Here is a 115343-nt window from a genome sequence, read left to right on the forward strand (position 1 = left end):
TTCTAAGGGTTTTCATGCATTACAAGCATATCGTATTAGTAATTTTCTATGGTGTGAAGAAAAAAAATCTTTAGCATTGTATTTTCAAAATAGAATATCATGTTTGTTTTCAGTAGATATTCATCCTGCTTCTATGATAGGATCTGGAATTGTGTTAGATAATGCTATCGGTATTACAATTGGGCAAACGTCAGCTATAAAAGATAGTGTATCGGTATTATCGCAGTCTTTAGCATTATTAGGTAGTGCTTTTAAAATTTCCAGTGTTCAATGTCCTAAGATTAATGAAGGAGTAATAATTGGTGCTAATGTTGCAATATTGGGAAATGTTGTAATTGGAGAAAAAACGAAAATTCAAGCTTGTACTGTAGTATTGCAATCTGTTCCTCCAAATTCGATTGTAACGAGTGTTTTGGCTAAAATAGTTAGCTTTAAAAATATTAATGAATAATAAAAAAAATTAATGATGTTTATAAAGTTATTTTTTAAAATTTTTAATTTTAGTACGGTTGATTTTATTGTGTGTTTAATATTTTTTGGTTTTATTTTAAAATAAAAGGTAGTAAAAGCTTCCTTACTTGATAGGAAGCTTTTAATTAATAAAAAGCATTATTTAAAACGATTTTGCTATATCAAATTTATTAATCATCTAGAAAACTACGTAGTATTTCTGACCGGCTTGGATGTCTTAGTTTTCTTAAAGCTTTAGCTTCTATTTGGCGTATTCTTTCTCGAGTAACATCAAATTGTTTTCCTACTTCTTCAAGAGTGTGGTCAGTATTCATATCAATACCGAATCTCATTCGGAGAACTTTGGCTTCTCTTGTAGTTAAACCAGACAAAACATTTTTGGTAGCAGAACGAAGACTTGCAGAAGTTGCTGAATCTAGTGGTAATTCTATATTAGTATCTTCTAAAAAATCTCCTAAGTGAGAATCATCATCTTCACCAATAGGAGTTTCCATAGAAATAGGTTCTTTAGCTATTTTTAGAACTTTTCTTATTTTGTCTTCGGGAATTAACATTCGTTCTGATAATTCTTCAGGTGTAGGTTCTCTTCCAATTTCTTGTAAGATTTGTCGAGAGATTCTATTAAGTTTATTTATAGTTTCAATCATATGAACGGGAATTCTAATAGTTCGAGCTTGATCAGCAATAGATCTTGTAATTGCTTGTCTAATCCACCAAGTGGCATATGTTGAAAATTTATAACCTCTTCGATATTCGAATTTGTCTACTGCTTTCATAAGACCAATATTCCCTTCTTGAATTAAATCTAAAAATTGTAATCCTCGATTGGTATATTTTTTTGCAATAGATATTACTAATCTTAAATTTGCTTCAACCATTTCTTTTTTAGCACGTTTAGCTTTTGCTTCTCCCAATGATATTCGTTTGTTAATATTTTTTACTTGATGAATTGTTAATCCAGTTTCTTCTTCTACTTTTTGGAGTTTTTTGAGTATCATTTGAATATCTGGTTTGATGGTATTAAATTTATCTATCCAAGGTTTTTTAATATTTTGTACTATTTTGCTCCAAATTTGATTAGTTTTTTGTAACGAAAAAAAGTTTAAAAGAGCTTTTTTAGGTATATTTCCGTATTCTATACACAATTTTGCAATGTTTCGTTCTTGAATTCGGATTTTTTGCATCATTTTTCGCATATTAATTACTAGATGATCAAATTGTTTAGGTACTAGTCTAAATTGTTTAAAAATTTCTGATAAATTATTAATTTCGATTAAAGTGTCTTGATGATTTCTATTTTTAGTTTTTATAGCGTAATTAGTAATGTGATATTGATTTTTTAATGCTATAAATTTTTCTCGTGCTAGTTCTGGATCAACAAGATGATCATCGTCATTGTTTTCTTCTGTATTATCATTGTGATGATGTTCTTCTGAATTAGTATTTATATGGTTTGTAATTGATGTATGAACTGCTTCTGCGTTAGGATCCACAAATCCATGAATTAGTTCAGATAGTCGTAGTTCACCTAATTCTACTCGATTGTATTGTTCTAAAAGATGAGTGATTGCTTCTGGATATTCTGCAACAGAACATTGAACTTGATTAATTCCGTCTTCAATTCTCTTAGCTATATCGATTTCGCCTTCGCGAGTTAATAGTTCTACTGTTCCCATTTCACGCATGTACATTCGAACAGGATCAGTTGTTCGTCCTAATTCTGATTCTACGGTAGATAGTACTTGTGCGGTAGCTTCTACTATGTCTTCATCAGTTTCGTTGTTTCTTTTTATTTCATGTAAGATAAGATCATCTGAATCTGGTGCTTTTTCTACTACTTGTATTCCCATATCATTAATCATTTGGATGATATCTTCTATTTGATCTGAATTGATGATATTATCTGAAAGATGATCATTAATTTCAGAATAGGTTAAATAACCTTGTTCTTTTCCGTAGGTAACTAGTAGTTTAAGTTGTGACTGTGGGTTTTGCTCCATAAGACGATATCCACACTTAATGATTAGAGTGATATTTCTAATCATATTTGAGTTAGTTTATATGTAAATAAGTAAATATTAATGATATTATATTTTAGTTTTTAATATCAATCGTTTTTAAAATTATATAGATAAATAGTATTACATTAGTACGTTTTTTATTAAAAACGAATAAAAATAATTATATATTTTAAAAGTTTTTTAGAATTATTTAACAACAATGGTAATTGTTCAAAGTTATTTTTTTGCTAATTCTTTATTAATTGACCATAATTCATATTTTTCTTGTTTATTTAATCCATTTAGTCGTTCTTGAGATATTAGTTTATTTTGTCGATCTTCTAGAATAATGTCGCAAATTTTAGTTAATGAATCTAAGAAAAAATCTTTGATTTTTTCGTTATGAATCATATGATCCCATTTTGCTAAATTAGCTAGGTGTTTAAAGATGTTTTTATTTCTGTATTTTTCTAGTATTTGTCCAGTATTACTATTTGGCATTGAAATGCATTTTTCAACTAAATCTAAAAAACAAGATAAACCTATAATTTTATAGTTTTGTAAGTGTTTGAGAGAGGGAAGTGTCAGTGCTAACCATGGATTTTGTATTAATAATGCAATTACAATACGTATTGTAGTTTTTTTAATTGGTTTTTTGGTATATATTTTCGTATTTATATTATTAATATTATTATTAATTAAGACGTGATAATCTAAAATTCCTATTTTTTTGCTTAATGTTTGAAAAAGATATGTTTGGGTAATTTTTCCAGGAATTTTACGAATTAGTGAAATCGCTATTGTGCTTGTATGTGATTTTTCACTAATAGAATTTAAATCTGTTTTTTTAAATAATGTTTGAAGTAAAAATTTTGAAAAATCAATTGATTTTTTTATTCTAATTTTAAAATTATCATGTCCTTCTTTTCTAATTATTGAATCTGGATCTTCGTTATTTGGTAAAAATATAAATTTTACGTTTTTTCCATCATGAATATGAGATAAAGAAATATTTAAAGTTCTCCAAGCAGCTTTTTGTCCTGAAACATCTCCATCATAGCAAAATATAATAGTGTTGGATGTACGAAATAGCAATTTAATTTGCTCGTTTGATATTATTGTTCCTAATGTTGATATAGTATAATTAATTTTAAATTGAACTAGCGCTATAACGTCAACATATCCTTCTACGATTAATATTTGTTTAGGTTTAGGATTTGTTTTAAGCATTTCATATAAGCCGTATAATTGAAAGCCTTTATGAAAAATTTGTGTTTCTGGAGAATTTATATATTTTGGAATATGATTATTTAGTGTTCTTCCTCCAAACCCTACGATGTTCCCGTTTTTGTTACGTATAGGGAAAATTATTCTATTTTTAAAGCGATCATATGTATAACCTAAAATAGTGGTTTTTAAAATTCCTATTTCTTGCAATTCTTTTTGGTTATAGCATTGTTTTTTATTTTTTTTTTCTAAATCATACCAATTTTTAGGAGAAAACCCGAGATTAAAGTATTTAATCATACTTTTATCAATTCCTCGATTTAAAATATATTGGTAAGCATATTCTGTTTTAAATATGTTTCTGTGGTAAAGATCAGCAATATTTTTAGTTAATAAATATAAATTAGTTATTTTTTCATAATTAAATAATTTTTCTTTATTTATATTTTTACAAGGTATTGTAAGTCCATGAATTTTAGCTAATTCTTTGATACTTTCTACAAACGTTAATTGTTCATAATTCATTAAAAAATCAATAATATTGCCATGAGTGTTACATCCAAAGCAAAAATAAAACTGTTTTTCGAAATTTACGGTAAAAGATGGTGTTTTCTCTTGATGAAAAGGACAATGAGTATTGTAATTTTTGCCAACTTTTTTTAGAGGTAAACGTGTATTTATTATATCTATAATATTAGTTTTAAATATTAATTCATTAATAAATTCTTTAGGAATTAGACTAGGCATATCGTTATACGTAGATGCGTAAGTATTTAAAAGATTTTGACCGTATTTAAACACGGCCAAATAGTTAATTTAAAAAAATTATTTATTAGTTTTTATTTTTAATAAATCAATATAATCGAATTCGTTTTAGATTTTCTCTTGACAGTTTTTTGGTTAATCGTTTTATTGCTGATGCTTTTGCACGTTTTCGTTCTGTAGTTGGTTTTTCATAAAATTCTCTTCTTCGTATTTCTGACAAGATTCCTGCTTTTTCGCATGATCTCTTAAATCTTCGTAATGCTACATCAAAAGGTTCGTTGTCGCGTACTTTAATTATTGGCATATAAGTTATCTTTTTTAGTTTAAAAGTATTATTATAATATATAAATAGATGTGTTATCAATGTGTATTAATAGTTTGATAGTTTTTTTGAATGTTAAATAATTATTATACAAAAATTTTTTATTATGATATTTTAGTTGTAAATTTGTGTAAAGTTTGACAATAACAATGACATGTATATTAGGTATTGAAACATCATGTGATGATACTTGTGTTGCAGTATATGATACTAATAATGGTGTTATATTTAATCAAGTATATAGTCAGTCACAATTGTATAATTATTATGGTGGTATAGTTCCTGAGTTTTCAGCTCGAAAACATTTAGAAATATTAATAGTTTTATTAAAAAATATATTTAAAAAAGGTAAAATATCAAAGAATTTGATTGATGCTGTTGCATATACAGCTGGTCCTGGGTTAGTTGGGTCATTATTAGTAGGAGCATCAGTTGGTACTGCATTAGCGTATTCTTTAAAAGTACCAGTAGTGTTGGTGAATCACATGGAAGCGCATCTTCTTACTCCTATGTTAGAAAATATTAAACCTACGTTCCCGTTTTTAGCATTATTGGTATCTGGAGGACATACTCAATTAATTAATGCTTTAGGGATTGGAGAATATGAACTATTAGGTGAAACACTTGATGATGCAGTTGGTGAAGCTTTTGATAAAGTAGCTCAAGCTTTAGGATTAGGTTATCCAGGCGGATCAAATTTGTCAAAGTTGGCTCGATCTGGTATTCCTGGTACGTTTAATTTCCCTAGACCTATGATTAATAATTCAAATTTAAACTTTAGTTTTTCTGGATTGAAAACTTTTGTTTTAAACATTATTCAAAAAAACAATAATGATTTTCAAATTAAAGCTAACATTGCTAGAGAATTTGAGAATGCTGTTGTAGATTCATTAGTTATAAAATGCATAAGAGCGTTAAAGAAATTAAAATATACCACTTTAGTAGTTTCTGGAGGAGTTAGCAAAAATGATGTATTACGTATGCATATTAATAGAATAATTAAGCAATATAATTATAAGGTTTTTTATTCTCATCTAAAATATTGTTCTGATAATGCTGCTATGATAGCATATGTTGGCTCAATTCGTTACAAAAAATTTAAAAGTTTAAATTTAGAAATTAAAATTAACCCTAATTGGTCTATTGTTGATTTAGCTAAAATATAAATATTATAAGTGTACTTTATTATGTAATAAAAATATTTTAAAATTATAATTTAAGTTATAAGTATAGATTTAATTTAAAATTATTTTAAAAGTTGAAATTTTTATTTATAATTATCTTGAAATATATTGTATAAGGTCACGAATAGTGACAATGGTCATTTTTTTTAATTTAGAAAATTTTATTATATCAGGTACTTTAGACATAGTCCCGTTTCTGTTTGTTAATTCGCATATTATTCCAGCAGGTTTAAACCCTGCTAAAGTAACAAATTCGATAGCAGCCTCTGTGTGTCCAATTCTACCTAGAATTCCATTCTTATGTGCTTGTAGTGGAAAAATATGACCAGGTCGATTTAAATCACTAGGTTTAGCATTATCATTAATAGCTGCACGTATAGTTGTTAATCTATCTTTAGCAGATACGCCTGTAGATATACCTTCGGCAGCTTCTATTGTAACAGTAAAATTAGTGCCAAATTTGCTAGTGTTATTTTGTACCATCATAGGTAATTTTAATTGTTTTCTTTTTGATTCAGTGATACATAAGCATACGATTCCACTTCCGTAACGAATGGTTAATGCCATTTGTTCTGTAGTCATTGTTTCTCCTGAGAAAATTAAGTCACCTTCGTTTTCTCTATCTTCGTTGTCTAATACAATAATTCCATGACCGTATCTCAATGCGCTAATAGCATTTTTAACACGAGTTTTTGGCGTTCCAAATTGATCAAGTAAATTTTGCGTCATATTATAAACCTTAATTTTAGATAATTTATTGTATTTTTTTAATATTTTAAATTTAGTACGAGATAACATTTAATTATATATTTAATTCGATTTGAATAATAACACAACTTTAGATTAAATAATATTTTCATGTTCCTGATTAGCATAGAATAAATTATCAGGTAAATATAAAGTTTTTATAAATTATGTTTTTATATAAAAGATAGGTTTAGTTTTATGTTTTATAATTGTTAATATACAAATAATGTGAATGTATTTGTTACTTAATGATATAAGTATAGTTTTTGGTATTAACGTTGTTTTTCATGTTGATGTATTTTATTAATTTTTATCAGGAATAATAGCATATGAAAGTATATTTAGTAGGAGGAGCAATTAGAAACAAATTTTTAAATTTACCTGTTCAAGATAGAGATTGGGTTGTAGTTGGTGCTACTCCTGAAATTTTGTTAAGTTTAAAATTTAAGCAAGTAGGTAAAGGTTTTCCAGTATTTTTGCATCCGTATAGCAAGGAAGAATATTCGTTAGCGAGAGTTGATCGAAAAATAGGTGTAGGACATACAGGTTTTTCGTTTGATTATTCTAATAAAGTTACTTTAAAAGAAGATTTAATGAGAAGAGATTTAACTATAAATGCTATAGCTCAGGATAATAATGGAAATTATATTGATCCTTTTAAAGGTATACGAGACATAAAAAATCGTATATTGCGGCATGTTTCGCCAGCATTTAGCGAAGATCCTTTAAGAGTTCTTAGAATAGCAAGATTTTGTGCATTGTTTCATCATTTAGGGTTTAGAATTGCAACAGAAACTATGAAAATTATGTCTATTGTTGTGAAAAACAATGAGTTGTTAAATTTGACTAGAGATAGAGTATGGAAAGAGACTGAAAAAGCATTTAATACGGATAATCCTCATGTTTATTTTCAAGTATTGAAAAATTGTAATGCTTTATCAGTTATATTTCCTGAAATTAATTTAGTTTATCAACGTCAATATTATTGTATTGATAATATGTATCATAATTTTTATGATACCTTTGACATTTTTATGGGTTTAGCTGAACTTTCTAAAATTAGTAGAGATATAGATATTCGTTTTTCATATTTATTTTTTTGTATTAATCGAATGTTATTCATTGATACTAGTTCGTATATATTAGTTATTAATCAAAAAGAATTAGTTAGATATTTTAAAGCGTTGTGTCAGCGATTTTGTATTCCTGCTTATATAAAAAATGTATCTATTTGTTTTTCTAGATTTTATAAATTTTTGAGTGTAATTCATTATCAATCTTCAAAAGATATTATAATGTTTTTTTATATAATTGATGCATGGAGAAAACCTTATATGATAAGAAAATTATCGGTTTTAAATAATTTTTGTGTGAGTAGAAATGCATATTTTAAAAATATAACTTGTCAACAGTATCCAAGAAATTTTTTAAAATATGCTTTCAATGTTGCTAATAAAATATCTATTAAACCTATTTTAAAAATGGGGTTTTCAGGTTTACAAATTAAATATGAATTAATTCGTTTAAGAATTAATGCTATAGAAAATTGGAGACAGAATATTACGGTATATAAAAAGTGTTGTTTTTAATGCATGAAAAATAAATAGATTATTATAGATAGTATTGATCTGTAAATTATAAATGGAATTAATGAACAGTTTTTCATTGTGTTTAAACATCTTTTAATAACAATATTTGAGGTGATAAATGCAGATAAAAATCCTGAAAATAGCATTGGTATGTTATTTATAGATATGTCGTAAAAGTTGTTTATAACATCTAAAACACTTGCTCCAAAAAAAATAGGAACAGATAATATGAATGAAAATTCTACTGATTTTGATTGTTTTAATCCAGATAATATTCCTGCAGAAATTGTTGCACAAGATCTAGAAAATCCCGGCCATAATGCTAGGCATTGAAATATTCCGATAATTAATATTTGTGGTGTTTCTATATTTTTGTTAGAACTAATTTTAGTTTTTGAAATTTCAGTTAATATTAATAAGATTGTACCAAATATTAATGCATATATTATGCTATAAAAATTAGACAAATATTTAATATATTGATATATGCATAGTCCTATAAATATAATTGGGATATTTCCTAAAATAATATGATGATATATCAGATCATTTTTTTTGGTAATTTGTTTGCAGATAAAAATTTGTTCCAAAAATATAACAAATTTTTCTTTAAAATGTAATAAAATTGATAATGCAGCTCCGGTTTGAATAATTGTGTTTAGTATTTTAATTTCGTTGTTTTTCATTTCAAGGATGTTAGTAAATATTAGTAAGTGTCCTGAAGATGAAATAGGAAAAAATTCTGTAATACCTTCGACAATTCCAAGAATGATAGCATTAAATATATTAGTAGTCATAGTCATGTATGATATTTATGTTTTAGATATAATTAAATGTTTTTGAGTATTTATTTTTTGTAAATAGTTTTTTTAAGGTATTAAATAGGCAAAACGGAAGATAAATAAGCCGTTTCACCTATATAGCATATTTATTTTTGTACAGAAAAAATTACAGTTTTTCCAGCTATAACTGATCCAGTGTTTTTAGTGATTTTTTTAAATTTATCTATATTAGATATGATTACAGGTGTTAATGTAGATTTTACTAATTTTTTTAAAAAGGGTAAATCTATAAAAATGATTGGATCTCCTATTTTAACGGCGATGTTTTCTTCAGAGATTTTTTTAAAACCTCTACCCTTCAATTTTACTGTATCTATTCCAAAATGTACAAATAGTTCAATATCATCATCTGATTTTATTGAAAATGCATGTAATGTTTCAAATATTCGTCCAATTGTGCCATTTATAGGTGCTAGTAATATATTACTATTTGGTGATATAGCAATTCCATCACCTACTATTTTGTTTGAAAAAACTTCGTCAGGAACAGATTCTATTTCAACAATGTCCCCGGAAATTGGAGCAAAAATGTTAATTACATTATGAGATGATAAATTGTTTTTATTTTTAAAGAAATTAGAAAAAAATTTCATTATTTCCTCTATTTATTTTTATTATTAATATTAATAAATGTATTGATCGTATTATTAACTTCATTATAAGTTGGTTGTAAAAGTACTTTTTTTGCTAATTTTTTTACATCTAAAAAAGTGGATTCTCGAATTATTTTTTTTATTTTTGGTATTGTAGCTGCGCTCATGCTAAATTCGTCTAATCCCATTCCTAATAATAATAATGTAGCTTTTTCATCTCCAGCTAATTCTCCGCACATGCCAGTCCATTTACCTACTTTGTGTGAAGCATTAATTACTTGTTGAATAAGACTTAGAACAGAAGGGCTCATTGGGTTATATAGATGTGAAATCAAATCGTTTCCTCGATCTACAGCTAAAGTATATTGGGTTAAATCATTACTGCCAATACTAAAAAAATCAACTTCTTGAGCTAAGTGATGTGCAATTATAGCTGATGCAGGAGTTTCTATCATAATTCCTACTTCTATTTTTGCATTAAATGGTATTTTTTGATGATGTAATAATTGTTTTAATTTTTCTAACTCGTATTGAAGAGTGCGAACTTCTTCAACTGAAATAATCATTGGAAACATAATTCGTAATTTTCCAAAAGCAGATGCTCTCAATATCGCTTTTAATTGTGCATGTAAAATTTCTTTTCTATCTATGGCTATTCGAATAGCTCTCCATCCTAAAAAAGGGTTTTCTTCTTTAGGAATATTCATATACGAAATATTTTTATCACCACCGACATCCATAGTTCTTATGATAATAGATTTATTTTTCATTTCTTCAGCAATGGTTTTATATGTATTGAATTGTTCTTCTTCAGAAGGTAAATAGTTTCTATTCATAAATAAAAATTCTGTTCGATATAATCCTATACATTCAGCTCCATATTTTTTAGCGTTGTTAATATCTTGGATAGTGCTGATATTGGCCCCGATTTCTACTTTATGTTTATCTTTAGTGATAGCATATAAATTTTTTGATTCTATTAAAAGTTTTTTTTCTGATTCGTATTTTTTCTTTTTTTGTTTAATTCTGTGAATTTCTTCTAGAGAAGGATTGATAGATATTTTATTATTAATACTATCTAATATAATAAAGTCATCATTTTTTGCTTTTTCTGTTATATTTTTAGTTCCGACGATAGCTGGTAGTTCTAATGATCGTGCAATAATAGAAGTGTGTGATGTTTGTCCACCCAAGTCAGTAATAAATCCTAGTACTTTTTTTAAATTTATTTGTGCTGTTTCTGAAGGAGTTAAATCTCGAGCGATTAAAATTACTGGATTTTTTATATTGTTTAAATCTTTAATATCTATGTTTAATATGTTTTTTAGTAATCTATTACCAATGTCTTGAATATCTATAGCTCTGTTTTTTAGATATTCGTCATTTAGTTGTTCCAATGTTTTAGCGTGTTCTTCAATAATAATTTTTGTAGCGTATTCAGAAGAAATATTCCTATCTTGAATGAGTGAAATTATTTTTTGTTGAAATTCATCGTCTTCAAGTAGCATAATATGTCCTTCGAAAATATTAGATTGCGTATTTTCAAATTTTTGTTGTGTTTTATTTTTTATTTCTTGGAGTTGACAGATAGTTTTATTTTTTCCGTTAATAAATTTTTTAACTTCTTGATGAATATCTTGATTTGAAATTTTTTTGTAATTTATGGAAAGTATTTCGTTTTTAAGTAATAGAGCTTTTCCAAAGGTTATACCTGGTGACGCTAGAATGCCTGAAATCATAATAAAACCTCTAAAATAGAATAAGTAGTTGAATCATTTAGTTACAACAATTTTTGTTTTATCCAGAGACATTTCCGGATAGATAGAACATATTCCGGAAGTAATATTTTTTGAATTACTTCCGGTTAAGAAGTTTTTAATCTGTCTTTGTTTTTTTAAAGACATGATATTTTTTTATTTAAGCGTTGTTAGAAATTTTGCTAAATCTTCAACTGCTACTTTTTCATCTATACCATGTGCTGATATTGTAATTAAACTATTTTGTACTAATCCTAATGTTTGTAGTTTAAATAAACTTTTAGCGTTTGCAGATTTTCCATTAGAAATTATGTTAATTTCTGAAATAAATTTTTTTGCTTCCTTAACTAACAGTGCAGCAGGTCGAGTGTGTAATCCGTTAGGTGTTGTAATTTTAATGTCTCTCTGAAACATTTTTTCCTCTTTATTTATATTTTTGTGAAACATTTTATTAGTAGTACGTTTAGATTTTATGTATGAAAAGTATTAGTTTTGATTTTTTTACTGATTATTTTATGTATGATTAAAGATATTTTTTATTTTAATGAAAAATTTTTAGAATAATTATCAAAATTTGATTATTTTAAAAAAATTAGTGTAGAGTTATATATTTTATAATAGATTAATACTCTTTGTTTTAAAAATAAAAATTAATATTGGGATAATATTTTGTTTACAAAAATTGTTTAATTATTGAATTTTTGTATTGAATGTTATGAAATTATTTTACATTTAATTATAATTTCTTGTAGATGTTAAGGTGTCTTTTTTCTTTTTTGTTTTTAAGTTGTATTGTTATATTTTTATAGTAGTTTATAAATTCTGGTATTTGGTGATCATGTTGATAACGAGTTTGTGAATTAATAAGTTTTTTATTTTTTTAGTTTTGTAATAATTATATAGTTTAATTTTTGATTAACATTTTTATAAATAAGATTTATAATAGTAAATAGTACGTTTTAATTTTTTGTAATTATTATTTTAAATTTTAAGTCTAGAAATGTTTTTATGTATTTTAGGATACAATGAATTTTAATGTCATTAATAACAAATATTGTTTGGATTGCTTGTTATAACTACGTTTTAAATTTAATAAGTAGTTTTTTACATTTTATATTATTTTTAATTAGTAATTTTAAATTAATTAATTTTAGAAGTTTTTAATTTTTTGTAATATGTTTTTTTAGTGTATTTAGATAGTATGTGTTAATTTTGTTATTAAATTATATATTTTAAAGAGATATTAATTTTTACTAATAATTTTAGTTATTTTTATTATAGGTATGGATAACACTTTTATATTACATATTGTATTAGATATAATATGGTGTTTTTACATGTTATAATTAAGATTTATAAATATAATTTTAATTAAAAATAATTAGTGTTATTTTGTATAAGTATTTTTTAGAACATTTTAGATAAGTTTTGAACTATGTTATTTGAACAAAGTATTTTTTAGAAGTAGAGAACATTTATATATAATAAATGTTGCATATTTTAATATGCAGAATATATTTTTTTTGAAAGAATTTTTTTTAAAAGTAGAACAATAGCATTGTAATTAAATAAATTATGTAATAAAAAATTTAAATATAAGTTGCATGTTGTTTATAATTTTATGCTTTATAAAATAACTTAGATATAATACATTATTAGCGTAATAATTAATTATATAATTAAAAAGCGTATTTTTATATTGTTTAGGTAAATAAATTTTAGGTAGTTAATATGTTTTATTTTAGTATGGTAACAAAAGATATGACAGTAATTTTATAAATTCTATTTAATGGTATTATAGTTTTTTCAAGTTACCTGTTTTAAAGGTATTAAAAATAGTGTATTTTTGTGGTTATAATATACATTTATATGTATTTAATATATTTTTTTATAAAATTATAGTTTTGATTTATATAAACTTAAATTTAAAAATATTTTAGGTATATAGAAAAATATTATTAATTGGAAGTTGTATGAAGGATATTAAAAATTATATATTAAAATTACAAGATGAAATTCGTTATCATGCGTATTTGTATCATACTTTAAATTCTCCTAAAATTTCTGATGAAAAATATGATTTTTTAGTGATAGAATTGCAAAGATTAGAAAAAAAATGTAAATATAGTGTTAGATTTAAAGATTCTCCTACACAATCTGTAGGTTCAGAAAATTTACCTGAATTTAAGAAGTTTAGTCATATTACTCCAATGTTATCTTTAAATAATGTATTTATTAAAAATGATTTTTTAAAATTTTATAAAAAAATTGTCAATAATATTACAGTCGAAAAAATTTTTTTTTGTTCCGAATTAAAATTTGATGGTGTGGCTATAAATTTAATATATATAAATGGACTATTGTTTCGCGCTGTAACTCGGGGTAATGGTTATGAAGGTGAAGATGTAACAAGTAATGTTAATATGATTTCGTCTGTTCCTAAAAAGTTAATTGGTATAGATATACCTGAAACTTTAGAGGTAAGAGGTGAAATTTTTATGTTAAAAAGTGATTTTAAAAAATTAAATGTTCGGTTGACAAAATTTAAAAAAAAATTGTTTTCGAATTCTAGAAATGCTGCTTCTGGGTCTTTGCGTCATAAAAATGCTAAAGTAACAGAATTAAGAAGTTTGACATTTTATTGCTATGGATGTGGTTATTGCAGTTATGAAAATTTTACGGACAGTCACTTTTTGAGATTAAAAAAGTTAAAAAGTTGGGGTTTTCCAATCAGTGATTATAATTTTTTGCATTCTTCGTATGATGAAATATTGCGTTTTTATAATTTTATTCAAAATGAACGCTATTTTTTAAATTTTAATATTGATGGAATAGTGATTAAAGTTGATTCTATTTGTCTGCAAAAATCATTAAGTACTACGAGTAAAGCGCCTCGGTGGGCAGTTGCATATAAATTTTCTGATAAAATTAAAATAACTACAATAATGAATATTTTATATCAAGTAGGGCGTACTGGTGTAATTACTCCGGTAGCGCAAGTTACTCCAATATATATATCTGGTGTTTTAATAAAAAAAGTTTCTTTGCATAATTTTAATGAAATAAGAAGGTTAAATTTAAACATTGGTGATTCTGTTTTTATTAAGCGATCTGGCGATGTAATTCCTCACATAATTGAAGTTGCATCTAAATGTAAATTACAACGCAACGAAGACATTAGTATTCCTAAATTTTGTCCAGAATGTGGTTCAAAATTAAAGGTTGATAGTTTTAGTAATATTAAAATACGTTGTATGGCTGGATTAAAATGTTTAAGTCAATTTAAGAAGTTATTACATTATTTTTGTTCTAAAAAGGGATTAAATATTCTTGGTTTGGGTCCAAAAATTATAGATAAATTAGTAGATTTAGGTTATGTTAGTGATTTATCAGATATTTTTGATTTAAATGTATCGTTGTTAACTAAAGTAGAAAATATAGGTATAATAAAATCACAAAACATTATAAGATCTATCAATAATTCTAAGAATGTTAGTTTTTCAAAATTTTTATGTTCGTTAGGAATATTTGAAGTAGGAAGTATAGTAGCTAGGAGTATTTCTAATTATTTCTTTACATTAGATAAGTTTATGAATTCTTCTAAAGAAGAATTTTTGTTAATAAATGGGATTGGTGTAAATATAGCTGATAATTTATATAATTTTATTAATGATGAGTTTAATAAAAACATTATATTTAAGTTATCGAAAAAATTAAATATTTCTTCAGATATTAATGCTATTATTGATAATAATAATACCCTGTTTAGAAAGAAAATTGTATTTAGTGGTTCGTTTTCTAATTTTTCTCGTTCAAAAATTATAGAACTATCTAAAAAATTAGGAATAATAGTTGTATCTTCTGTTTCTAAATCAGTAGATTATATTATAATAGGTAAAAAACCAGGTAGAAAGCTAATAAAAGCTAAAAAATTTAGTATACCTGGTATATACGAAAAAGAGTTTTTAAATATAATTAATGTTTACTTGTAGTATAAATATTATTTTTTTTAGTGAAGCATTTATTTTGTTATATATGGGTCGTGCAGGATTTGAACCTGCGACCAATTGATTAAAAGTCAACTGCTCTACCAACTGAGCTAACGACCCAAAATTATTTTGGGTGATGACGGTCTCGAACCGCCGACCTTCTCCGTGTAAAGGAGATGCTCTACCAATTGAGCTAATCACCCTTTATATCTATCTATTGTAAAGATTAGAAATTTAGAGTCAATCTTTTTTTTTATAAAATTTATATTTATTTTCGGTTTTTACAAAATTTTTTTGTTTTTTAAAGTTTTCAAACATAAAATTTATTTGGAAATGTATGATAATTAAAACTCGATTTGCTCCTAGTCCTACTGGGCCTTTGCACATTGGAAGTGTTCGTACTGCTTTATATGCATGGTTATTTGCGAAAAGTATGAATGGGAAGTTTGTTTTACGAATAGAGGATACAGATAAACGACGTTCAACTAATGCTTTTACTTCTGAAATAATTAATAACTTGGAATGGTTAGGATTAAATTGGGATGAAGGACCATATTTTCAAAGTGATAGGTTAGAGTATTATAGAAATATTATTAAAAAGATGGTCGAAGCCGGTTTGGCATATAAGTGTTATTGTACTAATGATAGGTTATTAAAATTAAGAAAATTTCAGATATCATTAGGAAAAAAACCAAAATATGATCGTAAATGTCGATATCTTGTTAAAAAAGATATATTAAGCACTGATTATGTGATTAGATTTTGTAATCCTGATTTTGGATGTGTTACGTTTTGTGATAAAATTAGGGGAAAAATATCGATAGAAAATAAGGAATTAGACGATTTAGTTATTCAGCGAGCTGATGGTATACCAACTTATAATTTTTGTGTAGTAATAGATGACAGAGATATGAATATTACTCATGTAATCAGGGGGGAAGATCATATTAGTAACACGCCGCGTCAGATTAATATATTACGAGCATTAAATGCGAATATTCCTATTTATGCTCATGTTTCAATGGTATTATCTGAAGATAAACAAAAGTTATCTAAGAGAAATAATACAATTACTAGTATATCAGAATATCGTTTGTGTGGTTATCTTCCAGAGTCTTTATTAAATTATATAGTTCGTTTAGGTTGGTCGCATGGAAATCAAGAAATTTTTAGTATTTCTGAAATGATAAAATATTTTACGTTAGAAAGTCTTAATAAGTCTTCTAGTTGTTTAAATAAAAAAAAATTATTATGGTTAAATCGATTTTATATCAATAATTTGCCAGAAACAGTTATTAAAAAACATTTACAATATCAGTTTAATAAAAATAATATAGATTATAAGAATGATTCAGATTTACTTAAATTAGTTAAGTTATTAGGCTCTCGTTATTATACTTTGCAAGAAATTGTTGATTATTCTAGATGTTTTTATAATAAATCTATTTGTTTTAATTCAAATATAATGTCTAAACATTTAGATAATTCTTCTAAATTAATTTTAAAAAAAATATATGATAAATTTTTAGATTTAGAAGTTTGGAATGTAGAAGTAATACGTTCTTTGTTAAATAGCTCTGTATGCGAGTTACAAATAAGTTTTAAAAAAGTTTCTATGACTATTCGTATAGCTGTAACTGGACATGTTTTTTCTCCAAATCTTTGTTCTGTTATATGTTTCCTTGGAAAAAATAAATTTTTATTAAGAATAAAAGAAGCTTTGTTGTATATTAAAAATATGTGTTTCGAAGTATAAAGTTTTTTCAAAAGTCATTTTTTTATTTAAATTAATTTAGAACTGCTGTTTTAATTAAATTTTTAACTTTTATGGGGTTATAGCTCAATTGGTAGAGCGTTTGCATGGCATGCAAAGGGTTAGCGGTTCAAATCCGCTTAACTCCAAAACGATTAAATATATTAATTTTATTTTAGAAGATAAAATTAAATATAAATTTAAATTAAATTTAGTAACTTTTTTATAGGTATGAATTTTCTAAGTATTGTAATTTAGTTAATATATTAAAGTATATGATTAAATTTGCATATTCATTATTTCTTGATAACTTTCAACCAGTTTATTTTTTACTTGAACAAGAAATTGAATAGAAATAGATATTTTTTGTAAATCTACCATAATATCGTTTAAAGAACTATTTGATTCGTCTATTTGTGAATTATTTATTTTATCAAATATATTTCTTTCGTTAGCGCTTGTTTTTTTTAATGCATTAGTAAAATTTTCATAGAAATTTTTTGGGTGCGTTATTTTTTCTGTACTAAGATATGGTATTACATCATCAGAATATAAGTTATTGTTTATATTTTGTATTTTCATAATTATTTCTTAATTAAAATTTAGAACATTTTATGATAGTAATGTAACATAAATTTTGTATTATTAATATATATCTATTCTTATGTAATTAAATTTTCATGTTTATAAATTATTTGGAATATAATATGTACTACTAAAGTTTTAGCAACATAATAAACGTTTAATTAAATATAGTTTTCGTGAAGGGAATATTTCATGAATATGGGCCGTACATCTAATTTAAATGTAAAAAATAGAGATTTAAAACGTAATTTTTTTTCGAATTTATCACTAAATGTTCGTGTTTTACTGTTGGTTTTTTTAATTACGTTAATAGTATTTTATATATTTTTTTTTAAACCTCTTAATTATTCTATTCTTTATAATAACTTATCTAATGATGATGAAAAGTCGATAGTTTCGCGGTTAATTAGTTTGAAAATACCATTTAAGTTTAATCAAAACCATTCTGAGTTGCTGATACCTAGTAATGCACTTAAAAAAGTGTATTTGGATTTAGCAGAGCAGGGTTTACCTAAAGAGAAAAAAGTTGGTTTTGAATTATTAGATACAGAAAAGTTTGGTTTAAGTCAATTTAATGAAGAAGTTAATTATGAAAGAGCATTAGAAGGTGAATTAGCAAGGAGTATTCAAAAATTAGAAAATATAAAAACTGCTCGAGTTCATATAGTATTGTCTAAATCTTCAGTTTTTATTCGTGAAAAAAAAATTCCGTCTGCTTCTGTAATATTAGAAATTAAACCAGGTCGTTATCTTAATTATAATCAAATTAACTCTATTTTACATATAGTCGCTCAAGGTGTGTCGAATTTACAAATTGAAAATATTACAATAGTTGATCAATTTGGGAATCTATTAAGTAGTATGAATGATTTGTATAATGATAGTTATAGTAACAATCAGTTAAAATATTCTAATGAAATAGAAACTGGTTACAAAAATAAGATCGAAAGTGTGTTAGTTCCATTAGTTGGTGTAAATAATATTCATGCACAGGTTACTGCTCAAATAAGTTTTGATAAACAAGAAAATTCAGAAGAAAGATTTACTCCTAATTATAGTAACGAAAAGCAATCTGTCCGTTCTGTTCAGAATAAAAAGAATATAGAATTTAGTGAAAAATATTCAGATAATTCTTTTTCTTCAAATCAAGGTGTTTTATCTAATAAAAAATTGAATGATTTATCTAATTCATCTTTGTTATTTAATCACAATAATATTCCTAATTTTTCAGAACAAGTCTCATCTACAAAAAATTCTAAAAGAAATTTAAGCGATGAATCTGTTATTCCACAATCAAGTACTAATCAGAATTATATTGTTAATTATGAATTAGATCATGTAATTTCTCATAATAAATTTAATGTGGGAAATGTTAAGCGTCTTTCGGTTGCAGTAGTTATTAACTATGTTAAAGATAAACATGGTAAGTTTGTTTCTTTAAGTACAGATAAGTTGAATAGTATTAAAAAATTGGTTTGTGAATCTGTTGGGTTTTCTCGAAAAAGAGGAGATAGCGTTTCTGTAGTTAATTTCAAATTTTCAACGCCAGAGGTTTATTTTCAATCTCCTCCCAGCAATTATAATAAATATATTTCATTTAATAATTTGTTTGAGTTTTTTTTAATATGTCTAGGTGTAATAATATTATGTTTGTTAATTATCAAGTTAAATTTTTTAAAAATATTATTTAAAAATAAAAAGCGGATAGATATTTCTAATAATTATGCAGTTAAGGACAATTTGACATCACAGAATAAAGGTGTAGAAGATGATAAAGAATTAAAAAAAAAATTGAGTAGCGTATTAGAATCTGATCCGAAAGAGATTGCTATGGTTATTCGAAAATGGATAAGTGGTTAAAATTATGAATTTAAATGGCGAACAAAAAAGTGCTGTCTTATTAGCATTAGTAGGTATAGATAAAGCTATAGAAATTTTAAAAGAACTTTCTATACAAGAAATTGAGAATATTGCTAAATGTATGTCTTACATGGATGTTATATCTAGTATAACTGCTGATTTAGTGTTATCTGAATTTTGTAATGAAGTTAGAATAAATAAGGATCAAAATATAAGTTTTATCAATAACAATTTTATTATATCTCTTTTAAAAAAAGTTCTAGGTGAACATCACGCTGTGTTACTTTTAGATAAATTTAAAAATCAAAAAAATATTTCAGATAATATAAAGAAGTTAAACTTAATTAATCCAGAAAAAATAGTAAGTTTAATTAAAGGTGAACATCCTCAAATTATTGCTACAATATTGATTTATTTAAATAGAAATCATGCAGCAAATATTTTATCATATTTTGAAGATAATTTAAGTTTAGATATAATTAGACGAATAGCTAATTTTTCTAGTTTAAAGAAATTAGGTCAAGAAGAGTTTGTTAAAATAATTGATAATTTAATAAATAAATATCAAAATTCTATGTTAAACCAACAAGGTATAGTTACTGCTGTAGAATTGTTAAAATTAATTAAGAGAGATCAGGAAACAAAAATTTTAACAAAAATGTTTTCATCAGATAAGGTATTAGCTAAACGAATTAAAACTAAGATGCTTGAGTTTTCGGATATTATAAATCTAGACGATGTATATATTCGGCGATTAATTAAAGTATTTCCGTTATATGAATTGTCTGAAATTATGAAGGTTGAAAAAGAAGAGTTTAAAAAAAAGTTTTATAAAAATATGTCTCTAGAAAATACAAATTTGATAAAAAATTATTGTTCAAAAAAAATATTTATTTCGAATGATTTAATACAAAAAAAAAGAAATAATTTATTAAATTCAGTCAAAAAAATTTTGTATAACAGCTAAGATTATTAATTATCGGGAACGTGTAAGATTATGTCTAAAAATTTTTTAAATAAAGCTTGGGAAAAATGGAATCCTGGAGAAATAGATACAACTACAAATATTACACATAATAATTTTAAAAAGTCAGATCAGGTAAGTAATTTTTCAAATACTTTTACTGCAGAACAAAATAATGATAATTTAAATAATATAAAAAAAAATGGTTATGAGGATGGTTTTAAAAGAGGTAAAAAGGAGGGTTTTGAAGCTGGATTCAAAAAGTCGTTTGCAGAGTTTGAGAAAAAAAATCGTGAAATTTTAAATAAAATGGAAGATTTTTTATCTAATTTTAGACAATCATTATCATTATTTGATGAAAAGGTTTCTTCTAAAATAATAAACACAGTTTTAAAAATTTCTAAGAAAGTTTTAGAGACTACTACATTAGCTAATGATGATTCTAGTTTTTTAAAAAAAATAGAAACAATATTTCAAGATCGGATGTTTTCTTTAGAAAATCCAAAACTATTTATTAGCCCGAATAATCAATTATTAGTTAAAAAGTATTTTGGTAAGATATTTAGTCAATATGGTTGGACAATTTGTTATAATCACTATATTCCTTCAGGAGAGTTTATAATTTCGTCAGGAGATACTATTTTAGATTCGACTTCTTCTACACGTTGGAACAAATTATGTAAACTAGTATATTTTCAGGAAAAACAATGAATTTACGTATAAAAAAGTGGTTGGAAAAATTAGATCAATTTGAGAAAATATTAGTGCATATGCCCAGTATAATGTATTGTGGTAAATTAATTGGAATTAATGGTTTGGTATTAGAAGTAAGCGGATTGAAATTACCAATTGGTACAATATGCATTGTTGAAAAAAATAATAGTATTTTAGATTCTGATATGATAGAAGCTGAAGTGATTGGTTTTAGACGAAATTTGTTGTTATTACTTCTTTTATCAAATGTTAGCGATTTAACTGCTGATTCTAAAGTTACGCCAAAAATTTTAAATGGTAGCTATTATAATATTAATAAACTACCAGTGTGTGATAAATTATTAGGAAGGATCGTAGATGGTTTAGGAAAACCATTAGATAATTTTTCCAAAATTGATAGTAAATATAATGTTTCATTAACTAATGTATCAATTAATCCTCTTCATCGTGAGCCCGTAACTCATGTTTTAGATACTGGTATACGATCTATAAATGGATTATTAACGATTGGAAGAGGACAAAAAATAGGTTTGTTTGCTAGTTCTGGATTAGGAAAAAGTGTTTTGCTAGGTATGATGACACGGTACACTCAGGCAGATATAGTTATATTAAGTTTAATAGGTGAGCGTGGAAGAGAAGTAAAAGAGTTTATAGATTCTGTGTTAACTGAAACTGTTTTATCTCGTTCAATAGTTATTTCTGCACCTTCAGAATCATCAGTGTTGATGCAAACTAGAGGTGCTATTTATGCTATGCGAATAGCTGAATATTTTAGAGATAAAAATTTTCATGTTTTGTTAATTATGGATTCATTAACTCGTTATGCGATGGCACATCGGGAAATATCTTTATCAATAGGTGAGTTACCTGTTAGTAAGGGGTACCCGCCTTCTGTTTTTTCAAAATTGTTTTCATTGATAGAGCGTGCGGGAAATGGAAAAATAAATAGTGGATCGATTACTGCTTTTTTTACAGTTTTAACTGAAGAAGAGGAAAGATATGATCCCATTTCTGAATCTGCAAGATCAATTTTAGATGGGCATATTATACTTTCTCGTGAGTATGCGGAATCAGGTCATTATCCTGCTATTAATATAGAAAATTCAATTAGTCGCGTTATGCCGAATATTGTAGATAGTTCTCATTATTCTTTTGCTTGTCATTTTAAAAAAATTGTATCGTTATATCAGCGCAATAGAGACTTAATTAATGTTGGTGCATATATTTCAGGAACTGACCCGGATTTGGATATGGCTATTACTTTAATACCTAAATTAAACAAGTTTTTACAACAAGGAATGTTAGAGAAAAGTAACTTTTTAGATTCTAAAAAAAGTTTATATAGTTTATTTAATTAATATAGTGGTTTATTTTATGTATAAGAAAAAACGATGTTTTACCTTATTAAAGTATTTAGACGTTAAAAGTAATTATCATATAGTTCTTAACTTAAAAAAGATATTATCTGGTATAATTCAAGTTAAAGCTCAACTTGATATATTAATGTCTTATCAGTGTGAATATTTAAAATGTTTAGATCAAGAACTTAAGTTTTATATTTCAGGTACCCGACTAGCTCATTATTATAATTTTATTGCTTTTTTAATAGATGGTGTCAATAAACAAAACGATACTATGTGTAAGCTTTATAAACAGTATAATGAGTATATATATTTATGGAAAAAAAAACAAAAAAAAATTAAAATGTGGAATAATATTAATTCTAGATTGTTATTAAATAGATTTAAACTTAGTCAGTTAGATGACCAAGATTTATTAGATTCATGTTGTACGTATAAATATCTATTAAAAAATGATAGAGAAGATACGGATTATGTTTAAAATTGAATATAACGTTTCAAGAAATAGTACTTCTGTACGTCGTGGTCAATTTTATTTAAATGCATTTCAGCTTAAAAAAGAATGCAATAATTATGTAGTTTCTAAGAATAAGAATACTTTTTTTCGTGATATGATTTTAAAAATGCAGCAAACTATAAAATTTAAAGATAACATGAAAAGTATTAATGATGATTATATTTATTTAAAAAATAATTATTGCCATAGTTATGGCATAAAAAATAAGAATTTTTGTTCTTTTGATTATTTTATTTTTAGTAAATTATTTATTATTAAAAAAACTAGTTCTTTTTCGAATTTATTTGTGTTACCTAAAATTTCTGAATTTTTTGTGCAAAAAAAATGTTTATTCATAGGTTTAAATAAATCTAAATATACTAATTTTTCATTAGGTCATAATATTTCTTCATGGTTTTATGATGACAAATTATGTTGTTTGTTTTCTATTTTAAATTTTTTAGCTGATACTTCATTGAATTCAATTTTTAGTCTAAATAGAAAACGTTATTATAGTATAATATATTCTTTAGATAGAGATAAAATTTTTAAGTTTGGTAAAATATATAAATTGTTTGATATATTTAAAAAAAAATTCATATTGTCATGTGATTATAAATTTTGGAAAAAATTTGTTTTTAAAAAAATGTTAGTATTTTTAAATAATAAAACTAAATGTATAACATTTATTTTAAATTCAAAACATTTAGGGTCTGTATTCATATATTTTAAGATAATTAATAATAAATCCATAATTTTAGATTTAGTAACTTGTCGTAATGAAATTAAAAAAATTTTTCAGTCTCATATTATTTATTTGAAAAATGTTTTAAAAGATTGCGGAATAGAAGTTAGTTCTATTAATGTGAGTAGTCGAGAAGAATTTTTAAATGCTGTACGAACAAATTATGATAGGAAGTTTGATAGTAAAATTCTTAATCATTATAATACTGTTATATCTAAAACAAAAAGTCATGCATTAAGATTTTATGAATTAGATAAAAACGATTATCAGTATAATTATAATAACATTAATATGTATGTTTAAAAAATAAAAAATTTATGGTTGTATTTATAATGTAGTTTATGTTGTTTTACTATAAATTTTAGTGTTTTTATTTTTAGTTTAAAAATATTTGTTATTTTAAAAAATATGAATAATTTAAATAATGTTGTTTTGGAGCGTATTTTATGCAAAGTGATGTTATTTCTAGAGTTAAAAAAATTTATATTAAAAATAAAATAGATATATCTTCAAAGATTTTTCCATATTATCAGACAACAGATTATTATTTGACTTATCATAATATGAAAGATCGTTTAGAAAATATGCATGAATGTTTTTTAAAACAATTTACTAAACATATTTCGGAATATTCAGATGTTGATTGTAAAATTTCTTTTTATAAATTTATAATTCAAAAATTTAAAAATATAAAAAAAAATATAAAGAATAATTCTATTTCAGATTGCTTTGAAATTAGTCCATATAAGAAATTAGGAATAATATTTGTTTCTGATAATATTTCAGATTATTTAATAGAATATTTATTTGGGGGATGTGAATTAAAAAATAGTTCAAATGGTTTATTTAAAAAGTTAACTTTATCTACGATTAACATTGTTAAAAAAATGTTTAAAATAATTTTAGAACAGTATTATTTTTTATGGAACAAAGTATCATTATGTAAAATGAAGCTTATTTTAAATCGTTTACAAAATTTAAATGAAATATCTAATGTTAATTTTATAAATAGTAAAGATACGTTTGTAACTTTTTTGTTTCGTTTAAGAATAGCAAATAAGTTTGGAATGTTAGGAATATGTTTACCAACTTCATTGTCTTTTCAATGTAATAATGAAGCTGATGTAAATAGTGTTCATAATGTTAGTCATATTAGTTATGATAATGTTGTTAATACTGAAATAAGAAAACGATTATTTCAAGTGATTGTTTATAATTGTAAAATAGTGTTAAAAATTGTATTAATAGAAAATTATATTACTCTTTCAAAAATTATAGCATTTAAAGTGGGTGATATATTACCTATTCATATGTTAGATAATGTTGTTGCATATTCTGAAAATGTACCAATTTTGATTGGAAAATATAAAATGTTTAAAAATAAATATGTATTTTGTGTTGTAGATTATTATAATTCAACTTTAAATTATAAAAATGGATAATATATTAGTGAATAATAAAAATAAAAACTTATTAGATTTAAATAAAGAAGATATAAAAAAATCTTGTGAAATCGAAGATAAAATTTTTCATAGCAAAACAGTTAATGATGTTGATTTGAATCTAAATTCTAAGAATGATATTTCATCTAAAATGAAATTTATAATGGATGTTCCAGTTCATCTTACAATTGAAGTAGGAACAGTTAAAATAACTATAAAAGACTTATTAGAACTGCGTTCTAAATCAATATTAGTATTAGATAAGCATGCGGGAGATCCTTTAAACATATTGGTTAATGGTTATGTTATTGCTACAGGAGAGCTAGTAGTTACGGAAAATAAATATGGTATTAGAATTATCAATATTATTGATAATTCTGTATTTAAAAAGCTTTAATTAAATAATTTATTATCAGGATAAAAATATTTTATTTTATAAAATTATAATCTTTTAATTTATGTTGATCGATATTATGTTTGAAAAAATAGGAATATCATTATTTGAGTTAGTGACATCAATTATATTTATTAGTTGGATAGTGAAAAAGTTTATTTTAGATAAGAATGTTATAATTCAATCGTATATGAAAGTAGAGTCTAAAATTTCTTTAGGATATAATGAAAAAATTATTATTGTTGATATTAAAGATGTTAGATTAGTTTTAGGTGTTACTTCAAAAAGAATTGTGCATTTATATACATTACCTCCAATTGTTTATAAAAAAAGTCAAGATTCTCTAATTAAATCTTCTAATGTTGGCTATAAGCGAAATAATTACATTAGAACTATGTGGAATAAAACAATGGTATATCAAATTGCTTCATTATGCGTATTTTTATTATTTTGTCCTTCTTATGCATATGCAGGTATTCCAGATGTGATTAGTCATACATCATCAGATGGTGGGCAAATTTGGTCCATTCCAATTCAAACGTTAGTTTTTATTACATCATTAACGTTTATCCCAACTGTTTTATTAATGATGACTAGTTTTTCTCGCATAGTTATTGTGTTTAGTTTGTTACGTAGTGCCTTAGGAACGCCATATTCTCCTCCTAATCAAATTTTAGTGGGTTTGTCTTTAATACTAACTTTTTTTATTATGGCGCCTATTTTTGATAAAATTTATCAAGATTCTTATTTACCCTTTAGCGAAGATAAAATTTCTATAGATACAGCAATTGTGAGGGGGGCTAAACCTCTTCATAAGTTTATGGTTAATCAAACTCGTCAAGTAGATTTAGAGTTTTTTTCAAAATTAGCTAATATTTCTACTTTTTCTCGGAAGGAAGAGATTCCAATGAGAGTTTTATTGCCGTCATTTATTACTAGTGAATTAAAGACAGCTTTTCAGATTGGTTTTACTATATTTATACCATTTTTAATCATAGATTTGGTAGTTTCTAGTGTACTTATGTCATTGGGAATGATGATGGTTCCTCCTTCTACTATATCGTTGCCTTTTAAATTAATGTTATTTGTGTTGGTTGATGGTTGGCAATTGTTGATTACGTCTTTAACTCATAGTTTTTATCATTAATTTTTATGATTTAGTTAAAGTAAAATAATTTTGATTATCTAATAATTACATTTTATTGTTATTTAAAAGAGAATTCTAATTCCATGACTATTGAATCTGTAATGAGTTTATTTTATGATGCTATGAAAGTAACGTTAATGATTTCTTTACCCTTATTATTGTCAGCGTTATGTTGTGGTTTAATTGTAAGTATTTTTCAAGCTGCCACTCAAATAAACGAACAGACGTTATCTTTTATTCCTAAAATAGCTGCAGTATTAGTATCTATTGTTATTTTTGGTCCATGGATGTTAGTTATATTATCAGATTATACACATACTTTATTTTATAATTTGTCTTATATTACTTATTCATAATGTTCCAGTTTAATTTTAATGATTTTATATTATTTATTTATAATTTATTTTTTCCAGCTGTACGTATTCTTGCGTTATTTTCTACGGCACCGTTATTTAATAGTAAATTTATTGAAAAAAAAATTAAACTGATAATGGCTTTTGTTATTAGTTGGATTTTTTCTTCTTTTTTACCAAAGGTAAATATAGCTATATTTTCTGTTGACGGAATTTTAATTATTATCGAACAAATGTTAATTGGTATATTATTAGGATTAACCATGCAATTGATATTTTCTTCTATTTTTATGTCTGGAGAAATAATTAGTTTACAAATGGGTTTATCATTTTCTTCATTGTTTGATTTTAATAGCCGTTCTAATTTGTCTGCTTTGTCACATTTTGTTCATATTTTTTTATTATTATTATTTTTAGAATGGAATGGTCATATTTGGATGTTGTCTGCTTTATTTGACACTTTTATTACTATACCTATTCAAAAAATATATTTAGATCCTAATATTTTTTTAAAGGTAGTAAATTTTTCTAAATATATTTTTTTTGACAGTATAATGTTATTATTCCCAATTATTATTGTTCAATTATTATTGAATTTATCTATTGGAATTTTGAATCGTGTAGCTCCTCAAATTTCTATTTTATCTTTAGGATTTACTGTTACTTTATTAGTTGGAATAATTTTGTTATATTTTTTTATTCCAATTTTTCCTTCATCTTGTATTGTAATTTTTCGTCGTTTACAGAGTTTTGTATTAACTTTGTTTAATAGTTAAATATAAATTAAATTATGTAAATGTGGTTTTTAGGGAATTTGTGAATAAATTAGTTTTATTTATAGGTAAGAAAATATAAATTGTATTTGAAGTATTGGAAATGTTTTATATTAAGAAATAATATTAAAAATTTTTAAATTTTTTCTTGTAATATTATATTAAAAATTTAATGTATAATGTTAATAATCAACTCGATAAAATTTAGATTTATTAGGATGTTAAAAAGAATTGTTTTTATGTGTAGTTTAAGTAGAAGACAATATAGTTTTTTAACATTTATATTTTTAAATAGTAAGGAATTTAAAATTCCTTACTAAATAAATTAATTTAAAATTTGTTTAGTAAAAATTTTTAATGTATAAACATGTATTTTAATTTTAAAAATTTTTAATTTATTTTATTTTTGCTTCTTTATATAAAACATGTTTTCTAATTTTAGGATCGTACTTTTTTAATTCTATTTTTTTGGATGGTGCTTTTTTATTTTTTGTAGTAGTGTAGTAATGTTTACTTCCTGAAGAAGATATTAATTTTATTTTTTCTCTAGAGCTTTTAGCCATACTTGTTTATTTATATACCTTTGGATTGTAATTATTTAATTTCATTTGTGTAATTTTTTTATTTTAAGCGAATTTAACCCTAATTTGTCTATATTTCTCATTCCTTTAGCAGATACTCTTAGTATTATAAATCTTTTTGTTTTAGGGTTCCAAAATTTATGAAAATGTAAATTTGGAAAAAATCGTCTTTTTGTTGCATTCATGGCATGTGAGCGATTGTTTCCGGTAATAGGTTTTTTCCCAGTTATTTGACATATTTTTGACATTTTTTTCCTAAAATAATTTATGTACATTATAAATTTTTAATGATATTCATTAAATATGACTTATAAGAAATGTATTAGTTTCGTATATTTATATACTATTTTGAAAGTTGTAACAATCTTTTTAAAATAAAATTTTTGAGTACGATTCAGTATTTAATGATATTACTTTTTTAAAAGTATGGATAAACTTTATGTATTAGTTGGATTTATTTTAATGAATATTTTAAAAAAGGTTTTTTTATCCACAATTTTTGTTAGTATCATATTTTGTTTGGGGATTTTATTTTTAGTTAAAAGTAATTTGGGATTACGCACAATATTTTTTTTATCGCATTATTTAGTACCAGAATTAGAAGTTGATCAATTAATTGGAACATTAAATAATTTTAAATTAATCAACGTAAAATATAAAAGTAAAAATATTTTACTTACAATTAAAGTACTTCAGTTAAATTTTATTGTGCATATTTTTAAAAAATTTTATATTGATGTTAATTTAGTTACGTGTAAAAACGTTAATTTTTTTATAAAAAATATAAATGATGTCAATTTTAAAACAAATGGTGTTTTCCCTTTAAATTTGAAATCGAAATTTTTTTCGTATTTTTTTATTTTTTTTAAAGATATTCGTTTTTACAATTTTACTGCAAATGTTGATGGTGTTGAATTATTCACAAATTTTTTTTCTAGTAAAGGATATTGGAATAAACAATTTTTAGAATTAGAATTTTTTAAAACAGATGTTGTTAGTATAAACAATTTCTATTGTTTTGACAGTACTAATAATTACTGTCGATTTAATAGTAGAAATTTTTTAGTTTGTTGTAGGCAGTATTTAAAAATGTTATTTAATTATTTTAAAAAAGGTAATTTTGATACTTTTGTTAACATAGATATTGCAAATTTTTCATGCAATAAAATTTATTTAGAAGATAATAAAAATATTTCTATATCGAAATTTTTTATAAATTTTAGAATATTTAAAAATAGTGTCAATATAAAAAGATTATTTTTTGTTTTTAGGAGAATGTTTAAAGTACGTATTAACGGGTTTATAAATATCAATCAAAATTATATTAATTTAACGATTAATTGTGTTAATAAGAATGAGATATATGGTAGTAGTTCTAATATAAAAATAATAATTCATGGATTGTGGTTATCAATTTTAAAGATAAATTTTTATATAGATAAAATTAATATTAATTTTTTAATAAAAAGAATTTTAATGCCCGAAAAGTTGATATTTAAGTGCAAATTACGATTATCAAACTTAAATTCTTACATTCATAGAAAAAATTTTTCGTATTTAAATAATTTTAAGTTAGAGATATTTACTAATTCTTCAGAATATTTTTTTCAAAGTTATAGTGTGTTAAATATAAAGGATGTTTTTCCTATAAAGTTTTGTTTGTTAGGGATAGGAAATTATAAAAATATATTTTTAAAATTGATAAAGTTTAGGATATTTCAAAAAAAAATTTTATGTAATTATGAATGGAAATACTGCAGTAATAGAGATTTAGTTCAAAAATTTTTATTAAACAAATTTTTTGATAACTTAAAAAAAACAAAATTATTAATAAATATTAAAAAGATTATTTTAAATAATGATTTTAATGAAAAGATTTTATTATTAAGTTCAAATTTTCTAAATATTCGTGATAAATATATTTTTACAGATGTGCATATAATTTCTGGAAAGAATAGTTTTTCCATGCGAAGTGATTTTAATAGTTTTTTAAATTTAAATGTATTTTTTAGTATAAAGGACTTAAAATTTTTTTTTCCAAATTTTGATGGGAAATTTGATATTGATGTAAAAATTTTTAGATCTATAAATTATTATCATGCTATATGTAAGTTCATAGGAAATAAGCTAGATTTTAACATATTTAAAATTGTTAATATTAAATTTTTAATTGATATAAATAGTAAAGATTTTTTAAATACTATTTTTTTGTCAGTAACAAAATTATTTTTTGGGAATTTATATGTTAACCATGTATTTTTTAAAATAAAAAATGAACATGATAAGCGTTATTTAGCAACGATATGTTTATCAAGTTATAATAATTTTATGCGTTTAATTTTAGATAAATATTTTAATATTAATGTTTTTATTCAAACAAATGTTTTAAGAAAAATTAATTATTTTAAATTTTATTTAGACTCTAATGTTAATAAAACAGTTTTTGCACTTATTTCTTATCTTTTTTCTAATTATTATAAAAAAATTAATATAAATTATGTCTCTTTTTTTAAACATTCTATTAAATCTAAATTTGTAAAGTTTTTAAATAAATTTATTTATGTTAAGCAAATTTTTTAATCAATTATTTGAGTTTTGTAACACAAAAAATATTCTAAGTATTGATTCTATTTTATTAATTAACGCTAAATTTAGTATAAATCTAAATAATATCATGAAATATGAATTTTCTTTTCTTATTGATGTTATTAATTATGACGCATTAAGCGAAAAGTTTCGTTCAAGGTTGCAAATTAAAAATATTGGTAATAAATCTAAAGTATTATCAGGAGTTATAAATTTTGATAATTATAAATTAGATTTTTTTAACAGTACAACATTTTTTTAAAGCGTGTGCATCTTCTATATACATCTGTAAAGAATGATTTAAAATTTGGGAATAATAAATATTTTTGTATCGTAATAGATAATCTTCAATGGAAAAATTTTTTTATTAAAAATATTGTTTTTTTAGATGTGTTAAATTTACACAATATTATTATAAAAATTGATAAATATAATGTTGAATTTAGATGTTTATTAGAAATAAAAAATCGTGTATCTATGTTTTTAAAATTGAATTATTTTTATAATATTTCTGAAATGAATTGCGATAGACTATATGTTTTAATTAGTAATTTTAAGATAAAAATGTTTGTATTGTATTATAATAATTTGTTTAAGATATTAAAAACATGGAATTTTTTCTTCATATGAACAAGAAAAGTATGTTCGTTGTTCTAAATTTAACATGGATAAATTTATTCCTTTAGATATGAAAATTTTTGTTAATGTGAATCGTAATTTTTATATTAAATGTTTAGGTATTGAAATAGGTATGTATGATTTTTTTAAAAATTTAAATTTCTTTTTAAAAAATTTTGTTTTTTTAATTAATGAATAAGAATTATTTTTTTTAATTTTTTTGCATAAAAAGTATTATTAAGAAATTGTTAATCGGGCTAATTTTATTGTATATTATTAAAATTTTTATATCAAAATTTATTATTTAAATTTTAAATTTAGTTTTAAACAATTAAATTTTGCTCTCCGTGTCAGGAGAGCTCTTTTGTTTATTTGTGAAATTTTTCGCACGCAGAAAGTATTATTTTTTCTGCATTTTTTTTATTTTCCCATCCTATTATTTTTACCCATTTATTATTTTCTAAATTTTTATAGTGTTTAAAAAAATGGATTATTTGTTGTTTTAGTGTTGGTGATAAGTGACAAATGTCATTTATGGAAGAATATTCTAGACATACTTTAGGGTGAGGGATTGCAATAATTTTGTAATCTTCTCCAGATTCATCAAACATATTTAGCACACCTATAGGTTTACATCTTATAATTGATCCTGGTAGTATAGGATATGGTGTGTGTACTAGGACATCTAGTGGATCTCCATCATTAGATTTAGTTTTATTAATAAAGCCATAATTACAGGGATAAAACATAGGAACAGGTATAAATCTATCTACAAATAATAATCCTAGATCCTTGTTAACTTCATATTTTATTGGATTAGAGTGCGCAGAAATTTCGATAATCACATATATGTCTTCAGGAATATTTTTTCCAGATAAAACTGTATTTAAAGTCATTAAGGACCTCTTTTTTTTAACAAATTAATTTTAAATTTCGTATTGATATTTTTGAAAATGTATTTTAACTATATTATTAAAACAAGTAGTTTTAGAGATTTTAAGGAATTTAACATGATGAAATTAAGTGATATAACTACGCAAGAAAATGATTTAAAAAAAATTGTTGAGTATATTTTGAATTTAGCTGCGAATCATTCGGTTTTTTCTGAAGTTGTTATTGAGAAAAATTGTGGTGTTGACGTTTTAATACGAAAGAATTCAGTTAACTCGATTGAATTTAATAAAAATAATATTTTAACAATTACAGTTTATAAAAACAATAGAAAAGGTATGGTTTCTTCTACTGATTTAAGTTTTAAATCTATACATAATGTTTTTAGTTCTGTAATGGGGATTGTTTTTTATTCTTCTCCTGATGAATTTTCTGGTCTACCTGATAGAAAATTATTAGCTATAAATAAGGTAAAAGATTTAGATTTATATCATGATTGGGATTGGAATATTAATCATGCTATAGAAATAGCTAAATTATCTGAAAGAGAAGCTTTTAAAGAAGATAAACGTATTATCAATAGTGAAGGATCGTGCTTTAATAGTCTTGTGCGAACACGTGCATTTGGAAATAGTTTAGGTATGATTGAATGTTATAGTACTACTTTGTATTCTACATCGTGTTGTGTTATTGCTGGTGATAATGGTGATATGCAAAGAGATTTTTCTTTTTCAGTATCAAGAGATATGAATGATTTAAATTTACCTGAAAAAGTAGGTCAGGATAGTGCAAAAAAAGCATTGTCTAGATTAAATTCTAAAAAGTTATTAACTATGAAAACTTCTGCAATTTTTTCTTCAGAAATTGCTTTTGAATTTTTTATTAATTTTGCAAAAGCTATTAATGGTAATAATGTTTATCAAAAATCTACTTTTTTATTACATAGTTTAAATACACAAGTATTTCCAAATTGGTTGACTATTGAAGAGCGGCCTCATATAAAGAAAGGATTATCGTCTAAATGTTTTGATGCTGAAGGTGTTATGACGAAAACAAAAAAAATAGTTAATAAAGGTATATTAAAAACATGGTTATTAGACACTTATTCTGCTAGAAAAATTAATTTGGTTAGTACAGGTAATTCTGGAGGAATACATAATTGGTTAATTTTAGGTAATTCTAATGAAGGATTGCAAAGTTTATTAAAGTCAATGAATACTGGTTTATTAATAACTGAATTATTAGGACAAGGAGTGAGTATTACTACTGGGAATTATTCGCGTGGAGCAGTAGGATTTTGGGTAGATCAAGGAGTAATTAAATATCCAGTTAATGAAATTACTATATCTGGAAACTTAAAAAATATGTTTAAAGATATTGTATCTATAGGAAACGATATAGACAAACGTCATAGTATACAATCTGGATCAATATTATTGTCTCAGATTCAGGTTTCTGGAATATAGCATGTGTGTTGAAATATTTTTTTGAGTATTTTGGGTTTATTTGAGTTTTATATTAAATTTTTTTTATGTATTTTAAAAATAGTTTTAGTTATTATTTAAATATGTTATTAATTAATGAAGCTGACCTATAAGCCGGGTTCAGTATTTGACAGTCATTTATCTAGACTAATAATTACTCATTAGTTCAAGCAGCCTACCCGAGTATTAAAAATTGGGCGAATACTCTTATTTGGCCTTGCTCCAAGGTAGAAGTTTACCTAGTCAATACTTGTTACCAAGTATTCGGTGTGCTTTTACCACACCTTTTCACCCTTGCTAATTCTAATTTTTAGCGGTTTATTTTCTGTTGCACTAGTCGTGAACTTACGTTCCCCAGATGTTATCTGGTACCTTTGCCTCTTGGAGTCCGGACTTTCCTCTTCTATGTATTTTTCATAATAGCAGCGACTGCCCGGTCAGCTTCAATGTTTTAATATTAATGAATATCATTATTTTTTGATATTGTATTATTAATTGCGTAGTTATACAAATAATTTTTCGGTAATTTATATATTCCTGCAGTAATTTTTATTGCTTTGTTAAATGATAAATGTGTTTTTAATATTTTTAAAGTTTTTAATACTGCATCTGAAATTAAATTGGTATTTTTGTTGTTATAACCTGAGATTATAATTACAATTTCCCCTTTTTTATAAGTATAATTTTGTTTTAGCCATATGAGTATATTATATGATGTGTTTTTTTGAATTATTTCCCATTTTTTAGTTAGTTCTTTGGCAAATGTTATAATTCGTTTTGGTCCTAGTATATTTATTATATCTGTTATGCTTTCAATAATTCTATGTGTAACTTCAAAAAATATTATGGTTCTTTGTTCTTCTTTTATTTGGTTTAGAATTTTACATCGCGAGTTTTGTTTAGATGGTAAGAAACCTTCATAACAAAATCTGTTAGCAGGTAAACCGGAAGCAATTAATGCTGTAATTGCCGCACAAGGACCTGGTATAGGAACAATTTTTATTATATGGTTATAACATTCGTTTATTAAATAGAATCCAGGATCATTGATTAATGGTGTTCCTGAATTTGAAATTAACGCAATGTTTTTTTTATTTTTCAATTGAATAATTAAAGTTTTACTTTTTATTTTTTCGTTATCTTTGTTTAGAGATGTTGTTCTTGTAAGAATATTGTAATGTTTCAGCAATATTTGTGAATGAAATATGTTTTCAGCAGCTATCAAATCTACATGCTGTAATATATTTATAGCGCGATATGATATGTCATTTAGATTTCCAATTGGCGTAGGTACAATGTACAATATTCCAGTTTGTTTAATGTTTTTAGCATTCATAGTGTTTTATAATATCCTAATAGTGTTGTTTAGTATGATTTTTGTAGTAACTATTATAAATAAATATTTAATTATTAATTTTAAACTTTTTACTAAATTTTTTATATAAAGAAGAATGTTAAAATATAATTCAAAATGTAATATAATATTGTAAATTGCGAGTAATTATATTAGATGGGAAAATTATTATACGTTAGAAAGTATTTAAAACATAAACAAATGCTATGAAATAACACTACTTTATGATAGGAGAATGTTATTACCGTTTTAATTAGGATTATTGGTGATGAAAAGAGTCGTAATTACTGGATTAGGTATAATTTCTAGTATTGGGAATAATAAGATAGAAGTATTAACTTCATTGTTAGAAACTAAATCGGGTATTTCTTTTTCTAAAGAAATGGAAAGATCAGGTATGCGTAGTCATGTATGGGGAAATATAAAATTAGATAATTATCAAGAAAATATTGATCGGAAGATATTTAGATTTATGAATGATGCTTCAATTTATTCATATTTATCTATGAAACAAGCTATTGAAGATGCAAAACTAACTTCTAAGATGTATCAAAATAATCCTAGAGTAGGTGTGATTATTGGTTCAAGTAGTGGTTCTCCTAGATGTCAAATCAATGGAGTTAGTATTATTAAAAAAACAAAAAGGTTAAAATCTGTTAGTCCATATACTGTTATTAAATCTATGACGTCTAGTATATCTGCGTGTTTATCTACTTTGTTTAAAATTCAAGGAGTGAATTATTCTATCAGTTCAGCTTGTGCGACTTCAGCACATTGTATAGGTAATGCTATGGAATTAATTCAATTAGGTAAACAAGATTTAATATTTGCAGGAGGTGGAGAAGAATTAAGCTGGGAGTTAGCGTGTGCTTTTGATTCTATGGGTGCATTATCTACCATGTATAATTCTCAACCTATTCTATCTTCAAGGGTGTTTGATTATTATAGAGATGGTTTTGTAATTTCGGGAGGGGCAGGAATATTAGTGGTTGAAGAATTAAATTATGCATTGTCGAGATCAGCTCATATTTATGCGGAAATTGTTGGATATGGTACATCTTCGGATGGTTATAATGTGGTTGTACCGTCTGGAAATGGAGCTATGCGTTGTATGAATATTGCTATGAGTAACATACAAGAACCGATTGATTATTTAAATGTTCATAGTACTTCCACTAAAATAGGTGATTTAATAGAATTAAATGCTATTCAACAGGTTTTTCGTAAAACAAGTATTCCTATTTTGTCGTCTACTAAATCTATAACTGGTCATTCTTTGGGTGCATCAGGAGTTCAAGAGATGATTTATAGTTTGTTAATGTTAAAGTATAACTTCATAGTTCCGAGTATTAATATATTTAAATTAGATCCTAAAGCTAAAAACTGTAATATATTAACTACTATGATGAGGAAAGAATTGTCTATAATTATGTCAAATAGTTTTGGTTTTGGTGGAACAAATGTTTCTTTAATTATTAAAAAGTTTGTGTAATAAAATTAAGTTATTTAATATTTAATATTTCGAGAATAAAAAATTTAATTATTACTTTTTTAAGACAAATATTATCTTAAAAATGTTTAATTTTACAGTAGTAGTTTTAAATTAATATTTGTTTTAGTAAATTTAGGATTAGTTTGATACAATAAGGTTAAGTTATTTTGAAATTAATCAAGTATAAAAAATGTGAGAATATGTTTACTTTTTATATGGTATTTTTGTAAAGAATTTATTATTAAAGTATTTTTAAGTATTACAATATGGAAAGATATTATAAATAATATTTAATATCACGAAAAGTAGAAATTTAATATTGCATATTAAGTTTTAGACAATAAATTTGAAAATGATAATTTATTTTAAAAAGTAGTTTTAAAAATTTTATAATATTAAAAGATATTTTAGTTTTAAAAGATATTTATAAATTATGATTTGTTAGTTTTATATCAAATTTTATATTTTAATTAATAAAATTAATAATAATTTGTATTAATTTTTTTGAGTAATTAGATTAATATTTTAATGTTTGGAATATTAATATAAAAAGTCAAACTTTGTATAACAATTTTATTGTTGTGATTACATTTAAATTTTTATAATTTTAAGGAACGAAAAGATTGAATCAATTAGAATGTTTAAAAAAATATACGGACATTGTTGTAGATAGTGGAGATTTAGTATCTATCAATAAATTTAAACTAGGAGATGTGACTACAAATCCTTCGCTTATTAGGCAAGTAATGAGTTTGCAAAAATATCAATATATCATATATGATTCGATACGTTATGCGAAAAAAAAAGGTGGAAGTCATAAATTTAAGCTTGAAAATGCTATTGATAAGGTATCTGTTATTTTAGGTTCAGAAATTTTAAAAAATATATCAGGAAAGATATCAACTGAAATTGATTCTCGGTTGTCTTTTAATACTAATTTATGTATTGAGAGAGCAAAGAAACTTATTTCGATGTATGAAGAACATGATATTCATCGTGATCGCGTATTAATTAAATTGGCTGCTACTTGGGAATCTGTTTCTGCTGCTAAGGAATTAAAAAAAGAAAATATTCAATCTAATTTAACGTTATTATTTTCGTTTGCACAAGCAAAAATTTGTGCAGAAGCTGGAGTATTTTTGATTTCTCCATTTGTAGGTCGGATTTATGATTGGTATAAATCTAAATCCTTAATAAAATCTGCTATGATCGATGATGATCCTGGTGTAAATGCGGTTCGAAAAATTTATCAGTATTATAAAGAATATGGATATCATACAATTATTATGGGTGCTAGTTTTAGAAATGTAGATCAAGTTTTAGCGCTATCTGGATGTGATCGGTTAACGATTTCTCCAAATTTATTGCACAAATTACAATTAAGTGATGATTTGGTAATTCGAAAATTAATACCTCCTAAACATAAGAAGTTACAACCTGTTTGTATGTCTAAAAGTGAGTTTTGTTGGTTTCATAATGAAGATGCTATGGCTGTAGAAAAGTTGTCTGAAGGTATACGTCAATTTGGAAAAGACCAACAAGAATTGGAAAATATAATTAATAATAATTTTTAAAATGTTTGTGCGCAATTTTTAATTAAATATAATATTATAAATTTTATATATTATAGTGATCGTAATTTTTTTGTTTGTGTTTTTTGGAGGATATAGTATGTGCTTGCGTAGGAAATTAGCAAATGCAATTAGAGCACTTAGTATAGATGCAGTACAAGAAGCGCAGTCTGGTCATCCAGGTATGCCTATGGGTATGGCTGATATTGCAGAAGTATTATGGAGAGAATTTTTTAAACATAATCCTAAAAATCCATTATGGAATAATAGAGATCGCTTTATTCTTTCAAATGGGCATGGATCCATGTTATTATATAGTATATTGCATCTTACTGGATACAAACTGTCTATTGATGATTTAAAAAAATTTAGACAATTAGGTTCTAATACACCTGGGCATCCTGAGATAGGAAGTACTCCTGGAGTTGAAATGACAACAGGACCATTAGGTCAAGGTTTAGGGGCTGCTGTAGGGATGGCTATTGCTGAACGCACATTAGCGTCAACTTTTAATAAACCTAATTATGACATTGTAGATCATTATACTTGGGTATTTGTAGGTGATGGATGTTTAATGGAAGGGATATCGCATGAAGTATGTTCTTTAGCTGGGACATTTGGATTAGGTAAGTTAATTGTATTTTATGACAGTAATGGAATATCAATTGATGGTAAAGTAGAAGAATGGTTTACTGATGATACGGAAAATCGTTTTAAAGCATATAATTGGCATGTTGTTTCTAATGTAGATGGTCATGATTATCGTTCTATTTCTAGCGCAATTAAAGATGCTATATTGGTAAAAAATAAACCATCTCTTATTATTTGCAAGACTATTATTGGATATGGGTCACCTAATAAGTCAGGATTAGAAACATCTCATGGAGCGCCCCTAGGAGAAAACGAAGTATTGTTAACTAAACAAAAATTAGGATGGACTTACCCTCCCTTTGTAATACCTCAAGACGTTTATGATCATTGGAATTTTAATCTTCAAGGAGTAATTTTAGAGAATGAATGGAATAAAAAATTTCAGGGCTATTATAATAAGTACCCCGATTTAGCTAATGAATATTTACGACGTATAAGTAAGAATGTTCCAGACAAATTTGTAGATAATTTTAATAAATTCATCAAAGAATTATATTTATGTCCTAAAAATATAGCTACTAGGGTTGCGTCACAAAATGTGTTAGAATTTTTAGGAAAATCGTTACCTGAGTTAATTGGTGGATCTGCTGATCTTGCTCCAAGCAATTTAACTATGTGGTCGAAGTCTAAATCTATAAAACAAGATATATCAGGTAATTATGTGCATTATGGTGTTCGCGAGTTTGGTATGACAGCAATTTCTAATGGGATAGCGCATTATGGAGGGTTTATTCCTTATGTTGCAACGTTTTTAGCGTTTATGGATTATGCGAGAAGCGCGGTTCGTATGTCTGCACTAATGAAAACTCAAAATATTTTTATATATAGTCATGATTCAATTGGATTAGGAGAAGATGGTCCTACTCATCAGCCTATAGAACAGCTTTCTGCATTACGTTTTATTCCTAACGTTAATGTATGGCGACCATGTGATCAACTTGAAACAGCTATTGCTTGGAAAAATGCTATAGAAAGAAAAGATGGACCTACAGCATTAATTTTATCACGTCAAATTTTATGTCAAATAGATCGCAGTCAGGAACAGATTAATGATATTTACCGTGGTGGATATATTGTTAATACAACAGTACGTAGTCCTAAGGTTATCATTGTTGCTACTGGATCAGAGGTTAAAATTGCATTAGATGTTTCCAATATTTTATTTAAAAAGGGTATTTTAGTTAGAGTAGTGTCTATGCCATCTACTAATGTATTCGATCAGCAAGATAATGATTATAAAGAATTCATTTTTCCTAGATGTCTTGTACATCGTGTAGCGATTGAAGCTGGAATATCTGATTTTTGGTATAAGTACGTTGGATTAACAGGTTGTATTATTGGAATAGATACGTTTGGAGAGTCAGGATCTTCTGATCAATTATTTAGTAAATTTGGGTTTAATTCTGATATAATTTCTGAAAAAATAATTTCTTATTTAAAATCGTCATAAAAATAATATATTTTCTATGAATAGGGGTTATTTTTCAGCCCCTTTAAAACTATAAGTTATACTTAACAATTGTTCGTTGAATAAAATTGTATTTTTAAAGTGTTTTGTTTTTTTATGTTATATTTTATTATTTTTATAGTTCATTTATTTTTTTAGGAATATAGTTATGTCGTCTTGTTCTGTTGTTAATTTAGCTAAGCAATTAATTTCTATTCCTTCAATCAGTCCTATGGATTTAGGGTGTCAAAAGTTAATTTCTGATCGATTAATTAATATTGGTTTTTCGGTAGAAAATATGAATGTTAATCAAACAAATAACATGTGGGCTTATAAAGGAAGTGGAACGACATTAGCGTTTTCTGGGCATACTGATGTGGTTCCAATAGGGAACAAAATTCTTTGGAATTCCCCGCCTTTTAGTCCTACTGTTGATAAAGGAGTATTGTTTGGTCGTGGTTCTGCTGACATGAAAGGTGCTTTAGCAGCCATGGTTATAGCTGTAGAAAGATTTGTAAAGAAGCAACCAGATCATCATGGTAGAATAGCTTTTTTAATTACTTCAGATGAAGAATCAATGGCTCATGATGGTACGATAAAAATAGTTTCTAATTTAATTAAACGAAAAGAGAATATTGATTATTGTATTATCGGTGAACCGTCTAGTGAACAAAAATTAGGTGATGTTATTAAAAATGGACGTCGTGGTTCTATTACAGCATATTTATGTATTTATGGTGTTCAAGGTCATATTGCTTATCCGAATTTTTCTGATAATCCAATACATAAGTCTATTTCGTTTTTTTGTACTTTGATTTCTAATTGTTGGGATAATGGTAATGTTTTTTTTTCTCCGACTAGTGTTCAGATTTATGATATTGAATCTAAATCTAGTAGTGATAATATGGTACCTAGTGAATTAACAGTTAAATTTAACTTTCGTTTTAGTAATGAAATTACAAGTAGTGATATTAAAAAAAAAGTAGAACTTTTATTAAAACATTTTAATTTGAAGTATTCAATAGAATGGCATGTGTCGGGTAATCCTTTTCTTACTAAAGTTGGTTTGTTATCTGATATTGTTGTCCGTTCAGTTGAAGAATTGTGCCATATTAGTCCGAATTTATCTACTTCTGGTGGTACTTCTGATGGTCGTTTTATTGCTGAATTAGGTTCTCAAATTATAGAATTAGGTTTAATTAATAAAACTATTCATAAAGCAAACGAATGTGTGGAGATTAAAGATTTAAGATTGTTATGTCATCTTTATGAATGTATTATTACAAAAATTTTTGAAAAATAGTAATTTTTAAATATTTTTGCTATTAATATATTTTTAGAATTTTTAAAATTAATAATTTTGTTTGATAAGATTAAGATAATTTTTTATATTTTTCTGAGATTACGTAATAACAGAGTATCTAAGATGTGATAGATGATACTCTGTTATAAAAATTTTAATGACATTACGTATTTTATATTTAAAATACAGTTAGATATTTTTTTATAGCATATTTAGTTGTGTAAATTTAATTGTATAAGAATGATATTATAAATTTTTTATTTACTGTTTTTTTTATGTATAGCATTGATGTTGTTATATGGTACTAAATTTAGTAAAGTTAATAATCGTTTATTTATGTTTGATAGCATTTTTATTAGTTTAGAAAAATTGATACTAATATTAATTTTTTATTAAAAAAAAAGAACTTTTATTAAAATTACTACAATTTTAAGATTTATTTTGCAGTAATTTTAGAAAAATAAAGTGCTTTTTCTAAAATTAAACGTGTTTTATTAGAAACAGGAGTCATGGGTAAACGTAATGTATCTGATGCGATTAAACCTATTTTTTTAGCTAGCCATTTTATGGGAATAGGATTAGGCTCATGAAAGAGTCCTTGATGTAACGGAATTAGTTTATTATTCATGAATCTAGCTAATTTAAAGTTTTTATTAAGTGCTAGATGACAAATATTACTCATTATTTTTGCAGCGATATTAGCAGTAACTGAGATTACACCATGTCCTCCTAATTGTATAAAATCTAAAAAAGTCGTATCATCGCCACTAATAATAAAAAAATTTTTGTGCACTGAATTTTTGATTTTTTGAACACGTGATAAATCACCGGTTGCTTCTTTTATACCGATAATATTTTTAAATTTCGATAATTTAATGATTGTTTCAGGTATTAAATCGCACCCCGTCCGAATGGGAACGTTATATAGGATTTGAGGTATTTTTGTATTTTCTGAGATTGCTTTAAAATGTTGATATAGTCCTTTTTGCGTAGGACGATTGTAATATGGAGTTACTGTTAAACATGCAGAAATTCCTGTGTTCTCAAATTTTTTAGTTAATAAAATAGCTTCTGATGTTGCGTTAGCACCTGTTCCTGCAATGATTGGAAGACGTTTATTAGTTATTTCTAATGTTAACATTACGACGTTGATGTGTTCTTCTTGGCTAAGAGTAGATGATTCCCCAGTTGTTCCAACAGAAACAATAGCTTTGGTTCCATTATTGATATGATAATTAATTAATTTTTCTAAACTTGTTTCACAAACATGACCATATTCATTCATTGGTGTTATAAGTGCTACAATACTTCCTCTTAACATTTTTTGTTTCTCTTTTTAAATAAACGAATTATAATTATGTATCACAAACATACCTTGAATATTTATTAAATAAAGCTATTTATTATAATTAATATAATAATTTTTATGTAAACTTTGATTAATTTGAGATGTGTAACGTTTATAATTGCATAATGTTTTATAATTTAATAATTTTATTCAAAATATATTAATTTTAGTTAGAAAAACTTTAATAATTTTAAAATGTGTTTTGTTTTCTCATTTAGGTTTTTTGCGTTTGTTGACATATTACAATTTATCATTGATATTTATTTAATTATTGTTTAATTAGTAACTGTAATTTTTAATTATGAATTATAGTAATTTTACTACATTTATTATATGTATATTTAGTTGTTATAGGTTTTTTATAACATGTGTACCGTTTTAGGATTAGAAATATAATATATTACTAAATACTATTTCATAGTTGTTTGATAATATTATATTGAACATTTATATTGTTAATAAGTTTTAGAACATTGTCCTCGATGTCGTAATATATGATCCATAATTGTAATTGACATCATTGCTTCTGCTATGGGTACTGCTCTTAAACCAACACATGGGTCGTGGCGGCCTAGAATAGATATTTTTTGTTCTCGTCCATGTAGATCAATCGTTTTTCCTATTTTTTTTATGCTAGATGTTGGTTTTAATGCTATTGTTGCTATGATGTTTTCTCCATTACTAATTCCACCTAAGATCCCTCCTGCATGGTTATTAGTAAAGCCGTGTTTGTTCATTTCGTCTCTATGTTCACTTCCTTTTTGATTTACGACTGCAAAACCATCTCCGATTTCTACACCTTTAACTGCGTTAATACTCATTAGTGAGTGTGCAAGATCTGCATCTAAACGATCAAAAACAGGTTCACCTAAACCTATTGGCACTTTTTCTGCAATAATTTTTATTTTAGCTCCTATAGAATCTCCTTCTTTTTTTAGTTTTTTAATTAATAAGTTTAAATTGTTTATTTGTTTTACATCAGGACAAAAAAATGGATTTTTTTCAACTTCGTTCCAAGATTTTAGTTTACAAGTTATATTTCCGATTTGTTTTAAATATCCTCGGATTAGAATTCCATATTTTGTATATAGATATTTTTTGGCTATTGCTCCTGCTGCCACGCGCATGACTGTTTCACGAGCAGATGATCTTCCTCCGCCTCGTGGGTCTCTGATGCCGTATTTTTTATAATAAGTAAAATCGGCGTGTCCTGGTCGGAATAGTTTTTGTATGTTATTGTAATCTTGTGATCTTTGGTCTGTGTTTTTAACAGTTAATCCGATACTTGTTCCTGTCGTTTTTCCTTGAAATATTCCCGACAAGATAGTTATTTTGTCTAATTCACGTCTTTGAGTAGTATATTTAGATGTTCCAGGTCGTCTTCGGTCGAGTTCTTTTTGAAAATCATTTTCTGATATTTCTAATCCAGGAGGTGTTCCGTCTATAATACATCCTAGTTTTGGTCCATGTGATTCACCGAATGTAGTTACTCGAAATAATTTTCCAATAGAATTTCCAGCCATATGTAATGTTTCCTGTATAGTTAGGATGTTTATTTTTTTAGAATGGATTTTTAACAAATATTATTAACAATTTTTAGAAAAATAGAATGATTTTGAAATTTTTATTACATCCATTATTTTTTATTAAATATGTTAAAGTATTATATAAAAATGTTTATTTTTTTTAGGAATAATATTCCTAAGATATGTATAGCAGTACTGTTGCGTATTTTTAGCTTAGCATATTAATAGTAATGTATTTATTTTATTAATTTAATTAAAAGGATATTTTGATGTTGTATAATATAGCAAAATTAATTAACTGATTATTGGTACATTTAAAACTTAATGTGTTTGCATTTATTTTTTAATGACGTAACTAATGCTATTTTGGTAATCAACAATGAATAAAAGTGATTCATTATTGTCTAAAGATTTATTTTTATTATATCAAGAATTTAGTGAAATACGTAAAATAAAACAAGATACAGTATTTCAATCTCGGCGTTTTAAATTAGTACAAGATATTAAAATTAAAAAAAATATGTATGAGCAAGATATTCATTATCATTATTTATCTTGTCAAAAATTTCAGATTTCATTTAATCATGATTCTATTTTTTATCTTCGCAATAAAAATTATTTTGATGTATTGAAGAAACTGAAAATAGGAAAATATGTTCCAGAAATAATTTTAGACGTACATGGTTTGAATCAAGATCAAGCAAAAAGGAAGTTAGGAGAATTATTAAATATTTGTCATAAAGAAAATTTATTTTGCGCTAGTGTTATTCATGGACATGGAAGGAATATTTTAAAAAATAAAATACCGATATGGCTTTCACGACATCCAAGTGTAATAGCTTTTTATAAAATACCTAAAAAATTTGGTAGAAGTACAGCAATTTTGTTTTTAATTCATTCTAGTGATTAGTTTTAGTTATTTTTGTTTTTAGTCTTAAGTGTTTTGACATTATTATATATAAATATGAAATGTTAAAATTTTAGTAGTATTTTAGGTTATAAAAATATAAATACTGTTAAAATTTTATTTATTAAGATGAAATCATATTAGGTAATTTGGTATTTTAAACTTTCTTCTTGGAATACATATGTGTAATTAATATTACATTGTTAAGTTGAATATTTAATAAATGTTTGTAATATTCAAATAATTTTTTTAATACATATGGTATATAGTGTTTTTTTGTAGATCTCTTATTTTTTTTATGTATAAAATGTTTTATATGCAATAAGTGATTGGTTTTTATGGTTTTAAGGAATATTTTAATAATGGTTTAAAAAATTTTTAAATTCAAATAATTTAAAAAAAAATAGGCACCTATTCAATATAAATTAGATGTTTATTTGAACATACAACGTATTGCAATTAATTTTAAAATAGGATTACAAGGTAATAAGTATGATTAGTAATAATCGATTGCGGATAGCTATGCAAAAAACTGGAAGGTTGAGTGATGATTCAAAAGATTTATTGACTCGTTGTGGTATTAAAATTAATTTACATAAACAAAAATTAATTGCTTTTGCAGAAAATATGCCTATTGATGTTATGTGTGTTCGTGACGATGATATTCCTGGGTTAGTAATGGATAAAGTTGTAGATATAGGTATTATTGGAGAAAATGTATTGGAAGAAGAAGTACTAAATCGACAAGTTCAATTAGATAATTGTTCATATACAAAATTAAAACGTTTAGATTTTGGAATTTGTAGATTGTCGTTAGCTGTTCCAATAAATATAGAATACAATAATATTCATTGTTTAAATCACACTAGAATTGCTACTTCATATCCGCATTTGCTAAAACGATATTGTGACAAAAAAAAACTTACATTTAAATCATGTATGTTAAATGGATCGGTAGAAGTTGCTCCTCGTGCGGGATTATCAGATGCTATTTGTGATTTAGTTTCAACTGGAGCAACATTGGAAGCTAATGGATTGCGAGAAGTTGAAGTTATTTTTTTTTCTAAAGCTTGTGTTATTTGTAAAACAGGATTTATCTCGCTTGAAAAAAAAAATGTTATAGATAAATTGATGACACGTATTCAAGGTGTGATTAAAGCACGAGAATCAAAGTATATTATGTTGCACGCTCCTATTGAAAAATTAGAAAAAGTTATGAATTTATTGCATGGAGCTGAAAATCCAACAATACTAAAATTAGCTGGAGATAATACTCGTGTTGCTATGCATATGGTAAGTAGCGAAACGCTATTTTGGGAAACTATGGAAAAATTAAAGTTATTAGGTGCTAGTTCTATTTTAGTGTTACCAATTGAAAAAATGATGGAGTAGATCATATGGAAGTATATATTCCAATTATTTATTGGAAAAGTTGTAGTGAGAAAGAAAAAAGAGAAATATTATTTAGGCCTGTTGTAAATGATAACAGCCAAATTAAGGAAGTGGTAAAAGAAATTATTACTAATGTAAAAAATAGTGGAGATAAAGCATTATACGATTATACTAAAACTTTTGATAAAATTCGATTAGAATCTATTCAAGTTTCGTATGGTGAAATCGTTGATTCAGATTCTTTTGTGAATGAAGAAATTCAAAAATCTATAAGTGTAGCTAAAAATAATATCAAAATTTTTCATGAGAAACAGACACATAATGTAGTTAATATTGAAATACAACCAGGAGTGTTTTGTCGACAAATAATTAGGCCTATACAATCAGTTGGTTTATACATTCCAGGAGGTTGTGCGCCTTTGGTATCTACAGTATTGATGTTGGCTATTCCAGCTAAAATAGTTGGGTGTAAAAACATTATTTTATGTTCACCACCTCCAATAACTAAAGAAATCTTATACGCTAGTAAAATATGCGGAATTCATAATATATTTCAAGTTGGTGGTGCACAAGCAATTGCTGCAATGGCGTTTGGAACAAAAACTATACCAAAAGTCAATAAAATTTTTGGTCCAGGAAACGTTTATGTTACAGAAGCAAAATTGCAAATAAATGCGTTGTTAAATGATTTATCCATTGACATGTTAGCTGGCCCATCTGAAATATTAATTATTGCTGATTTTAAAGCAAATGCATGCATTATTGCTTCGGATTTTTTGTCTCAAATGGAACATGGAATTTATTCGCAGGCAATATTAGTAACTCCAAGTTACGATTTAGCTTGCAATGTTATTTTTGAAATTAACATACAACTAAAAAATTTGTCGCGTAAAAAAGTAATTAATAAATCGTTAAAATATAGTAGGATAATTGTTACTAAAACTTTATTAGAGTGTTTTGAAATATCTAATTTATATGCTCCTGAACATTTAATAATTCAATGTGAAAATTCGAATAGATTATTAGTTTATGTTATAAATGCAGGTTCTATATTTTTGGGGCGTTGGTCAGCGGTAGCAAGCGGAGATTATGTAACTGGAACAAATCATGTTTTGCCAACGTATGGTAGTGCAATTGTAAATTCAGGATTAACGGTAATGGATTTTCAAAAGATAATTTCGGTACAAAAATTAGATCAACAAGGATTAATAGATGTTTCATCTTCTATTATATCTTTATCTGAAGTAGAACGTATGGATGCGCATACAAATTCTATTAAACAAAGACTAATTGCATTACAGGATGTAAAATAATATGGATATTAAAAAGTTAGTACGAAAAAACATATTGCAATTAGTTCCTTACCAGTCAGCACGTAGTATTGGTGGAAATGGGGATGTTTGGTTAAACGCAAATGAGTTTCCTATTTCTAGTTGTTTAAGTTTAATTAATATATCTTTAAATAGATATCCAGAATTTCAACCTAAAAAGTTATTGAACGCATATGCATTTTATTTGGGGATTTGTTCGGAAAAGATATTAGTTACTAGGGGTTCTGATGAAGCGATTGAGTTATTAATTAAAACTTTTTGTGAACCTAGAAAAGATAAAATTATGTATTTTCCGCCTACATATGATATGTATGATATTAGTGCTAAAATTTTAAATGTGGAAAGCATTGGCATACCTTTATTGAAATCTTTTCAATTAGATTTAAATTTAATTTTTAGAAATATATGTGGTGTTAAATTAATTTATTTATGTAATCCTAATAATCCTACTGGAAATTTAATTAAAAAACAGGATATTATTGCGCTATTAACATATACTAAAGGGAAAGCATTAATAGTTGTGGATGAAGCATACATAGAATTTTGTGCTATGCATAGTATAGTTCAGCTAATTGAAAAATATTCTAATTTAGTTGTTTTAAGAACTTTATCTAAAGCTTTTTCTTTAGCTGGCTTGCGTTGTGGTTTTTTATTATCTAATTCTAATATTATAAAAATGTTATCTAAAGTAATTAATCCTTATCCTATATCTTTACCTGTTTCAGATCTTGCTACGCAATCTTTGAGTAAAAAAAATATTGATATCATGAATTCTAGAGTATTAGATTTAAATAAAACTCGTGTATGGTTCGTAAAGCAGTTAAGAACAATGTATTGTATTAATACTATTTTTGATAGTGTAGCTAATTATTTTTTGGTAAAGTTTCATGATTCTAAGTTGGTGTTTAAGGAATTGTGGGAGAATAAAGTTATTGTAAGAGATCAAAATAAAAAAACAAATTTAAAAAATTGCATACGAATATCTGTCGGTACACGTTTAGAATGTTTTGAAGTGATTCGAATTTTAGAAAGAATAGATCGTTTATATAAAAATGTTAGGAGATAATGTGTCTGAAAAAGTTTTATTCATTGATCGTGATGGTACGTTAATTTCTGAACCCTTAGATAATTTTCAAGTAGACAGTTTTGATAAATTAGAATTTAAACAAGATGTTATTTCTTCATTAATTACATTAAAAAAATTTAATTACAAATTTGTTATGGTTACTAATCAAGATGGTTTAGGATCAAAAAATTTCCCTTATAAAAGTTTTATAAGACCTCATGAATTTATGATAGATGTATTTTTATCTCAAGGTATAAAATTTGAAGAAGTGTTGATTTGTCCACATGAGTTAAAGAGTGGTTGCCAATGTAGAAAACCTAATTTAGGAATGGTTCAGCATTGGTTATTGAATGATATGTTAGATAAGCAGCATTCTTGTGTTATAGGTGATAGAAAAACTGACATGATTTTAGCTAATAATATGGGGATTTTGGGAATACGCTATGGAACAAAGCAAGGTAATTCATGGAGTGATATTGTATTTAAGTTAACAAAAAAACATGATAGACATGCCAAAGTAGTTCGTAATACTAAAGAAACTAATGTAAGTATAGAAGTATGGTTAGACAAGCAAGGAGGTAGTTTAATAAACACTGGATTGAATATGTTTAATCATATGTTAGATCAAATAGCAGTACATAGTTGTATTCGAATGAAAATTATTTCGAGTGGTGATATTTGTGTTGATGATCATCATACAGTAGAAGATGTAGGAATTGTTTTAGGTAAAGCTATTTTAAAAGCTTTAGGTAATAAACTAGGTATTAATAGGTTTGGTTTTGCATTGCCTATGGATGATAGTTCTAGTTATTGTTTGTTAGATATTTCCGGTCGGCCTTTTCTAAAATTTCGTTCATATTTCAAACATCAATATATAGGAGATATGAGTTCGGAAATGGTTAGACATTTTTTTCAATCTTTAGCCTTTGCTATGAAATGCACTTTGCATTTACGAAGCATGGGAATTAATGATCATCATCGTTTAGAAAGTTTATTTAAAGTTTTTGGAAAAACGTTAAAACAAGCGATTGTTGTTAGTGGAAAAAATTTACCGAGTTCTAAGGGATTGCTATAAATGAGCATTGTAATTATAAATACCGGTTGTGCTAATTTATCATCTTTAAAATATGCTATTCAAAGATTAGGCTACAATGTTATTATTACTAGTAATCATAAAAATATATTAAATGCTAAAAAAGTATTCTTGCCTGGTGTTGGCACTGCATTTTCAGCTATGAAGATGTTAAATCAATTTAAATTAAAAGATGTTCTTTATAAATATCAACAGCCAGTGTTAGGAATTTGTTTAGGAATGCAATTACTGTGTTCGTTTAGTAGTGAAAATAATGGTATTAAAATGTTAGATATAATTCATGCTCCTGTTAACATTTTAAAATCTAATAAGTTTCCCTTACCCCATAATGGTTGGAATAATGTCAGTGTTTGTGATGAAAATCCATTGTTTATTGGTATTAAAAACAATTCTAAATTTTATTTTTTGCATAGTTATGCATTGTATGAAAATGATTATATGATAGCTAAAACATTTTATAATGTTTATTTTAGCGCAGCAGTACGTAAAGAAAATTTTTTTGGTGTTCAATTTCATCCAGAAAAATCTGGTTTAGTAGGCTTACAATTATTAAAAAATTTTTTGGAGATATAAATATTGATTATTCCATCTATTGATTTAATTGAAGGTAATATTGTTAGATTGTATCAGGGAAATTATGATACTAAAACATTTTATCAAAATAATATTTATGATATTGCATTAAAGTATTATAACCAAGGTGCAAAAATAGTACATTTAGTAGATTTAGATGGTGCATTATGTCCAAATAATAAACAAACATCTTTAATTAAAAATTTACTTAATTATTTTAATTTTCATATTCAGGTTGGTGGTGGAATACGTAGTTATAAAGATGTAGAAACATTGTTATTAAATGGTGCTAAGAGAGTGGTTATAGGTTCTTCGGCAATAAATAATATAACAGAAGTAGAAAAATGGTTGTTAGAGTTTGGATATAAATCTATTGTTTTAGCATTAGACGTATATGTTCGGAATAATGGATATAAAGAAGTGGTTATTAATGGATGGAAAAATCGGTCTAATGTTAGTTTAGAAAGCGTATTAGAGAGGTTTAGTACATTAGGTATAAAATATGTATTGTGTACTGATGTTAAAAAAGATGGAACGTGTTTAGGTCCTAATTTTACTTTGTATAAGAATATTTCTAAATTATTTAAAAATGTTTGTTTTCAGTTATCTGGAGGAATTGGAACTATTAGTGATGTTATTTCTGCTAAGAAGTCTGGAATTAAAGACATTATTATAGGGCGGGCATTATTAGAAAACAAATTTAGTTTATTGGAGGCTATTCGATGTTAGCTAAACGAATAATTCCATGTCTAGATGTGAAATCTGGAATAGTAGTTAAAGGAGTACAATTTAGAAACCATGAAATTGTTGGCGGTATTTTATCTTTAGCAAAGCGTTATACTCAAGAAGGTGCTGATGAATTAGTATTTTATGATATTGAGGCTTCATCTAATAATAGATTGATAAAAAAAAAATGGGTTTCTCAGATAGCAGAGATAATTAATATTCCATTTTGTGTAGCTGGTGGTATACAAACTATTCAAGATGTACAAAGTATTTTATCTAGTGGTGCTGATAAAATATCTATTAATTCTCCTGCTATATCAGATCCTTATTTAATTAGTCGTATTGCAGATCGTTTTGGAGTTCAATGTGTTGTTGTAGGTATAGATTCTTGGTTTAATAAAGAAGAATCTCAATATTATGTATATCAATACACTGGTGACAATACGAAAACTATTAAAACCTCTTGGAAGACGTGTGATTGGGTACAAAAAGTACAGGCATTAGGTGCTGGGGAAATAGTGTTAAACGTTATGAATCAAGATGGAATGAAAAATGGATATGATTTAGTTCAATTAAAAAAAATTCGTAAAATATGTAATGTTCCCTTAATTGCTTCAGGTGGCGCAGGAGACTATTTTCACTTTTATGATGTTTTTAATGAGGCAAAAGTTGACGGTGCGTTAGCAGCGTCTGTATTTCATAATCGTATTATAAAAATTAATCAGCTTAAAAAATTTTTAATGAAAAAGGGTTTAGAAATTAGAGTATGTTAAAAAAAATAAATTTTATAGATATTAATTGGAATAAAGTAGATAATATGTTACCAGTGGTTATACAACATAATTTATCTGGAAAAGTGTTAATGCATGGATATATGAATCAAGAAGCTTTAAAGAGAACTCAAAATGAAGGTATAGTTACTTTTTATTCACGTACTAAACAACGTTTGTGGACTAAAGGTGAAACTTCTAAAAACTTTTTGTATGTTACAGATATACGGTTAGATTGCGATCAAGATGCATTATTAATTTTTGTTCGTCCAGTAGGAAAAACATGTCATTTGAATCATGTTAGTTGTTTTCAAGTACCTTCCGAAAATTTGTTTTTTTTACATGATTTAGATTGTATGTTGAAATTTAAAAAGCATTATGGTTTAGAAAATTCTTATACTTTTAATTTGCATAAAAATGGAGTTAATAGAATCGCTCAAAAAGTTGCTGAAGAAGCAATAGAAACAGCTATTTCAGCAGTATCGAAAAATAAAGTGGAATTGATTAATGAATCTTCGGATTTAGTTTATCATTTATTAGTATTGCTACATAGTTACGATTTAGATTTGTATGATGTAATAAAAAATTTAAAAATGAGAAGTAATAAGCAAGTGTAGTGTTGTTTTGTATGTTGTATTGTTTTTTAAAGATATTTTTTTGACAGGTTAGTTTTTGTTACAATTAATTATCTAATTCATATTAGCATTTTGCGTGTTTTTAAGTTAATGTAATAAGTTTATGAATAAATTGTGGAGTGTATAAAGTATATTATGGCTAAGCAACAAATTGGTGTTATAGGTATGGCGGTAATGGGACGTAATTTAGCATTAAATATGGAACGAAATCAATATACAGTATCTATATTTAATCGATCATTAGATATTACTGAGAAGATTATATTAAATAATCCTAACAAAAATTTATTTCCATTTTTTTCTATAAAAGATTTTGTTCTTTCTTTAATAGTACCTAGATGTATTGTATTAATGATAAAATCAGGAGTAGCTACTGACGATACGATTAAATCGCTAATTCCTTATTTAAGCAAAGGAGATATTATTATTGATGGTGGAAATACATTTTATAAAGATACTATTCAACGTGGTTATGAATTATTAAAAATAGGAGTAAATTTAATTGGAGCTGGTTTTTCAGGAGGAGAAAAAGGTGCATTATATGGTCCGTCAATCATGCCAGGTGGTCGTCAAGAAGCTTATAATTATGTATCACCTATTTTAAAAAAAATAGCTTCAAATTCTGAAGGAATACCATGTGTTACGTATATTGGTCCTGATGGATCTGGTCATTATGTTAAAATGGTTCATAATGGTATTGAATATGGTGATATGCAACTGATAGCTGAATCTTATTTTATTTTAAAAACATTGTTGCGACTAGACAATCAAAGCATTTCAAAAATTTTTGATATTTGGAATCAAGGAGAATTAAACAGTTATTTAATTGATATCACTAAAGATATTTTAATTAAAAAGGATGATCAGAATAATTATTTAATAGATTGTATATTAGACGAAGGAAGTAGCAAAGGAACAGGTACTTGGACCACTAAAAGTGCTTTAGATCTGAATGAACCGTTAACTCTAATTACTGAATCAGTTTTTTTTAGGTATTTATCTTCATTAAAATCTCAACGTTTATTAGCGTCTAAGATATTGTGTGGTCCTAAAGATTTTTTTATAGTTTTGAATCGCGATGATTTTATTGAAAAAATTCGACAGGCTTTATATTTAGGAAAAATAATTTCATATGCTCAAGGATTTTCACAATTAAATAGTGCATCTCAAAAATATAATTGGAATTTAAAGTTAGGTGAAATTTCTAGAATTTTTCAATCAGGATGTATTATTCGAGCAAAATTACTTAAAAATATTACTCAAGAATATTCTAGTAATAATAATTTTGTTAATTTATTACTTACACCTTATTTCAGAGAAATTGCTAATACATATCATAGTTCGTTACGTGAAATCGTGTCTATTTCAGTTAAATATGGAATTCCTATACCTGCTTTGTCATCTGCTATTTCATATTTTGATAGTTATAGATCGGCATTCTTACCTTCTAATTTAATTCAGGCACAACGAGATTTTTTTGGAGCACACACGTATAAAAGAATTGATAAATCAGGAATTTTTCACACTAATTGGTATTCTTAATTTAAAAATTTTTATTTTTATTTTTATTATGTTTATATTGATGTTAGAGAAATATTGTAAAAGTTAGTTTTATTTTAATTAAATTTTATTTATTTTTATATGCAAGTAAAGTTTTGAATATGATGAAAAAATATAACATATTTAAAATTAAACAATTTATTGTTTAAACATTAATATTTTAGATTTTAAGTTTATATAAAAATAGTTTTAAAAATTTTTGTAAAATTTTGTACTATTATTAGTATTTTGCGTTATTTTATTTAGAATCATATTGTTGTTGCGTATTTAAAGAAGGTTAGTATTAATGAGATTAAGTGATAGAGATATAGAATTGTGGATTAAAAATAAAAAATTAGTTATCGAACCTATTCCTAATAAAGAGTTAATTCACGGTGTTACTATAGATGTTCGTTTAGGTAATGAATTTTATACTTTTTGTAATAAATTTAACAAAAACATTGATTTAAGCAAGTCTCGTAATGAAATTTCTAAAATTTTAAAAAAAGTAATGAATAAAAAACACATTATTCCTAACGATCATGTTTTTTTATTAAAGCCAGGTATGTTTGTTTTAGCAATTACTCTTGAAAAAATATTTTTACCAAATAATTTAGTAGGGTGGTTGGATGGACGTTCTTCTTTGGCACGTTTAGGATTGATGATTCATGCTACATCGCATCGTATAGATCCAGGTTGGGGAGGTAATATTGTTTTAGAGTTTTTTAATTCTAGTAATATGATTTTGTCCTTATGTCCAGGGATGTTAATTGCTGCTGTAAGCTTTGAAATTTTATCTAGTCCTTCTATACGTCCTTATAATATTAGAAAAAATGCAAAATATTTTAATCAAAGTGAAGTTACGTTTAGTCGAATAGATCAAGATTGAATTAATATTTGTATTTTTATATATTAGTATATACAATAATTATATTAAATATATTCTATCTTTTATTTTTTATAGATACTTTAATTAAATTTAAATAATACATGAAAAAAAGAATTTTAGTTACTTGTGCTTTTCCATATGCTAATGGTTCTTTGCATATAGGACATTTTTTAGAACATATTCAAGCTGATATTTGGGTGCGTTATAAAAAAATGCGAGGACATGAGGTTTGGTTTATTTGTGCAGATGATGCTCATGGAACACCAATAATGTTAAAATCTCAGAGTTTAAAAATGTCGCCTGAAAGTTTTATTTCTGATATTTATAAAGATCATGTTAATGATTTAGAAAAATTTAATATAAATTATGATAATTATTATTCTACACATAGTTCGGAGAATTCTTATTTTTTAAAAAAAATTTATCATATTTTAGATAAAAAAGGATTAATTCAAACAAGAAATATATTTCAGTTATTTGATAATACAAAAAGGGTTTTTCTTCCAGATCGTTTCGTAAAAGGGGCATGTCCTATATGTCATACAAAGGATCAATATGGAGATCATTGTGAAGTATGTGGTTCGTCTTATTCTGCGGTGGAATTGATTAAACCTGTGTCTATGTTGTCAGGAAATTGTCCGATACTCAAAAAATCTTTGCATTTTTTTTTTAATTTGCCGTATTTTGAGAGTATGTTACGTTCTTGGGTTATGTCAGGCGTTTTACAAGCGTCAGTTGTAAAAAAATTAGATGAATGGTTTAAATTAGGACTTAGAGAATGGGATATTTCTAGAGATTCACCTTATTTTGGGTTTAATATTCCTGGTTTTTTAGATAAATATTTTTATGTATGGTTAGATGCTCCTATTGGCTATATTAGTACTTTTAAAAATCTATGTACTCAAAGAAATAATTTGAATTTCTTAGATTTTTGGAAGAAAAATTCAGAATGTGAATTATATCAGTTTATTGGTAAGGATATTGTGTATTTTCATAGTTTGTTTTGGCCATCTATATTAGAAGCTAGTAATTTTAGGAAACCAACTAAAATTTTTGTACATGGTCATGTGACTATTAATGGATTAAAACTTTCTAAATCTAGGGGAGATTGTATTTTAGCCAAAAATTGGATTAAAAATTTAGATTCAGACAGTTTGCGTTACTATTATGCAAGTAAACTATCTTCTAAAATTCAGGATATTGAGGTTAATGCTAAACATTTTCTTTATAAGATAAATTCTGACGTCGTTAATAAAATAGTAAATTTAGCTTCTAGAGTGTCTAGTTTTATAAATATTTATTTTAATAACGAATTATCATCTCGGATTGATGATTTAGCGTTGTATAAAAGATTTGTTACTTCGTCTTCTTATATAGAAAAAATGTTAGAAAATTGTGAGTTTAATTCAGCTATCAGTATGGTCATATCATTGGCAGATATTGCTAATAGTTATGTAGATAATAAAAAACCGTGGAATTTGACAAAAAATATTAAAAATAGTAATACTTTACATGATATATGTACTACGGTTCTAAATTTATTTAGAATCTTAATGACATGGTTAAAACCCGTTATGCCAGATTTAGCGAAAAATTCTGAAAAGTTTTTGAATATTAAATTAGAATGGGCTAATATTTGTATTCCTTTACTAAATCATAAAATTTCAATTTTTAAAGCTCTTCGTCATAGGATAGAAGATAAACAAATAAAATTTTTATTACCAAATAATTTTGAGTAATATTACGAATTATTATTTATTTTAAAACGTATTTATGTTTTAAATTTTTTTAGACAATAATGTTATGGATTGAGCTAATCCATGATAATTTTAAGTTTTTTTCGTTATTACTTTTTTTGTGGGTATTAGAAACAAATAAACCTAGTGCACATATAAATTTATTGTTATAAAATATTAAGGGTATTTTTTTTCTATACCATGGTGGTAGTTTATATTCTTTGAAGATTGTTTTGAGTTTTTTGTGCTTAGTATTTTTTGTTATTAACACTTTATGTGATGTGTAAAATCTAATATTGATTGTTTCATTATTATTGGGATGAGGTAGTGTAGTTCCAAAATCATTTTGAACAATATTTCCCAATTGAAATGGGAGTGTTAATTTCTTTTGCGTATTGTTCCAAATAAGAATTATGTTTTCGATTCGGGGAATTTTTTTAGTCCAATATAGATGATTATTATATCTTCTTATTTGATAATTTTTGATTATAATTTTTGGTTGAGAATCGATTTTAGAAAATATAACTTTATTGTAAATTTCTTTTACAATTTTAAACGTTGGCATTGTATTTTGGTTTATTTTAATCCAATGTCTTAAAATAATACTGCATATATTTTTATCTATATATCTAAAATTTGAAATATTTAAAATAGAATTTAATACTAGGTATTTATTTAACTTTTTTTTTATTTCTTGTTTTAAAATTTTTTTTTCTATATTTAATATTTCGATACTTCTAGAACAATTTTTTTCAAAATACGGCCATCTATTTTTTAGTTTCGGTATAATGTTAAGTCTTAAGAAGTTTCGATCATGTTTGGTATCATTATTACTAGTATCTTCTATCCAATGTATTTTATGTTTATATATCCACGTTTTAATATCTTCTCTAGATATTTTTAAGAGTGGTCTAACAATTTTTATTTTATAGATTGTGTTTAATTTATATGACATACTACTTAATCCTGTAATTCCGCTTCCTCTCTTTAATGCTAATAACATAGTTTCGCATTGATCATTTAGATTATGTCCTGTTGCAAGAACTTCTTTTGGTTTTATAATTTTATATATAGCTTGATATCTTTTTTTTCGTGCTATTTCTTCAATTCTGTTTTTATTTGAATTGATGGTAATTTTTTTTATGATGATTGGTATATTGTGATTTATACATATTTTTTTGCAATGATCGCTCCATTTTTCTGAATCAGGATGTAATTGGTGATTAATATGAATAGCTCTAAATGTAAAATTTAGATTATTTTTTTTTAGTTTTAATAATTGATATAGTAAAAATGTAGAGTCTATACCACCGCTATATGCTAATAAAATGTTAAGTATGTTAGTATTTTTTATAAAATCTTTGAGCATATAAGTGATTTTTAAAAATTAAGATAGTTGTTTTTAATTTTTGAGTTTATAGTTTTAGATATTTAATTGGTATGTCCGAGTGGAATTGAACCACTGACTTCCATCATGTCATGATGGCACTCTACCTGACTGAGTTACGGACATGTTGTGTAAAATAACTTATTTGATGAATTTTGTATTTAGATATAGAGTTTAACAAACAAAATATTGGAAATCAATGTTTTTAAAATAGGACTTATTATTTTTTTTGTAAAATATAAATTCGAAATAATATCATTATTGATGATGTTATTAATGCAATCAAGATTCCGTACCAAAATCCAATAGCTCCCATGTGTGGTACAATATAATTAGTTAATGCCAAAAAATATCCGAAGGGAAAACCTACTATCCAATATGATGTGCAGGTTATAATAAAAATTATATTAGTATCTTTGTAACTTCGTAAAATACCATTACCAATTATTTGAAAAAAATCAAAAATTTGGTAACTAGCTGTTATGAATAACATTTGTTTAGTTAATTTTATTATATTAGCGTTTTTAGTATATAATGTTATTATTTGGTAATGAAATAGTATGATAAATGTTGATATTGTAGTAGAGATAATTAATCCTATAATTTGTGATGATAGAATAATAGTAGAAATTTTGGAGAAAGATTTTTTTCCTAAATAAAATCCTAGTCTAATACTAGCAGCAGTAGCAATGGACAATGGCAAAATAAAAATAGTAGAACTAATATTTAAGGCAATTTGGTGTGCGATTATTTGAAAGGTTTCCATTGATGCTATTAATAAAGTTATTAAAGTAAACAGAGTTATTTCACAGAATAATGATAGAGCAATTGGAAATCCCATTTTAAATAAATTCCAAATTATTTTGTAATTGGGAAGATACATTTCTAGATTTGAAATATTTTTATTTTTGATATTATAATTAATTAATATATCATTTTTTGTAATTTTTTTCATTGCGATGAACATAAACCAATATACTATAATAGCAGATATGCCGCATCCTGTACTTCCATAATTAAAACAATGAAATTTTTCTGAAATTAATGTATAACTTACTACTATATTAAATAGTAGTCCAATTAGCCCTATAACCATAGCTGGTTTGGGTTTTAGTAAACCTTCGCATTGGTTTTGAATAACTTGAAAATATAAGTATCCAGGTGTACTCCATAATAAAATTCTAATGTATTTAATGCTTTCTTGTTCTATTATTGGATTTACTTGACTAATTGTGTGTATAATTACATCGGAATTCCATAAAACAATCATAATAACTAGTGATATTAATGTTGCTAACCAATATGCATTGTTAATTTGTTCTGGAATTTTATTGATTTTTCCAGATCCATGAATACGCGATACGGTTGGTACTAATGATAATAGTAATCCGTGTCCAAATAAAATAATAGGTGACCAAATTGAAATTCCAACTGAAATAGCTGCGATGTTATTTTCTTTAAGATGTCCTATCATAATACTATTTATAAGACTCATGCTGGTTTGTGAAATTTGAGCTAAAAAAATTGGAATAGTAATTTTTAATAACATTTTTATTTCATGTAAATGTTTTTTCATTTTTATACCTATTTATATTTTAGACGTTAGAATCTAAATAGAAATTTTTTAGTGTTTTATTTATTATTGTTGTGTATTAGTTTAAAGATTGTTTTATTAGTGTCAGTATAGTGAATAATACAATTTGATGTTTAAAAAAAAATTTATAAAATATAATTAAGATTATAAATAGATTGTTTTGTTTATTATTATTTTTATAGTTTCGTATATGATTTTTATATAGTGTTTTTACTTAAAATGTTAGTTTTTAATTATAAAAATAATAATGGTTAGGGTGTTAATTACGTTTAATTATAATTTCAGGAAAATATGTATGTTTACTGGTATTGTTCGTGGTCTTGGAAAGGTTGTTAAAATACTTAAAGAAAAAAAGATTTCTCAATGGGAAGTAGAAACGTCTAATGAGTTAGTAAAAAATTTAATGTTAGGTGCTTCTATTTCATGTAATGGATGTTGTTTAACTGTTCGAAATATTTTTCGAACTATTTTTTGTGTAGATATTGTAGAAGAAACTTTAAGATCTACTAGTTTAAATACTATTATAGTTGGTCAATATATTAATTTAGAAAGATCTATAAAATTTGGTGAAGAAGTGGGTGGTCATTTAGTTTCTGGACATATTATAACAACTGGAGTAGTATCCGATAAAAAAGAATTATTTTCAAATCAAGAATTATGGATTTCTTTAAGCGCGTCCTTTTTTATAAAGTATTTTTTTTACAAGGGTTTTGTTTGCGTTGATGGTATTAGTTTAACAATTGGATCTATAAAAAATAACGCATTTTGCGTTTTTTTAATTCCAGAAACAATACTGCGTACCACTATAGGACAAAAAATTATAGGAGATGTAGTTAATATTGAAATAGATTTTTATACTCAGATTACTGTAGATAGCGTAGAACGTTTACTTAAAGTTCATCCTAGTAAATTTATTAATTGTATTGATATATAGGGTGATATTTTTTGTAAAAATTAATAAACTTGTATTTTTTGAATAGAGTTTTAATTTTTATTTTAAGATTTAAATTTTTTAATTTGTATATAAAATATTGTTTTAGTAATAAATTAATATTAGTTTACTTAGATTTTAGTATATCATTATAAATAAAAATTAGTTTTAAGGTGTAAAATTAAAATAGTTTTTTTTAAGTATCTATAGAAAAATTTTATGATTTTAAAATGTAACTTTATTTTAAAGATATAATCTATGTGTTTTTAAACTTGTTTTTAAATATTTAAATTTGGATTTAATGGTGATGCATTTTTTTTTGCTTTTTGTAAGTAATATACTTATTAATAATTTTATATTAGTTAGATTTCTTGGATTGTGTCCTTTCATGGGAATTTCTAGAACAATAGATTCAGCTATAGGAATGGGATTAGCAACTACATGTGTGATTGTTTTTGTTTCAATAATTTCATGGTTAATCAATTTTTATATTTTAATCCCTTTTCATTTGATTCATCTTTGCACGATGACGTATATGTTGATAATAGCAGTAAGTGTACAGATTTTTGAAATTATAGTGAAAAAAGTAAGTTCTACTTTATATCGATTATTAGGTATATATTTGCCATTAATAACAACTAATTGTTCTGTATTAGCAATACCCTTAATGAACACTAAATTAAATTCTAATTTTATAGAATCGGTTTTATATGGGTTTAGTTCTTCTTTGGGTTTTTTTTTGGTATTAGTAATATTTTCTAGTATACGAGAACGTATTTCTGAATCTGATGTACCCATGTATTTTCGAGGTTATCCAATTGCATTAATTACAGCTAGCTTATTAGCTATTGCTTTTATGGGATTTGATGGATTAATTAAATTTTAATTATTTTTTATATGATAATATCTATAATTATATTTAGCATTTTAAGTTTTATATTAGGCGTGATAGTGAGTCTTGTTTCTTGTTTTTGTAAAGTTAAATCGAATCTATCTTTGATTAATGATATTGACGAATTATTACCTCAAATGCAATGCGCGCAATGTGGTTATCCTGGGTGTTATGCGTATTCTCAGGCTATTGTTGATGGTAACGAAAATATTTATAAGTGTATTCCAGGAGGTAAAGAAGTAGTTTTAAAGTTAGAAAACTTACTTAATAAAAGTGATCATAGAGGTAATTTTTTAGAAAGTTTAGAAGATAGCGTTACGTATAGCATAGTAGAAATAGATGAAAACAATTGTGTTGGTTGTTCTAAATGTAGATTAGTTTGTCCTGTAGACGCTGTAGTCGGAACTTATAATTTTAGACATACAGTACTTATAGATTCTTGTACTGGATGTAATCTTTGTATACCTTTGTGTCCAACTAATTGTATTAAAAAAAAAATAATGTTCTATGAATAGCATTTATAATAATTATTATGTACAAATTTATTAAATATATATCAATTTATATAAAGAAATTATTTTTTTTAAATATAAGCTTTTTTAAAAAAGTGATTTCTATTTTTCAAGTAGATAATATACTTTTTTTAAAAAAAAGCAGTCAAGAATTATTAAAACTTAGCAGGGTAACATTGCCTAAAAAATTTTTTGTTTTGATAAATTCTGAGGTATTAAATAGGGGTAAATTATGTGTTCGAAAAGGTGATTTAGTCTTACGTGGTCAAACGTTGACGTTAGGATGTGGTAATATAGTTTCAATACATTCACCTACTTCTGGTCGTATTATTGATGTAATAAATAATTATATATTTTTTTTAGATCAATTTTTTGCTGTTGTAATAGTTGAATCAGATGGAAGAGATTTGTGGATTAGTCGAACACCTATATGTAATTATACACAGTTTAGTTCAAAAAAACTAATTAATTTGATTTATCATTCGGGTATACTTGGATTAAGTGGATCAGGTTTTAGTACTTCTAAAAAATTACAATGTGCTGTTGGTAAAGTACATACGTTAGTAGTAAATGCTGTTGAAAGTGAACCTTGTGTTACTTCTGATGATTGTTTAATTCAAAATTTTTCAAAGGAAATAATTGATGGGTGCAAAATTTTAATTTGGATTTTAAAAATTAAAAAAATACTTATTGTTGTTTCAGAAGAAAAAATAATTGCATTTAATGTTTTAAAAAAAAGTGTTATTAATCTAAAAGATTTTGAACTACTCAAAGTAAAAAATAAATATCCTTCTGGAAGTAGTAAAAAGTTAATTCAAATTTTGTTTAATAAAGAAATTCCACAAGGTAAACATGCTATTGATTTAGGTATAATAATGTATAATGTTGCAACTGTTTTTGCAATTAAAAAAGCAATATTAGATGGAGAGCCATTAACTGAGAGAGTAATTACATTGTATGGAGATAAATTTTTACCTTCAAAAAATGTTTTAGTACGTATTGGAACTCCTATTAGCCATTTGATGAAAATTTATAAACTTAATGAGAAAACACTTAAAGTAAATATAGGAGGCCCGATTACAGGATTGTTAATTAGAAATTTTAATTTTTCAGTATTAAAAACGAATAATTGTATTATGTTTGTATCTATTCAAAATAACGAACTTAATAATTTTGAAGAGAAAAATTGTATTCGTTGTGCTGCTTGTTCTTATTCATGTCCAATGAATTTACTTCCAGAACAGTTGTATTGGTATAGTAAACATTCTAATCATGAAAAAACTCAGATATATAATATTCAAGATTGTATTGAATGTGGTATTTGTGAACAGGTATGTCCTAGTGATATTCCGTTAATGAGTTACTATAGGAGAGAAAAAAAACAAATATCTATTGCGAAATTTAAAAATTATCAAATAAAGAAATTTAAAAATTTATTTTTATTACGTAAACAAAGATTAAATAATCTAAATTCTAGAAAAAAAAATACGATTGTATCTCAATACATTGCTCTTAATAAGTTTAATTTTAAGGTATAAATCATATTGTATTTTATATCTTATATATAATGTCAAGAATTAAAAATAGGGGCAAAGCGCATTAATTTTTAGTACAAAAATGCTAAGAGGTATATATTTTTTTTTAACAATATATTTAATGTTAATTGTTTAAATTTAAGTATAAGAGTTTATAAAAAGAAAGTATCATGAAATATATGAGACATTTTTTAGATTTTTATCATCATAAAAATACTTCTGAAATAATGTTATTAGTATTTTGTGCCGCTGTTCCAGGAATATGTACAGAAATTTATTATTTTGGATTTGGTGTTTTGTTTCAAATATTACTGTCTGTTTTTTTTTCTGTTTCATTTGAATTTTTAGTTAAGAGGTTACGGAAGCAAACAGTTAAAAGTTTGTTTTCTGATAATTCTGCAGCAGTTACTGGTGTTTTAATAGGAATAAGTTTACCATCATTATCTCCGTGGTGGTTGTCATTTTTTGGTGCGTTTTTTTCTATAGTGATTGCTAAACAAATTTATGGTGGATTAGGTAATAACATTTTTAATCCAGCTATGACTGGATATTCAATATTGTTAGTATCATTTCCTATTTTAATGACTAATTGGTCTTTTCAAAATTCTTCATATTTTAATTTATTTGATTTAAATAATACATTTTCTGTTATTTTTTGTACTGATATAAATCATTATTATTCTCTTATTGATGAATTTCAAATGATGTATAAGTTTATTACTCAAGCTACTCCATTGGAACAAATAAGAACGCATGTTTTGGATTTTAATAATAAAATTGATAATATTTTTGAATTTGTAAATTATAACTATTATTTTAAAAATTGGAAGTGGATATCGATTAATATTAGTTTTTTAATTGGGGGTATAGTACTGCTTGGTTTTAATGTAATTTGTTGGAGAATTCCGGTTAGTATATTGTTTAGTTTATATGTTTTTTTCGCATTGGATTATTATTTTTTTAAAAAAAGTATGTATTATCCTATTATGCAACTTTTTTTTGGAAGTACTATGTTTTCTGTGTTTTTTATTGCTACAGATCCTGTAACTACTTCAATTACTAAAATAGGACGAATAGTATTTGGTTGTATTGTAGGATTTTTGATTTGGTTAATCCGTAGTTTTGGAAATTATCCTGATGCAATAGCGTTTTCTATATTACTGTCTAATTCTATAGTACCATTAATAGATCATTATACTCAACCTCGTGTATATGGATATGTTAAAAAAAAATAATAAAAGAAAAATTTTTTGCTCTGCACTGGTTTTAGGTAGTTTTGGGTTTTTAGCTGCTAGTTTTGTTTCTATTATATATGTTATTACTAAAAATAAGATTCAGTATCAAGAACAGAGATATAAAAATATTATATTTAATCACATTGTTCCTTCAAATTTACACGATAATGATATTCAAAGATCATGTTTAATTTTAAACAATAAGTTATTAGGAGATAAAAAAAATCATTATTTGTGGTTAGCGAAAAAGAAACAAGATATTACTGCTGTGATATTTGAAACTATTGCTCCCGATGGATATTCAGGAATAATAAAAATGGTTATATCTTTAGATATTAAAAATGGAAAAATTTTGGGAGTTAGAGTGTTAAGTCATAATGAGACTCCTGGTTTAGGTGATAAAATTGATGTTAACATTTCAAATTGGATTACAAAATTTTCGGGTGTAAAAATATTTTCTTTAGATGAGCGTGACTTATCTTTAAAAAAATATGGAGGAAACATTGATCAATTTACGGGAGCAACGATCACACCATTAGCTGTTGTTAATTCTATTAAACGTACAATCGTTTTAGTTAAAATGTTGTTATCATCTAAATTTTCTGAGTTGACATCATGTGATAATTATGAGTAATATTTTAAAAATTTTTGTTGATGGATTATGGAAAAAAAATTCATCGTTAGTACAATTGTTAGGATTGTGTCCTGTATTAGCAATTACAGTAAATGCTATTAATGCTATTGGTTTAGGTTTAGCAACTACTTTAGTATTAATTTGCTCTAATGCAACAATTTCTTTAATTAAGAACAATATTCAAAAAGATTTTCGTATTCCTATTTATATAATTATTATTAGCTCTGTAGTTAGTTCTATTGATTTAGTTATTAAAGCTTATGCATTTAATTTATATCAGTCATTAGGAATTTTTATCCCGTTAATTATTACTAATTGCATTGTTTGTAATCGTGCTGATTTAATTGCTGTTCATAATTCTGTTTTAGTTTCTATTTTAGATGGATTGAGTATAGGTTTAGGTTCTACGTTAACAATGTTTTTATTGGGATCAATTCGTGAAATTATAGGTCACGGAACGCTGTTTTTTGGGATTGAACATGTATTAGGTGAGTCTTTTAGGTTTCTTTATATTGAAGTACTAGATAAAAATTCAGTATTTTTATTGTTTGCATTTCCATCTGGAGCTTTTATGATTTTAGGTATTGTATTAGCAGGAAAAAATTTTTTAGATGAAGTTTTGGGTATTATAGAACATAAAAATGTTTGTGTATGTTCAAATAAAGTTTTAGTTTATAAAGATGGAAATAAAAAAATTGAATCACAAAAATCGTTATAAAATTTTAAAAATGTTTTCAAATATTTATATTAACTTTAAAACTGGTTTGGTATTTACTTCTAATTTTGAATTATTAATTTCTGTAATGTTATCGGCACAAACTACTGATCGTATGGTTAACAAAACAACGCAAAGATTGTTTGGTATTGCAAACACACCTTCTGGTTTTATTTCAATAGGATTACATGCTATTAGAGAAAATATAAGGAAATTAGGTTTATATAACAAAAAGTCTAGTAATATATTACGGACGTGTGAAATTTTATTAAAAAGATATGGTGGTAAAGTACCAAATAATAGAGAGGATTTAGAATCTTTGCCAGGAGTAGGTAGAAAAACAGCGAATGTTATTTTAAATGTTATATTTAAAAAAAAAACTATTGCAGTAGATACTCATGTTTTTCGTTTATGTAATCGTATTGGTTTTGCAAAAGGAACAACAGTTTTGACAGTAGAAAAAAAACTACTGAATATAGTTCCAGAAAAATTTAAGTTAAATTTCCATGCTTGGTTTATTATGCATGGTCGTTATATTTGTACATCTCGTGTGCCAAAATGTTCAAAATGTATTATTAGTAGTTTGTGTGAATTTAAAGATAAAAACATATAATAAGATATTATATTAATTATTCATTATATTAATATGAAAAGTGTTGTCGTATATGTATGTGTTTAAATTAATTTTTAAAAATCATCTTTTTATTAGTTTTAATTTAAATAATTAAAATATATTTTTTAATTACAATGTTAAAATATGATCATAATTTTTATGTTCATAATTATAAATAGAAATTTTTTTAAAAATATGCTAGTTTTATAAATTGTGATTTTAATTGTATATCAATAATGATTGATTAATATAATAATTATTTATAAAATTTTTGTTTTAGGATAATTTATGTTAACTGATACGTTAATTCAAGAGTTTCAAGATAGAAATTTAATTTCTCAAATTACAAATGAAATAGATTTAAAAAATATTTTGTTACATAATAAGATTTCTTTATATTGTGGCTTTGATATAACTGCTGATAGCTTACATGTTGGCCATATTTTACCATTATTATGTTTAAGAAGATTTCAAAATTTAGGTCATAGACCGGTCATATTAATGGGAGGTGGTACAAGCTTAATTGGTGACCCTAGTTTTAAATTGTTAGAAAGACAATTAAATTCGATTGAATTAGTTCATACTTGGAAACAAAAAATTACAAAGCAATTGTCATTATTTTTAAAGTTTAATGTAGGTAAAAATAATGCTTTAATTGTAGATAATTATGAATGGTTTAAAAATATCAATGTTCTAACGTTTTTGAGGGATATTGGAAAACATTTTTCTATTAATCAAATGATAGTTCGTGATGCTATTCAAAGAAGAATTAAACGTTTAGACCAGGGTATTTCATTTACTGAATTTTCTTATAATTTATTACAAGCTTATGACTTTTATTTTTTGAATAAACAATTAGATGTGATTTTGCAGATTGGGGGATCAGATCAATGGGGAAATATTATTTCTGGTATTGATTTAATTCGACGTTTGCATAAAAAACGTGCATATGGAATTACTGTTCCGTTATTAACGAAAAAAGATGGTAGAAAGTTTGGAAAAACTGAATTAGATACCATTTGGCTAGATAAAATGAAAACTAGTCCTTATAAATTTTATCAATATTGGATGAATATATCTGATTCGGATATATATAGTTTTTTAAAGATGTTTACTTTTTTAAGTTTGTCTGAAATAAAAGCTTTAAAGGATACAACTAAACCAACAGAATTAAATTCTGTTAAAAAAATTTTAGCTGAGTATTTAACTAACTTAGTACACGGTTCGAACGAGGTTCGAGCTATTCAGCGTATTACATCCAGTCTTTTTTCTGGTAAATTTTCTGAAATGAAAGAAACTGATTTTTTTCAATTGGAGCAGGATGGAATGCCATCTGTTCAATTATATAATTCAGGTAATCTTCAACAGTTATTAGTATATTCAAGATTAGCACTGTCGCGGTCTCATGCAAAAAGTATGATTGTTTCAAATTCTGTTCGCATTAATAATATTATTCAGAACAATCCCTTTTATATTTTGTGTAATCGCGATAAAATGTACCATAAGTACACTTTGTTATCGCGAGGTAAAAAAAATTTTTGTTTGTTATGTTGGACAAAATAAAATTTTTTGGTAAACCGATGAAATGTATTATTTGTTAAGTTATTAAATTTTAATAAATATTTTTATTTAGAATTCGAAACTATTACCGCATCCACAAAAATTTTTAATTTTTGTGTGAGAAAATTTAAAAGAATAATTTAGTCCTTCTTTTACAAAATCTATTTTTACGCCATCCAGCATGTGTAATTCGTTAGTGTTAACAATTATTGAAACGTCATTAGCATAGAAAATAATTTCCGATAAATTGGTAGACGTATCTACAACTTCTTCCATACAGTATTTAAATCCTGCGCATCCTGTTTTTTTAAGTCTTAATTTTATTTTTTTTTTATTTTTTTTTGTTAAAAACAAAATTTGTTTTTTGGCTGAAGAAGTTATTTTGATACCTTGTGTATTTTTTATTTTATTATTTTGGGGTGAAATTAATGTGATACAGGAATTTTTGTGAGTCATTTTAATTCCTAAAAGTAGTGTTGTTAGTTTAATATTATTAATTTTAAAAAATTAAAATAAAATTTTATGTTACAAAATTTAATTAAAAATCGTATTATGTTATATAAATAAGGTATAATTATTTATTGAAACATTTTATTTTACGTTTTATATACATATTTATTTTTTTATGTAAACATTATTTTAAATGTATGATTAAGTAAAATTAAATATTTTATATGTTAATAACATTTTTATTTGATTAAGATATATAAATATAATTGTATTATACAATTTTAAATGAGATTTTAAAGATTGTTTTTTGAAATTAACGATTTATATTTTATTTTCAGTGTTTTTTGGATTTTATATAATAAAATATATAATTCGATGTTTATTCCTATATTTAAATTGTATCTTTGATTGATTATTAGATTATATATGGTTGTGTATATGTAATATAATACAATGGAAGAAACTATAAAAAAGGTATAATATTCGTATGCAAAATCCGAGAGAAGGTATGGATTTACCTCAGGTTATTTTTTCTTTAGTTTTTATTTTTATTATGATTATTTCAAGTTTATGGATTATGCGTCCATTTTTTTTAGGATTTGCATGGGCTAGTATGGTGGTAGTAGCAACTTGGCCAATTTTTTTAAAATTACAGATATTGCTGTGGGGAAATCGTGCTTGTGCTGTAGTTATGATGACTTTTTCTTTGTTGTTAGTTTTTATAATTCCTATAGTATGTTTAGTAAATAGTTTAATAGATAATAGTACTTCAGTAATTAGTTGGTTAAGTTCAGATAAATTTAGGTTTCCAAGTTTGGAATGGCTTCAGGATATTCCTATTATTGGTATAAAATTATTTTCTAGTTATCAAAAGTTATTAAATGAAGGTGGAGCTGAATTAATTACCAAAGTACAACCGTATATGGGAAAAACTACTGAATTTTTTGTAATTCAAGCTGGGCATTTTGGTAGATTTATATTGCATTTAATATTTATGTTGATTTTTAGTGCATTATTATATTGGAATGGAGAAAAAGTTCAAAGTGTTATTCGGCATTTTGCTATTCGATTAGGTTCAAAATCAGGTGATTCAGTAGTTTTATTAGCTGGTCAAGCTATTAGAGCAGTAGCTTTAGGGGTTGTAGTAACAGCTTTAGTACAAGGTATATTAAGTGGTATAGGATTAGCTATTTCTGGAATACCGTATTCTTCTTTATTAATGATGTTGATAATTATTTTTTGTCTAGTTCAATTAGGCCCGTTACCTGTATTAATTCCTGCTATAATATGGCTATATTGGAATGGTAAAACTACATGGGGTACTGTGTTATTAATTTGGAGTTGTGTAGTATGTATTTTAGATCATATATTACGCCCAATTTTGATACGTATTGGTGTAGATTTACCGACAGTATTAATTTTGTCAGGTGTAATTGGAGGTTTAATCGCATTTGGAATGATTGGATTATTTATTGGACCAGTAGTATTAATTATTTCATATCGTCTTATTTCTTCCTGGATGGATGAAATTCCAGCTCCTAATTCATTATCTAAAAAATCGGTGCAACAATTGTTATTTAAAAAAAAAAATTAATAAAAAGCGTTAATACAGTCTTAATTTATTAAGTTGTTTATGAATATATTTTTGTATGAAAATTAAAAGTAGTAATAAAAATATAATTTTATTAATTTTTATATTTGTATTGTAAATAATAGATTTAACGGAAAATTGATATTTATACGGTTTAAATGAAAGTTTTGAATGTTTGTTTTTTTTTAAAATCAACATTTAGTTACGTATATATATTAATACATTTTATATTTTAAAAGTTGTCTAATTATTTTTAGATTAATTTTAAATAATATTTACTTTAGAACTAAAATATATTTATATTTAAATATCAATTTTCAAGACAACATTATATATAAATTTTATATTTGTGCGTAATTTTAAAAGATAATGTATTATTAGTTGTATCTAGAGTTTTATTCTAATTTTTGATTCTAAATTTCATTAGAATGAGTTTGTGCATTTTTTTTTTGAATATTAAAAATTTATTTATAACTATATAGAGTGATAGATTTTCATTTATTTTTCTTAAAACAGAGATTTTTATTTAGTGAATAATATGAAAAAAACAGATGAATTGCGAACAATACGCATTGACCCGTTAGTTACTCCAGCTGAATTAGCACAACGTCATGTTATAACTCCTTCAATTATGGATACTGTTATTTCAACGAGAAAAAATATTGCTAATATTATGACGGGATTAGATCCTCGTTTACTTGTCATTATAGGACCTTGTTCAGTACATGATCCTGTTGCTGCAGTAGAATATGCTGGAAGATTACAAGTATTGCGTAAGAAATATGAATCGCGTCTTGAAATTGTTATGCGAACTTATTTTGAAAAACCTCGTACAGTAATAGGTTGGAAGGGGCTAATTTCAGATCCTGACCTTAATGGTAGCTTTCACGTAAATAATGGTTTATCGATAGCTAGAAAATTATTGTTGGACATTAATAAGTTAGGAGTTCCAGCTGCGACTGAATTTTTAGACATGGTAATAGGACAATTTATTGCTGATCTCATTAGTTGGGGCGCTATTGGTGCGCGTACTACTGAAAGTCAAATTCATCGTGAAATGGCATCAGCATTATCTTGTCCTGTAGGTTTTAAAAATGGTACGGATGGTAATATAAGAATTGCTGTAGATGCTATTCGTGCTGCTAGTGTAGAACATTTATTTTTAGCGCCTAACAAATATGGTCAAATGACTATTAATTATACCAGTGGAAATCCCTTCGGTCATGTTATTATGCGCGGTGGAAAATCTCCAAATTATCATGCTAAAGATATTGCTATTGCAATAAAATACTTACACGAATTTACTCTTTCAGAGTATTTGATGATAGACTTTAGTCATGGAAATTGTTTAAAACAACATCGTCGTCAATTAGATGTGGGTGAATCTATTGCTAAGCAGATAAGAGATGGATCAACAGCTATTTTTGGTGTTATGATTGAAAGTTTTTTAGAAGAAGGTTCTCAAAAAGTTATTGACAATAAATCTTTAGTATATGGAAAATCTATTACTGATCCTTGTTTGGGTTGGAATGATAGTGCATTTTTACTTGAAAAGTTGGCAAATGCTGTTGATAGTAGATTTTAATTTTTTTTATAGATACCAGTTAGAGTAACTGGTATCTGTTTTGTAGATTATTAGTATATAAGAAAGTAAAGTAATATTTCAAAATTAGTTTATCGAAAATATTATTACTTGCTCTAAAATATTATTTTTAGAAAAGATCTATAATAATGTAAAAATTAGTAATTAAGGATCAATAATGCCTACTATTAAGTTTATTGATGGTACTTGTCGGGTATATCCGGGTTCTATTTCAGTATTAGATATTTTGAAAGATGTTTCTCCTAATTCAGTTCAAGATTTTATGTTTGGATGTGTTAATGGAATTAGCGTAGATCGAAATGCTATTGTAACTAATGATTCTATTGTGAAATTTGTATATAAAACGGATCAGTCTACTTTGGATATTATACGTTATTCTTGTATATGTTTATTAGGGAAAGCAGTTAAAAAATTGTGGCCTAGTTCGAAAATTGGAGAAAGTGATGTTTTAGAGAATGGTTTTTTTTGTGACATAGAAGTAGATTTTTCATTTAATGAAACAAGTTTACATTTGTTAGAAGCATGTATGCGACAAATGATTAATAAAAAATATAAGATATATACAAAAACGTTTTCTTTAAAAAAAGCTAGTACTATTTTTAAAAATAGGAATGAGACTTACAAATTGTTTTTATTAGATAGGTTAGTTAATTTTTCTAATCAAGTTGTATCTTTGTGTTTTCATGAAGAGTATATAGATATTCAAAAAAAGATTTCTGTTCCAAATATATTTTTGTGTCGTAATTTTAGATTACAAAAGTTTTCTGGTGTATATTGGAAGGGAAAAAGAGAAAATAAAGTATTACAACGCATATATGGCACTTCATGGATTACGCGAATTCAATTAGAAAAACATTTAGATAACGTTAAAAAATTGGATTCAAGAGATCATAGAAAAATTTCTAAAATATTAGATTTATATCATATTCAGGAAGATTTACCAGGAATGATTTTTTGGCATAGAAATGGATGGATTGTTTTTCAAGAATTAAAAAAACTTATTCGTGTTAAACTAAGAAAATATAATTATCAAGAAGTTAAAACTCCTGTCATGATGAATAAAAAAATATGGAAAGATAGTGGTCATTTAGATAATTATAAAGAGTCCATGTTCATGGTATGTTCCAGTAATTTTGAGTATGGAATAAAACCTATGAATTGCCCTGGGCATGTACAAATTTTTAACCATGTTGTTCGTTCTTATCGTGATCTTCCAATTCGTATTTCAGAATTTGGTAGTTGTCATCGTAATGAGCCTTCGGGTGCATTGCATGGTTTGATGCGGATTAGAAATTTTACTCAAGACGATGCACATATTTTTTGCCGAGAGGATCAAATATGTAGCGAGGTTAGCAACTGCATACGAATGGTGTATGAGATATATAAGATATTTGGTTTTAAGAAGATTCTAGTTAGATTATCTACAAGACCTAAAAATAGAATTGGAAATGATAATATATGGGATAAAGCTGAAAATGATTTAGCTACGTCATTGCGCGAAAGTAAGATAGAATTTGAGTATCAGCATGGAGAAGGGGCTTTTTATGGTCCAAAAATTGAACTGTCATTATTTGATTCTTTAGGACGTGTTTGGCAGTGTGCTACTATACAATTAGATTTTTGTTTACCAATAAATTTAAAGGCATTTTACATTGATCATAATAATGAACGTAAAGTTCCAATTATAGTTCATAGAGCGGTATTAGGTTCTATTGAAAGGTTTATTGGTATTTTGATAGAAGAGTACATAGGAAACTTTCCAACGTGGTTAGCTCCCATCCAAGTAGTTTTAGCTAATGTTAATAGTAATCATCTTCAATATATTAAACTATTATATAAAGAATTTTATGCTTTGGGAATTCGTTCAGAAATAGATTCAAGAAATGAAACTATTAGTTATAAAATTAGAGAACATATTGCACGTAAAATTCCTTATATAATTATTTGTGGTGATAAAGAGGTAAAAAATAACACGATAACACTTAGAACTAGGTCTGGGAAGAATTTTTACTGCATAGATGTTCAATTTTTTATTTCAAAGCTATGTAAAGAAATTAATAGTTATAGTTGTAGTCTAATGGAGGAATAAAGTATTAAAGGTGGAAAAAAAAAAATACAAATAATAACAAAACCAAATAAGATAAATCATGAAATTGGTGCAGAAAAAGTACGTCTTACTGATGTTAATGGTCGTCAGATTGGTATTGTTACTTTAAAAAGTGCTTTATATAAAGCAGAAGAAGTAGGTATGGATTTAGTAGAAATTAGTCCTAATTCTGAACCTCCAGTATGTCGTATTATGAATTATGGCAAGTTTTTGTATGAAAAAAGCAAATCTATAAAAGAACAAAGAAAAAAACAAAAGGTTAGAAATATTAAAGAAATTAAATTTAGACCAAATACTGATGAAGGAGATTATAAAGTTAAACTACGCAATTTAGTACGATTTTTAGAAGAAGGAGATAAAGTTAAAGTTACTTTACGTTTTCGTGGACGTGAAATGGTACATCAAAAATTAGGGATTGATGTTTTAAATCGTATTAAAAGTGATTTAATTGAGCTGGCAGTAGTAGAAGTATTTCCTTCTAGAGTAGAAGGACGTCAGATGATTATGATTTTAACATCTAAAAAGAAGTAAAACGTAATTGCAGTAATTAAATTTATTTCCTATTGGAATTTGAAGATGCCTAAAATTAAAACATTGCGTAGTGCAGCTAAGCGTTTTAAAAAAACCGAATCTGGTAAATTTAAACGAAAACAAGCACATTTAAGACATATTTTAACAAAGAAGAATACTCATTATAAGCGTCATTTACGTTCAAAAGTAATGATTTCTAAAAAAGATATTCAAAAAGTTCGTTTATTTTTGCCGTATTTATGAGTTTAGTTTTTAAAATTTCGTACGAAAAAAGAGAGAAACATTATGGCTCATGTTAAAAGAGGAGTAATTGCTAGAGCTCGCCATAAAAAAGTATTAAAACAAGCTAAGGGTTATTATGGTGCTCGATCTCGCACATATAGGACAGCGCGTCAAGCGATTATTAAAGCAGGACAATATTCTTATAGAGATCGTCGTCAACGTAAACGTTATTTTCGAAAATTATGGATAACGCGAATTAATGCGGCAGTACGTGAAAATCAAATTTCTTATAGCAAATTTATGTACGGTTTAAAGAAAGCATCGATTGCTGTAGATAGAAAAATGCTTTCAGAACTTGCTATTTTTGACAATGTATCTTTTTGTTCATTAATAAAAAGTTCTAAGGATGCTTTAACAAGCATTGAACTTAACAAAAATTTGTAAATTTTTATGTATGAATATATTTTGTAAAAGTTTAAATAAATAGTTTTTTTTTAGGCCTCCATATTGGAGGCTTTTTTCAATATAATTAGTATTATTTAATAATAAATAATAATTTTAAATAATTTAATAATAAACAATAATATATTGTGAATTTTATAAGAGAATATTAACAATGTGTGATGCGCTAAAATCTATTAAAAAAATTAAAAAAGAAATTCAACGAACTACTACTGTTGAGGAATTAAAGACATTACGAATTAAATATTTAGGAAAAAAGGGCTATTTAGCTTCAAAAATGCAAAAATTGTTTTCTTTATCATTAGATAAAAAAAAAATATATGGGTCAATTATTAACAAATTTAAATCAGATTTGAATATTGAATTAGATTTACATAAAAAAATTCTGGACATGATTGCAGTATCGTCTCTTAATAAAAAAGAAAAAAATTTTGATGTATCATTAATTAGTCGTAAAAATGATATTGGAACAATACATCCTATTACGTATGTTATTAGTAGTATAGAAAATTTTTTTTTAAAATTAGGGTTTTCAGTTATAACAGGGTTTGAGATAGATGATGATTATCACAATTTTGATCTTTTAAACATTCCTAAATATCATCCAGCTAGAGCGGATCACGATACTTTTTGGTTTGATGCTAATCGTTTACTTCGAACTCAAACTTCAAATATGCAAATTAGAACTATGAAAAATGAAACTCCTCCTATTAAAATTATAGTTCCAGGTAAGGTATATCGAAACGATTATGATGCTACTCATACTCCAATGTTTCATCAAGTTGAAGGACTAATAGTAGATCATGATGTTAATTTTTTTCATTTAAAATGGATTATTGAAATGTTTTTAAAATTTTTTTTTAATAAAACAGTAAAAATTAGGTTTAAATCGTCGTATTTTCCTTTTACAGTATTGTCAGCAGAAGTAGATATATTAGGAAATAATAAAAAATGGTTAGAGGTTTTAGGTTGTGGTATGATTCACCCTAAAGTGTTGTCTAATGCTAATATAAATCCTAAAATGTATTCTGGTTGTGCTTTTGGGATAGGAGTAGAAAGAATTACTATGCTACGTTATGGAATATCTGATATTCGAGTTTTTTATGAAAATAATTTAAAATTTCTTACACAGTTTAAATAAGATGAGTACTAATCATGGAATTTAGTGAAAAATGGTTATTAGATTGGTTAGGTTTTTCTATTAGCAATGTTTTTTATGAACAAATGACTAAATCTGGTATAGAAGTTGAAGCAATTGCTAAAATATCAAAAAATTTTGAACGAGTAATTGTAGGAGAAGTTGTTGAACGTTTATATGTAAACACTATGCATAATATAGTTTTTTTAAGAGTAAAACTTTCAGAAAAAAAAATGATTTTTAGTATATCTTCTAATGACATAGAATTTTCACGTGGAACAAAAATAGCTATAGCTACTCAAGATTCTAAATTATTTAATAATAGATTAATTAGTATGTTACGATTTAAAGAAAAGATTTCAGAAGGTATGGTATGTTCATTTAAAGATTTAGGTATTCTAAATATTAAAAATAAAATAGTTGAAATATGTTCTGAAGTTCCTGTTGGAACTGACATTAGTAAATTTTTGTGGTTTGATGATGATCGTATTATTAAAGTTAGTAGCGCTCCAAACCGTGCCGATGGAATGAGTATTTTAGGTATAGCAAGAGATATGTCAGCATTAAATAATTTATGTTTACCTACATTAAAAGAATATCATATTAATATTACTAACCATGAAAAATTTAGAATTTTAATTAATATACCTGATGTTTGTTTAAATTTTATTGGACGTACTATCCAAAGCGTTAATTTAAATAGGCAAACTCCTCTTTGGATATTAGAAAGACTTAGAAGATCTTCTATTAGTTCAGAAAATGTTTTGGTAGATATTATTAATTATGTATTGATAGAGTTAGGACAACCAATTTTTTCATTTAATATTCATGGAATTGTTCAGAATATAATTATCAGAACTGCCCGAGATAATGAACAGTTTTTTGATAGTTGTTCACAAAGAGTGCCTATTGATAAGCGTACTATATTACTTTCTGATGACAAAGAAATATTAGTATTGGGAAATCATACTAATTCTTATAATTCGAGATTGTCGTTGAGTTCTCATAATATATTTTTAGGATGTGCACTTTTTAATCCAGAATATATAAATAATGATTCGCATTTTAATTTTGGATTTAAAAATAAAATTACAGAATATTACTCTAGAGGAGTAGATTCAGATATTCAATATAAGGCATTAAATTATGTAACATATTTGGTGTTAAAAATTTGTGGAGGTAATGCTAGTAATGTTGTTTTAGCAAATTCGTCAAGAGTTACTGTTATTCAAAAAAAAATATTTGTGTTAAAAAAAACGCTTCATAGATATGTTAATAACATTATTAGTGATACTTTAGTAGTAAAATATTTATTACAATTAGGGTATTTAGTTGAAAAACAAAAACATTGTTGGTTAGTTATTCCTCCTAGTTGGAGATTTGATATCCAAATTCAAGAAGATGTAATTAGTGATTTAGTGCGTGTTTTTGGATATCATAACATTCCTGCTTGCGCGTTAGTTACTAATTATAAATTAGTACACGATGATAATATATATACGTCTTTGAATAGAATAAAATTATTGTTAGTAGATTTAGGATATAATGAAGTAATTACTTATAGTTTTGTAGATTCTCAAATACAAAAATATTTGTTTCCTAAGAGGAAACAATTTTTTTTATTAAATCCTATTTCTCGTAAAATGTCGTCTATGAGATTATCTTTGTGGAATGGTTTGTTGTCTAGTGTTTTATATAATCAAAATAGACAAGAGAAAGTCATGCGTTTTTTTGAAAGTGGGTTGTGTTTTGAAGAGGATGGCAACGAATATTTAGGAGTTAAACAGGATTTGTACTTAGCTGGCGTTATTAGTGGTTATAAGAATGAAACGGATTGGAGATCGTTTAACAAGATAGTTAGTTTTTATGATTTAAAAGGTGATATAGAATTAATTATGGCTTTATTAAGAAAATTAGATAAAGTATCATTTAAAAAAATGTTATTTCAAAATTTATGTCCTAAACAAAGTGCAGCTATTTATTTTGAACGTGAAATGATTGGTGTTATTGGAGTAATTAGTTCTAATATTTCAAAAAAAATGGGTTTAAAATATAAAACTATTGTATTTGAATTAATATGGAAAAAAATTGCTCAAAGTAATGATTATAGAATTCGAGATGTATCTTTATATCCAAGATGTTCAAGAGACATTTCTATTATTGTTAATGATTCAATTGCAGCTGATGAAATTCTTAAAGTTAGTAAAAACGTTTTTTTAGATAAAATTGTTGAAGTTAAATTATTTGATGTTTTTTATGGAAAAAATGTAGGATTAAACAAGAAAAGTTTATCATTGAGATTTATATTTGGAAGTAGTAAAAGAACGTTGTCAGAGGAAATAATTTCAAATTGTTTAAATGAATGTATACGAATTTTGCAAGAAAAATTTAATGCGATATTGAGGGATCGAAATTTTTTATTTTAACAAAAAGGTTTATATTAAAATATGGCTGTTTTTTTATATAAATTTTTTATATTTATATTTGTTTATTTTAATTATTGGTACTAAGAATAAAACGTAGTTTTAATATCGGAGTTATCGTCTTGAGTATAATTTTAATATTCAATGTAGTATTTAAGAAAATGTTTAAAAAAACATAGAAAATTTTTTATTAACGTTATTTATAGGAAAAATGATGGATAATTTTATTTCACATATTTATGCTGTAGAAAATAGTACTACTATTCCTAGTAGCAATTCGTATTCTCTTATATTTATGTTATTGGTATTTTTATCAATTTTTTATTTTATGATTTTTCGCCCTCAAAGAAAAAAGATTCAAGAACATGATAGATTAATAAAATCTTTGTCATATGGTGATGAAGTTTTTACTTCTAGCGGTTTTGTAGGAAAAATAGTAAAGATAACAAAAACAGGTTATATTGTTTTAGAGTTAAATAATAATGTTGAAGTTTTCGTTAAGTCTGATTTTATAGTATCTATATTTCCAAAGGGTACGTTAAAAAATATGAAATCAATGTAAAGACATGGATGGATAATTTTTTATATGTTTTAAAATTATCTTAGTAATTTAAATAATTATGCGAACATTAAATTTTTATATTTTTTATTGCTTGTTTTATATTTAGTTAAATATTATATTAGAATTTTTTTTTAAGTTTTTATAAAAAACTTTAATAGGTTATTTTAAGTATTTTTAGACATGTTTATATAGTAATGTTAATATTTATATTAGAAAAATTTGAAATAGTAAAAAATAAATTTTGTATTTTAAATAAAATTGCTAAACGATTATTTTTAATAGAAACAATTTTGTGGTTTATCATTACTTTGTTAAAAAATTCATGGATTAATTGACAAAAAGAATTTAGCGTAAGCATCATTGATATGTATGTTTCTTTTGAAAAAGGATGTTTATATTTTTTTTCAATAATATTTAATTGTTCAATTAATTTAATTTCTTCGATTTGTTCAAGAGTTTTCATGTTAATATTGAAGGATATATTTTCTTTAAATTGTTTCAATATATTAGAGACTCGTTTTTGAGTTATTATTAAATTTTGAAGAATTTTTGGATGGTTTTTAAAAACATAGGTTATGGCTTTTATTTTAGGATCTATGTTAGTTAATATTTTTGTATTATTTTCTAATATTGATTTTATAATTGAATGATTGTATTTGTTTTTATCATATATTGAATATATTCTATTAAATAAAAATTGAATTTCTTTTTTTAAAATTATGTCTGAGTTATTTATTTTTTTATATGTTTTTAGTGATTTTTCTAGTAAATCATATAAATTTATATGTATATTTTTTTTTATAATAATACGCATTATTCCTGTTGCTAAGCGTCGTAATGAAAAAGGATCTTTTTCGCTTATATTATAATTCTTATTGATACTAAATAATCCTGTTAAAGTATCTATTTTGTCTGCTAATGCTAATGAGTACGAAATAGTATTAGACGGTAAATTATCTTTAGAAAATTTTGGTTGATATTGTTCTTTAATTGCTATAGCTATATTTTTAGGCTCTAAATCATGTAACGCATAGTACATTCCTATTATTCCTTGACATTCAGGGAATTCAAATGTCATATTAGTTACTAAATCGCATTTAGATAAATCAGCAGCTCGTATACAATCATTTACATTAGCGTGCGTAAATTTTGAGATCCAGGTTATTAATTTTTTTATTCTATGTGTTTTATCTAATAGAGTTCCAAGAGTATCATGAAATATAATTTTTTTTAATAAAGGTTTATAGTCTATTAATTTTTTTTTTGTATCTTTTTTAAAGAAAAATTCAGCATCAACAAATTGGGCGTGAATTACTCTTTCATTTCCGCGGACAATATTATTAGGATAGCTAGTTTCGATATTAGATACAACGACAAATGAGTTTAAAATTGTACCATTATTAGTGCTATATATTGGCAAACATCGTTGTTTTTTTTCTATTATGTGTACTAATATTTCTTGAGGAAGGTTTAAAAATCTTTTTTTAAATGTAGCAAGAAGTATGGTAGGCCATTCTACTAACGCTGTAATTTCTTCTAGCAATGTAGTTTTTATTTTTAAGATACCGTTGACGGATTGAGCTGCAATACTAGCATGTTTTTGAATTTTATGTTTTCGTGCATCGTAATCTGCAATTACCTTTCCTGAGTTTAGTAAAAGCTCAGGATATTGATAAGCGTGATTTAGGATAATTTTATTATTAGTCATAAATTTGTGTCCAGACAATAATCTATTTGTTTCTAATCCTAGTACATTATTACGTATAATTTCATGATTTAAGAGCATAATTACGTTTCGAACTGGTCGAGAGAATTGAATATCATTATTACTCCATTTCATAAATGTAGGAATTGAAATATTTTTAATAGCTAAACGACATAGTTCTATAAGAATTTCTTGAATGGATTTTTTATTTGTAATTTTTGAACACGTTACCCATGAACCTTTATTTGTATTTAAGTAAGTAATTTCATGTATTTTGATATTCATTTTTTGCATCCAAAATTTCATGATAGAAGTAGGGTTTCCAAGTTTGTCAAATGCATTTTTTATTGAAGGCCCCTTAGTTTGTAGGTAAAAATTTGTATCGGAAGTATTAATATCTAAAATCATTACTGCTATTCTTCTAGGTGTTGCAAACCATTTTGTTTGTTTATATTTCAAGTAGTATGTTTTAGATTTTTCAATAATTTGTTTATTAAAAGATTGTGCGATTGCTTTTAATGATTTAGGTGGAAGTTCTTCTGTTTCTATTTCTATTAAAAAAGTGTTTTTCATAATTAATTAGTCCTACTATTAATTTAAACTTTTAAAAAAATAAATTTATTTTTGTTTTTTGTAGTAATTTGTTGCAATCATTTTAGATGTATTACGAATATTTAATATATGTGTTTGACGTTGTGTAGTGGAAAACTTTTTTTTAGCATCTAGTAAATTGAAATAGTGTATAGAATAAATTAAATGTTCATATGCCGGAAACAATAAATTGTTAAACAATTTCATAATTCTATTTGACTCTTGTAAATGTTTTTCAAATAAGTCGAAATGTAGTTTAGAATCAGCGTATTTAAAGTTGTATGAAGAATGTTCAATTTCATTATTTAGAAATAAATCACCATAAGTAATAATATTATTATTCATATCTTGATTCCAAATAACATCATAGATGTTAGATTTATTTTGTATATGCATAGCAATTCTTTCTAAACCATATGTAATTTCAGTAGTGATTGGATTACAATTTATCCCCCCTACTTGTTGAAAGTAAGTAAATTGTGTTACTTCCATACCATTTAACCAGACTTCCCATCCTTGTCCCCATGCGCCTAATGTTGGATTTTCCCAATTATCTTCTACAAATCTAATATCGTTAGTTTTACAGTCAATATTTAATTTTTTTAATGAATTTAAATATAAACATTGTATATTGTGTGGAGATGGTTTTATAATTACTTGAAATTGATAGTAGTGTTGTAATCTATTTGGATTTTTTCCGTATCTTCCGTCTGACGGTCGCCTAGATGATTGTACATATGCCATAGATATTGGTTTAGAACCAATTGTTCCAAAAAAAGTTTTATTATGAAATGTTCCTGCTCCTACAGATATATCTAGTGGTTCAATAATAGTACAGTTTTGATTGTGCCAATATTTTTCTAGTGTACAAATTATTTCATAGAATGTTGTTGAAGTGTTCATTTTTTCCTTTTTAAAATTACTTAGCATATATAATTTAATTACACAACTATATATTTTATTTGGTATTATTATTCAAAAAAAATTATATTTTCATTTAAATATATTTATACGAAGTTTTTTAATTATTTCATGAATTTTAAAATTGCTTTATACTACTTAAGTATATATCAAATCAATATTAACGTTCTATAGATGATATGTATTATTTACTGGTTATCTTTTAATTTAATTTAAAAATACAAACATTTAAGTTAATTTTAAAAATTATATTTTTTGTTTTGTTATTTTTTTAAATAAATATTTTAAAGTTTAATAGATAGGAAAAAAAATGAAATACATTGGTGCGCATGTTAGTGCTGCAGGAGGTTTAGATCAAGTAATATTTCGATCTAAAGAATTAGGCGCAACGGCTTTTTCATTTTTTTTGAGTAATCCGTTAAGGTGGAATTTAATACAATTTCGTGATGAAACAATTAAAAAATTTATATTTTTATGTAAAAAATTTAATTATGTTTCTGATCAAATTTTACCTCATAGTAGTTATTTAATTAATTTAGGACATCCTTCTGATGAACATTTAAAAAAATCTAGATTATTATTTGTCAATGAGATAATTAATTGCAAAAAATTAAATTTGTCGTTATTAAATTTTCATCCTGGGAGTCATCTGCGAAAAATAAGTGAACAACATTGTTTAATAAGGGTAGCTGATTCAATTAATTTTGCTTTGCAGAATACTGTTGGAGTAAAATTAGTAATTGAAAATACAGCTGGACAAGGGTCTAACATAGGTTATTGTTTTGAACACTTAGCTCAAATTATTCATAAAGTTAAGGAAAAAGATCGTATTGGGATATGTTTAGATACGTGTCATTTGCATGCATCGGGGTATGATCTTAAAACAGAATTAGGATGCAGACAAACATTTAAAGCATTTAATGATATTGTTGGATTACATTATTTATCTGGGATGCATATAAATGATTCTAAAACAAAGAGGAATAGTCGTATTGATCGTCATCATAATTTAGGACAAGGTTATATTGGAAAATCTTCAATTAGATGGATTATTAGAAACATTAATTTTAAGCTTTTTCCAATGATTTTAGAAACAACGAATAATAAACTTTGGAAAGATGAAATAAATTGGATTAATTCATTATAAACATAATTAATATTAAGTATTATAGGTATAATGTTATTTATGTTAAATATTTAAAGTTTTTTTCTAATTTATAAATTCTATAGTAAATTATTTGTTAATATATTAATTAAACTGAGTAAATAATAATGTTAACTATTTATGGAATTAGTCGTACTAAATGTGGTAAAAAAGCTAGTCGCAGATTGCGTTTACAGAATAAATTTCCAGCTATAATTCATGTTTCTTTAATTTCTAATATTTCTATTGAGTTAAGTCAAAATGATTTTATTAATATAGAAATGAAAAATTCTGATTTTTATAAGAGTGAAGTTATTTTAATAGTAGATAAGGTTAAATATATTGTTAAAATACAGGAAATTCAAAGACATGCATTTAAGTCTAAAATATTACATATTGATTTTTTAAAAGTTAGTGTATAATGAATAAAATTCACGTTTAAAATTGATAATTTTATGTTTATTAAGAAATGTTTTCGGCACGTAATTTAATTTGATATCATACTGACATGATTTTAGTCAGTAAATTCAAAATTTTAATGTTTTCGTGCCGATTATGGTAGTAAATATAATTTAAATTTTAGTATAATTATTAATTTTGATACACAAGTCAATTTTAAAATTTATAAATTAGGTTTATTGAAAATATGTATTAAATCTTTATTGAGAAGAGATTAATATTTTCCATAGTATTTTTCGAAAAAAAATCAGTGTAGAGTTAGATTGTATATATATCATAATTGTTATTCCAGCAGATAATGAAATAGTTAGAAGTAAACATAAATTTACATTAGATATATATATTTTTTTTTTACCAGTATCAGTGTATCTTTTCCAAAGTTTCCATAATAAGAATATTCCTAACCATATTAATAATATTGCAGCTAAAAACTGAATTTTAAAATATGTATTTTCGCTATAATTAGTAGTGTTACTAATAGCTATTCCAGTAAAAATTCCAGGTAAAAAATATATTGGTGGCCATAATATACATCCTAATATATTTGGTATGATAAACGTTTTTAACGATATGTTTAACATACCACAAACCATAGGAACTAAGGGTCGAGTAGGTCCTATAAATCGGCCTAGTAATATTGTTGTAATAGGATAGTTTGTTAAGGTGTTTGTTATTTTATCTAAAACAACGTTATTATTTTTTAATAAATGAAGATTTGTTATGCATTTTTTGAATTTAAAACCGCAATAATAAGAAATCCAATCTCCGCACATACATCCAATTATTCCTACTATCCAAGCTGGATAAAAGCTTAATGTTCCATTACCTATTAATGTTCCTAAAATAGACATCAGGACTATTCCAGGTAAAAAAAGACCAACTAGTGCTAGCGATTCCAAAAAAGTGACTATCAACACCATAAATAGAGCATATGAGATAGATTTTGTTATGAAATATAAAAACCAAGTTTCCATATTTTCTCGTTTTTTATTTGTATAATATGTTTATTTTATTATTTTTTTAAATATTTATTAATTTGTAGAATATGAATCAGTTTTAAAAAAGTGTTAAATTTTATGGTATTTTTTTAAAGTTTAGATTTGTTTAAAAAAAAAATTTATAAAATTATTTGTATACATTTAATTTTTAAAGAATTTTTGTTAGCAAATTGAAAAATTTATAATAAGCATATTTTAGGGTGACTTGTAACGTTAGAGTGTGTAAGACAAATACAATAATTAGTATAGGTTATAAATTTTTAATAATAATATTTAGATAAAAATTTACGTTATTTTAACTAGTAATTTATTTTTTATAAAAATAATGTGTTTTTGAATTTTTACAAATAAAAATAATAGCATAAAATTTTTGCTAATTTTTAAATAAATACTTTAATATTACGCGATAATATGTAATTATGATATAAATAGCGTAGTAAATTATAAAAATTAAATTTTTGTTTAATAATTTTTTAATAAAACACATTGTTATTTTAAAAATATGGTTAAAAAAAATACGTTTTTTGCTAATAAAAATTTAGGTCAAAATTTTTTGGTAGATTCTGAAGTTATTAATAGGATTATTAATGTTATTAATCCAAAAAGTCATGATTTTATGATAGAAATTGGTCCTGGATTAGGCGCGTTAACTTATCCTATTTGTAAAATATTACATAAATTATTCGTTATAGAACATGATAATAATTTAGGGACTAGATTATTAAAAGACATTAGTAATATAGAGGTTTTTGTAGAAGACGTTTTAAAATTTAATTTTTTAAATTTAATAAATAATAGTTTTAAATCTGTACGTATTATTGGAAATTTGCCGTATAATATTTCTATTCCAATATTATTTTATCTGTTTAAATTTCATAATAACATTATAGATATGAATTTTATGTTTCAAAAGGAGGTAGCAAGTAAGTTGTTGGCTATACCTGGTACAAAAAGTTATAGTCGTTTAAGTATTATAGCGCAATATTATTGCGACATAGATTTTTTGTTTGACGTAGTTGCTCAATCTTTTTATCCTATACCCAAAGTAACTTCTTCTTTTGTACGATTAGTACCTCGAAAAGTTTTTAATTTATACGTAAGAGATATAAATCAATTAAGTAATGTAACAGCGTTAGCTTTTCAACAAAGAAGAAAAATAGTAAAAAATAGTTTATCTTCTTTATTTAATGATGATGCATTAAGGAAGTTAGGTATTGATCCTTTATTAAGGGCGGAAAATTTGTCTGTAAAACAGTATTGTTTATTATCAAATCACGTTTGTTAGATTACAATATTTTTTATAGTTCGCGTGATATTCATGTTGTTGCTATACAATTTTATTGTGTTAAACATTTTAATAATTTTAAGTATTTATTGAATTAATATAGGTTTTTAAAATAATGAGTACATATTTCATTGGTGATATTCATGGTTGTTTTAATGAATTAATGCATTTGTTAGAAAAAGTATCATTTGATGCTAATTCGGACGTTTTATGGTTAACTGGAGATTTAATTAATCGAGGTCCTAAATCTTTAGAAGTATTACGTTTTGTTTCTTCTTTAGGTGATAATGTAAAAATGGTATTAGGAAATCATGACGTAAATTTAATTGCGTTGTATGCTAGTATTAAGAATAGTAAAAAAAGTAGTTTAATGAATAATTTATTAAAATCTCATGATATTGATTATTTAATTTATTGGTTACGGAAACAACCATTGTTTAGAGTAGATCATAAAAAAAAGATAATTATGTCGCATGCTGGCATGTATCCGTATTGGGACATACAAACAGCTTCATGTTATGCAAAAAAAATAGAATCTATGTTATGTAATCATAATTATGATACATTTTTAGATTTTTTGTATAATAATAGTGACATTAAGAGTAAACTTTATGAATGTACTGTGTTTAAAAATCGAGAATTAGAATGTTTAAAGTTAGCTTTAAATGTATTCACAAGGATGCGTTATTGTCTTCCAAATGGAGAATTAGATATGACATGTAAACAATCTCCATCTAAAAATATATCTTCTTTATTACCTTGGTTTTTTATTAAGAATTCATGTTTAGAAGATTATTGTGTTTTTTTTGGACATTGGGCTTCATTAGAAAAGAATATTACTCCGAAAAATATAATTTCGTTAGATACTGGATGTTGTTGGGGAGGTATTTTAAGTATGTTTCGTTTAGAAGATAAAAAATGGTTTGTTCAAGAATCTGAGATAAAAAAATAAAAATTTTATGTAATTTTTTTTAATATTTTAAACGTAACATAAAAACTATTTTTAGTTTTCTCGTGTTCTATTATTTTTTTTTTAAAAATAATTTTCCATGGTAAGTGGTCATAGGTTGGAAAATATGTATCTCCTAGAATGTATTTTTCAATATGTGTAATATATAATTTATTGGCAGAAGTTAGCATTTGATTATATAAATTACTTCCACCAATAATCATAATTTCATTTTTATATAAAGCAGATTGGATAGCTTTACTAATAGAATTTACAAATAAAACGTTTGTATTTTTTATATTTTTTTGTCTAGTCAGAACAATATTTTGTCGCATAGGTAAAACACGTCCAATGGATTCCCAAGTTTTTCTACCCATAATTATACTTTTTTTTATGGTATGTTTTTTAAACCAAGATAAATCTTTAGGTATATTCCAAGGTATTGAATTTTTTTGTCCAATTACTAAGTTTTGCGACATAGCAACAATAATACTAATATTCATAGTTTTTTAAAATATTTGTATAAAAAGGTTATTTTGTTTTAAATTAGATTAAAATAATTAAATTCAACTAACTTTGAACGCGGTTTAATTTGTAGATTTTATCTGATGATGCATTTTTTGTAAAGATGTGATATATTTTTTTGGATTAGAAGTAATTGCCATAATTGTTGCACGTGCTCCATTTATTGTAGTATCATAGTGAATTTTATCTTGTAGGGCACTATTATAAATAATTTTTGAATCTTTAATAGTTTTGTTAGAATCTGTAGTGTTAATGATGTATACATATTCATTATTTTTTAGTCGATCTTGTATATCTGGTTTTCCTTCTTGTATTTTATTTACTAAGCGGGCATTTATTCCAGAATTAATTAGTGATAAAGCTGTTCCAGTTGTAGCATCTAATTTGAATCCAATATTTTTTAATTTTTTTGCTAGTGATACAATATTTTTTTTATCACTGTTTTTAACAGATATTAATACTCTTCCAGATTTTTTCATGTTTGCTTGTGCTGCTAGCATAGCTTTTGAAAATGCGTCTTTAAAATTTTTTCCAATACCCATAACTTCTCCAGTGGATTTCATTTCTGGTCCTAATTCAGGTATTACTCCAAAAAATTTGTTAAATGGTAATACTACTTCTTTTACTGAATAATGTGATGGTATAATTTCATGTATGCAGTTTTGTTCTAATAATGTTTTACCGATCATTACGCGTGCAGCAATTTTAGCTAAGGCTACACCAGTAGCTTTTGATACAAAGGGTATTGTTCTTGCTGCTCTAGGATTAACTTCAATAATATATATATTTTCATTTTGTATGGCAAATTGAACGTTCATTAACCCTTTTACAGACAAAGAAAGAGCTAGTTTTTTTACTTGTGATCTAATTTCATTTTGAATATTTTTATTTAGAGTATATGCAGGCAGTGAACAAGCTGAATCTCCGGAATGTATACCTGCTTGCTCGATATGCTCCATAATTCCTCCAATAAAAACATGAGTACCGTCGCAAATAGCGTCTACATCTACTTCAATGGCATTTTCTAAATAATGATCTAATAAAATAGGAAACTTTTTAAAGTTAATACATACATTGTTAAAAAAATTTGTTAAATTTTTTTCATCATAAACAATTTCCATTGATTGTCCACCTAAGACATAAGATGGTCTAATCATAATAGGATATTTTATAGATTTTGCTTGAATAATTGCTTCTTGTAAATTTGTAACTGTAGCATTTTTAGGTTGTTTTAGGTTTAACATTGATACAATTTTTTGAAATCTTTTTCTATTTTCTGATTTGTCGATAGAATCCGGACTAGTACCTATGATAGGAACGTTTGCTTGTTCTAATTCTTTAGCTAATTTTAATGGTGTTTGTCCTCCGTATTGTATTATTACTCCATATGGTTTTTCTATTCTAACAATTTCTAAAATTGTTTCTAAAATGATTGGTTCAAAATATAATCGATTAGAAATATCATAATCAGTGGATACTGTTTCTGGATTACAGTTAATCATAATTGTTTCAAATCCATCTTCTCGAAGTGCCTGTGCTGCATGCACACAACAATAATCAAATTCAATTCCTTGTCCAATTCTATTAGGCCCTCCACCTAAAATAATAATTTTTTTATTATTGTTATTAGGACTAGATTCACATTCATCTTCCCAAGTAGAGTACATATATGCTGTATCATTTGCAAATTCAGCTGAACATGTGTCAATTCTTTTATATACAGGATGAAGTTTTAAATTATATCTAATACTTCTAATTTTTTTTTCAGAATTGTTGCTAAGTTGTGCAATACGTAAGTCAGAGAATCCTTTTTTCTTAAAATATTTAAAATGATTGTAACGTATTTTATTGATGTCTATTTTTTGAATTTCTTGTTCGATGTCAATTATTTCTTTAATTTGAAATAAAAACCATTTGTCAATTAGAGTCAAAGAAAAAATTTCAGACATTGGTATCGACATGCGAAATGCATCTGCAATATACCATAATCTTTCTGATCCTGCTTCTTTTAGCTCATTTTTTATTTTTTTTATGCTTTTTGATGTATATTTCTTAATTTTTGAATTAAATCCACTTACTCCTATTTCCAAACTTTGCATGGCTTTTTGTAGAGATTCTTGGAATGTTCTTCCAATAGCCATTACTTCTCCTATAGATTTCATTTGTGTAGTTAGTCTGTCGTTACATCCCAAAAATTTTTCAAAATTGAATCTTGGTATTTTTGTGATAACATAGTCTATGGATGGTTCAAAAGAAGCAGTAGAGTTAATTCCAATAATGTCGTTTTTCAACTCGTCTAATGTTAATCCTACAGCTAATTGTGCTGCGATTTTTGCAATTGGAAACCCGGTTGCTTTAGAAGCTAACGCTGAAGATCGTGAAACACGAGGATTCATTTCAATAACAATCATATCGCCGTTATCAGGATTTATGGCAAATTGCACGTTAGCGCCACCCGTTTCTACGCCGATTTCTTTTAATATTGAAATAGATGCATTTCTCATGTTTTGATATTCTTTATCAGTTAAAGTTTGTGCGGGTGCTACAGTGATGGAATCACCTGTGTGTATACCCATTGGATCTATGTTTTCAATAGAACAAACAATAATGCAGTTATTATTTTTATCTCGAACTACTTCCATTTCATATTCTTTCCATCCAATTAATGATTCATCAATTAATAATTCTTTAGATGGAGACAATTTTAATCCTTCTGTGCAAATGTTTTTAAATTCTTCATAGTTGTGTGCAATTCCTCCACCACTCCCTCCCATAGTGAAAGATGGTCGAACAATTGCAGGAAATCCTATTTTATCAATGACATTATGTGCCATATTTATATTATGTACAATTTCGCATTTTGCTGTTTTTAATCCTATTTTATTCATAGATTTTTCAAATAATTTTCTATTTTCTGCTTTTTTTATTGAGTTAATAGTAGCTCCTATTATTTCTATTTTGTGTTTTTTTAAAATTCCGTGATTATCCAAATCTAAGACGCAATTTAAAGCAGTTTGACCTCCCATAGTTGGTAATATAGCATCTGGATGTTCTTGTTGAATTATTTTTTTTATTATGCTCCAGTGAATAGGCTCAATGTATGTAGAATCAGCCATATCAGGATCAGTCATGATTGTAGCAGGATTTGAATTAACTAAGATTATTTTATATCCAAGTTCTTTGAGAGCTTTACATGCTTGTGCACCTGAGTAGTCAAATTCACATGCTTGTCCAATGATTATTGGCCCTGCTCCAAGAATTAAAATTGATTTAATATCATTACGTTTAGGCATTGTTTTCCTTATATAATTGTTTTTTGTTGTGAATTATATGATTTTTTCATGAGTTTTATAAACTTATCAAATAATATCATAGAATCATGAGGCCCTGGGCTAGCTTCCGGATGTCCTTGAAAGCTAAATGCATGTTTGTCGTTTCTTTGCAGTCCTTGTATAGATCCGTCAAATAATGAAATGTGAGTTATATTTATGTTTTTAGGTAAGTTATTTGTGTCAACTGTATAGTTATGGTTTTGAGAAGTAATCATAACAGTGTTAGATTTTAATTCTTTAACAGGATGATTGCTACCATGATGACCAAATTTCATTTTTATTATTTTTGCTCCGCTTGCTAATGCTAGTAGTTGATGTCCTAAACAGATGCCAAAAATAGGGATATTAATTTTTAAAAATGCATTAATTGCATTGAGAGCATAAGTGCATGATCTTGGATCACCTGGTCCATTAGATAGAAATATACCATCTGGAAGTATTTGTAGAACTTTTTCAGCAGAAGTGTCAGCAGGTATTACTGTTAAATAACAATTTCTATGTGTTAACATGTTTAATATATTTTTTTTGACTCCAAAATCATATACTACTACATGCCATATTTTTTCTTTTAATTTAGCGTTTGTAATATTATTATTTTTTTGTTTATTTACATTTTTTTTCCAAATATAAAACTTTTTGGTACTAACTTGTTTTACTAGATCTTTATTAGTAATAGGATTATCTAATATATTTATGTGTTTTAGTACATTTATAATACTGTGAATTTTTTTGGTAGTTATATAACCGTATTGTGAACCTGTTGTTCTAAGTATACGTGTTAATTTTCGTGTATCGATGTTAGATATAACAATTATTTTTTGATTTAATAAATAGTTTAGTAAACTCATTTGACTTCTGTGATTGCTATAAATAGATGAGATGTCTCTTACAATTAGTCCTTTTGCATGAATTACATTAGATTCACAATCGTTTTTGTTGATTCCAACGTTACCTATGTGGGGGTATGTAAAAGTAATAATTTGATTAGAATAAGATGGATCTGTTAAAATTTCTTGATATCCTGTCATAGATGTATTAAAAACAATTTCTCCGTATGTTTCTCCCTGGATACCTACTGATTTTCCGTAGAATATTGTCCCGTCTTTTAAAACCAATGTTGCTGATATTTCCAAAGTTTTCTCCTTTCTTAGGACATGTTTAATAATAAGTTATATAATTTTTGTAGAAGGATATCAAATATTTTGATGAATAAAGTTTTATCTAACGTTTTTATTGTAAACAAAATTAAGATTTTTGTCTATTTGAGTTATTTTTCATATTTTAAATAATTTTAATAAAATTTAAATATTAAGTATGTGATTCATGTTAAATAAACCATTTTTATAATTTTTTGAAAATAACCAAATTGCAGCTTGAATTGCGCCTTTGGAGAAAATGGATCTACTTATTGCTTTGTGTGTAATTTCAATATGCTCTCCAGAATTTGCAAAAAGTACTTTGTGTTCTCCAACTATATTTCCAGCACGTATTGAAGAAAATCCAATTTCGTTGTTAGCTCTTGATTTCATGGAACTATGTCTTTCATAGATAGCTTGTTTTGAAAAGTCCCAATTCATAGTTTTGCATATTTTTTTTCCTATTTCTAATGATGTACCTGAAGGTGCATCTATTTTTTTGTTATGGTGTGCCTCTATAATTTCAATATCAGTATTTTTTCCTATTATTTGTGTTGTTTTTTCTAATAATGAAATCATTAAATTAATTCCGATACTATAGTTAGATGATTGAACAATACCTATTTTTTTAGATAAAAGTTTAATTTTTTTTTGTTCTTCTTGAGTAAATCCTGTTGTTCCAATAATTATATTTTTTTTCGCTACAGCACAGATTTCTAAATTTTTCAATGTTGTTTTCGGGTTTGTAAAATCTATTAATATATCAAACTTATTTATATTTTCTTCTAAAGAATTCGTAATAGGAATATTTATTTCTCCTATTTTAGTTATTTTTCCTACATTTTTTTGAACATAGGGCGAGTTATTTTTTACTATAGCTGCAGTTAAAAAGACATTTTTTGTATGGTAAATTTCATGAATCAGGTTTATTCCCATCTTTCCAAGTGCACCTGAAATAGCTATATTTAGTGTTGTTTTTTTCATAATTTAGTTTTTTATTATTTAATTTTTATTGTCTATGAATTGAATTTGGTTATTTATTTCTTAGTATTTTTAGAAGACGAAATATAACATTTTACTTTTTCTTATCAATTTTTTAACACTTTTAAATTATTTTTATGATTTAATATATTAGGAGTAGATTCACTTGCTATTGTTCTTATAGTTTTTGAACTTTTAATGAGCGTTTTTTATATCATGTGTTGAATTGATTAAAAATATTTTTTTTGATTATGTATTAATTTTGCTAATTGATTAGCATTATAAGAATTCGTAGATCTAATGACAAGAATAGTGTCTAATTTTTTTCGAGATATGTTTTATAGCTGTTTTTCTATTAATAGTTGCATAACATATATTATTTTCATGTGAATTAATGATTGCAGGAAATTTTTTTCTCAGAATGGTTATAATAGGATATATTTTTTCTGAAGAGAGTGTTATTTGAGCAGTAATTATTGAATTTCTTGTATTTTTGATTGTTAATTTTATTGCGTATTTTTTAGATTTGACTATATAAATTGAGTTTTTTAGGTTTTTTTGATATCGTTCTAATGTTCCTTGTATTTTAGGGTGTTGAGAGTTTTCTATTAGTATTACGTTGTATGTGTTTTTGTTTTTATAATGTATTTTTTTATGAACCTTTTTAACTAATGGACAAGTTGCATCTATTATAAATATTTTTTTTTCTAATGTTGTTTTTTTAATTTTATTAGGTACGCTGTGTTTTGAAAGCATTAATTTTGAACTTTCTAGAATAGAATTAATATTTTTAGAAAAAATTACTCCTTTTAATTTTAAATTATTAATAATGTAATTATTATGTACGATTTTGTGATTAACGTAAATTAGTTTTCCCCACGTTTTTAATGCTAAATTTACGATAGATAATGCACGTTTTGTTTCTACGCAGAAACTTCGCGGATTTTCTAATAAAATTTTCATATATAGTTTTGTTAACCTTAATAAAATAAGGTGTAGAATGTTCTATATCAATAGTTTAATTTTTTAAAAAATATTTGTTGTGGTATATAAATAAAACACTGCCTATAAAAATGCTAACATCAGCTATATTAAACGTAGCAAAATGCCAATTATTAATGTGAAAATCTATAAAATCTATTACGTATCCAAGATAGCATCGATCAATGAAGTTTCCAATAGCACCACTAATTATAAATGCACTGGGAATGTTGTAGAAGAAGTTTTCTATAGTAGTATTATTATACATCGTTTTGAGTATTATTAATATCGCAATGCTACTTATTAGACACAAGATATAATTTTTTTCTCCAGGATTGTTTGAAAAAAAATTAAATGCAGTTCCATAATTACGAACGTAAAAAATATTCATTATACTAATTAATGGTTTTTTTTCATGTAGTAAAAGGTTATTTATAATCCATTTTTTACTTACTTGATCTAAAATTATTATATTTGCTATAAAAAAAAATAAAATTAATATACGATTATATATGAGTGGTATTTTCATTATAAAAATTGGCGTAATTCACCTGGTCCTATTGTATTTAAAATGCAACGTTTACAAATTTCATGATTTTTATTATTTTTTATTTTAGTAATAATATGCCAGCATCTAGGACATTTAATTCCATTCATTTTTTTTATTATTGTTTTGAAATTTGTAATAGTTTCGCTTTGAAATGCATCTTTTGGGGCTTCATAAAAGTTTTTTATTTCTACTTTAGAAGTTATAAATAAAAATTTTAGTTCTTTATTAAGTAATTTAAGATTGCACTTAATTGTTTCATTTACATATAACGTCATGTGTGCTTCAAGAGATTTTCTTATTATTTTGTTTTGTCGTGCATGTTCTAATGCTTTATTGACTTCGGTTTTAATAATTAGTAACTGATTCCAATATTCGTGATTCATTGTATCTTTATGATTTAAATCGAATAATTGATTAGACCATAGTTCTAAAAATACGAATTTGTTTTTATTTGTTCCAGGTATGTATTCCCATAATTCATCAGAAGTAAAAGGTAAAATAGGAGTAATCCATTTTACGAATGCTGTTAATATTAAGTACATAGCAGTTTGACAACTTCTTCTAGCTATACTATTTTTTTGTGTGGTATATTGTCGATCCTTAATTATTTCTAAGTAAAAAGTTCCCATATCTAACGAACAGAAATTCATTAAGTATTTTATTACGTCATGAAAATTATAATTTTTGTAACTTTTAATTATTTTTTTTTGAATATGTAATGCTTTTCCTATTGCCCATTTATCTAATATTATCATGTTTTTAGCATTGATTAAATCGTTTTCTGGATTAAATTCGTGCAAATTTGCTAAAAGAAATCTGGCAGTGTTTCTAATTCTTCTATAGTAATCTGATATGTGAATTAATGTTTCTTGAGAAATTGACATTTCTTTTGAATAGTTTGTAGATGCAGTCCATAGCCGTAATATATCTGAACCTAATGTATTAATTACTTCTGAAGGATGAACAGTATTTCCAATAGATTTTGACATTTTTTTTTTGTTTTTATCTACTACGAATCCATGCGTGATTACTTTTTTATAGGGAGTTTGATTGCTTATAGCAGCAGATATAATTAGAGACGACATAAACCACCCTCTATGCTGATCAAGTCCTTCTATATATAAGTCTGATATATTATTATGTTGGTGTTGTATTTTGTTGTATATATTTGAAAGTTGAATAGAACCTGATTCAAACCAAACATCTATTACGTCCGTGACTTTTTTATATTGTTTAAATAGTTCACCTAAGAATGATTTTTCTGTGATATCAAACCATGCTTGAATTCCATTAGTTTCTATGTTTTGAATGATTTTTTGCGATAGTTTTATAGTATCGGGATGTAATTTTCCAGTTTTTCTATGAATAAAAATAGGAATTGGAACTCCCCATGTTCGTTGTCTTGAAATACACCAATCTGGTCGATTGATAATCATTTCAATCATTCTATTTTTACTCCAATGAGGGATCCATTTTACTTCTTGAATATATTTTATGCAACGATTTCTCAAATTATTGTGATTTATGTTAATAAACCATTGCTGGGTAGCTCGAGAAATAATCGGAGTTTTATGTCTCCAACAATAAGGGTAACTATGAACAAGTTTTTCGCTGTGTAGTAATGCATTATTATTGTTTAATAATTTTATGACTATTTTAATAGATTTAAAAATATTGATATTGTTTAATTTAGGATGGATATTATTTAAAAAGTGTCCTTTTTTATCAATTGTTGGTGTGAAATTAATATTGTTTTTTTTACAAGCATAATAATCGTCTTGTCCAAATTCTGGTGCTGTATGTACTATTCCGGTTCCTAACTCTTGGGTAACGTGGTCAGCTAAAATTACTGGAATTGTAGTATTTAAAAATGGATGTATAACTTTTAAATTTGATATGTTCTTTCCTAGAAATATATGTATTTTTTTCCATTTTTGAATTCCCATTTTATTCATAGTATCAGGTACTGATTTTTCGGATATAATAAATAAATTATTATTAGTCTGTATTAATTGATATTTAAAGTTAGGATTTAAAGCGATAGCTTGACTGGCAGGTAAAGTCCAAGGAGTAGTAGTCCATACGACTAAGTGTATATCTTGATTATGATCATTTTTAAAAATTTGGTTCCAAAAATTAATGTTATGTGCTAATTTAAATTTTATTATAATAGAATTAGATAATTTGTTGTGGTATTCAACTTCTGCTTCAGCTAATGCTGATTTACAGTTTATACACCAATGTACAGGTTTAAAATCTTGATATACGTATCCGTATTTGAACATTTTCATTAGTGTACGTGCTATGTTTGCTTCGTTTTTAAAATTCATAGTTAAGTATGAATTTTCCCAATCTCCGAATACTCCTAATCGGATAAATTCTAGTTTTTGATTATTAACTTGGGATTGTGCATAATTTCTGCATTTAATTCTAAATTCTTTTTTGGTGATAAGTATATTTTCTTTTTTAATAGTTTTTTCTACTTTATGTTCAATAGGTAACCCGTGACAATCCCATGACGGTGTATAGTAGGTATCGAATCCTGATAAGGTTTTAAATTTAATAACAATGTCTTTTAGTATTTTGTTGATGGCATGTCCTATATGAATATTCCCGTTTGCGTAAGGTGGTCCATCATTCAAAAAAAATTTCTTTTTTCCTATATTTTGTTTTTTAATTAATGAATATATATTGTTATCATTCCATTTTTTAAGGATAAATGGTTCTTTTTTCGATAAATTTCCTTTCATAGAAAAATTAGTTTTAGGTAAGTTTAATGTTGTTTTGTAATCTTTCACTATTGTTCCTTAAATTTTATGTTTTTAATTATTGTTATTTAAATGAAATTTACAATTTTAAATATCTTGATAATTTTTTGAATTTTCAGTTATGAATTTGGATTTCAGTTTTGATAATAGTATTGTGCTATGTGTTTATGTATAAATTTATATCGATATTTAATTGATAATTTTAAATTTTTTATTAGAATTTTTTAAATTAATAGAATTTATTTAGTTGAGTTAATTACGACAATTTCTACTAAAATAAGTATAATGTTTTTATATATGTTGTTTTAATAGATATTACATTATTTTTATATTATATTATAAGTTAGATATGAAGTTGTTATAATAAATATTATTATATTATAGAGTATAAAGTGTAAGTGAGAATTAATTTATTTTGTTATGTTTTTTATGTTTAGATATAAAATTGGTTTGATGTTTTAGATATTTAATATTTTTTTATAATTTTGATATATTTTTTATTTTTATATTTTGTAAAAGTAATGTTATTAATGTTAATTTTCTTAGTATATCAATATTGTTGAATATTTTAACATTTTTTTTATGATGGTAAAAATGTAATCACGTATAATTGATGTTTTAGCAAGTTTGTTCTAGTATAATTATTATATAAATATTTTTTTTTTAATAATTGATATTTTTATTGAATAGGAGTAAATTTTGGCTAATATTAAATCTTCTAAAAAAGATTCGATAAAATCAAGAAAAAAGAAAAAATTAAACGCAAGTAAAAAATCCATGATTAAAACTCTTATTAAAAAAGTTAAAATCGCAATACTATCGGGCGATAAATTAAAATCAGAGTTAGCGTTTAGTAAAATTCAGCCAATTTTAGATAGATATTCAGCAAAAGGTTTAATTCACAAAAATAAAGCAGCACGACATAAATCGAATTTAAAATGCAAAATTAATGCATTATAGAATAGTTGTTTTTAATAATATTATGTATTTTAATCTAATTTGCTTCCATATAACTTTTTTTATGGAAGCAATTTGTAGAATTCATCTTGTGAGATCGTCGAAAAATCTTTTGACACCTTCAAAAAATCTTTTAGATTTTGGACTATTTTTTTCACCTTTAAATCCGTTAAAACTTTCTCCTAATTTATATAAAAGATCTTTTTGGAGATCGTTTAAATTTACAGGAGTTTCTACTATAATTCGGCATAGCAAGTCTCCTTGTCTATTATTATTTCTAATAGATTTTACACCTCTTCCTCGAATTCGAAGTAGTTTTCCTGATTGAGTTTCGCATGGTATTTTTAATTTTACTTTTCCATCTAATGTTGGTACTTCAATTTCACCGCCAAGTGCGGCCATAGAAAAACTTATTGGAACTTCGCAATATAAGTTGTTTTCTTCGCGTTCAAAAATAGGATGTTTTTTGACATTTATTTGAACATATAAATTACCAGCCATTGCTCCATTTTCACCAGCTTCACCTTCATTGTTTAAGCGTATTTTATCATTTGTATCCACTCCTGGAGGAACTTTGACTGATAATGTTTTTGATATTTCTATGCGTCCGTTTCCATGACAACGTCGACATGGATCTCTAATAAAGTTACCCTCTCCGTGACATTGTGGACAAGTTTGTTGCACGGTGAAAAATCCCTTTCGCATTTGTATTTGTCCGTTCCCTCGACATGTCGGGCAAAATTGAGGTTTAGTTCCTGTTTTTGTTCCATATCCGTAACATGTAGGACATTTTTGCAAAGTTGGAATTTTAATTTCTTTTATAGTCCCGCGTACAGCTTCTTCTAAGGTTAAAGTCATGTCATAGCGTAAATCTGAGCCTTGTCGCTCTGATTTTTGTTTTCGAGTTCCTCCAAAAATATCACCAAACACATCTCCAAAAATGTCGCTAAAATCAGAATTGCTACTAAAACTATGAGTAAAAGTATTATTATTTCCTGTTGAGTTTCCTTGTTCAAATGCAGAATGACCATATTGGTCATATGCAGTACGTTTTTTTGGATCTATTAAAATTTCGTAAGCTTCTTTTATTGTTTTAAACTTTTCTTCAGAATTTTTGTTACCTGGATTTCTATCAGGATGATACTTCATAGCAAGTTTTTTGTATGCTCTTTTTATTTCTCGCTCGTCAGATGATTGAGTAACTCCTAAAGTTTTATAGTAATCTTGTTTTGACATTATTTTTTCCTGACCGTGCATGTTATATCACGAGCATAATATTAAGATTTATGCTCGTGTGATATTTTTGTACATATCTAGTTGCATTTTGTTGTAATATTTATATTATGTTTATGTTCTATTATTTTTTTTGATCTTTTACTTCTTCAAATTCTGCATCCACTACATTTTCTTCAGGTTTAGACGATGATGGACTGTTTGAATTAGAAGATTCGGATGTTTGTTTTGGTTTATTTTTTTCTATAAGTTTTGTTGATATTTTTAACACTTCTTGAATTTTTTCTTCAATTTTAGTTTTATTTTCTCCTTTTAAGGCAGTATCTAATTTATTTAATGCTTCATTTATTTCTTTTTGATCGTTAACGTTTATTGTTTTTTCTAAGTCTTTTAATTGCTTTTTAGTACTATGAGAAATTTGATCTCCTTGATTTCTAACTTTTACTAATTCTTCAAATTTTTGATCAGATTCAGAGTTTTGTTCAGCATCTAAAATCATTTTTTTAATTTCAGTTTCATTTAATCCAGAAGATGCTTTGATAGTAATTTTTTGTTCTTTTCCGGTGTTTTTATCTTTCGCAGAAACATGAAGAATTCCATCAGAATCAATATCAAATGTTACTTCAATTTGTGCCATTCCTCTTGGTGCTGGTTGAATTCCATCTAAATTAAATTGTCCTAAAGATTTATTATCGATAGATCTTTTTCTTTCTCCCTGCAATACATGTATAGTTACTGCTGTTTGATTATCTTCTGCAGTAGAAAATATTTGACTGTGTTTAGTTGGTATAGTTGTATTTTTACTTATTAATGTTGTCATAACACCACCCATTGTTTCAATTCCTAGTGACAATGGTGTTACATCTAATAATAAAACGTCTTTTACTTCTCCGGATAATACTCCTCCTTGAACTGCTGCTCCTACTGCTACTGCTTCGTCTGGGTTAACATCTTTTCTAGGTTCTTTTTTAAAAAATTCAGCTACTTTTTTTTGAACCATTGGCATTCTGGTTTGCCCACCTACTAATATAACATCATCAATATCAGATATAGATAATTTTGCATCTTTTAAAGCAATTTTTAATGGTTCTATAGAGCGTGTTATTAAATCTTCTACTAATGACTCTAATTTGGATCGAGTAACTTTAATATTTAAGTGTTTAGGCCCGGTTGAATCAGCTGTTATATAGGGTAGATTTACATCTGTTTGTTGTGTAGAAGATAATTCTATTTTTGCTTTTTCTGCTGATTCTTTTAGTCTTTGCATGGCTAATGAATCATTTCGTAAATCAGTACCTTGATCTTTTTTAAAATCTTCTACTAGGTAATTTATTAATCTATTATCAAAATCTTCTCCACCTAAGTGTGTATCTCCATTTGTAGCTAAAACTTCAAAAGTTTTTTCCTTATCCACATCATCTATTTCAATAATAGAGATATCGAAGGTTCCCCCTCCTAAATCGTATACTGCTATAGTTTTGTTACCTTTTCCTTTATCTAAACCGTATGCTAAAGCTGCAGCTGTGGGCTCATTAATAATTCTTTTTACTTTTAAACCAGCGATTCTTCCTGCATCTTTGGTTGCTTGTCTTTGAGCATCGTTAAAATATGCAGGTACAGTTATTACAGCTTCTTGTATTGATTCTCCTAAGTAATCTTCTGCGGTTTTTTTCATTTTTTTTAATATTTCTGCAGAAATTTGAGGTGGTGCTAATTTTTTATTTTTAATATTAATCCATGCATCTCCATTTTCTGATTGAATAATTTTATATGGCATAATTTTTATATCACGTTGTACTTCATTATCCGTAAATTTTCTTCCAATCAATCGTTTAATAGCAAAAAGCGTATTTTTTGGATTTGTTATAGATTGTCTTTTTGCAGGTTTTCCTATTAGAATTTCATTATCATTAGTATATGCAATAATTGACGGAGTTGTCCGATCACCTTCAGAATTCTCTAATACACGTGCTTTGTTACCATCCATTATAGCTATGCAAGAATTTGTTGTTCCTAAATCAATTCCGATAATTTTACTCATTAAAGTCTCCATTATTTCTTTTTTATATGTATATTGTAGATAATTATTTTGTGTTTATGACAATTAAAATATAATTTTTTCTGAACAATAAATAGATGGGGTCTTTTTTTTAATCATCAAGGTTAAAATAAAAATAAACTTGTTCTTGTTTTTATAAGTAAACATAAACATGTTAGCATATTCACATAAATTTATTTTGTTTTCATTAGGAAATTATGATTAATTAGTTTAATATATTTATATTAGAATTAATAAAATGATGTTGTGTCTATTATGTTGAAAAGTAGTGTTATTGCAGCTCAGTATTGGGCTTTTTTTACATTTTTTTTTATCGCTGTTAGTATTTGCGTTTTTATGTTGTCTATAAGTTGGATATTGGGAGGAAGGTCTTCGTCTAGGTATAAAAATACTCCATTTGAATCTGGAATAGTACCTACTAATACTACCAATATGTATTGTTCTGTAAAATTTTATTTAGTAGCAATATATTTTGTTTTATTTGATGTGGAAGCGTTGTATTTGTATGCATGGTCGGTAAGTATTGTAGAGTGTGGATGGATAGGATTTATTGAGGCATTAATTTTTATTTTATTTTTATTGTCTGGATTAATATATTTAATATCTTCTAAGTTGTTAGTTTGGAAATCTAAAAATAATATTCATGTTACTTAAATTCATAGCTAAATGGACATTCTATATGAAATATACTTTAACACGTGTTAACATTTCTGATGATGATCAAAATTATCCTCGCGAAAAAAAAATTCAGGTATCAGATCCTACTAAAAAATATATTCAAAAAAATGTTTTTATGGGAACCCTGAGTAAAGTTTTACATAATTTAGTGAATTGGGGTAGAAAAAATTCGCTTTGGCCGTATAATTTTGGTCTTTCGTGTTGTTATGTAGAAATGGTTACTTCATTTACTTCTGTTCATGATATTTCAAGATTTGGTTCTGAAGTGTTACGTGCGTCTCCTAGACAGGCTGATTTTATGGTTATTGCTGGGACTCCATTTATAAAAATGGTACCTATAATTCAGCGTTTATATGATCAGATGTTAGAACCTAAATGGGTAATTTCTATGGGATCATGTGCTAATTCTGGAGGAATGTATGATATATATTCAGTTGTTCAAGGTGTAGACAAATTTTTACCAGTAGATGTTTATATTCCTGGTTGTCCTCCTAGACCAGAAGCATATATACATGGATTAATGTTATTACAAAAATCTATATCTAAAGAGAGACGCCCACTTTCTTGGATTATTGGTGAACAAGGAATTTATAAAGCTAATTTTAATTCAGAAAAAAAAAATTTACGAAAGATGCGTAATTTAGTTAAATATAGTCAGGACAAAAATTAATTTTTTTTGTAAAGGATAATAGTTGTTTTAAAATGTTTTGTACAAACTAGTAGTTTAATTGATATTTAAAAATATATTTTTAAGAATGAGATTATAAGTTATTTATGAAAAAAGAAATTAAAAGAGATGATGTTAATGTTATTGAAAAAGATTTTGGAAATAATAATTCTATTATTCTAAAATTGTTTAAAAAGTTTGGTGAAGATAGTTTTTTTATACAAACTACTGTAACAGATATAATAGTTTTATGGATTGATGGTTCACTGTTATTAGCATTAGCTAAGTTCTTATTAACGATAAATAATCCATATAATATGTTATTTGATTTATATGGTATTGATGAGCGTATGCGTTTATATAAGCATAACTTACCTTTATCTCATTTTTCAGTAGTTTACCATTTTATTTCGATTAATCGAAATAGTGATATTATTTTAAAAATTGCATTATTAGAAGAAAAATTATCATTACCTACATTAACAAAACTTTATCCCAATGCTAATTGGTATGAACGAGAAATTTGGGATATGTTTGGAATTTCTTTTGAAAATCATCCAAATTTGATAAGAATTCTGATGCCAAAAACATGGGTAGGTCATCCGTTAAGAAAAGATCATCCTGCTAGAGCAACTGAATTTGATCCTTACGTATTAAATAAATATAAAGAAGATATAGAAATGGAGGCACTAAAGTTTAAACCCGAAGAATGGGGAATGAAAAAAAACAAACAAAGTAAATATATGTTTTTAAATTTAGGCCCTAATCATCCTTCTGCTCATGGCGCATTTCGAATTATTCTTCAGTTGGATGGAGAAGAAATAGTCGATTGTGTTCCTGATATTGGATATCATCATCGTGGTGCAGAGAAAATGGGTGAGCGTCAAACTTGGCACAATTATATCCCATATACAGATCGCGTAGAATATTTAGGTGGATGTATTAATGAGATGCCTTATGTATTAGCAGTGGAAAGATTAGCTGGCATTGAAGTATCTCAGAGAATAGAAGTTATTCGCATAATGTTATCAGAATTGTTTCGCATTAATAGTCATTTGTTGTTTATTTCTACATTTATTCAGGATGTTGGAGCTATGACTCCTGTATTTTTAGCATTTACTGATCGTCAGAAAATTTATGATTTAATTGAATTAATTACTGGATCGCGTATGCATCCAGCGTGGTTTAGAATAGGTGGTCTTGCTCATGATTTACCGAAGGGATGGAATGCTTTGTTAAAAGAATTTTTATTGTGGATGCCAAAAAGATTATTAAAATATATCAATGTAGCATTGAAAAATAGTATCTTAATTAGTCGTTCAAAAGGTATTGCTGAGTATAATAAACATGATGCGTTACTATGGGGTGTAACAGGTGCAGGATTACGTGCTACAGGTATAAATTTTGATGTTAGAAAAAAAAGACCATATTCTGGATATCAAAATTTTGATTTTGAAGTTCCAATAGGAGCTGGAATTAGTGATTGTTATTCTAGAGTTATGCTAAAACTTGAAGAAATTTGGCAAAGTCTCGCTATTTTAAAACAATGTTTAGAAAATATGCCAGAAGGTCCATTTAAAATGGATCATCCGAATACTACTCCTCCACATAAGGTGCGCACATTGCAGCACATTGAAACTATGATTTCGCATTTTTTAAAAGTTTCTTGGGGACCAGTACTTTCTTCTAATGAAAGTTTTAAAATGGTAGAAGCAACAAAAGGAATCAATAGTTATTATTTAATTAGCGATGGTAATACAATGAGTTATAGAACTAGAATAAGGACACCTAGTTTTCCGCATTTACAACAAATACCATCAGTTATTCGTGGTAATTTAATTTCAGACTTAATTGCTTATTTAGGAAGTATTGATTTTGTTATGTCTGATGTTGACCGTTGAAGTATACGAAATGTCTAAAAAAATTGATATTAAATTTAAATTAACTATACAAGAAAAAATAGAAATATTTAATATAATAAAAAATTATAGAACTGTTCGTTCTAGTTTGATAGAAATACTTAAATTCGTTCAAAAAAGTTATGGTTGGATTTCAAATGAATTGATTACTGAACTTGCATGTATATTAAAAATTTCAAAGTGTGATATAGAGGAAATAGCGACGTTTTACAGTCAAATATTTAGGCAACCTATAGGTCGAAATATAATAAAATATTGTGATAGTGTTGTATGTTATGTTAATGGCTGCGAAAAAATCAGATGTTCGTTAGAAAAAAATTTAAATGTGAATGTTGGAGAAACTACTAAAGATTTCAAATTTACATTATTACCTATATGTTGTTTGGGAAATTGTGACAAATCTCCAACGATTATGATTAATGATGATCTTTATTCTAATGTAACTGAGTATTCAGTTATTGTATTATTGGAATCATATCAATGAAAAAACTATTATCGCGAACTTCAGAAACACATCCATTAACGTGGCGTTTAAATGCACAACAAGATACGGTTTGGATTAAAGAATATAAACGTAAAAATGGATATCGTGCTTTTGAAAAAGTAGTTAATCATATGACCTCTGAGGATGTGATTGATTTAATAAAACAATCAGGACTTAAGGGACGTGGAGGTGCAGGGTTTTTAACAGGTTTAAAGTGGAGTTTAATGCCACCTTTAAATGATGAATATGGTTATACTAGATATTTGTTATGTAATGCGGATGAAATGGAACCGGGTACGTATAAGGATAGATTTTTAATGGAAAAGGTTCCTCATCAATTGTTAGAAGGAATATTAATAAGTGCATTTGCTTTGAGTGTTACTAAAAGTTATATCTTTTTAAGAGGGGAATATGTTAATACTGAGCGTATTCTAAAACAATCAATTATTGAAGCTACTAATTATGGTTATTTAGGTAAAAATGTTTGTGGATCTAATCTAACCTTTGAAATTTTTATACATACTGGAGCAGGTCGTTATATTTGCGGTGAAGAAACTGCTTTAATTAATTCTTTAGAAGGTCGTAGAGCTAATCCTAGATTTAAACCTCCATTTCCTGCTTATGTTGGTCTTTGGGGAAAGCCTACATGTGTTAATAATGTTGAAACTTTGTCTAATGTTCCAGCAATTTTTCTAAATGGTGTTAAGTGGTATAAAGGTTTGTCTAAAAGTCTTGATACTGGTACAAAGATGATGGGTTTTTCAGGATCAGTAAAATTTCCTGGAATTTGGGAATTACCTTTTGGAATAACAGCGCGCGAAATATTTGAAAGGTATGCTGGAGGTATGAAAAATAATAAAAAGCTAAAAGTGTGGCAACCTGGAGGTGCAAGTACAAGTTTTTTGATTGATAAACATTTAGATGTACCTATGGATTTTGTTAATATTAAAAAAGTTGGTAGCAGATTGGGAACTGCATTAGCTATGGCTGTAGATGATTCTGTAAGTATAGTATCTTTAGTACGAAACATAGAAGAATTTTTTTCTAGAGAATCATGTGGATTTTGCACGCCATGTAGGGATGGTTTACCATGGATTGTTAAAATTTTAAAAGTTTTAGAACAAAAAATAGGAGTTCCTGAAGATATTGAAATATTAGAACAATTGTGTGAGCAATTAGGTCCTGGACGTACTTTTTGCGCACACGCTCCGGGAGCAATAGAGCCCTTAAAGAGTGCTTTAAAATATTTTAGATTAGAATTCGAATTGTGTGTCAATTCCAATTCTACAATAAAATGTAAATATATTCATAGTTCTATATCAGAATATTAGTTTGAAATTTTGGTATATAATTTTTTTGCAAAATTTAGTTAAAATTGTTTTGTTTTGTATTACGAATGTCAAAATATTAATTTGATCTTGAACAATATATATTAATAATATGGAAGTAGAAATTTTTTATGACTATAATTTTTGTAGATAATGAAGAATATAATGTAGATAAATCAGATAATTTGTTACAAGCTTGTTTATCATCGGGAATTAATATACCTTATTTTTGTTGGCATCCTGTATTAGGCAGTATAGGTTCATGTCGGCAGTGTGCTGTAACGATATACAAGGATCTTGAAGATAAGGTTGGACAATTAGTAATGTCATGTATGACCTCTGTTCTTGATGGAATGATTGTGTCAACTTCTGATAAAATATCTAGAAATTTTCGAAAAGGTATCATTGAATTATTAATGTTAAATCATCCTCATGATTGTCCAATTTGTGAAGAAGGAGGAAGTTGTCATCTTCAGGATATGACTGTGATGGCAGGACATACTGTTCGTCGTTATCGTTTTACTAAAAGAACGCACAAAAATCAATATTTAGGACATTTCATTACTCATGAAATGAATCGATGTATTTCATGTTATAGATGTGTTAGGTATTATAAAGATTACTCAGGTGGTACTGATTTAGGTGTGTTTGGAATTAGTAATAACGTTTATTTTGGTCGTTACAATGATGGTTGTTTAGAAAGTGAATTTTCCGGAAATTTAGTAGAAGTATGTCCAACTGGGGTTTTTACAGACAAAACATATTCTAAAAAATATAGTAGAAAATGGGATATGCAATATGCACCAAGTATTTGTCAGCATTGTTGTGTTGGATGTAATATTAGTGTAGGAGAAAAATATGGAAAGATCAGTCGAATAGAAAATAGATACCATAACGCTATTAATCATTATTTTTTATGTGACTTGGGTAGATTTAGCTATGACTATTCTAATGTAGATGAGCGTTTAACGTATTCAATATATCGTTCTCAAAATAAAACAAAAATAATTAATGATGTAAATAAAACTATTGATAAACTTGCAATGAAATTTAAAAAATCTTCTAAAATTATTGGTATAGGATCTTGTCGTGCTAGTGTAGAAAGCAATTTTTCTTTACAAAAATTAGTAGGTTCGGAAAATTTTTATTTAGGTATATCACAAAAAGAATATGATTGTCTTATGTTAATCAAGGATATTTTAAAAGATAATCAGATTCATGTCCCAACGTTAAGAGAAATAGAAAAATCTGACGTTATTTTTTTGTTAGGTGAAGATGTTACGAAGACGTCGCCATTAATTGCTTTATCTATTAGACAATCTATAAAGGGTCAAGTTAAGACACAAGATGTTTCTAAAAATATTCCTATATGGCATGCTGATGCGGTAAAAAATAGTTTTAGAAATAATAAAAACAAATTATTTATTACTAATTTAATGAATTCATCATTAGATGATATAGCTGATGAAAGTTATTATGCTTCTACATTTGATCAAGTATTGTTAGGCGCAGAAGTATATAAATGTATTAGTAATAATTGTATTTCTAATGTTACTTTATTAAAACAAGATTTATTAAGTTGTGCTAAAAGAATAGCAACTGCATTAACATTATCTAAATGTCCTCTAATTATTTCTGGTTCTCATTCTTATAATCTTGATTTAATAAAAGTATCTTTTAATATAGCTAAATCATTAAAGGTTATTGGTAAAAATGTAGGATTAATTTTATTATCTTCTAACGTTAATTCTATAGGTGTAAGTTTATTAGAAGGAATTTCTATAGAAAAAGTTATTAACAAAGTTTTATTGAAACAAATTGATAAAATAATAGTTTTAGAAAATGATTTATATAGATATTTACCTGAATCTATAGTAGATACTTTATTTAAATCATCTAGTTGTACTGTTGTTATAGATCATTTAAACACTCGTACATTAAAACAGGCTGATATAGCTATTCCAACATGTAATAGTTTTGAGAGTTCTGGTACAGTAGTTAATTATGAAGGGCGTGCGCAACGTTTTTTTAAAACATATCATCCAAATTCTAGTGAAAATAAAAAATCTATATTAGAAAGTTGGAAATGGCTTCATCTTTTATATTGCAAATTACATAAAATAAGTGTTTTTTGGCATTCGTTAGATGATGTCATTGAAGAAATTTCATTAAAAATTTTTAGTTTTAGTAAATTAAAAGATGTAGCTCCTAATTCTTCATTTAAAATTTTTGGACAAAAATTGGCTCGGTCTCATCATCGTGCTAGTGGTAGAACTGCATTGTATTCTAATATAAATATACATGAACCTAGACCACCACAAGATAATGATACTATGTTTTCTTTTTCTATGGAAGGATGTCAGAATGTTCAAAATTATTTGCCATATGTTCCATTTTCTTGGTTTCCAGGTTGGAATTCTGTTCAATCGTGGAATACATATAAAAAAATAAATAATGAAAATTACGGAAAACATTTGTTTCAAGATACAACAAAATTTGTATTAACATATTATAAATTGAATTGTAAGAATGTTAATAAAATAGAAGATTTATATTTAATTGTTCCTTGTTATTTTTTGTTTTGTAATAATGAATTAGCACAATATTCTCCAGTTATTCAGGAGAATGTATTAAAAAATGCTTATGGAATAATAAATACAGAAGATGCAAAAGTATTGTTGATAGAATCAGGTTCTAAGATTGAATTTAGTTATTTAAATAAAAATTTTAGTATAAAAGTACAATTGTCTAAAGAATTTAAAAAAGGACAATTGGGTTTACCTTTAGGTATGGCTGATTTTCCATTTTTTTTAGCTGAAAAACAAGTAAAAGTATTTCGGAAGATAAGTATATGATTTTTTTACCAATAAGTTCAATTGAAACAAAAACATACATATTTCAATCAATAGTTATTTTAGTATGTGTGTTAATTACAGCTTCTATTATGAGTGTAGTGGAACGTAGAGTTTTAGGCTTGTTACAAAATCGTTATGGCCCAAATAGAGTAGGTTGGCAAGGTACATTACAAGTAGTAGCTGATATGATAAAGCTTTTTTTTAAAGAAGATTGGATACCAACGTTTAGTAAAAAAATAACATTTTTGATTGCGCCAATTTTAGCTTTTATATCATTGTTATTAGTTATAACTATTATACCTTTGAGTCCTAGTATAGTAATTGTTAATTTAGATATTGGAGTTTTATTTTTCTTAATGATGGCGTCGCTATCTGTTTATTCTGTATTGCTTGCAGGGTGGTCTAGTAATAATAAATATGCTTTATTAGGATCTATTCGAGCTACTGCTCAAACATTATCATATGAAGTGTTTTTAGGATTGTCTTGTATGGGTGTTGTTGCTCGTGCTAAATCTTTTAATATGATTGATATTGTTGATAGTCAAATAGGTTTATGGAATATTATTCCTCAATTTTTTGGTTTTTTAGCATTTTTTATAGCTGGGTTGGCGTTATGTCATCGTCATCCTTTTGATCAACCTGAATCTGAGCAAGAATTAGCAGATGGTTATCATATTGAATACTCAAGTATAAAATTTGGTTTATTTTTTATTGGTGAATATATTTCTATAATTGTAGTTTCTAGTTTAATTTCTACTATGTTTTTTGGAGGTTGGTTAGGTCCTTTATTTCCTTCATATTTTTGGTTTATATTGAAAACATTGTGTTTTATGATGATTTTTATTTTAATTCGTGCATCTTTACCTAGACCTAGATATGACAAAATGATGTTGTTTGGATGGAAAGTGTGTTTTCCATTAACATTAATAAATTTGATTTTTACTGCATTGATTATGTTATATTAGTTATTTTTTAGAGAATATAATTATGATTTTATTTAAATTCTTTCTTGCTTGTTTTAGTCAAATTAAGAGTGTTTGGTTGACTTTTATTAATATTTTTTCTAAACGTGAAACACGAATGTATCCAGAAGAATCTTTATCTCTTTCATCTAGATATCGAGGACGAATTATATTATCTAGAAATTCATTTGGTAAAGAACGTTGTGTTGCGTGTGGATTGTGTTCGGTAGTATGCCCAGTTAGTTGTATTTCTTTAAAGAAATCTACGTTAAAAAATAATAAGTGGTATCCAAAATTTTTTAGAATTAATTTGTCTCGGTGTATATTTTGTGGCTTATGTGAAGAAGCATGTCCAACATTAGCTATTCAATTAATTTCAGATGTTGAATTATCAGAATATAAAAGACAAGATTTAGTGTATGAAAAAGATGACTTGTTAATTTCAGGACAAGGAAAATATTTAGATTATGATTTTTATAAATTTTCGGGTGTAGAAGTAGGAACAAAGAACAAAGGAGAATTAGATTTTGAATCTCATCCTATTGATGTAAAGACATTATTACCATAAGGAAAATATTGTGGAATTTTTTTTTTATAGTTCTAGTTTAGCTACAATAGTTTTTACCGTTTGTTCTATATTTAGTAGAAATTTGATGTATTCATTATTATATTTGATACTTTCATTTGTATTTACATCTTGTGTATTTTTTTCTTTAGGTGCAACTTTTGCTGCTGCATTAGAAGTAATTATTTATGCAGGAGCAATCATGGTATTGTTTGTTTTTTTTATTATGATGTTTAATTTTAAAAAATCTACTTTATATGCAGAAAAAATATTTGATAAAAATAATTATTATTATATAAATTTTTTGTTTTTGTTGTGTATTTTAATTTTTCCATTTTTTTTCATCTTATCATATTTATATAAAGAAAAAATATTTTATATGGTAGTTAGTACTAAACTGGTAGCAATAAAGTTATTTAGTGATTATATACTAGTCATTGAATTATCTTCTATAGTTTTGTTAAGTGCTTTGATAATTGTTTCGCATATTGGAAAAATTAGGCGTTGATTAACCAGTAGTTTAACTATAATAGTTGGGATTGTAGAATAATTTGGAAATAATTATATGATACCTTTGTCTCATGGATTAATTTTAGCTTTTTTTTTATTTTCATTAGGTTTTGTGTCTTTAGTGATGCATAAGAATATACTGTTTATGTTGATTAGTTTAGAAATTATGATTAATTCAGCTGCGTTAGCATTGGTAGTAGTTGGGAATTATTGGAATCAAGTAGATGGTCAAATTATGTATATTTTAATTTTGACTTTGGGGGCATCTGAATCGTCGATAGGATTAGCGCTACTAATTCAGTGTTATAGGCATTTTAAAACATTAAATATTGATAAATTAAGTGAGATGAATGGATGAATTTTGTTTATTTGGTAGTTTTATGTCCATTAGTTAGTTTTTGTTTATTACTATTTTTCATTGATTATTTACCGAAAATGTTAGTTAAAAAAATAGGTATCGTATCTATTTTTATATCTATGATTATAACGTTTTATAGCTTGTTTGATTTTTTAAATTGTGGTAAACAGTGTGTATTTTATATACCATTATGGGTATGGATTTCTATAGATTATTTAAAAATTGATTTTAATTTTATGCTAGATGGATTATCTATAACCATGTTAACAATGACAACAAGTATAGGATTTTTAATACATTTGTTTTCTAGTTGGTATATAAAGTTACAAGACGAATATACTCGATTTTTCTCTTATATGAATTTATTTATAGCTAGTATGGTTTTGTTGCTTTTAGCAGACAATTTACTTGTTATGTATATTGGATGGGAAGGAGTAGGATTGTGTTCGTATTTGTTAGTTGGATTTTATTATTCGAAAATTAATTCTGGTTATGCTGCGATTAAAGGTTTTATAATTACAAGAATTGGAGATATTTTTTTAATATTAGCTATTTTTTTTATTTATAAAAATTTTGGAACATTAAATTTTAGGGAGTTAAAATTAATTTTTGAGACTACAAATGTAGTTGAAAATTTTAAATTTTTAAATTATGTTTCGTTGTTTTTATTGATTGCAGCTATAGCAAAATCAGCACAGGTACCGTTACAAACTTGGTTGATAGATGCTATGGCAGGTCCAACTCCCGCGTCTGCATTAATTCATTCGTCTACAATGGTTACTGCTGGGGTATATTTAATTGCTAGGATGAATTTTTTATTTTCGTTGTCGCCAATAATATTGTACATTTTGGGTATAATAAGTTGTTTAACTATCATTATGTCTTGTTTATCTGCGTTGGTTCAAAAAAATATTAAATGTATTTTGGCATATTCTACTATGGGACAAGTAGGATATATGTTTCTTGCATTAGCTATGAAGGAATGGACGTTAGCAATTAATCATTTAGTTACTCACGCTATTTTTAAAACGTTACTTTTTCTTTCTGCAGGAGCAGTGATTATTTTGTTAAATAATGAAAAGAATATTTTTAATATGGGTGGATTGAGAAAAAAATTTCCTATGTTATATTTTTCTTTTTTAATTGGAGGAGCTTCATTAGCTTCATTTCCAATTTTAACGTCAGGATTTTATAGTAAAGGTAATATTTTGTTTTCAGCTTTAGAAAATAATTATTATTTGTTTTTAGTACTTGGGTTGTTAGGTTCTGTATTAACATCCATTTATACTTTTAGAATGATTTTTTTAGTTTTTTGTGGAGCACAAAAATATCGTGCGCATTATGTCTTCTTTTCTAGAACTTTAGCTAATACCCTTCCTTTGTTAATATTAATATTATTATCAACTGTTATTTTTGTATTAATTCATTTGCCGTTATCCTCGGTTTTTTCTAAGACGACACCATCGTTTTTAATTAATAATAATAAATTATTATTTGAAATAGGATGTAGTGTATTATCTTTGTTGGGTATGTTTATATCTTACTATTTATTTTTAGTCAACCGCATGTTAGTTGATTTGTTATTAAATACTAAATTAGGAAATTTTATATATAATTTTTGGTATGATTCTTGGGGTTTTAATTCTTTATATAATATTTTATGTGTTAATCCGTATTTATATGTTGCCAAGCGGTTAAAACATGATCCTATTAATATTTTTATGTCAATTCCTATTACCTTTTGTTTTTTTGTTAGCAAAAATTTAAAATATATACACAATGGGTATCTACGAGTTTATGTTTTTTCGATAATGTTTGGATTATTTTTATTTATATTAATGGCTATTAGATTGTATAAATAATATTTTTGTGTTTTATAGTTAGTTTTGAAAGTAAGGGGATATTTTATTTTTTTAAAATAATTTAAAAGTATCATAAAATTTTTTATTAAACAAAAGGGATATATTTAAGTATGTTACTTCCGATGTTAGTTTCAATTCCCTTTTTTGGAGGGTTTTTGTGTTTATTATTCAATCAAAAAAATGCAAAGATTTCTTATTATTTAGCCTTGACATCTATGGCACTTGTATTTATTTTGTCATTAATTTTGCTGTTTAATACTATTAATGTCATTGTTTCTAGTATTTCAAATTCAAGTTGGAGC

The 115343-nt window shown here is 25.6% G+C and carries 100 protein-coding genes, 4 tRNA genes, 1 other RNA gene and 1 pseudogene (2 of these 106 cut by a window edge); 72 read left to right on the top strand and 34 right to left on the bottom strand.

Annotation, left to right across the window (positions count from 1 at the left end; genetic code table 11):
- Positions 1 to 451, top strand: the 3' portion of a protein-coding gene (locus BBP_RS00260; protein WP_050703092.1) for a serine O-acetyltransferase. 308 nt of this gene lie to the left of the window's left edge; the window shows 451 of its 759 coding nt (coding positions 309-759); its start codon lies beyond the left edge, outside the window; it ends in the stop codon at positions 449 to 451.
- 190 nt (positions 452 to 641) lie between these two features.
- Here the strand turns inward: BBP_RS00260 and rpoD are convergent, their stop codons facing one another.
- The 3 genes from rpoD to rpsU all read right to left on the bottom strand — a co-directional run bounded on the left by rpoD (position 642) and on the right by rpsU (position 4767).
- Positions 642 to 2516, bottom strand: a complete 1875-nt coding sequence (gene rpoD / locus BBP_RS00265; protein ID WP_416224303.1) for an RNA polymerase sigma factor RpoD — start codon at positions 2514 to 2516, stop codon at positions 642 to 644.
- Positions 2517 to 2708: 192 nt separating this feature from the next.
- Positions 2709 to 4445 (bottom strand): DNA primase, encoded by a 1737-nt coding sequence (gene dnaG / locus BBP_RS00270; RefSeq protein ID WP_011091193.1) that lies wholly within the window; start codon positions 4443 to 4445, stop codon positions 2709 to 2711.
- 106 nt (positions 4446 to 4551) lie between these two features.
- Entirely contained in the window at positions 4552 to 4767 is a 216-nt protein-coding gene (rpsU, locus tag BBP_RS00275; RefSeq protein WP_011091194.1) for a 30S ribosomal protein S21, read from the bottom strand.
- Positions 4768 to 4934: 167 nt separating this feature from the next.
- On the opposite strand from rpsU, the gene tsaD reads away from it, so the two are divergent.
- Positions 4935 to 5951, top strand: coding sequence for a tRNA (adenosine(37)-N6)-threonylcarbamoyltransferase complex transferase subunit TsaD (gene tsaD / locus BBP_RS00280; RefSeq protein ID WP_011091195.1), 1017 nt, complete (start codon positions 4935 to 4937; stop codon positions 5949 to 5951).
- 111 nt (positions 5952 to 6062) lie between these two features.
- Here the strand turns inward: tsaD and ribB are convergent, their stop codons facing one another.
- Positions 6063 to 6698 (bottom strand): 3,4-dihydroxy-2-butanone-4-phosphate synthase, encoded by a 636-nt coding sequence (gene ribB / locus BBP_RS00285; protein WP_011091196.1) that lies wholly within the window; start codon positions 6696 to 6698, stop codon positions 6063 to 6065.
- A 347-nt stretch (positions 6699 to 7045) separates the two neighbouring features.
- Between ribB and BBP_RS00290 the strand changes: the two genes are divergently transcribed.
- Complete coding sequence (locus tag BBP_RS00290; protein WP_011091197.1) at positions 7046 to 8305, top strand: tRNA CCA-pyrophosphorylase; 1260 nt, start codon at positions 7046 to 7048, stop codon at positions 8303 to 8305.
- Here BBP_RS00290 and BBP_RS00295 read toward each other — a convergent pair.
- From BBP_RS00295 to BBP_RS00310, 4 genes are all read right to left on the bottom strand, one after another.
- Positions 8302 to 9102 carry an undecaprenyl-diphosphate phosphatase gene (locus BBP_RS00295; RefSeq protein WP_187145694.1) on the bottom strand — a complete coding sequence of 267 codons (801 nt, stop codon included), beginning with the start codon at positions 9100 to 9102 and terminating at the stop codon, positions 8302 to 8304. The two genes, BBP_RS00290 and BBP_RS00295, sit on opposite strands and share 4 nt — an antisense overlap.
- A gap of 131 nt (positions 9103 to 9233) precedes the next feature.
- Complete coding sequence (gene crr, locus BBP_RS00300; protein ID WP_011091199.1) at positions 9234 to 9740, bottom strand: PTS glucose transporter subunit IIA; 507 nt, start codon at positions 9738 to 9740, stop codon at positions 9234 to 9236.
- Positions 9741 to 9748: 8 nt separating this feature from the next.
- Positions 9749 to 11479: a phosphoenolpyruvate-protein phosphotransferase PtsI gene (gene ptsI, locus BBP_RS00305; RefSeq protein ID WP_011091200.1), complete on the bottom strand. Its 1731-nt coding sequence runs from the start codon at positions 11477 to 11479 to the stop codon at positions 9749 to 9751.
- 174 nt (positions 11480 to 11653) lie between these two features.
- On the bottom strand, positions 11654 to 11911 hold the full coding sequence (locus BBP_RS00310) for an HPr family phosphocarrier protein (RefSeq protein WP_011091201.1): 258 nt from the start codon (positions 11909 to 11911) through the stop codon (positions 11654 to 11656).
- Positions 11912 to 13470: 1559 nt separating this feature from the next.
- On the opposite strand from BBP_RS00310, the gene ligA reads away from it, so the two are divergent.
- Positions 13471 to 15489: an NAD-dependent DNA ligase LigA gene (gene ligA, locus BBP_RS00315; protein ID WP_011091202.1), complete on the top strand. Its 2019-nt coding sequence runs from the start codon at positions 13471 to 13473 to the stop codon at positions 15487 to 15489.
- A gap of 44 nt (positions 15490 to 15533) precedes the next feature.
- Here ligA and BBP_RS00320 read toward each other — a convergent pair.
- Together BBP_RS00320 and BBP_RS00325 are read right to left on the bottom strand one after the other, a co-directional pair.
- Positions 15534 to 15606 (bottom strand) — tRNA-Lys (locus BBP_RS00320).
- A gap of 10 nt (positions 15607 to 15616) precedes the next feature.
- A tRNA-Val gene (locus BBP_RS00325) sits at positions 15617 to 15689 on the bottom strand.
- Positions 15690 to 15823: 134 nt separating this feature from the next.
- Here BBP_RS00325 and gltX point away from each other — a divergent pair.
- Positions 15824 to 17242 carry a glutamate--tRNA ligase gene (gene gltX / locus BBP_RS00330; RefSeq protein WP_011091203.1) on the top strand — a complete coding sequence of 473 codons (1419 nt, stop codon included), beginning with the start codon at positions 15824 to 15826 and terminating at the stop codon, positions 17240 to 17242.
- A 73-nt stretch (positions 17243 to 17315) separates the two neighbouring features.
- Positions 17316 to 17388, top strand: a tRNA-Ala gene (locus BBP_RS00335).
- A gap of 130 nt (positions 17389 to 17518) precedes the next feature.
- Here BBP_RS00335 and fliE read toward each other — a convergent pair.
- Positions 17519 to 17821, bottom strand: a complete 303-nt coding sequence (gene fliE, locus BBP_RS00340) for a flagellar hook-basal body complex protein FliE (protein WP_011091204.1) — start codon at positions 17819 to 17821, stop codon at positions 17519 to 17521.
- 201 nt (positions 17822 to 18022) lie between these two features.
- Between fliE and fliF the strand changes: the two genes are divergently transcribed.
- The 12 genes and pseudogenes from fliF (at position 18023) to fliR (ending at position 28076) form a co-directional block, all read left to right on the top strand.
- Positions 18023 to 19684 (top strand): flagellar basal-body MS-ring/collar protein FliF, encoded by a 1662-nt coding sequence (fliF, locus tag BBP_RS00345; RefSeq protein ID WP_071812935.1) that lies wholly within the window; start codon positions 18023 to 18025, stop codon positions 19682 to 19684.
- 4 nt (positions 19685 to 19688) lie between these two features.
- Positions 19689 to 20651, top strand: a complete 963-nt coding sequence (locus tag BBP_RS00350; protein ID WP_011091206.1) for a FliG C-terminal domain-containing protein — start codon at positions 19689 to 19691, stop codon at positions 20649 to 20651.
- Positions 20652 to 20681: 30 nt separating this feature from the next.
- On the top strand, positions 20682 to 21359 hold the full coding sequence (locus BBP_RS00355) for a FliH/SctL family protein (RefSeq protein WP_011091207.1): 678 nt from the start codon (positions 20682 to 20684) through the stop codon (positions 21357 to 21359).
- Entirely contained in the window at positions 21356 to 22720 is a 1365-nt protein-coding gene (locus tag BBP_RS00360; RefSeq protein WP_011091208.1) for a FliI/YscN family ATPase, read from the top strand. Before BBP_RS00355 ends, BBP_RS00360 begins: the two co-directional genes overlap by 4 nt.
- Positions 22721 to 22736: 16 nt before the next feature.
- Positions 22737 to 23204 carry a flagellar FliJ protein gene (locus tag BBP_RS00365; RefSeq protein WP_011091209.1) on the top strand — a complete coding sequence of 156 codons (468 nt, stop codon included), beginning with the start codon at positions 22737 to 22739 and terminating at the stop codon, positions 23202 to 23204.
- A complete protein-coding gene (locus tag BBP_RS00370; RefSeq protein ID WP_011091210.1) occupies positions 23197 to 24267 on the top strand; it encodes a flagellar hook-length control protein FliK in 1071 nt (356 codons plus the stop codon). Before BBP_RS00365 ends, BBP_RS00370 begins: the two co-directional genes overlap by 8 nt.
- A 143-nt stretch (positions 24268 to 24410) precedes the next feature.
- Positions 24411 to 25406 carry a FliM/FliN family flagellar motor switch protein gene (locus tag BBP_RS00375; protein WP_011091211.1) on the top strand — a complete coding sequence of 332 codons (996 nt, stop codon included), beginning with the start codon at positions 24411 to 24413 and terminating at the stop codon, positions 25404 to 25406.
- A gap of 7 nt (positions 25407 to 25413) precedes the next feature.
- Positions 25414 to 25803 (top strand): flagellar motor switch protein FliN, encoded by a 390-nt coding sequence (gene fliN / locus BBP_RS00380; RefSeq protein WP_044010593.1) that lies wholly within the window; start codon positions 25414 to 25416, stop codon positions 25801 to 25803.
- A 76-nt stretch (positions 25804 to 25879) separates the two neighbouring features.
- Positions 25880 to 26101 (top strand): annotated as a pseudogene (gene fliO / locus BBP_RS02915) (flagellar biosynthetic protein FliO); the annotation flags it as partial.
- Between the two features lie 108 nt (positions 26102 to 26209).
- Positions 26210 to 26947 carry a flagellar type III secretion system pore protein FliP gene (gene fliP / locus BBP_RS00385; protein ID WP_044010595.1) on the top strand — a complete coding sequence of 246 codons (738 nt, stop codon included), beginning with the start codon at positions 26210 to 26212 and terminating at the stop codon, positions 26945 to 26947.
- An 83-nt stretch (positions 26948 to 27030) separates the two neighbouring features.
- Entirely contained in the window at positions 27031 to 27303 is a 273-nt protein-coding gene (fliQ, locus tag BBP_RS00390; protein ID WP_011091214.1) for a flagellar biosynthesis protein FliQ, read from the top strand.
- Positions 27303 to 28076 (top strand): flagellar biosynthetic protein FliR, encoded by a 774-nt coding sequence (fliR, locus tag BBP_RS00395; protein WP_011091215.1) that lies wholly within the window; start codon positions 27303 to 27305, stop codon positions 28074 to 28076. Before fliQ ends, fliR begins: the two co-directional genes overlap by 1 nt.
- 392 nt (positions 28077 to 28468) lie before the next feature.
- Here fliR and rpmG read toward each other — a convergent pair whose 3' ends face one another.
- Positions 28469 to 28636: a 50S ribosomal protein L33 gene (gene rpmG / locus BBP_RS00400; protein ID WP_011091216.1), complete on the bottom strand. Its 168-nt coding sequence runs from the start codon at positions 28634 to 28636 to the stop codon at positions 28469 to 28471.
- Positions 28637 to 28677: 41 nt separating this feature from the next.
- Positions 28678 to 28902, bottom strand: coding sequence for a 50S ribosomal protein L28 (gene rpmB, locus BBP_RS00405; RefSeq protein WP_011091217.1), 225 nt, complete (start codon positions 28900 to 28902; stop codon positions 28678 to 28680).
- Positions 28903 to 29116: 214 nt separating this feature from the next.
- Here rpmB and BBP_RS00410 point away from each other — a divergent pair, with 214 nt between their 5' ends.
- Positions 29117 to 31234: a hypothetical protein gene (locus BBP_RS00410; RefSeq protein ID WP_148140857.1), complete on the top strand. Its 2118-nt coding sequence runs from the start codon at positions 29117 to 29119 to the stop codon at positions 31232 to 31234.
- Positions 31215 to 31502 (top strand): hypothetical protein, encoded by a 288-nt coding sequence (locus tag BBP_RS00415; RefSeq protein ID WP_044010458.1) that lies wholly within the window; start codon positions 31215 to 31217, stop codon positions 31500 to 31502. Before BBP_RS00410 ends, BBP_RS00415 begins: the two co-directional genes overlap by 20 nt.
- 724 nt (positions 31503 to 32226) lie before the next feature.
- Here BBP_RS00415 and ppa read toward each other — a convergent pair.
- The gene (gene ppa, locus BBP_RS00425; protein WP_011091219.1) at positions 32227 to 32754 is read right to left on the bottom strand and encodes an inorganic diphosphatase; all 528 of its coding nucleotides are present in this window, start codon (positions 32752 to 32754) and stop codon (positions 32227 to 32229) included.
- Positions 32755 to 32868: 114 nt separating this feature from the next.
- Between ppa and pmbA the strand changes: the two genes are divergently transcribed.
- Positions 32869 to 34215 (top strand): metalloprotease PmbA, encoded by a 1347-nt coding sequence (gene pmbA / locus BBP_RS00430; protein WP_011091220.1) that lies wholly within the window; start codon positions 32869 to 32871, stop codon positions 34213 to 34215.
- A 112-nt stretch (positions 34216 to 34327) separates the two neighbouring features.
- Here pmbA and rnpB read toward each other — a convergent pair.
- Together rnpB and rsmI are read right to left on the bottom strand one after the other, a co-directional pair.
- Positions 34328 to 34678: RNase P RNA component class A (gene rnpB, locus BBP_RS02825), an RNA gene on the bottom strand.
- A gap of 12 nt (positions 34679 to 34690) precedes the next feature.
- A complete protein-coding gene (gene rsmI, locus BBP_RS00435; RefSeq protein WP_011091221.1) occupies positions 34691 to 35569 on the bottom strand; it encodes a 16S rRNA (cytidine(1402)-2'-O)-methyltransferase in 879 nt (292 codons plus the stop codon).
- Positions 35570 to 35855: 286 nt separating this feature from the next.
- Here rsmI and BBP_RS00440 point away from each other — a divergent pair, with 286 nt between their 5' ends.
- The 4 genes from BBP_RS00440 to dapE all read left to right on the top strand — a co-directional run bounded on the left by BBP_RS00440 (position 35856) and on the right by dapE (position 42051).
- Complete coding sequence (locus BBP_RS00440; RefSeq protein WP_011091222.1) at positions 35856 to 37079, top strand: 3-oxoacyl-ACP synthase I; 1224 nt, start codon at positions 35856 to 35858, stop codon at positions 37077 to 37079.
- Positions 37080 to 37702: 623 nt separating this feature from the next.
- Positions 37703 to 38653, top strand: a complete 951-nt coding sequence (gene tal, locus BBP_RS00445) for a transaldolase (protein ID WP_011091223.1) — start codon at positions 37703 to 37705, stop codon at positions 38651 to 38653.
- Between the two features lie 97 nt (positions 38654 to 38750).
- Positions 38751 to 40751 carry a transketolase gene (tkt, locus tag BBP_RS00450; RefSeq protein WP_011091224.1) on the top strand — a complete coding sequence of 667 codons (2001 nt, stop codon included), beginning with the start codon at positions 38751 to 38753 and terminating at the stop codon, positions 40749 to 40751.
- A 166-nt stretch (positions 40752 to 40917) separates the two neighbouring features.
- On the top strand, positions 40918 to 42051 hold the full coding sequence (gene dapE, locus BBP_RS00455) for a succinyl-diaminopimelate desuccinylase (protein WP_011091225.1): 1134 nt from the start codon (positions 40918 to 40920) through the stop codon (positions 42049 to 42051).
- A gap of 436 nt (positions 42052 to 42487) precedes the next feature.
- Here the strand turns inward: dapE and dapA are convergent, their stop codons facing one another.
- Both dapA and aroC read right to left on the bottom strand, forming a co-directional pair.
- Positions 42488 to 43372: a 4-hydroxy-tetrahydrodipicolinate synthase gene (dapA, locus tag BBP_RS00460; protein ID WP_011091226.1), complete on the bottom strand. Its 885-nt coding sequence runs from the start codon at positions 43370 to 43372 to the stop codon at positions 42488 to 42490.
- Positions 43373 to 43854: 482 nt separating this feature from the next.
- Positions 43855 to 44922, bottom strand: coding sequence for a chorismate synthase (aroC, locus tag BBP_RS00465; protein WP_011091227.1), 1068 nt, complete (start codon positions 44920 to 44922; stop codon positions 43855 to 43857).
- Positions 44923 to 45304: 382 nt separating this feature from the next.
- Between aroC and smrB the strand changes: the two genes are divergently transcribed.
- The 12 genes from smrB to metG all read left to right on the top strand — a co-directional run bounded on the left by smrB (position 45305) and on the right by metG (position 57585).
- Positions 45305 to 45835 carry an endonuclease SmrB gene (gene smrB / locus BBP_RS00470; protein ID WP_011091228.1) on the top strand — a complete coding sequence of 177 codons (531 nt, stop codon included), beginning with the start codon at positions 45305 to 45307 and terminating at the stop codon, positions 45833 to 45835.
- Between the two features lie 489 nt (positions 45836 to 46324).
- Positions 46325 to 47224: an ATP phosphoribosyltransferase gene (hisG, locus tag BBP_RS00475; RefSeq protein ID WP_011091229.1), complete on the top strand. Its 900-nt coding sequence runs from the start codon at positions 46325 to 46327 to the stop codon at positions 47222 to 47224.
- Between the two features lie 5 nt (positions 47225 to 47229).
- A complete protein-coding gene (hisD, locus tag BBP_RS00480; RefSeq protein WP_011091230.1) occupies positions 47230 to 48537 on the top strand; it encodes a histidinol dehydrogenase in 1308 nt (435 codons plus the stop codon).
- A gap of 1 nt (position 48538) precedes the next feature.
- Positions 48539 to 49621 carry a histidinol-phosphate transaminase gene (gene hisC, locus BBP_RS00485; RefSeq protein ID WP_011091231.1) on the top strand — a complete coding sequence of 361 codons (1083 nt, stop codon included), beginning with the start codon at positions 48539 to 48541 and terminating at the stop codon, positions 49619 to 49621.
- A 1-nt stretch (position 49622) separates the two neighbouring features.
- Entirely contained in the window at positions 49623 to 50696 is a 1074-nt protein-coding gene (hisB, locus tag BBP_RS00490) for a bifunctional histidinol-phosphatase/imidazoleglycerol-phosphate dehydratase HisB (protein ID WP_011091232.1), read from the top strand.
- The gene (gene hisH / locus BBP_RS00495; RefSeq protein WP_011091233.1) at positions 50697 to 51287 is read left to right on the top strand and encodes an imidazole glycerol phosphate synthase subunit HisH; all 591 of its coding nucleotides are present in this window, start codon (positions 50697 to 50699) and stop codon (positions 51285 to 51287) included.
- Positions 51288 to 51290: 3 nt separating this feature from the next.
- Entirely contained in the window at positions 51291 to 52016 is a 726-nt protein-coding gene (gene hisA / locus BBP_RS00500; RefSeq protein WP_011091234.1) for a 1-(5-phosphoribosyl)-5-[(5-phosphoribosylamino)methylideneamino]imidazole-4-carboxamide isomerase, read from the top strand.
- Positions 52010 to 52786 carry an imidazole glycerol phosphate synthase subunit HisF gene (hisF, locus tag BBP_RS00505; protein WP_011091235.1) on the top strand — a complete coding sequence of 259 codons (777 nt, stop codon included), beginning with the start codon at positions 52010 to 52012 and terminating at the stop codon, positions 52784 to 52786. The genes hisA and hisF overlap by 7 nt, the downstream gene beginning before the upstream one ends.
- Entirely contained in the window at positions 52780 to 53400 is a 621-nt protein-coding gene (gene hisIE / locus BBP_RS00510) for a bifunctional phosphoribosyl-AMP cyclohydrolase/phosphoribosyl-ATP diphosphatase HisIE (protein ID WP_011091236.1), read from the top strand. The genes hisF and hisIE overlap by 7 nt, the downstream gene beginning before the upstream one ends.
- A gap of 153 nt (positions 53401 to 53553) precedes the next feature.
- Entirely contained in the window at positions 53554 to 54960 is a 1407-nt protein-coding gene (gndA, locus tag BBP_RS00515; RefSeq protein WP_011091237.1) for an NADP-dependent phosphogluconate dehydrogenase, read from the top strand.
- A 304-nt stretch (positions 54961 to 55264) separates the two neighbouring features.
- Positions 55265 to 55846, top strand: a complete 582-nt coding sequence (dcd, locus tag BBP_RS00520) for a dCTP deaminase (protein WP_011091238.1) — start codon at positions 55265 to 55267, stop codon at positions 55844 to 55846.
- Between the two features lie 101 nt (positions 55847 to 55947).
- The gene (metG, locus tag BBP_RS00525; protein ID WP_011091239.1) at positions 55948 to 57585 is read left to right on the top strand and encodes a methionine--tRNA ligase; all 1638 of its coding nucleotides are present in this window, start codon (positions 55948 to 55950) and stop codon (positions 57583 to 57585) included.
- Between the two features lie 49 nt (positions 57586 to 57634).
- On the opposite strand, the gene tilS is transcribed toward metG, so the two are convergent.
- The 3 genes from tilS to BBP_RS00540 form a co-directional block, all read right to left on the bottom strand.
- Positions 57635 to 58951: a tRNA lysidine(34) synthetase TilS gene (gene tilS / locus BBP_RS00530; protein ID WP_011091240.1), complete on the bottom strand. Its 1317-nt coding sequence runs from the start codon at positions 58949 to 58951 to the stop codon at positions 57635 to 57637.
- A 67-nt stretch (positions 58952 to 59018) separates the two neighbouring features.
- A tRNA-Val gene (locus tag BBP_RS00535) sits at positions 59019 to 59095 on the bottom strand.
- A 94-nt stretch (positions 59096 to 59189) separates the two neighbouring features.
- Positions 59190 to 60545, bottom strand: a complete 1356-nt coding sequence (locus BBP_RS00540; protein WP_011091241.1) for an MATE family efflux transporter — start codon at positions 60543 to 60545, stop codon at positions 59190 to 59192.
- Between the two features lie 313 nt (positions 60546 to 60858).
- Between BBP_RS00540 and BBP_RS00545 the strand changes: the two genes are divergently transcribed.
- From BBP_RS00545 to tyrS, 9 genes are all read left to right on the top strand, one after another.
- Complete coding sequence (locus BBP_RS00545; protein WP_011091242.1) at positions 60859 to 61497, top strand: riboflavin synthase subunit alpha; 639 nt, start codon at positions 60859 to 60861, stop codon at positions 61495 to 61497.
- Positions 61498 to 61798: 301 nt separating this feature from the next.
- A complete protein-coding gene (gene rsxA / locus BBP_RS00550; RefSeq protein ID WP_148140864.1) occupies positions 61799 to 62380 on the top strand; it encodes an electron transport complex subunit RsxA in 582 nt (193 codons plus the stop codon).
- Between the two features lie 11 nt (positions 62381 to 62391).
- On the top strand, positions 62392 to 62901 hold the full coding sequence (locus BBP_RS00555; RefSeq protein WP_011091244.1) for an RnfABCDGE type electron transport complex subunit B: 510 nt from the start codon (positions 62392 to 62394) through the stop codon (positions 62899 to 62901).
- Between the two features lie 92 nt (positions 62902 to 62993).
- Positions 62994 to 64436, top strand: coding sequence for an electron transport complex subunit RsxC (rsxC, locus tag BBP_RS00560; RefSeq protein WP_187145695.1), 1443 nt, complete (start codon positions 62994 to 62996; stop codon positions 64434 to 64436).
- Positions 64437 to 64603: 167 nt separating this feature from the next.
- A complete protein-coding gene (locus BBP_RS00565) occupies positions 64604 to 65668 on the top strand; it encodes an RnfABCDGE type electron transport complex subunit D (protein WP_011091246.1) in 1065 nt (354 codons plus the stop codon).
- Positions 65652 to 66302: an electron transport complex subunit RsxG gene (gene rsxG / locus BBP_RS00570; RefSeq protein ID WP_011091247.1), complete on the top strand. Its 651-nt coding sequence runs from the start codon at positions 65652 to 65654 to the stop codon at positions 66300 to 66302. The genes BBP_RS00565 and rsxG overlap by 17 nt, the downstream gene beginning before the upstream one ends.
- Positions 66295 to 67020 (top strand): electron transport complex subunit E, encoded by a 726-nt coding sequence (locus BBP_RS00575; protein WP_011091248.1) that lies wholly within the window; start codon positions 66295 to 66297, stop codon positions 67018 to 67020. Before rsxG ends, BBP_RS00575 begins: the two co-directional genes overlap by 8 nt.
- Complete coding sequence (nth, locus tag BBP_RS00580) at positions 66998 to 67630, top strand: endonuclease III (RefSeq protein ID WP_044010600.1); 633 nt, start codon at positions 66998 to 67000, stop codon at positions 67628 to 67630. The genes BBP_RS00575 and nth overlap by 23 nt, the downstream gene beginning before the upstream one ends.
- Positions 67631 to 67918: 288 nt before the next feature.
- Positions 67919 to 69193 (top strand): tyrosine--tRNA ligase, encoded by a 1275-nt coding sequence (tyrS, locus tag BBP_RS00585; RefSeq protein WP_011091250.1) that lies wholly within the window; start codon positions 67919 to 67921, stop codon positions 69191 to 69193.
- A gap of 66 nt (positions 69194 to 69259) precedes the next feature.
- Here the strand turns inward: tyrS and BBP_RS00590 are convergent, their stop codons facing one another.
- Complete coding sequence (locus tag BBP_RS00590; protein ID WP_011091251.1) at positions 69260 to 69646, bottom strand: iron-sulfur cluster assembly accessory protein; 387 nt, start codon at positions 69644 to 69646, stop codon at positions 69260 to 69262.
- A gap of 481 nt (positions 69647 to 70127) precedes the next feature.
- Here BBP_RS00590 and ydiK point away from each other — a divergent pair, with 481 nt between their 5' ends.
- From ydiK to yajC, 9 genes are all read left to right on the top strand, one after another.
- A complete protein-coding gene (ydiK, locus tag BBP_RS00595) occupies positions 70128 to 71234 on the top strand; it encodes an AI-2E family transporter YdiK (protein ID WP_011091252.1) in 1107 nt (368 codons plus the stop codon).
- A 535-nt stretch (positions 71235 to 71769) separates the two neighbouring features.
- On the top strand, positions 71770 to 72816 hold the full coding sequence (locus BBP_RS00605) for a 3-deoxy-7-phosphoheptulonate synthase (protein ID WP_011091253.1): 1047 nt from the start codon (positions 71770 to 71772) through the stop codon (positions 72814 to 72816).
- A 175-nt stretch (positions 72817 to 72991) separates the two neighbouring features.
- A complete protein-coding gene (gene thrS, locus BBP_RS00610; protein WP_011091254.1) occupies positions 72992 to 74923 on the top strand; it encodes a threonine--tRNA ligase in 1932 nt (643 codons plus the stop codon).
- A 3-nt stretch (positions 74924 to 74926) separates the two neighbouring features.
- Positions 74927 to 75472, top strand: a complete 546-nt coding sequence (gene infC / locus BBP_RS00615; protein ID WP_011091255.1) for a translation initiation factor IF-3 — start codon at positions 74927 to 74929, stop codon at positions 75470 to 75472.
- Positions 75473 to 75517: 45 nt separating this feature from the next.
- Entirely contained in the window at positions 75518 to 75715 is a 198-nt protein-coding gene (gene rpmI, locus BBP_RS00620) for a 50S ribosomal protein L35 (RefSeq protein ID WP_011091256.1), read from the top strand.
- Positions 75716 to 75757: 42 nt separating this feature from the next.
- Complete coding sequence (gene rplT, locus BBP_RS00625) at positions 75758 to 76138, top strand: 50S ribosomal protein L20 (RefSeq protein WP_011091257.1); 381 nt, start codon at positions 75758 to 75760, stop codon at positions 76136 to 76138.
- Between the two features lie 172 nt (positions 76139 to 76310).
- Entirely contained in the window at positions 76311 to 77297 is a 987-nt protein-coding gene (gene pheS / locus BBP_RS00630; protein WP_011091258.1) for a phenylalanine--tRNA ligase subunit alpha, read from the top strand.
- 14 nt (positions 77298 to 77311) lie between these two features.
- Positions 77312 to 79720 (top strand): phenylalanine--tRNA ligase subunit beta, encoded by a 2409-nt coding sequence (pheT, locus tag BBP_RS00635; protein WP_011091259.1) that lies wholly within the window; start codon positions 77312 to 77314, stop codon positions 79718 to 79720.
- Between the two features lie 211 nt (positions 79721 to 79931).
- Complete coding sequence (yajC, locus tag BBP_RS00640) at positions 79932 to 80279, top strand: preprotein translocase subunit YajC (protein ID WP_011091260.1); 348 nt, start codon at positions 79932 to 79934, stop codon at positions 80277 to 80279.
- A 184-nt stretch (positions 80280 to 80463) separates the two neighbouring features.
- Here the strand turns inward: yajC and glyS are convergent, their stop codons facing one another.
- The gene (gene glyS / locus BBP_RS00645) at positions 80464 to 82557 is read right to left on the bottom strand and encodes a glycine--tRNA ligase subunit beta (RefSeq protein ID WP_011091261.1); all 2094 of its coding nucleotides are present in this window, start codon (positions 82555 to 82557) and stop codon (positions 80464 to 80466) included.
- A 45-nt stretch (positions 82558 to 82602) separates the two neighbouring features.
- The gene (locus tag BBP_RS00650; RefSeq protein WP_044010483.1) at positions 82603 to 83478 is read right to left on the bottom strand and encodes a glycine--tRNA ligase subunit alpha; all 876 of its coding nucleotides are present in this window, start codon (positions 83476 to 83478) and stop codon (positions 82603 to 82605) included.
- Between the two features lie 328 nt (positions 83479 to 83806).
- On the opposite strand from BBP_RS00650, the gene nfo reads away from it, so the two are divergent.
- Together nfo and rplY are read left to right on the top strand one after the other, a co-directional pair.
- A complete protein-coding gene (gene nfo / locus BBP_RS00655) occupies positions 83807 to 84643 on the top strand; it encodes a deoxyribonuclease IV (protein ID WP_011091263.1) in 837 nt (278 codons plus the stop codon).
- Positions 84644 to 84768: 125 nt separating this feature from the next.
- Positions 84769 to 85062 (top strand): 50S ribosomal protein L25, encoded by a 294-nt coding sequence (rplY, locus tag BBP_RS00660; protein ID WP_011091264.1) that lies wholly within the window; start codon positions 84769 to 84771, stop codon positions 85060 to 85062.
- 237 nt (positions 85063 to 85299) lie between these two features.
- Here rplY and BBP_RS00665 read toward each other — a convergent pair whose 3' ends face one another.
- On the bottom strand, positions 85300 to 86073 hold the full coding sequence (locus BBP_RS00665) for a DedA family protein (protein WP_011091265.1): 774 nt from the start codon (positions 86071 to 86073) through the stop codon (positions 85300 to 85302).
- A 526-nt stretch (positions 86074 to 86599) separates the two neighbouring features.
- On the opposite strand from BBP_RS00665, the gene rsmA reads away from it, so the two are divergent.
- Together rsmA and BBP_RS00675 are read left to right on the top strand one after the other, a co-directional pair.
- Positions 86600 to 87382 (top strand): 16S rRNA (adenine(1518)-N(6)/adenine(1519)-N(6))-dimethyltransferase RsmA, encoded by a 783-nt coding sequence (rsmA, locus tag BBP_RS00670; RefSeq protein ID WP_011091266.1) that lies wholly within the window; start codon positions 86600 to 86602, stop codon positions 87380 to 87382.
- 115 nt (positions 87383 to 87497) lie between these two features.
- On the top strand, positions 87498 to 88334 hold the full coding sequence (locus BBP_RS00675) for a symmetrical bis(5'-nucleosyl)-tetraphosphatase (RefSeq protein ID WP_011091267.1): 837 nt from the start codon (positions 87498 to 87500) through the stop codon (positions 88332 to 88334).
- Between the two features lie 5 nt (positions 88335 to 88339).
- Here BBP_RS00675 and folA read toward each other — a convergent pair whose 3' ends face one another.
- From folA to ileS, 7 genes are all read right to left on the bottom strand, one after another.
- Positions 88340 to 88834 (bottom strand): type 3 dihydrofolate reductase, encoded by a 495-nt coding sequence (gene folA / locus BBP_RS00680; RefSeq protein WP_011091268.1) that lies wholly within the window; start codon positions 88832 to 88834, stop codon positions 88340 to 88342.
- A gap of 84 nt (positions 88835 to 88918) precedes the next feature.
- Positions 88919 to 92149: a carbamoyl-phosphate synthase large subunit gene (gene carB, locus BBP_RS00685; RefSeq protein ID WP_011091269.1), complete on the bottom strand. Its 3231-nt coding sequence runs from the start codon at positions 92147 to 92149 to the stop codon at positions 88919 to 88921.
- A gap of 8 nt (positions 92150 to 92157) precedes the next feature.
- Positions 92158 to 93321 carry a glutamine-hydrolyzing carbamoyl-phosphate synthase small subunit gene (gene carA / locus BBP_RS00690; protein WP_044010488.1) on the bottom strand — a complete coding sequence of 388 codons (1164 nt, stop codon included), beginning with the start codon at positions 93319 to 93321 and terminating at the stop codon, positions 92158 to 92160.
- A gap of 168 nt (positions 93322 to 93489) precedes the next feature.
- Positions 93490 to 94308, bottom strand: coding sequence for a 4-hydroxy-tetrahydrodipicolinate reductase (dapB, locus tag BBP_RS00695; protein WP_011091271.1), 819 nt, complete (start codon positions 94306 to 94308; stop codon positions 93490 to 93492).
- Between the two features lie 294 nt (positions 94309 to 94602).
- Entirely contained in the window at positions 94603 to 95268 is a 666-nt protein-coding gene (locus BBP_RS00700) for a 4-hydroxy-3-methylbut-2-enyl diphosphate reductase (protein WP_011091272.1), read from the bottom strand.
- A gap of 55 nt (positions 95269 to 95323) precedes the next feature.
- A complete protein-coding gene (gene lspA, locus BBP_RS00705; RefSeq protein ID WP_011091273.1) occupies positions 95324 to 95815 on the bottom strand; it encodes a signal peptidase II in 492 nt (163 codons plus the stop codon).
- Positions 95815 to 98634 carry an isoleucine--tRNA ligase gene (gene ileS / locus BBP_RS00710; RefSeq protein ID WP_011091274.1) on the bottom strand — a complete coding sequence of 940 codons (2820 nt, stop codon included), beginning with the start codon at positions 98632 to 98634 and terminating at the stop codon, positions 95815 to 95817. Before ileS ends, lspA begins: the two co-directional genes overlap by 1 nt.
- A gap of 669 nt (positions 98635 to 99303) precedes the next feature.
- On the opposite strand from ileS, the gene rpsT reads away from it, so the two are divergent.
- Positions 99304 to 99564, top strand: coding sequence for a 30S ribosomal protein S20 (gene rpsT, locus BBP_RS00715; RefSeq protein ID WP_011091275.1), 261 nt, complete (start codon positions 99304 to 99306; stop codon positions 99562 to 99564).
- 81 nt (positions 99565 to 99645) lie between these two features.
- Here rpsT and dnaJ read toward each other — a convergent pair whose 3' ends face one another.
- On the bottom strand, positions 99646 to 100797 hold the full coding sequence (gene dnaJ, locus BBP_RS00720) for a molecular chaperone DnaJ (RefSeq protein ID WP_011091276.1): 1152 nt from the start codon (positions 100795 to 100797) through the stop codon (positions 99646 to 99648).
- Between the two features lie 121 nt (positions 100798 to 100918).
- A complete protein-coding gene (gene dnaK, locus BBP_RS00725; RefSeq protein ID WP_011091277.1) occupies positions 100919 to 102835 on the bottom strand; it encodes a molecular chaperone DnaK in 1917 nt (638 codons plus the stop codon).
- Between the two features lie 273 nt (positions 102836 to 103108).
- Between dnaK and ndhC the strand changes: the two genes are divergently transcribed.
- The 12 genes from ndhC to BBP_RS00785 form a co-directional block, all read left to right on the top strand.
- On the top strand, positions 103109 to 103507 hold the full coding sequence (ndhC, locus tag BBP_RS00730; RefSeq protein WP_011091278.1) for an NADH-quinone oxidoreductase subunit A: 399 nt from the start codon (positions 103109 to 103111) through the stop codon (positions 103505 to 103507).
- 25 nt (positions 103508 to 103532) lie between these two features.
- Entirely contained in the window at positions 103533 to 104201 is a 669-nt protein-coding gene (locus BBP_RS00735) for a NuoB/complex I 20 kDa subunit family protein (RefSeq protein WP_011091279.1), read from the top strand.
- Positions 104202 to 104305: 104 nt separating this feature from the next.
- Entirely contained in the window at positions 104306 to 106099 is a 1794-nt protein-coding gene (gene nuoC, locus BBP_RS00740; protein WP_011091280.1) for an NADH-quinone oxidoreductase subunit C/D, read from the top strand.
- Positions 106086 to 106601 (top strand): NADH-quinone oxidoreductase subunit NuoE, encoded by a 516-nt coding sequence (gene nuoE, locus BBP_RS00745; protein ID WP_011091281.1) that lies wholly within the window; start codon positions 106086 to 106088, stop codon positions 106599 to 106601. The genes nuoC and nuoE overlap by 14 nt, the downstream gene beginning before the upstream one ends.
- The gene (gene nuoF / locus BBP_RS00750) at positions 106598 to 107932 is read left to right on the top strand and encodes an NADH-quinone oxidoreductase subunit NuoF (protein ID WP_011091282.1); all 1335 of its coding nucleotides are present in this window, start codon (positions 106598 to 106600) and stop codon (positions 107930 to 107932) included. The genes nuoE and nuoF overlap by 4 nt, the downstream gene beginning before the upstream one ends.
- 128 nt (positions 107933 to 108060) lie before the next feature.
- On the top strand, positions 108061 to 110784 hold the full coding sequence (gene nuoG / locus BBP_RS00755; protein ID WP_011091283.1) for an NADH-quinone oxidoreductase subunit NuoG: 2724 nt from the start codon (positions 108061 to 108063) through the stop codon (positions 110782 to 110784).
- Positions 110781 to 111749: an NADH-quinone oxidoreductase subunit NuoH gene (gene nuoH, locus BBP_RS00760; protein ID WP_011091284.1), complete on the top strand. Its 969-nt coding sequence runs from the start codon at positions 110781 to 110783 to the stop codon at positions 111747 to 111749. The genes nuoG and nuoH overlap by 4 nt, the downstream gene beginning before the upstream one ends.
- A 22-nt stretch (positions 111750 to 111771) precedes the next feature.
- A complete protein-coding gene (gene nuoI / locus BBP_RS00765; RefSeq protein ID WP_011091285.1) occupies positions 111772 to 112314 on the top strand; it encodes an NADH-quinone oxidoreductase subunit NuoI in 543 nt (180 codons plus the stop codon).
- 10 nt (positions 112315 to 112324) lie between these two features.
- Positions 112325 to 112819 carry an NADH-quinone oxidoreductase subunit J gene (locus BBP_RS00770; RefSeq protein ID WP_011091286.1) on the top strand — a complete coding sequence of 165 codons (495 nt, stop codon included), beginning with the start codon at positions 112325 to 112327 and terminating at the stop codon, positions 112817 to 112819.
- A gap of 57 nt (positions 112820 to 112876) precedes the next feature.
- Positions 112877 to 113179, top strand: coding sequence for an NADH-quinone oxidoreductase subunit NuoK (gene nuoK, locus BBP_RS00775; RefSeq protein WP_011091287.1), 303 nt, complete (start codon positions 112877 to 112879; stop codon positions 113177 to 113179).
- Complete coding sequence (gene nuoL, locus BBP_RS00780; RefSeq protein ID WP_011091288.1) at positions 113176 to 115041, top strand: NADH-quinone oxidoreductase subunit L; 1866 nt, start codon at positions 113176 to 113178, stop codon at positions 115039 to 115041. The genes nuoK and nuoL overlap by 4 nt, the downstream gene beginning before the upstream one ends.
- Positions 115042 to 115151: 110 nt before the next feature.
- Positions 115152 to 115343: the 5' portion of a complex I subunit 4 family protein gene (locus BBP_RS00785; RefSeq protein ID WP_011091289.1), read on the top strand. It continues 1335 nt past the right edge of the window; 192 of the gene's 1527 nt are visible here — the first part of the coding sequence; its start codon is at positions 115152 to 115154; its stop codon lies beyond the right edge, outside the window.

The organism is Buchnera aphidicola str. Bp (Baizongia pistaciae), from assembly GCF_000007725.1.
Classification (GTDB): Bacteria; Pseudomonadota; Gammaproteobacteria; order Enterobacterales; family Enterobacteriaceae; genus Buchnera_B; species Buchnera_B aphidicola_H.

Excerpts from the sequence above, each read along its gene's own strand:
- BBP_RS00365 (WP_011091209.1), top strand. The coding sequence starts at position 22,737 with ATGTATAAGAAAAAACGATGTTTTACCTTATTAAAGTATTTAGACGTT.
- rpmB (WP_011091217.1), bottom strand. The coding sequence starts at position 28,902 with ATGTCAAAAATATGTCAAATAACTGGGAAAAAACCTATTACCGGAAAC.
- hisIE (WP_011091236.1), top strand. The coding sequence starts at position 52,780 with ATGTTAAAAAAAATAAATTTTATAGATATTAATTGGAATAAAGTAGAT.
- BBP_RS00545 (WP_011091242.1), top strand. The coding sequence starts at position 60,859 with ATGTTTACTGGTATTGTTCGTGGTCTTGGAAAGGTTGTTAAAATACTT.
- BBP_RS00555 (WP_011091244.1), top strand. The coding sequence starts at position 62,392 with ATGATAATATCTATAATTATATTTAGCATTTTAAGTTTTATATTAGGC.
- BBP_RS00375 (WP_011091211.1), top strand. The coding sequence starts at position 24,411 with ATGCAAAGTGATGTTATTTCTAGAGTTAAAAAAATTTATATTAAAAAT.
- tilS (WP_011091240.1), bottom strand. The coding sequence starts at position 58,951 with ATGCTCAAAGATTTTATAAAAAATACTAACATACTTAACATTTTATTA.
- nuoH (WP_011091284.1), top strand. The coding sequence starts at position 110,781 with ATGATTTTTTTACCAATAAGTTCAATTGAAACAAAAACATACATATTT.
- rplT (WP_011091257.1), top strand. The coding sequence starts at position 75,758 with ATGGCTCATGTTAAAAGAGGAGTAATTGCTAGAGCTCGCCATAAAAAA.
- crr (WP_011091199.1), bottom strand. The coding sequence starts at position 9,740 with ATGAAATTTTTTTCTAATTTCTTTAAAAATAAAAACAATTTATCATCT.
- glyS (WP_011091261.1), bottom strand. The coding sequence starts at position 82,557 with ATGAAAAACACTTTTTTAATAGAAATAGAAACAGAAGAACTTCCACCT.
- hisG (WP_011091229.1), top strand. The coding sequence starts at position 46,325 with ATGATTAGTAATAATCGATTGCGGATAGCTATGCAAAAAACTGGAAGG.
- fliP (WP_044010595.1), top strand. The coding sequence starts at position 26,210 with ATGGTATATCAAATTGCTTCATTATGCGTATTTTTATTATTTTGTCCT.
- nuoF (WP_011091282.1), top strand. The coding sequence starts at position 106,598 with ATGAAAAAACTATTATCGCGAACTTCAGAAACACATCCATTAACGTGG.
- BBP_RS00605 (WP_011091253.1), top strand. The coding sequence starts at position 71,770 with ATGAAAAAAACAGATGAATTGCGAACAATACGCATTGACCCGTTAGTT.
- pheT (WP_011091259.1), top strand. The coding sequence starts at position 77,312 with ATGGAATTTAGTGAAAAATGGTTATTAGATTGGTTAGGTTTTTCTATT.
- dapA (WP_011091226.1), bottom strand. The coding sequence starts at position 43,372 with ATGTTAAGAGGAAGTATTGTAGCACTTATAACACCAATGAATGAATAT.
- BBP_RS00575 (WP_011091248.1), top strand. The coding sequence starts at position 66,295 with ATGAGTAATATTTTAAAAATTTTTGTTGATGGATTATGGAAAAAAAAT.
- hisC (WP_011091231.1), top strand. The coding sequence starts at position 48,539 with ATGGATATTAAAAAGTTAGTACGAAAAAACATATTGCAATTAGTTCCT.
- nuoK (WP_011091287.1), top strand. The coding sequence starts at position 112,877 with ATGATACCTTTGTCTCATGGATTAATTTTAGCTTTTTTTTTATTTTCA.
- dapE (WP_011091225.1), top strand. The coding sequence starts at position 40,918 with ATGTCGTCTTGTTCTGTTGTTAATTTAGCTAAGCAATTAATTTCTATT.
- dnaK (WP_011091277.1), bottom strand. The coding sequence starts at position 102,835 with ATGAGTAAAATTATCGGAATTGATTTAGGAACAACAAATTCTTGCATA.
- fliR (WP_011091215.1), top strand. The coding sequence starts at position 27,303 with ATGTTCCAGTTTAATTTTAATGATTTTATATTATTTATTTATAATTTA.
- BBP_RS00415 (WP_044010458.1), top strand. The coding sequence starts at position 31,215 with ATGTTAAGCAAATTTTTTAATCAATTATTTGAGTTTTGTAACACAAAA.
- BBP_RS00540 (WP_011091241.1), bottom strand. The coding sequence starts at position 60,545 with ATGAAAAAACATTTACATGAAATAAAAATGTTATTAAAAATTACTATT.
- fliF (WP_071812935.1), top strand. The coding sequence starts at position 18,023 with ATGGGCCGTACATCTAATTTAAATGTAAAAAATAGAGATTTAAAACGT.
- nuoI (WP_011091285.1), top strand. The coding sequence starts at position 111,772 with ATGATTTTATTTAAATTCTTTCTTGCTTGTTTTAGTCAAATTAAGAGT.
- carB (WP_011091269.1), bottom strand. The coding sequence starts at position 92,149 with ATGCCTAAACGTAATGATATTAAATCAATTTTAATTCTTGGAGCAGGG.
- dnaJ (WP_011091276.1), bottom strand. The coding sequence starts at position 100,797 with ATGTCAAAACAAGATTACTATAAAACTTTAGGAGTTACTCAATCATCT.
- nuoL (WP_011091288.1), top strand. The coding sequence starts at position 113,176 with ATGAATTTTGTTTATTTGGTAGTTTTATGTCCATTAGTTAGTTTTTGT.
- rplY (WP_011091264.1), top strand. The coding sequence starts at position 84,769 with ATGTTAACTATTTATGGAATTAGTCGTACTAAATGTGGTAAAAAAGCT.
- smrB (WP_011091228.1), top strand. The coding sequence starts at position 45,305 with ATGAATAAAAGTGATTCATTATTGTCTAAAGATTTATTTTTATTATAT.
- ydiK (WP_011091252.1), top strand. The coding sequence starts at position 70,128 with ATGCAAAATCCGAGAGAAGGTATGGATTTACCTCAGGTTATTTTTTCT.
- hisH (WP_011091233.1), top strand. The coding sequence starts at position 50,697 with ATGAGCATTGTAATTATAAATACCGGTTGTGCTAATTTATCATCTTTA.
- rsxG (WP_011091247.1), top strand. The coding sequence starts at position 65,652 with ATGTTAAAAAAAAATAATAAAAGAAAAATTTTTTGCTCTGCACTGGTT.
- nuoC (WP_011091280.1), top strand. The coding sequence starts at position 104,306 with ATGAAAAAAGAAATTAAAAGAGATGATGTTAATGTTATTGAAAAAGAT.
- gndA (WP_011091237.1), top strand. The coding sequence starts at position 53,554 with ATGGCTAAGCAACAAATTGGTGTTATAGGTATGGCGGTAATGGGACGT.
- BBP_RS00565 (WP_011091246.1), top strand. The coding sequence starts at position 64,604 with ATGAAATATATGAGACATTTTTTAGATTTTTATCATCATAAAAATACT.
- nuoE (WP_011091281.1), top strand. The coding sequence starts at position 106,086 with ATGTTGACCGTTGAAGTATACGAAATGTCTAAAAAAATTGATATTAAA.
- BBP_RS00410 (WP_148140857.1), top strand. The coding sequence starts at position 29,117 with ATGAATATTTTAAAAAAGGTTTTTTTATCCACAATTTTTGTTAGTATC.
- tsaD (WP_011091195.1), top strand. The coding sequence starts at position 4,935 with ATGACATGTATATTAGGTATTGAAACATCATGTGATGATACTTGTGTT.
- BBP_RS00700 (WP_011091272.1), bottom strand. The coding sequence starts at position 95,268 with ATGAAAATTTTATTAGAAAATCCGCGAAGTTTCTGCGTAGAAACAAAA.
- BBP_RS00350 (WP_011091206.1), top strand. The coding sequence starts at position 19,689 with ATGAATTTAAATGGCGAACAAAAAAGTGCTGTCTTATTAGCATTAGTA.
- BBP_RS00650 (WP_044010483.1), bottom strand. The coding sequence starts at position 83,478 with ATGAACACTTCAACAACATTCTATGAAATAATTTGTACACTAGAAAAA.
- fliE (WP_011091204.1), bottom strand. The coding sequence starts at position 17,821 with ATGAAAATACAAAATATAAACAATAACTTATATTCTGATGATGTAATA.
- dnaG (WP_011091193.1), bottom strand. The coding sequence starts at position 4,445 with ATGCCTAGTCTAATTCCTAAAGAATTTATTAATGAATTAATATTTAAA.
- BBP_RS00370 (WP_011091210.1), top strand. The coding sequence starts at position 23,197 with ATGTTTAAAATTGAATATAACGTTTCAAGAAATAGTACTTCTGTACGT.
- rsmA (WP_011091266.1), top strand. The coding sequence starts at position 86,600 with ATGGTTAAAAAAAATACGTTTTTTGCTAATAAAAATTTAGGTCAAAAT.
- lspA (WP_011091273.1), bottom strand. The coding sequence starts at position 95,815 with ATGAAAATACCACTCATATATAATCGTATATTAATTTTATTTTTTTTT.
- BBP_RS00355 (WP_011091207.1), top strand. The coding sequence starts at position 20,682 with ATGTCTAAAAATTTTTTAAATAAAGCTTGGGAAAAATGGAATCCTGGA.
- BBP_RS00295 (WP_187145694.1), bottom strand. The coding sequence starts at position 9,102 with ATGACTACTAATATATTTAATGCTATCATTCTTGGAATTGTCGAAGGT.
- rsmI (WP_011091221.1), bottom strand. The coding sequence starts at position 35,569 with ATGAATGCTAAAAACATTAAACAAACTGGAATATTGTACATTGTACCT.
- rpmI (WP_011091256.1), top strand. The coding sequence starts at position 75,518 with ATGCCTAAAATTAAAACATTGCGTAGTGCAGCTAAGCGTTTTAAAAAA.
- ligA (WP_011091202.1), top strand. The coding sequence starts at position 13,471 with ATGAAGGATATTAAAAATTATATATTAAAATTACAAGATGAAATTCGT.
- ribB (WP_011091196.1), bottom strand. The coding sequence starts at position 6,698 with ATGACGCAAAATTTACTTGATCAATTTGGAACGCCAAAAACTCGTGTT.
- pheS (WP_011091258.1), top strand. The coding sequence starts at position 76,311 with ATGTGTGATGCGCTAAAATCTATTAAAAAAATTAAAAAAGAAATTCAA.
- ndhC (WP_011091278.1), top strand. The coding sequence starts at position 103,109 with ATGTTGAAAAGTAGTGTTATTGCAGCTCAGTATTGGGCTTTTTTTACA.
- folA (WP_011091268.1), bottom strand. The coding sequence starts at position 88,834 with ATGAATATTAGTATTATTGTTGCTATGTCGCAAAACTTAGTAATTGGA.
- tkt (WP_011091224.1), top strand. The coding sequence starts at position 38,751 with ATGTGCTTGCGTAGGAAATTAGCAAATGCAATTAGAGCACTTAGTATA.
- BBP_RS00440 (WP_011091222.1), top strand. The coding sequence starts at position 35,856 with ATGAAAAGAGTCGTAATTACTGGATTAGGTATAATTTCTAGTATTGGG.
- nuoG (WP_011091283.1), top strand. The coding sequence starts at position 108,061 with ATGACTATAATTTTTGTAGATAATGAAGAATATAATGTAGATAAATCA.
- gltX (WP_011091203.1), top strand. The coding sequence starts at position 15,824 with ATGATAATTAAAACTCGATTTGCTCCTAGTCCTACTGGGCCTTTGCAC.
- hisD (WP_011091230.1), top strand. The coding sequence starts at position 47,230 with ATGGAAGTATATATTCCAATTATTTATTGGAAAAGTTGTAGTGAGAAA.
- thrS (WP_011091254.1), top strand. The coding sequence starts at position 72,992 with ATGCCTACTATTAAGTTTATTGATGGTACTTGTCGGGTATATCCGGGT.
- aroC (WP_011091227.1), bottom strand. The coding sequence starts at position 44,922 with ATGGCTGGAAATTCTATTGGAAAATTATTTCGAGTAACTACATTCGGT.
- BBP_RS00360 (WP_011091208.1), top strand. The coding sequence starts at position 21,356 with ATGAATTTACGTATAAAAAAGTGGTTGGAAAAATTAGATCAATTTGAG.
- BBP_RS00665 (WP_011091265.1), bottom strand. The coding sequence starts at position 86,073 with ATGGAAACTTGGTTTTTATATTTCATAACAAAATCTATCTCATATGCT.
- BBP_RS00290 (WP_011091197.1), top strand. The coding sequence starts at position 7,046 with ATGAAAGTATATTTAGTAGGAGGAGCAATTAGAAACAAATTTTTAAAT.
- nfo (WP_011091263.1), top strand. The coding sequence starts at position 83,807 with ATGAAATACATTGGTGCGCATGTTAGTGCTGCAGGAGGTTTAGATCAA.
- BBP_RS00735 (WP_011091279.1), top strand. The coding sequence starts at position 103,533 with ATGAAATATACTTTAACACGTGTTAACATTTCTGATGATGATCAAAAT.
- tyrS (WP_011091250.1), top strand. The coding sequence starts at position 67,919 with ATGTTAACTGATACGTTAATTCAAGAGTTTCAAGATAGAAATTTAATT.
- yajC (WP_011091260.1), top strand. The coding sequence starts at position 79,932 with ATGGATAATTTTATTTCACATATTTATGCTGTAGAAAATAGTACTACT.
- BBP_RS00675 (WP_011091267.1), top strand. The coding sequence starts at position 87,498 with ATGAGTACATATTTCATTGGTGATATTCATGGTTGTTTTAATGAATTA.
- fliQ (WP_011091214.1), top strand. The coding sequence starts at position 27,031 with ATGACTATTGAATCTGTAATGAGTTTATTTTATGATGCTATGAAAGTA.
- rpsU (WP_011091194.1), bottom strand. The coding sequence starts at position 4,767 with ATGCCAATAATTAAAGTACGCGACAACGAACCTTTTGATGTAGCATTA.
- ppa (WP_011091219.1), bottom strand. The coding sequence starts at position 32,754 with ATGACTTTAAATACAGTTTTATCTGGAAAAAATATTCCTGAAGACATA.
- metG (WP_011091239.1), top strand. The coding sequence starts at position 55,948 with ATGAAAAAAAGAATTTTAGTTACTTGTGCTTTTCCATATGCTAATGGT.
- dapB (WP_011091271.1), bottom strand. The coding sequence starts at position 94,308 with ATGAAAAAAACAACACTAAATATAGCTATTTCAGGTGCACTTGGAAAG.
- BBP_RS00310 (WP_011091201.1), bottom strand. The coding sequence starts at position 11,911 with ATGTTTCAGAGAGACATTAAAATTACAACACCTAACGGATTACACACT.
- BBP_RS00590 (WP_011091251.1), bottom strand. The coding sequence starts at position 69,646 with ATGACTCACAAAAATTCCTGTATCACATTAATTTCACCCCAAAATAAT.
- pmbA (WP_011091220.1), top strand. The coding sequence starts at position 32,869 with ATGATGAAATTAAGTGATATAACTACGCAAGAAAATGATTTAAAAAAA.
- ptsI (WP_011091200.1), bottom strand. The coding sequence starts at position 11,479 with ATGATTTCAGGCATTCTAGCGTCACCAGGTATAACCTTTGGAAAAGCT.
- rpoD (WP_416224303.1), bottom strand. The coding sequence starts at position 2,516 with ATGATTAGAAATATCACTCTAATCATTAAGTGTGGATATCGTCTTATG.
- rpmG (WP_011091216.1), bottom strand. The coding sequence starts at position 28,636 with ATGGCTAAAAGCTCTAGAGAAAAAATAAAATTAATATCTTCTTCAGGA.
- hisF (WP_011091235.1), top strand. The coding sequence starts at position 52,010 with ATGTTAGCTAAACGAATAATTCCATGTCTAGATGTGAAATCTGGAATA.
- dcd (WP_011091238.1), top strand. The coding sequence starts at position 55,265 with ATGAGATTAAGTGATAGAGATATAGAATTGTGGATTAAAAATAAAAAA.